The sequence below is a fragment of the Shigella sonnei genome, assembly GCF_002950395.1.
GTDB lineage: Bacteria > Pseudomonadota > Gammaproteobacteria > Enterobacterales > Enterobacteriaceae > ECMA0423.
Genome location: NZ_CP026802.1, coordinates 749729 through 865071 on the forward strand (window position 1 = coordinate 749729; position 115343 = coordinate 865071).

A 115343-nucleotide genomic window follows, 5' to 3' on the forward strand; every position below is an offset into this window, starting at 1 on the left:
TCCGGTGACCAACAGTGGACGAGTATTAGAAGAACTCGAAGACTGGCTGCACAATTTACCCGGTACTTCGGTCGATATTCTGCGTCTTGCGGGGCTGGTCGGACCGGGACGTCATCCCGGACGCTTCTTTGCCGGAAAAACCGCGCCTGATGGTGAACATGGTGTTAATTTAGTCCATTTAGAAGATGTTATTGGCGCTATCACTCTGTTGTTACAGGCACCTAAAGGCGGACACATCTATAATATATGTGCGCCAGCTCACCCTGCGCGTAATGTTTTCTATCCGCAGATGGCCCGTTTACTGGGGCTGGAACCTCCGCAGTTCAGAAATAGTCTGGACAGCGGCAAAGGTAAGATTATTGATGGCAGTCGGATTTGTAATGAACTGGGATTTGAATACCAGTATCCCGATCCGCTGGTAATGCCGCTGGAGTAAACGATCACGCCAGCAGGACGCCGCATGCACTGCAAGGGGGCGTGTATGAAACAACTGCTGGATGTGTTGATGATCCTCGATGCCTTAGAAAAAGAAGGCAGTTTTGCGGCGGCGTCGGCTAAACTCTACAAGACGCCGTCCGCTCTGAGTTACACCGTTCACAAGCTGGAAAGCGACCTTAATATTCAATTACTTGATCGTAGCGGTCACCGCGCTAAATTCACCCGTACCGGAAAAATGTTATTAGAGAAGGGGCGGGAAGTTCTGCATACCGTGCGAGAACTGGAAAAGCAGGCGATCAAACTGCATGAAGGCTGGGAAAACGAGCTGGTGATTGGCGTGGACGACACGTTTCCTTTTTCTCTGCTTGCGCCACTGATTGAAGCTTTTTATCAACATCATAGCGTGACGCGCCTGAAGTTTATCAATGGCGTACTCGGTGGTTCCTGGGATGCCCTGACTCAGGGGCGAGCGGATATTATTGTTGGCGCGATGCATGAGCCACCATCTTCCAGTGAGTTTGGTTTCTCGCGGTTGGGCGATCTGGAACAAGTCTTTGCGGTCGCGCCTCATCATCCGTTAGCCCAGGAAGAAGAGCCGTTAAACCGTCGTATCATTAAGCGATATCGGGCGATTGTGGTGGGGGACACTGCGCAGGCAGGCGCTTCTACGGCCTCACAACTTCTCGACGAACAAGAAGCCATTACCGTTTTCGATTTTAAAACCAAGCTGGAGCTGCAAATTAGCGGCCTCGGCTGCGGCTATTTACCCCGTTATCTGGTGCAACGTTTTCTCGATAGTGGCGCGTTAATCGAGAAGAAAGTGGTCGCCCAAACTCTCTTTGAACCCGTCTGGATTGGCTGGAACGAACAGACCGCAGGGCTTGCCAGCGGCTGGTGGCGGGATGAAATTTTAGCAAATAGTGCGATCGCCGGTGTTTATGCAAAATCTGATGACGGAAAATCAGCCATTTAAAGAAAAATTATTATGACAAGCTTCTCATTCTCTTGTCATTTCCCCCCCATTTAGGCACAATGCGCCGCTGTCAAAAAATGACTAAAAACCGACGTTTCATCAGCGTCGGTTATTTTTTGCTTCAAACCAATCATTCATACCAAGAGGCCGGGCTTCGTACCGGATAGATATTTACTAAAAATCGACAGTTGTTGTCGCTGAGGAATCCAAAAAAATGGGGCAATTTTTTGCTTACGCGACGGTTATCACCGTAAAGGAGAATGACCATGTCGCATAACGTTACTCCAAACACCTCTCGCGTGGAATTGCGTAAAACGCTTACGTTAGTTCCGGTTGTAATGATGGGTCTTGCCTATATGCAGCCGATGACGCTGTTTGATACTTTTGGTATCGTTTCAGGCCTCACGGATGGTCATGTGCCGACAGCCTATGCGTTCGCATTGATTGCGATCCTGTTTACGGCTCTGAGCTACGGGAAGCTGGTTCGCCGCTATCCTTCTGCTGGCTCTGCATATACTTACGCCCAGAAATCCATTAGCCCGACTGTCGGCTTTATGGTGGGTTGGTCTTCTCTGCTCGACTATCTGTTCGCGCCGATGATCAACATTCTGCTGGCGAAAATCTATTTTGAAGCTCTGGTGCCTTCCATCCCATCGTGGATGTTTGTGGTGGCGCTGGTGGCCTTTATGACCGCCTTTAACCTGCGTAGTCTGAAATCCGTAGCGAACTTCAACACTGTAATCGTCGTGTTGCAGGTAGTGCTGATCGCGGTGATTCTGGGCATGGTTGTTTATGGCGTATTTGAAGGTGAAGGCGCTGGTACGCTGGCGAGCACTCGTCCGTTCTGGTCTGGCGATGCGCATGTTATTCCGATGATTACCGGGGCGACAATCCTGTGCTTTTCCTTTACCGGCTTTGACGGCATCAGCAACCTGTCGGAAGAAACCAAAGATGCAGAGCGCGTGATCCCGCGTGCGATTTTCCTGACCGCGCTGATTGGCGGCATGATCTTCATCTTTGCAACTTACTTCCTGCAGCTGTACTTCCCGGATATCTCTCGCTTTAAAGATCCGGATGCGTCACAGCCTGAAATCATGCTGTACGTTGCGGGTAAAGCGTTCCAGGTTGGCGCGCTGATCTTCTCCACCATTACCGTACTGGCGTCCGGTATGGCGGCGCATGCAGGCGTAGCGCGTCTGATGTACGTAATGGGTCGTGACGGCGTATTCCCGAAAAGCTTCTTCGGTTATGTACACCCGAAATGGCGTACTCCGGCGATGAACATCATCCTGGTTGGCGCGATTGCCCTGCTGGCAATCAACTTCGACCTGGTAATGGCTACAGCGCTGATTAACTTTGGTGCGTTGGTGGCGTTCACCTTCGTTAACCTGTCGGTCATCTCGCAGTTCTGGATCCGTGAGAAGCGTAATAAGACGCTGAAAGATCACTTCCAGTATCTGTTCCTGCCGATGTGTGGTGCGCTGACCGTTGGTGCGCTGTGGGTTAACCTGGAAGAAAGCTCAATGGTTCTGGGTCTGATTTGGGCTGCTATCGGTCTGATTTACCTGGCTTGCGTCACCAAGAGCTTCCGTAACCCAGTTCCGCAGTACGAAGACGTTGCATAATCATCTTTTCTAATAATCAACCGGAGTCGAATGAATATTTGGCTCCGGTTTTTTTATTTTTTTTTATCGAAATCCTCATTAATAACCATTTGTTCTAATTTAGAGAATTTGGTTATTGGTCTGCATTCCACCAGTCATGAATAATTTCCTCATTAACATTCATCTGGTTAATTAATTTATGTTTTCAATGATATTAAGCGGGCTAATTTGTGGTGCTCTGCTGGGATTTGTCATGCAGCGTGGGCGTTTTTGCCTGACAGGTGGTTTTCGCGATATGTATATCGCGAAAAATAATCGCATGTTTTACGCCTTGCTGATTGCAATTTCGGTACAAAGCGTGGGGGTTTTTGCGTTAATTCAGGCGGGCCTACTGACTTACGAAGCCGAGGCGTTCCCGTGGCTTGGTACTGTTATAGGTGGGTATATCTTCGGGCTGGGAATTGTTCTGGCGGGTGGATGTGCCACCGGGACCTGGTATCGCGCGGGTGAGGGATTGATCGGCAGTTGGATCGCGCTTTTCACTTATATGGTGATGAGTGCGGTGATGCGTTCTCCACATGCCAGTGGTTTAAATCAAACCTTGCAGCACTACAGTACTGAACATAACTCTATTGCTGAGACTTTTAATTTGTCTGTTTGGCCGTTGGTTGCCGTTTTGCTGGTGATAACGCTCTGGGTGGTGATGAAAGAGTTGAAGAAGCCAAAACTCAAAGTCGCGACCTTACCGCCGCGCCGAACTGGGATCGCTCATATTCTGTTTGAAAAACGCTGGCATCCCTTTGTCACTGCTGTACTCATCGGTTTGATTGCGCTTTTAGCCTGGCCCCTGAGTGAAGCAACCGGACGCATGTTTGGGTTAGGAATCACTTCCCCAACGGCCAATATTCTGCAATTTCTGGTCGCGGGTGACGTGAAATACATTAACTGGGGCGTTTTCCTGGTGTTAGGGATCTTCGTGGGGTCATTTATTGCAGCCAAAGCGAGCCGTGAGTTCCGCGTTCGCGCAGCTGATGCACAAACAACATTACGTAGCGGGTTAGGTGGTGTACTGATGGGCTTCGGTGCCAGTATTGCAGGTGGTTGCTTTATCGGTAATGGACTGGTTATGACTGCAATGATGACCTGGCAGGGCTGGATTGGCCTTGTATTTATGATTCTCGGAGTCTGGACTGCGTCCTGGCTTGTGTATGTTCGACCGCAGCGTAAGGCGCGACTGGCAACTGCTGCGGCAAATTAAGTAAGGTGTAAAGATGGCGATTAAAAAGCTGGATGTGGTGACGCAGGTCTGTCCGTTTCCACTCATAGAAGCAAAAGCAGCACTGGCAGAAATGGCCAGCGGCGATGAGTTGGTAATTGAGTTTGATTGCACCCAGGCAACTGAAGCAATCCCACAGTGGGCGGCAGAAGAAGGGCATGCCATCACCGATTATCAGCAGATTGGCGATGCAGCGTGGAGTATCACCGTTCAAAAAGCCTGACTCAACATTGACCTCCGCCGTACCAGCGGCGGAGGCTTCAAATTAGACGATCTCTTCCGCGTACTGCCAAAGCGCTTTTAACAGCGCCACTTTCTCTTTGTTATCGGCATATTGTTGTGCCAGCATCTGCAATTCATCTGCATAACCTTGTAAAAACTCGGGCGTGAAGACCTGGCGGCGGTGCTCCAGCCAGCGTTGCTGCTCGGCATAATCCAGCGTCCCCGGGAAGTTGCGTGCCCGATAATTGAACAACAGCTTTTCAATCCGTTTATCGACAAAAGTGATATCCAGTGCCGGTAAATTACGCGGCTCGGTTTCCAGCACAATTTTCATTGCTGCACGATCTGCGTCACTGAAAAAGCCGTTATAAAGCTGTGCATCCACGTTATCTGAAGGCGTAAACGGTTCGGCTTCCGCGAATATCGCCACCACTTTTTCGCGCACTTGCGGATTTTCACGCAGAATTTTCAGGTTATCGAGGCAATGCTGACGATTAATTCCCAGTCGGTCGGCATCTTCCGGGCGTAGCGTATTCGCCTGGGCCAGCACCGGACATTTATTGATATGCACCAGCTTAACCGGAACGGCGGCGTTATCGCCAAGATCGGCTTTTGCAGTATATAAACGCTCGCGCAATGTGTCGCTATCCAGTTCCAGTAATGGCGAAATGTCTCCTGCCAAATCCACCATAATTACGGCATTGCGATTTTCTGGATGCCACGCCAGCGGTGCCACCCAGCTGGTATTGCCGCGCCATGCCCCAAACATTCCGGAAACGTGAACCAGGGGTTTCATCTGCGGAACATCAATCAACGCCATCAGTTTGTGTTTATTACGATGGGTAAAGAGATAATCAAACAGACGTGGCTGACGCGTTTTTACCAGTTTCGCCATCGCAATAGTGGCGTACACATCAGCCATCGCATCGTGGGCGTTGCTATGTTCAATTCCATTCGCTTTGGTTAAATGCTCAAGGCGAAAGCTCGGTAGACCGTCATCATTTTCAGGCCAGTTTATTCCTTCCGGGCGCAGGGCATAACAGGCACGCATAACATCCAGCAAATCCCAGCGCGAGTTATCATGCTGCCAGCTCCAGGCGTAAGGATCGTAGAAATTACGATAAAAAACGTTGCGTGTGACTTCGTCGTCGAAACGCACATTGTTGTAGCCCAGAATACAGGTCTTCGGTACGGTAAAAAGCGAGTGAATACGGGCGGCAAACGCGGCTTCGTTTTCTCCTTTCGCCCGTGCTTCCTGCGGGGTAATACCGGTAATTAATACGGCTCCTGGCTGGGGTAAATAGTCATCAGCGGGCTTGCAGTAAAAGACTTCGGGTTCGCCGATGACATTGAATTCGCTATCGGTGCGAATGGCTGCGAACTGTGCAGGGCGATCTAACGCGGGGTGCGTGCCAAAGGTTTCGTAATCGTGAAACAAAAAGGTAGATTGTTGCTTACCGTCATTCATCATTAGGTTAAATCCGTTATTTCTGCTGTCTGCCAGAGTATCAAATATCACCGTGCTAATCAGCTTTAGCGCCACAATTTGGCAGCGAGTGGCAACAGATCATGTCAGATAAAAATGAGAGGGTAGTCACATTTTCTTGCACTTTATTCCAGCCAGTTCATAAGTATTTCCGTAAAAAGAACAGCTATTTGAAACTCCTGAGGGTTTGCTGTTGAAACGCCGTCTTATTATTGCTGCTTCTTTGTTCGTTTTTAACTTATCGTCTGGTTTTGCGGCGGAAAACATTCCTTTTTCACCTCAGCCTCCAGAGATTCATGCCGGGTCCTGGGTATTGATGGATTACACCACCGGTCAGATCCTCACCGCGGGTAATGAGCATCAACAGCGCAATCCCGCCAGCCTGACAAAGCTGATGACGGGTTATGTCGTGGATCGCGCTATCGATAGTCATCGCATTACGCCAGACGATATTGTCACCGTGGGGCGCGATGCGTGGGCGAAAGATAATCCGGTGTTTGTCGGTTCTTCACTGATGTTTTTGAAAGAGGGCGATCGCGTATCGGTACGTGATTTAAGCCGTGGTTTAATTGTGGATTCCGGAAATGACGCTTGTGTTGCTCTGGCTGACTATATTGCCGGTGGGCAACGGCAGTTTGTTGAAATGATGAACAACTATGCCGAGAAGCTGCATCTCAAGGATACGCATTTTGAAACAGTGCATGGTCTGGATGCACCTGGCCAGCATAGCTCGGCTTATGATTTAGCTGTGCTTTCTCGCGCTATCATCCACGGCGAGCCCGAGTTTTATCATATGTACAGTGAGAAAAGTCTCACCTGGAACGGTATCACCCAGCAAAACCGTAACGGGTTGTTGTGGGATAAAACCATGAATGTTGACGGCCTGAAAACGGGTCATACTTCTGGTGCCGGGTTTAATCTCATTGCTTCGGCTGTAGATGGGCAGCGTCGTCTCATTGCAGTGGTAATGGGGGCTGACAGTGCAAAAGGTCGTGAGGAAGAGGCAAGAAAATTACTGCGTTGGGGGCAACAAAACTTTACTACGGTGCAAATTTTGCACCGTGGGAAAAAGGTCGGAACGGAACGCATCTGGTATGGCGATAAAGAAAATATCGACCTAGGAACGGAACAAGAGTTCTGGATGGTGCTACCGAAAGCCGAAATTCCACATATCAAAGCCAAATATACCCTTGATGGTAAAGAGCTCACCGCGCCAATTAGCGCCCATCAGCGGGTAGGGGAAATTGAACTTTACGACCGTGATAAACAGGTGGCGCACTGGCCGCTGGTTACCCTGGAATCTGTCGGGGAAGGCGGCATGTTTTCCCGCCTGAGTGATTATTTCCACCATAAGGCCTGACCTTTCTTTTGCAGCAGACTGGCAGGAGTGCGAGTCTGCTCGCATAATCAACACTCATTCCTTGTGGTTTTAATATTGCAACTATGCTGTATATAAAAACAGTGTTAATGGAGGCGTCATGAACTACGAGATTACGCAGGAAGAGAAACGTACCGTTGCAGGTTTCCATCTCGTTGGCCCGTGGGAACAGACGGTAAAGAAAGGCTTTGAGCAGTTGATGATGTGGGTAGATAACAAAAATATTGTGCCGAAGGAGTGGGTTGCTGTCTATTACGACAATCCAGATGAAACACCCGCCGAAAAATTACGCTGCGACACCGTTGTGACGGTACCGAATAACTTTACGCTTCCCGAAAACAGTGAGGGCGTCATTCTGACAGAAATTTCAGGTGGTCAGTATGCGGTGGCGGTGGCTCGTGTAGTCGGTGATGATTTTGCTAAACCCTGGTATCAGTTCTTTAATAGCCTCTTGCAGGACAGTGCTTATGAAATGTTACCAAAGCCCTGCTTCGAGGTTTATTTGAACAATGGCGCGGAAGATGGGTACTGGGATATCGAAATGTATGTTGCGGTGCAGCCAAAACATCACTAATTCATCTCAGGGCGGTGTGTTAACGCGATGACCACTCTTTTTTTGAAAGCGAAAAGAGTAAGATGCGCCTTTCAATTTTTTCGCTCCTGCCGGGAAATTACACTGTTCCCGGTTTGTCCGTCGGATAATTCAGAGGCGCGCCTTCTGGCCGACAGATGAGTTATGAGCGCTTTTAATCTTCATTACGGAGTTTCTGCGTGCGTGCCGATAAGTCATTAAGCCCGTTTGAAATCCGGGTATACCGCCATTACCGCATAGTGCATGGTACTCGGGTCGCGCTGGCATTCCTGCTCACTTTTCTCATTATCCGCCTGTTTACTATCCCGGAAAGCACCTGGCCGCTGGTCACCATGGTGGTGATTATGGGGCCAATCTCGTTCTGGGGTAACGTTGTCCCTCGTGCCTTCGAACGTATTGGCGGTACGGTGTTGGGTTCGATTTTAGGTCTTATCGCTCTGCAACTGGAGTTAATTTCGTTACCGCTGATGTTAGTCTGGTGCGCGGCGGCGATGTTTCTTTGCGGTTGGCTGGCGCTGGGCAAGAAACCGTATCAAGGATTATTGATTGGGGTGACGCTGGCAATTGTTGTTGGTTCCCCGACAGGTGAAATTGATACGGCGTTATGGCGAAGCGGCGATGTGATCCTCGGCTCTTTACTGGCAATGTTGTTTACCGGTATCTGGCCACAACGGGCGTTCATCCACTGGCGCATTCAACTGGCGAAAAGTCTGACCGAGTATAATCGGGTCTATCAATCTGCATTCTCACCGAACTTACTCGAACGCCCACGTCTGGAAAGCCATCTACAAAAACTCCTGACCGATGCCGTGAAAATGCGTGGGCTGATTGCGCCCGCCAGCAAAGAAACCCGTATTCCAAAATCGATATATGAAGGTATCCAGACCATTAACCGCAATCTGGTTTGTATGCTGGAGTTGCAAATCAATGCGTACTGGGCCACGCGCCCCAGCCATTTCGTGTTATTGAACGCGCAAAAACTTCGTGATACCCAGCACATGATGCAGCAAATACTGCTGAGCTTTGTTCATGCGCTGTACGAAGGTAATCCGCAGCCGGTTTTTGCCAATACGGAAAAATTGAACGATGCTGTGGAAGAGCTGCGTCAGTTGCTCAATAACCACCATGACCTGAAGGTAGTGGAAACACCAATCTATGGTTATGTGTGGCTGAACATGGAAACGGCGCATCAGCTTGAGTTGCTATCGAATCTGATTTGCCGGGCCTTGCGCAAATAATTCCTGAACTTCAGAATCATCTTGCTGCTGCTTCGATTCAGCAAGGATAAAGGGTATGATAGTGAAAAGGGATAAAAGCATTGTCATCTGCGGCAGCTATGAGTAATGTTGGCCCTAACGAATAGCGGTTGCTTAAACGAATCTGACTCTCACATTATCAGGGGTATAAAAATGGAAACTACCAAGCCTTCATTCCAGGACGTACTGGAATTTGTTCGTCTGTTCCGTCGTAAGAACAAACTGCAACGTGAAATTCAGGACGTTGAGAAAAAGATCCGTGACAACCAGAAGCGCGTCCTGCTGCTGGACAACCTGAGCGATTACATCAAGCCTGGGATGAGCGTTGAAGCAATCCAGGGCATCATCGCCAGCATGAAAGGTGACTATGAAGATCGCGTTGACGATTACATCATCAAAAATGCCGAGCTCTCCAAAGAACGCCGCGATATCTCCAAAAAGCTGAAAGCTATGGGCGAAATGAAAAACGGCGAAGCGAAGTAATTCCTGTTTTATTCAATGAGGGTTGCCCGGCAACCCTCATTGCTCATTGATTCTTTTCTGTGTATCACCGTCATCATTCCCATCTGATAACCTGTCGAAATTAGCGACAGCCTTCTTCTGTATGCAGCAAGGCTAAAAGTTCTGCAACTCCATGGTTATTAACCGCACTGGTTACTAACACGTTGTGCGCTCCAGCTTCCCGTAACCAACATTTCACCAAAGATATTTGTTCCATGTTGGCTAAATCTGCTTTGGTTACTACTCCAATGACCGGGCGATTCATTGACGAGGTAAAGCCTGGCGAAAAAGGTGACCACGGTGCGTCCGCATTAAGCACCAGCGCGATAATGTCCGCTTCGCAGGCACTGACCAACAGTGCACTGTAGAGGCTGCGGTTTTCGAGGTATTCGCCTGGTGTATCAATGGTGGTCGGGGACCAGACGATTGCCTGCGTTTTCTGATAATGAATATTTTCGCCACGCAGACATTGCGTGAGTGACGTTTTTCCGCACTGGCTGGGGCCGATGAGCATCATACGTTGCATAACGTCAGGTCCGCGTAATGGGGCAGGCGGTAAAGCGCATCATTTCACCCAGCGTACGGGTAACCTGGCTAAGTGCATATTCGATCGCAGAAACATCACCAGTCAGCACTACGGCACCGGTAAAACGATCAAGAAAACCGATCTCTACAGCGCCTGATTTTGTGGCGATATCGCATGCGATGATAGATGCTTCGCTGGGGGTAATTGTCAGAATACCAATAGCGGAAATGGTGTCTGGTAAACCCAATTTCTTAAACAGATCCTTCCCTGGATTGGCGATGACATGTGCCAGCGTGACCTGCTTACCTGGGACATATTCCTGAATCATCCGTTCAGTTGTGTGCTGAGTTGTCATTATCCCTCCACCATCTGACGCCACATGGCTTCATGTGGACGGGCAATCACCGACCGATAGACCAACAAACCTTTTTCCCCCGCGCGCACGCTGGCGGCAGAGACCGCGTTATTAACATCTGAAATATCGCCAGCAACCACCATGTAGCATTTACCGCCAATGCCAAAAGCCATATGTACGCGAACAAGAATGACATTTGCAGCTTTGACAGCACAATCGGCAGCGTCAATGCAGGCGGCGACACTCCAGGTTTCGACTACGCCGACAGCCCGGTGCTGTTCAACATGGTTAAGTCCGCTGATTGCAGAAAGGAGGCTGGGATGAATATTCGGCAGGACAAGACTGTCGACCAGCATTTCACCAGCAAGGGACGCTCCGCTGTTGATGGCCTGTTGCACCGCGCCCACATCGCCACCGAGCATCAGCAGAAATTTTCCGGGGCATAGCGTTTTGCTGACCAGTAACTCAACGTTGGCGCTTTTCAGCATGGCGTCGCCGGTTTCCATCCCTTTCGCGATACTGCTAAGTTCTAAAATACCTACCGCTTTCGACATGGTTAACCTCTCACAAGCGTAATCGCGTTTTCTGTCACATCGCTGACCATGCCATCAATACTGGCATGAATGGGGGCACCTAATGTGCCGTGTGGAATTTGACCTACACATTGCCCATGAACGACGCGATCGCCTTTTTGTACACACGCAATTGCGCTGGCACCGATGTGCTGGCGTAACAATAACGTCACTTTTTCGGGCTGAGGCACCTGTTCAGACAATGGCGCATCCTGATACCACGGGGTTAAGCCAAGTCTGGTTACCAGCCGTTTTACGGGAATCAGTCGATAATTTGCCATGGGATCTGCAGGATTTAAGGCACCTTCGTAGCGGAGATTTTGTGCGCGTAATTCCTGCTTAAGCAGGCGGTTTATGCGCATTGGTGAAATTCCTACCGGACAGGCGACACTGGCGCAGACGTTGCACTCTGAACAGGTGAGCGCTGTCAGTAACAGTTGCGGCGTGGCGAGCTGTTGGTAGTTAACCGCACGTACTAATAAATGGGGTGCCAGTTCGTGACCGATTAAATGACGTGGGCAGAGATCGGTACACAAGCGGCATTGCTCACAAACAGTTTTCGCGACGGCAAGTACGCTGCGGTCATTCTGCATTCGACGTTGGATCAGTGAATGAGAGTTGGGTAAAACCAGCAAGCCGCCAGTGGTTTTGCTGACTGGTGTGTCGAGCGATGTGATCAAACTTCCCATCATCGGCCCGCCATTGATAAAACCAGGAGCATCCACTGTTGCGCCGCCCGCCAGCGCCAGGACTTCACGTAAAGACATGCCGATGGGGACGGTTACCGTTATTGGCTTCGCCACTGCACCATTAACGGTGAGTGTGCGGCGCGTCACTGGATACTGTTGCTCGACGGCTCTGGCAATATTAAGTACGGTTTGAACATTATTGACCACCACACCGACGCTAACGGGTAATGCAGCGGGTGGAACGCGGCGACCAGTTGCCATCCAGATGGTCAGCACTTCGTCTCCTGCGGGGTAAACGTCGGGCAAAATATGCAGGCGGATATCCGGTGGTAACAGTGGTGTGAGTGCGTTTATTGCCCGTTGATATTTTTCTTTCAGCGCGATGATTCCGCTACTGGCCCCGGTGGCTTTCATCGCATAGTGAACACCGCGAAGCAGGCGGCTGGCTTGCTGCGCCATTAACTGTTGATCTACTTTCAACATGGGTTCGCATTCCGCCGCATTCACCAGGAAAGTGTCAGCACGCGCTTGTAGCTTAATATGGGTTGGAAAACCTGCGCCGCCAGCACCCACGACACCTGCTGCTTGTACTCGCTCGCGGATGGTCTGGTCGTCGCAGGAGATTAATCCGACGTTCATAACAACTCCTCGAGCAGTTCTGCAATCGCGGAGGCATCAGCTGCACGCGGGTTGGTACGCAACGTTGCATCCGCCAGCGCCGCCTGAACCATATCTGGTATGCGTATTGACCATTCTGCTTTTTTTTCTTTCAGCGCATTGGCAAGAGTCGGCAGCGTACAGGTTGTATTAAGCTGCTCAATATGTTGAATAAGTGCATTCAGGCTGGCGGTGTCATTGGCGTTGTCCGGGCATAAATGGCACGTTTTCGCCAGCCGGGCATAGCGTTTGGCTGTGCGCGGATCGCCAGCATTAAAGCGGATAACTGCCGTGAGCAGGAGCGCATTCGCCAGTCCATGCGGCAGATGAAACTGTCCGCCGAGTTGATGAGCAATTGCATGGTTTAAACCGAGTCCGGCCTGGCTAAAGGCCATTCCTGCAAGCGTCGATGCATTATGCATTTTGCCACGGGTGGCAAGACAATCGCCTTTTTTCACTGCAGTGGGCAGGTATTGAAAAACAATTTGCACGGCTTTTTCGACCAGTGCATCCGTGAAGTCGCTGGCGCGAGGAGAAACATAAGCTTCAAGCGCATGGGTTAAAACATCCATCCCGGTATTGGCCGTTATCGCCGGTGGCACGCTGACGACCAAAGATGGATCAAGGATCGCGATATCCGGATAAAGTGCATTATCGAAAAGGGGATATTTAATCCCTTTCTCAGGATCGCTGATGACACAAGCACTGGTCACTTCGGAACCGATACCGCTGGTGGTAGGAATGGCTACGCAGGTTTCAATTTCAATGCCACACTGGCGACCGAACCAGACAATTGCTTTTGCGGCGTCCAGGGCAGAACCGCCGCCAAAACCGATAACTACATCCGGGCGTAAAGTCTGCATTTGCGCAATGCCTTTCACCACGGTCTGGATAGTTGGGGCGGGCGTTATTTCGCTAAAAATACTGAGACGATTACTGTCGGGCAGCGCCTGATGCAACGTGTCAATAAGTGGTGAGCGTGCCAGAAAGGCATCGCAAATAATCCAGATGTGTCTATGAGAGAAACGGCTAAGTACCTTGAGACTTCCTGGTCCGCTGTATAAACGCGTCTGCAGTGAAAAAGTATTCATTTCCGTTTCTCTAGCGAATTGAAAAGCCGCTGGTTAACACGCAGCGTCGTGAGCGGGCAAAAGTCCGTGCTGACGTTGTACCCTCTCCAGTCGGTGTTGCAATGGTAAAGGTCGTAAAGCCTTCGCCGCCGACGCCAATACCCGCCCAGGAGGGGCCGTTTTTGACAAATATTGAGGTTTGCATAACGCGCGCGGCAAGGTTGAGTCGTGAGACGTTCTGAGAGTGCATAATTGCCGTGTGGTGCAAGCCGTCTTCCACTTTCAGCGCCAGGGTTAGAGCGCTGTCAAAATCCTTGACCTTCACAATGGGCAGCATTGGCATTAGTTGCTCACAAGTAACCCAACTATCATCGGCGTCGACAACAGCAATCAGTAGGCGCGGCGCTTTTGCGGGCAAAGGGAGGCCTGCCGCTTCCAGCAAGGCTGATGGGCTTTTCCCAACCAGTTTTTTGTTGGCGCTACCGTCTGGCAGGCAAATTGCACGCAATTTCTCAGTTTGCTCATAGTTAAGAAGAAGTGCGCCAAAACTTTGCATCTGCTGAATTAAATAATCTGCCACTGATGCCACGACAATCAGGCTTTTTTCAGCAATACACGGCAGGTTGTAATCAAATGAAGCGCCGTTGATGATGTCCTCGGCGGCTTTCACAATATCCGCCGTTTCATCGACGATGCACGGAGGGTTACCCGCTCCGGCACCAATCACTTTCTTGCCACTTTTCATTCCCATGGCGACGATCCCCGGACCGCCGGTAATCGCCAGAACGCTGATTTTAGGGTGCGCCATCATCTGTTCGGTGGCAGCAAAGGTCGGTTCAGATACGGTAACGATCAAGTTATGAATGCCACTACAGCGAAACGCGATGTCTTCGATTGTGGTAATCAGTTTTAACGAAACGTTTTTGGCACCCGGGTGTGGACTGAAGTAGACGCTATTACCTGCTGCCAGCATGCTGATGCTGTTGTTAATGATGGTTTCCGTGGGGTTGGTGCTTGGCGTGACCGAGCCAATCACCCCAAACGGAGAGTACTCAAACAAAACCATGCCACCATCACCGGTTAGTGCTGTGGTGGTTAAATCTTCAATTCCTGGCGTGTTATCGAGTGCCGCTTTGTTTTTTAGGTACTTATCTTCTTTATTTCCCATCCCCGTTTCTTTGGCGCTTTCTTCTGCCAGTTCGGTAAGGCGGGGCATTAATTCTTCGCGAATGGCGCTGATAATGGCGCTACGGGTTTTAAGCGGGCACTGTTGAAAGCGTAAAAAGGCCTAGTGTGCTGCGCAGACCGCTTCATCGACAGTCTGGAAAATAGCGTTTCTTTGCGTTCGTGGTGTAGCGGGGACAAGTTGCTCACGCAGAATATTGCGGATCAGTGTTTCTAATTCAGAGTTATTCATTGGTTTACTCCCACGTTAATTGCCGCCATTGCGCTTTGGGCAATATCCATGTCTTGTTCAACGCTACCGCCGCTGATGCCAAGCCCGCCAAGCAATTTTCCGTCACGCCAGAGGGGGAAGCCGCCACCAAAAGTGACGACTTTTCCTTGCATATGGCTTTCGAGCCCGTAAAGCGGCGCGTCGGGTTGCACGGTATCAGCAAGCTTGTGGGTTGCCGTTTTCATCGCCACGGCGGTCCAGGCTTTTTTCGGTGCCAGTTCACTGCTGACCAACAGGGCATCAGGCATCCGCCAGGTAACACTTTCTGTTCCGTTGGCATCAACAATGCTGATGACAACGGGAATATGCAGTTCATCCGCGCGCATTGCCGCACTACGAATGAGCTGGTGAAGATCCTGAAAAGTGAGCGGCATTGTGCGTTCCTTCAATGCTGGTGTGTGGTTGGCTTCGTGATAACGTTTTGTGATTTCCTGAATCATCAGGTTTTGATGAGCAACGTTGTCTTCCACGCGGGCGAGGGCATACAGGCAATCGGAAAGTCGGTTGATATAGTGCAGCAAAACATTCCGGACGGTGGTTTCCGTTGTCAGTTCAACCAGCCGTCTTTCAGCCCGTCGAGCCACCGTGCGGGCGAAATGCATGCGGCTTGCGGCTTCACATCGACCAGGCAGAATGAAGCTGTGAACTGGGGGGACGGCGTTCATTGCACTATCGATCGCGTTTTCCAACGCGGCAATTTCTTCCGTACCGATGTAACGCTGTTGCGCTGACGGCTGTTCGCTTTCACTGGCGAGTTCGGCGCTAAACCAAAATATCTGTTGTTGAATGGCTTCCAGTAAGATGCGATGGCTTTCGATGGCGGTGGCGCAATAACACAGACTGAGTGTCGCGTTCAGTTCATCCAGCGTGCCATAGGTTTCGACACGTAGATGAGTTTTGCTGACGCGCTGTCCGGTAAATAAAGACGTACTTCCTGAATCACCTGTTCGGGTATAAATTGCCATCTTTTAGCTCCTTAGCGCGAAAGCGTATCGACAATGCCGACCACTGCCAGGTCGATGGCCTCGTTAGGGCCTGAAAACACATGTCTGGCGCTGGAACCACTGCTGAGGAGTACCAACTCACCAACGCCTGCGCCGACTGAATCAACGGCAACTTCGTCGCCGGTTAATGGCGTGAGAGGCAGTTCGCCGTCAGCACTGACCCGGCGAACCAGCAGCAGTTTTTTCCCGATCAGAGAAGGTGATTTTTGCGTGGATACTACCGCGCCAGTGACTCGAGCCAGATGCATAGGTTACTCCTGCCTGATTAACTGAATATTTCGGGTAATTGCCGCTTCACGAGCCAGTGCGGTCACACAACATTTCCGCTGTAACACCAGTATTCCCGAGCTTAACTGTGCGATATCGGCATAACTTAAAAGTCGATTATGATGAAGGTAGATCGGCTGCCCTTGTTCGTCGCACCAGCTTAGCGGTAGACGGGCGAGAGTCTTCAATTCGATGGCGTTCAGGAAATGACGCTGCAACGACAATTGAATGTGCATTCCCCAGGCTAACGCTTCGTGTATCTGGATAGATGCTCGATCTGACGTTTCGTTCTCCGCAAGTTGTCGCAGCAGCGGCAGATCGACATATCGGATTTGTAATGACGCATACTGATGAACGCTCTCTTGAACGCTGGCGTCTCGCAATTGAAAAACAGTCAGCACGAGTGTTTTTCCCGCACGTTGTTTAAGGCGAAAAACCACTTCGTCAACAATACGTTGCATCAGCATGTTATTCATGGCACTGACACCAGTGTGGCAAAAACGTCAGGGCTATCAGCGCCTGCGGCGTTGGCCTCATCGGTATCAATATGCATTTCAAGACGCATATCCGGAGAGACGCGAACAGCGACGTTTTCGAATATCAGTCGTCGCTCATCACCTTCAATGGCAACCGCCACTTTATCGCCATGCGTAACGCCATAAATCAGGGCATCCAGCGGAGACATATGAATATGCCGTTGCGCGACAATGACGCCAGATGTGATCTCCAGTTCCGCAAATGGGCTTATCAAACGAATCCCCGGAGTGCCGCTGAGATCGCCTGACATGCGTAGCGGGGCGGTGATCCCTAACGTTCTGGCGTCCGTCCGGGAAATTTCCACCTGGCTTGCATTGCGTAGCGGCCCCAACAAGCGAACGTTGTGCAATTTGCCTTTTGGTCCCTCCAGCGTAACAACCTGTTCAGCAGCGTATTGGCCAGGTTGCATTAACGGCTTTTTCTCGCTAATCGGTTGTTCAGGAAAAAGACGCAAATAATCCGCTGATGAAAGATGTATATGGCGACTGGAAACGCCCAGTGGGATAGGGCGCTCGCGCATCTCATCCAGAATCTGGCTCACTGTTTCCTGCAAGGTTTGTTTATCCACTGCTACTCCCCTCGCTTATTGGCGTACAGGCAAAGTGAGCGGGGCTCACCTTTTTGCCGCTGACATGCCGGGTCAAGACACAAATTACAACTGATAATCTCTGAGGTGACGGTTGTTGCTGGTGTTTTGCTTGTTTCAACCGTCACGGTCAATGCTTCAGTTGTGTGGGGCAGAATGCCGTCTCCCGGGCGGGCAATCACTTTGTGTGCGACAAGGCCATTTCGCTGTCCGGCGAAACTGGCTCCCGTCGCGATCGCCGCATTAACCGAGGCGACGTCACCGGTGATTTTGATGAGCGTCCAGCCTGAGCCATTGGTCTTCTCAAGGCCAACCAGCGTGATGGACGCGGCTTTTGCCATAGCGTCTGCGCAACTGATGGCGAGAGCCAGACCACTGGCTTCAAGTAATCCCAGTGATTGCTTCACGCTGTGCTCCTTAGCAAATGGGGTTATGCCGATTTAGGTAAAATAGCCTCAACATCACTGTGTGGGCGCGGGATGACATGGCAGGATTTCACTTCGCCAACGGCGCTTGCCGCAGCGCTCCCCGCATCAACGGCGGCCTTTACTGCGCCAACATCACCGCGGACCATCACCGTAATCAGACCCGAACCAATCTTTTCATAGCCAACCAGCTGCACGTTGGCGGATTTAACCATGGCATCTGCAGCTTCAATTGCGCCAACTAACCCTTTTGTTTCAACCAGTCCTAGTGCGTTGTTCATACAGCGTTTCTCCTGTGGATTATGAGTGGAATTCCCGGAAGGGAATTCCTTTTACCAGGCGGGCAGCGTTAGTGCCGATGCTGCGCCGGGTATGGTTATCTTGTTGATACGTCAGCGTAAACAGTGGCGCTGATGCCGGTAAGTTTTTGTAATGCACAATCAGTTCTTCCCGGTCGCAGGCAATGCCAACCAACAGGGGAGATTGACGAGCAGCCAGCCAGGCGCTATCGATAACTTCACCTGACGGAATGTGTTGAATGCGAAAGGGAATACCTTCCTCTTCAATGCCAAGAAGCACCTCATCCCATGTAGTGATACAGTCACCGATCTCCATGACAACGATGGCTGGTGCACGCTCTTTACTTTCCATGAATCGACTCCTTGTGCCAGGCGATGAGTAGCCCAGTAGCTACCGCGTTGCGCGGACCTTCGCTACCACGGATATTCCCCCGCCCGGCGACCAGTCGATAATGTGCCAGCGCGTCGGTGACCAATTGCGGTACTTCGAAATCCAGCGAAGAACCACCCACCAGAACGACGAACGGAATGTCGCGAATATTTCCGGCAGGGCTTACCTGACGTAGCGCGCGCAGGGCATTGGTTACGAAGACACGCTCTTTCGCACTGCGACGAACAGCGCGTACTTTTTCCAGCGTCAAATCACCGGGAATAGGCACCAGTTCGTCGGGTTTCACTACACAGACGCGGGCAAATACATGGGGGGATAGGGGAGTAGGGAAGAACTGAACGCTACCGTCTTCATGGCGTAAGTGGAACAGGCTTTCTACTTTTGCTAACGGGTACTTTTTGATTTCTTCTGCCAGATAACGATCATTTAAGCCCAGCTCACGAGCGATAATCATCGTTACCATGTCGCCCGCTCCCGCAAGGTGAGTGGCAACGATTTCCCCACTCTGATTGATGATGGAGGCATCGGTAGAGCCTGCACCTAAGTCCAGAATTGCCAGTGGACGTGTGGTTCCAGGGGTAGTCAAGGCCCCCTGAATGGCGGCTTCTGCTTCTGCGCCTCCGACCTGAACATCAACATGCAGTTTTTGCTTAATTTCACTGGCGATCATCGCCATTTGCAGACGGTCGGATTTCACCATAGAGGCAATACCCACAGCCTGTTCCAGTGAAAATTCACCTGCCAGACCACCGGTTACGCTGACGGGGACAGAGGTATCTATCGCCAGCAAATCCTGAATAAAAATTTCGTTGCTGGGTTTGTTGGTCAGTTCCGCCATGGTCTGGCGAACATGTTCCAGCATTCCGCCGATGTTGGTGCCTGGTTCTCCCGTCACGTTTTCCAGTTTTGGGCACTCACCGACCGCTTTCATAATGGCATCGGCACCAGCAGCTACATCAACGCGCGTTGTGCGCCCGGCAGAAAGCAGTTCGATATTTCCGGCGGGTATCGAACGGGCTTTAACGTCGCCAGAGGGCGTTTTCACTACCACTGCTGAACGGTTGCCGATTAGCGCCCGCGCGACAGGAACAATATTTTTAGTCTCTTCAGCATTGAGGGCGAATACGGTGGCAATCCCATACGGGTTAGACAGGGTTTCGATAACTTTCCCGGGAACGGCAACTTCAATTGCTGCCAGCATGCCGAGCGGAATACGATCGATGTAGAGGACTTCATCCACAATAGGTAAAGGAATTTCCAGGCGGTTATTGACCAGTACGCCATCGTCGCGTTGCAGAATAACGCCAGTCAGCTGATATCCGGCGCGTACGGAGGCGTTTATCATCGTCGCGATATCGGCAAAATCAAATGCCGATGACACCACCAGGATGTAAGGTGTGTCCGCCGGGCGTGTTAATAACTCTTGCGGAGTGATGGTGAACCCTACGCCCAGCCCCACTCCGCCCGGAGTTTTCGGGTTGTGACCGATCATGGTTGATTCGGTGATGATAGTTTCAGTGATGGTTTCCATCGCCACATCACCAATGACCGGAGTTGCTTCGTTGATACGAATAAGCGAAATATCGCTAACATTGATGCCGACTTTTTTCGTTGCCTGTGCGAGCGCCTCCTGAATACCATGGACGTTACGCAACGTACCTTTGATTCCGGTGGTTTCCTCCAGGGCGCTACTCACGAACGACAACTCTCCAGTTGCACTGAGCGTTGCCAGCGCAACCTCTGTTGATGAGTTGCCGATATCAATGCCTGCTATATATCGCATAGTTCGTCCTTAATCGTCGCCTTTCAGTTTTTTGCGCTCGACATAAAGTTCCGCAGCTTCACGGACAAATGCAGCACAAATTTTGGCCTGATAACGCTGTTCAAGATCGTCAGCAATGGCAATAAGTTCTTGCTTAGTTGAACGATAAGGGCGTAACGCATTGTAGATTTCGAGGATGCGATCATCTGGTACTGAGGTAAGCTCAGCGGCGCGTTCAAAATTCATCGCCAGACGATCGCGACCAGCATCTCTGGCAATCGCAGCCTGAATACGCAATGTTTCAGGGGTAATGCGCATATCCAGGGCGGTGACGTTATCGCTTAGCACATTTTCCAGAGTGAAATCGTCGAGCGTTTTATTGGTCGCTGTTTTAACCCATTCCGGATGTTTATTTGCCAGCGGGTAATCCGTCACTTTGGCGCTCAGTATTGATGCGTTGGGGACCGCAGAAACAGGAGCTGCATCCTGTAAACTGTTCATGCGGTTCAACACGTCCCTGACCATCGACTCAATTGCATCGGTATTCATGAAGGTTTCCTTTGTTAAAACGTCACGCGCAGTTCTTGCGGTTTTTTGCCAGTGACCACGTACTTCGTCTCTTTAATATGCAAAATGGCAGATTTGGCCTGGTATTTCGGCCGCGCCATTTGATCGTTGAGGGTCGGCACCGGTTGTGGAGACTCGCGCTTCGCATAACGCGCGGCGTTTTTGCCAATCTGACGATAAGTATCCAGCGTCAACAAAGGCGCTTGTGGGAAAAGTTCCAGGTTAGACAAGGGAGGAAGTCCCTGCTGGTGGATAACCGTTGTGCCTTTCGACTGAATACCGATAGCAATACCTGAACCACTAAGACGATCGCCTTCGACTGCTACGAATGCGACATCGGACGATTTAAAGCAGCGAATTACACGGGCTTTAATGCCTTCTTCTTCGATACCGGCAATCACTTCGCGCAAGATGTTTTTATGCGGAATACCGATGATATTGACGGTTTGCGCCAGGCCGAACGCCGGGCCTACAGCAATAATGACTTCATCTTGCTGAGTGCCTTGTTGGGCTTCGCCAATTTCGGTCAGAAAATTTCCGGTATCTGGCGCGGAAGGGACAGTTGCAGAGACAGGTGCGCGAAATGAAACGGACTTGTCGCTGGGTTGCATTTCTGCCAGCACGTCTTCGATAATCTGACGCAGTAATTTTTCGTTAATTTCCATTTCTCACCCTTAGTCAATTTCGTTGGGATCAAGTGCACCGGGAATATTTTTGATCTCTTCCCAGCGTTCCCCTTGCAGGCGGTAACCTGTAGCCGGTCCGGCGTAATCATTGACGTCATTGACCGCAGAGAGCACTTGTCCGTCATCGACGATGATGGCTGAGGTATGGAGATAATCGCCGGTCAGTTTTGCTTTTTGCATGTTGAGCATGTCCTGGGCGACATCGGTAAAACCGCCTTGCGCCAAGGCTTTCACCACTTCCAGGCTGTTCCGGTTTTTATTGATAATCTCCTGGGCGAACTTGATGTCTTCCACAATATTGCGCTCAGGCATATCTTTTGAACCGTGGGCATAGGTTGCCGCTTCGACTTCTTCATCGGTAATAGGCGGTAGTCCCATACCGGCAAAGACAGCCTGTAAAGCGCGAGCGGCTTTATTGCGGATAGCGATAACATCTTCTTCGCGTACTGGTCGCAGCCCACCATCAACCTTCAGGTCACGCTGAATGACGTTGTAATCATCGAAGTCTTCAGCATCTTCGTTTGAACCAGCAAACATGTTGTCGTAGTTCGGCACAGCGGAAAAACCGGAAGAGATAAAGTCGGTGCCTGGCAGAAATTGCATCAGGAAACGTGCGGTACGGCGCATATCCGAGTGGGTAAAGGTCTGGTCATTACTGGAGGCGCATTCCAGATCCAGCGATGAGCAAATTAAGTTTTCCGCTAATACTGCGCGGATGCCTGATGGCACAGCTGATGGAACACCGATGCAGCTTACCGAACCATTCTGCAGACCCTGAACGCCTGCGGCTTTGGTGATGTAAATGCAACGAGCCTCGAGGTAAAGCATTGATTTGCCTTCCGCGTAACCCATCTGTACTTCAGAGCCGGAGCCGGAAGTAAAGCGCATTTTTAAGCCACGAGAAGCATAGGATGACGCGAGAAACCCTTTTGACCACGGGGTATCATCACCATCGGTGAAAACAGGTTCTGTACCATAGACAGAAATTGTTTCGGCGTAACAGGTGTGGCCTAACATACCGAGTTTCAGTTCGGTGGCTTCTTCCAGTGAACACTGGGTCAAGACGCCCGGACGTCCCACCTGTGAGCCGACCAGCAGGGCGATGGCGTTGAACGGTGCATAGCGAGCAACGGCAACGGTGGTTTCCTGTTCATCAAACCCGCGCCATGCGCCTTCAGCTGCGTCGGCGGCAATTTGTACTGGGTTATCTTTGACGTTGGTGACGTGAGCCTGTTGTGATGGTGTTCGACGGGCGCGCATTTTCTGCATCGCCATCATCATCTCTACCACGTTCATCTGCGAAACCACTTCGACGATTTTTGCAGGCGTCATTGCTGTGGTAAGGGGAACGATATCGCTACGTTTGACATTTGGATCGCACAACATATTGGCAAGTTTTACCGAATCCATCGCGATGACTTCTTCGGCGCGCGCGAGATTGATGCCGTAGCGGGCGATAAAGTGGTCGATCAGGTCAAACTGGCTGGCGGGTTTTCCATCCAGTTCGGTAACGACGCCGTTAACAATTTTGATTGACGGTTTAGGATCGTTCGGGCTTTCCATCGCAATAAAGCCTTCTTCAATCCACTCTTTAACGAAACCGTCCTGGTTGACCGGGCGTTTTGCCAGTGCTTCAAATCTTTTCGATCTCATAAATCTGCCTCAGAGAATTCAGATGTAGGAAGGGTGATCGTTTTTCGGTGTATCGCCGAGAGTCGAAAGCACGGTTTTACCGATTTCGCGTGCGGAGATGACCGCCTGGCGGACTGCGCCGGAGTCACCCGAGATAATCAGAATGACTTCATTGCTGTAGCTGGTGCCTTGAGCTGGGGAGCTGTATGCCACAACATCCACATTGGCGGACTTCAGCGCGGTGTCGGCCATCAGAACACCCACAGCAGCCGGAGCGCCGACAATAACGCCGCAAGCCCGTCCCAGTGGTGCACCAAACGCTTTTTCCAGTGCATAGCTGGCGCGGGCGGTATATTGCAGTTCAAGATGTCCGGCTTCGTTGGCATAGACATCGCCAAAGGTCCGATCGAGTTCTTTCAGGGCGACTTCAATACCGCGTTTCACGTCGGAAACATCGTTGCCACCTAAGAGGATCAGTGAGCCGTGTCCGGCACCGCCTTTAGTATCGCGAGGAAGTTCAATGCTAATAACTTCAGTGTTGGTGGCTTTTACCGCTTCATCAGCGGCCATAATGTGTGGCCCTGCGCCAATACGCGCACCCAGAATGCCAATGGAACGATAGCGTTTTTCAAGTTTCATCGCGTCCAACAGGGCGCTATCAACGTTCGCAATGACCAGACCTACAGTGTCGCCAATAGCGGTGCCAACAAATTCTGTTAGCGTGCAGCTTTTTTCTGCCATAGCCGTCTATCGTATTTGATGAGTGGTTTTCGGGAGAACCTCATGCTCTGGCGTCGCTACGCGAGCGATGACCTGCGCCATGATCTGTTCGACCAGTTCATTGCTGCTCATGGGTTAATTCCCTTTGGTAAGATTTTTTCGACATCGGTATGTGGGCGGGGAATAACGTGTACGGCTTTTACTTCGCCGACGTTATGCGCAGCTGCGGCACCCGCGTCTGTTGCCGCTTTTACCGCCCCGACATCACCACGAACGATGACGGTCACCAGCCCGGAACCTATTTTTTCGTAGCCGACCAGCAAAACATTTGCCGACTTCACCATGGCGTCTGCGGCCTCTATGGCGGCAGTTAAGCCTTTGGTTTCTACCATTCCTAACGCTTCTTGTTGCATAAAGACCTCGCCTGGATTTTTTTGACGATATGACTATAAAAAAAAGCGAGGAAAAAGAATGGCTGACTTAATCGGCTAATGAGAGAAATTAATAGAGAACAAATATTATAAAATTGCTTTTATGAACTATATGTTGTTAATTTATTGGTTGTTTTGTGGATATTTCAATGTGAATTAATTGCGTTGGCTAGTGAGTTTAATCGCGAGTAATATTTGGTTGAGTTTAGTTCGAAGAAGGAACTGTGATATTTGTTTCAATTTTATTATGTCATGATGGCAATTTTTTATTGTAAAAGTTTGGTGGGAATTATTACTTTCAACACTGACTAACGCTGTGTTGCATGATTCGGTAATGACAATAATTTGTTATGTTAGCACGATTTTTACACGAGTCTGTCATGCATGTTGGCAATATTTTCTGCAGAGCAATTTTTTATAGTTGTGCTCGGTATATACAACAGTCAGCGCATAGTTGGCTGATAAAGAAAAACTCCGTAAAAAAGGTGTCACTATGAATGATTCACTCAAGGCGCAATGCGTTGCCGAGTTTTTGGGCACCGGACTGTTCCTCTTTTTTGGCATTGGTTGTTTGTGCGCCCTGAAAGTTGCCGGGGCAAGTCTGGGACTGTGGGAAATTTGTATCATTTGGGGGTTAGGGATTTCGCTTGCTGTTTACCTTACGGCAGGTATTTCCGGCGCTCATCTCAACCCGGCAGTTACCATTGCTCTGTGGCTGTTTGCCTCTTTCCCAGCCCGTAAAGTGCTGCCATTTTGTCTGGCGCAATTAGCGGGTGCCTTTGGTGGTGCAGTTCTGGCATATTCTCTATACAGTAGTCTGTTTACCGATTTTGAATCTGCTCACAATATGGTGCGTGGTAGCGCAGAAAGTTTACAACTCGCCAGTATCTTCAGTACTTATCCGGCAGCGGCGATTAATGTATGGCAAGCTGCGTTGGTCGAAGTGGTCATAACGTCCATGTTAATGGGGTTGATTATGGCGTTGACCGATGACGGTAATGGCGTACCCAAAGGACCGCTTGCACCTTTACTTATTGGTATTCTGGTTGCTGTTATTGGTGCTTCTACCGGACCATTAACCGGTTTTGCCATGAATCCAGCGCGTGATTTTGGACCTAAGATTTTCACCTGGCTTGCGGGGTGGGGAGAAATTGCGATGACTGGTGGACGCAATATTCCTTATTTCATTGTACCCATTATTGCACCGATCATTGGGGCATGTGTTGGTGCGGCGATTTATCGCTATCTCATTGCAAAGAATTTACCTGTCAATAGTGTTACACCTAAAGGAATTAGCGAATAACGAAATACTCTGGCAGTTATAAACATTTATTTTTTTACTGTTTGTGATCTGCTTTCCGAACTTATTAAAAAGTCTCCCGCTTCACGGAGGCTTTTGTTATTGTCCTTTGTGCTTCTCGTCAGTAAATCATCAGGGATGATGTGAAGATTAAATGTAAAACAATTGTTTTGCTATAACAATAAATTAACTGGGAGGTTTTATCATGATTTCTGCGGCGACACTTAATTCAGAACTCATTAATAAAATCGCGCAGGATTTTGCGCAGGCGACCAGCCTTGCGGTTGTCGTGGTCAATATTCACGGCGATGAAATTTCCGAGCTGTTTAACTTCACTCCATTTTGTCAGATGATGCGGCAACACCCTCAGCTAAGCACTCGATGTCGCATGAGCGATCGTTGTGGGGGCCTGGAAGCCTCTAAATCCGATCAGCCTTGTATTTATCGCTGTCATGCCGGATTAACCGATTTCTCTATTCCACTGGTAATCGCCGGACATTTAGTCGGTTTTGTATTGTGCGGGCAAGTTCGTCTGCGTAATGATGATGTCGATTTGGTCGATATTCTGAATGTCGATGATTGCTGGCAGGCAGATCCCGAATTACTTAATGAATTCCGCAAAGTTCCTGAGATGGATTACTCAAGAGTTATGGCCTCTGCTGATTTGTTGAAGTTGATTGTGGAAAATTGCCTCAAAAAACAACTCAATTTTGTGGTTATTAAAGAGAACAAATCTCGGTCAGATTCGGTGCGCCAGACTCGTGCGCCTAATCCCCACGACAATACAGTTATTTTTGCAAAGTTTTCCGTCAGACTTATCAGGTTACGCCGCAGGTGTATCGACAGCAAGTGAGTGAAAATGCGGCGATGGAAACGGTATAGAATAAATGCTAAAAAAAGGGAAGGTTTAAATAAACGCTGGAATGAATAATTAACGTTATTTACGTGTTATGGGAAAAGTGAAATCAGCTCATAACATACGCTGACAGGTGTGGCACATTTGTGCCTGGGAAGAGGGTGAAAATCCCTCGCAGCCCCCGCTGCTGTAATGCTGACAAACCCGAAAATGCCACTGATCGCGAGATTGGGAAGGTCGGGTGAGGATGACGCTAAGCCAGAAGACCAGTCTGTCAGTCAATACCAACAACTTCGGTGGGAAGTGGGTTGCCCGGAAGCGTCCGGTAGAGTACTGGCGCGTCTTTATACCCCTACCACCCTGAAAGGATCAGGGTATGGCGGCATCATTTAGTTCTTTCATCGCAGTGCCGACAGGCACCAGGGCTGCATTCAAGGTGTGGCAATATTGTTTCATGGCTTATCAACCAGACCGCCATTACAGGAAATTAAGTGGAGGGCGAGAGGCATGAAAACGATAAAACCCGAATCGATAGCTCTTTTTTGCCTCTTATCTGGAGATGTGGATCTGGCGAAACATCTGGCTGAAATATTGCCAATAACCTGTTTTGTTGGTGAGGACTGGCAGCAAGATTTCCAGCCTCTTGATGGTGGGCCTGTGCAATCGTTATCAGATGCGTATAGCGATTATTCAGTGCTGCTATTGATAGCAGCTGAAAGCGAGATATCCGTACCAGAATGGCTCGCTCATTCTGAGGGAACGACGGTAATTTTGATTGCAGAACACAATGCCCGTTTGCTGACTGGTCCGGCTGGTGGGGCTGTAGCATTAATCCATTATCTGAATGAAATCTGTCATTCCAGAGAAACCGCTGTCAATGACGCATTTTGTCGGACGTTAACACGAGGAAGTCTGGCTATTCCGCAATGCCATCTTCTTTCGTAATGGATTGAGAATGCTGGATTTTTAATTATATTACGCGCAGTATTAATCGCGTAAATGTTTTGCGGTCAGCAACGGTGGGGGATCCATTGTTCTGTTCAATGAATACCATCATACAATTGAATCAGGAGTCGGTATGATGATTTTGGTGACGGGGGGCGCACGGAGCGGGAAGAGTCGCCATGCAGAGGCGCTTATTGGGGACTCTTCGCAGGTTCTGTATATCGCCACCTCACAAATCCTTGATGATGAGATGGCTGCACGGATAGAACATCATCGGCAAGGCCGCCCGGCGCACTGGCACACAGTGGAGCGCTGGCAACATCTTGATGAATTAATTCATGCAGACATTAACCCGCATGAGGCTGTATTGCTGGAATGCGTTACCACCATGGTGACTAATCTGTTGTTTGATTATGGCGGCGATAAAGACCCTGATGAATGGGATTATCAGGCGATGGAACAGGCGATTAATGCTGAGATTCAGTCGTTGATTGCTGCCTGCCAACGTTGTCCCGCAAAGGTTGTATTAGTGACTAACGAAGTGGGAATGGGGATTGTGCCGGAGAGTCGTCTGGCACGACATTTTCGTGATATTGCCGGGCGGGTAAATCAGCAGCTGGCCGCTGCGGCAAATGAAGTATGGTTGGTGGTTTCGGGTATTGGAGTAAAAATCAAATGAGTAAATTATTTTGGGCGATGCTCTCTTTTATTACGCGTCTGCCTGTACCGCGTCGCTGGTCCCAGGGACTGGATTTCGAGCATTATTCTCGCGGTATTATTACTTTTCCTTTAATTGGATTATTGCTTGGCGCGATTAGCGGGCTGGTCTTCATGGTGCTGCAGGCATGGTGTGGCGTACCACTGGCGGCACTGTTTAGCGTACTTGTGCTGGCGCTGATGACCGGGGGATTCCACCTGGACGGCCTCGCCGATACCTGTGATGGCGTATTTTCTGCACGTAGCCGCGATCGCATGTTGGAAATCATGCGTGATAGCCGTTTAGGCACCCACGGCGGTCTGGCATTGATTTTTGTTGTACTGGCAAAGATTCTGGTATTAAGCGAGTTGGCTCTGCGTGGCGAACCGATCCTTGCATCGCTGGCGGCAGCATGTGCGGTCAGCCGCGGGACTGCCGCATTATTGATGTATCGTCATCGTTATGCCCGGGAAGAAGGACTTGGCAATGTGTTCATTGGCAAAATTGATGGGCGACAAACCTGCGTCACACTCGGCTTAGCCGCTATTTTTGCTGCCGTATTATTGCCGGGTATGCATGGTGTGGCTGCTATGGTGGTGACGATGGTGGCGATTTTCATCCTCGGTCAGCTTCTCAAACGTACGCTGGGCGGGCAAACCGGCGATACGCTGGGAGCTGCTATAGAGCTTGGTGAACTGGTCTTCCTGCTGGCACTGCTATAAAGAGACGTGACATGCAAACACTTGCCGATTTACTGAATACGATCCCTGCTATTGATCCTGCCGCTATGTCGCGTGCACAACGGCATATCGACGGGTTACTCAAACCTGTTGGTAGCCTGGGAAGGCTGGAGGCGCTTGCCATACAACTGGCAGGAATGCCGGGGTTGAATGGCGTTCCGCATGTGGGCAAAAAAGCGGTACTGGTCATGTGTGCCGATCACGGCGTCTGGGAGGAAGGGGTCGCTATTTCCCCAAAAGAAGTGACAGCCATTCAGGCTGAAAATATGACCCGCGGAACAACCGGCGTGTGTGTGCTGGCAGCACAAGCGGGCGCTAACGTCTACGTAATTGATGTTGGTATTGATACTGCTGAGCCTATCCCCGGGCTTATCAACATGCGTGTTGCTCGAGGTAGTGGCAATATTGCTTCAGCTCCGGCAATGAGTCGCCATCTGGCAGAAAAGTTGCTTTTGGACGTCATATGTTATACGCGGGAGCTGGCAAAAAACGGTGTTACGCTGTTTGGTGTAGGTGACCTGGGGATGGCAAACACGACACCGGCAGCGGCAATAGTCAGCACAATCACTGGCCGGGCTCCTGAAGAAGTGGTTGGGATTGGCGCAAACCTGCCGACAGATAAACTGGCTAATAAAATTGATGTTGTGCGCCGGGCGATTACGTTGAATCAACCAAATCCGCAGGATGGCGTTGATGTCCTGGCAAAAGTGGGTGGATTTGATTTGGTCGGAATGGCTGGCGTGATGTTAGGCGCTGCTTCCTGCGGTTTACCCGTGTTGCTGGATGGATTTCTTTCTTATGCTGCCGCGCTCGCAGCCTGCCAGATGTCTCCTGCAATCAAACCGTATCTCATTCCTTCTCACCTGTCGGCAGAAAAAGGGGCGCGTATTGCGCTGTCGCATTTGGGGCTGGAGCCTTATCTCAATATGGAGATGCGTTTAGGTGAGGGGAGTGGCGCAGCTCTGGCGATGCCCATCATCGAAGCTGCCTGTGCGATATATAACAACATGGGCGAACTTGCTGCCAGTAATATTGTTCTACCGGGGAATACGACTTCTGATTTGAACAGTTAAAAACGAAAAGTCTGATAAAAGCTATACTTAACGGATAGCTTTCGCGACTTAGGAAAGGGACATGATGCGTCGTGTAAATATTTTTTGCTCATTTGCTCTGCTTTTTGCCAGCCATAATAGCCTGGCGGTAACTTATCCATTACCTCCAGAGGGTAGCCGTTTAGTGGGGCAGTCGCTTACTGTAACTGTTCCTGATCACAATACCCAGCCGCTGGAGACTTTTGCCGCACAATACGGGCAAGGGTTAAGTAACATGCTGGAAGCGAACCCGGGCGCTGATGTTTTTTTGCCGAAGTCTGGCTCGCAACTCACCATTCCGCAGCAACTGATTTTGCCCGCCACTGTTCGTAAAGGGATTGTGGTTAACGTCGCTGAGATGCGTCTTTATTACTACCCACCAGACAGTAATACTGTGGAAGTCTTTCCTATTGGTATCGGCCAGGCTGGGCGAGAAACCCCGCGTAACTGGGTGACTACCGTTGAACGTAAACAAGAAGCTCCAACCTGGACGCCAACGCCGAACACTCGGCGCGAATATGCGAAACGAGGGGAGAGTTTGCCCGCATTTGTTCCTGCGGGCCCCGATAATCCCATGGGGCTGTACGCGATTTATATTGGCAGGTTGTATGCCATCCATGGTACCAATGCCAATTTTGGTATTGGGCTCCGGGTAAGTCAGGGCTGTATTCGTCTGCGCAATGACGATATCAAATATCTGTTTGATAATGTTCCTGTTGGGACGCGTGTGCAAATTATCGACCAGCCAGTAAAATACACCACTGAACCAGATGGCTCGAACTGGCTGGAAGTTCATGAGCCGTTGTCGCGCAATCGTGCAGAATATGAGTCTGACCGAAAAGTGCCATTGCCGGTAACCCCATCTTTGCGGGCGTTTATCAGCGGGCAAGAAGTTGATGTAAATCGCGCAAATGCTGCGTTGCAACGTCGATCGGGAATGCCTGTGCAAATTAGTTCTGGTTCAAGACAGATGTTTTAAGAGCGTTGGTAATTAGAAAGCAAAAAGCCTGCTAGAAAGCAGGCTTTTTTGAATTTGGCTCCTCTGACTGGACTCGAACCAGTGACATACGGATTAACAGTCCGCCGTTCTACCGACTGAACTACAGAGGAATCGTGTGAACGGGGCGCATATTAATGGCAGTGCATGGTGATGTCAAAGGGTGAAATGCATTTTTTTGTTTGTTTGCTGTCAATTTCAACAAAGTGGTGAGCTTTCAATCTTATTGGGTAATGAACCATCGTGGTGCATACCCTCCTTTTATAGGGCAGGGGAACGCGACAGCTGATTAAAGGAGCAAATGACGAATCTATCATAATCTCTTATTTGACAGTTGGTTAGCTTGTACATCAACGCCAAAATAAAACTGGCAAGCATCTTGCAATCTGGTTGTAAGTAATGGCGGCACTTGGGCCGATTCTTAAAAACCGGAGGCAACATGAACTTCAGACGCCTGAAATACTTCGTAAAAATTGTAGATATTGGTAGCCTGACCCAGGCTGCTGAAGTATTGCATATCGCACAACCAGCGCTCAGCCAGCAGGTTGCCACACTGGAAGGTGAGTTAAATCAACAACTTTTGATCCGTACAAAGCGGGGCGTTACGCCAACAGACGCCGGAAAAATTCTCTATACCCATGCGCGGGCCATTTTACGTCAGTGTGAACAGGCCCAACTGGCGGTGCATAACGTTGGTCAGGCATTATCGGGGCAAGTCTCGATTGGCTTTGCACCAGGAACCGCTGCGTCATCCATCACCATGCCCTTATTACAGGCGGTTCGCGCTGAATTTCCGGAGATCGTTATCTATCTTCATGAAAATAGTGGTGCAGTGCTTAACGAAAAATTGATAAATCACCAACTCGATATGGCGGTGATTTATGAGCATTCCCCTGTGGCTGGTGTATCCAGTCAGGCTTTGCTGAAAGAAGATCTTTTTCTGGTAGGAACTCAAGATTGCCCGGGGCAAAGCGTTGATGTGAATGCTATTGCGAAAATGAACCTCTTTCTCCCCAGTGATTACAGTGCTATTAGACTTCGTGTTGATGAGGCTTTTTCCTTACGGCGATTCACGGCAAAAGTCATTGGTGAAATTGAGTCTATTGCCACGCTTACCGCAGCGATTGCCAGCGGCATGGGCGTTGCAGTATTACCCGAATCGGCCGCGCGTTCGTTATGTGGCGCAGTAAATGGGTGGATGTCACGCATTACCACTCCTTCCATGAGTCTCTCTTTGTCATTAAATTTACCCGCCAGAGCGAACTTATCGCCACAGGCACAGGCAGTGAAAGAGTTGTTAATGTCAGTGATTAGTTCCCCAGTGATGGAAAAAAGGCAGTGGCAATTGGGTGATGCTGCCAACTTACTGATTTAGTGTATGATGGTGTTTTTGAGGTGCTCCAGTGGCTTCTGTTTCTATCAGCTGTCCCTCCTGTTCAGCTACTGACGGGGTGGTGCGTAACGGCAAAAGCACTGCCGGACATCAGCGCTATCTCTGCTCTCACTGCCGTAAAACATGGCAACTGCAGTTCACTTACACCGCTTCCCAACCCGGTACGCACCAGAAAATCATTGATATGGCCATGAATGGCGTTGGATGCCGGGCAACTGCACGCATTATGGGCGTTGGCCTCAACACGATTTTACGTCACTTAAAAAACTCAGGCCGCAGTCGGTAACCTCGCGCATACAGCCGGGCAGTGACGTCATCGTCTGCGCGGAAATGGACGAACAGTGGGGCTATGTCGGGGCTAAATCGCGCCAGCGCTGGCTGTTTTACGCGTATGACAGTCTCCGGAAGACGGTTGTTGCGCACGTATTCGGTGAACGCACTATGGCGACGCTGGGGCGTCTTATGAGCCTGCTGTCACCCTTTGACGTGGTGATATGGATGACGGATGGCTGGCCGCTGTATGAATCCCGCCTGAAGGGAAAGCTGCACGTAATCAGCAAGCGATATACGCAGCGAATTGAGCGGCATAACCTGAATCTGAGGCAGCACCTGGCACGGCTGGGACGGAAGTCGCTGTCGTTCTCAAAATCGGTGGAGCTGCATGACAAAGTCATCGGGCATTATCTGAACATAAAACACTATCAATAAGTTAGAGTCATTACCATGGCGCTTGAAGCACAATCTATTTTCTGGATAGTTTTCTTCTCCATAATGCTGGCAAACATTGCGCATGACATGGTGGTGTGTGTGCAACAACCGATGTTTACCGAAATGTTTGGTGCCAGTTATCGCTATAGTGGCGCTGGAGTCGGTTATCAGGTTGCCAGTGTGGTTGGCGGTGGATTTACACCTTTTATTGCCGCTGCACTCATCACTTACTTTGCCGGGAACTGGCATAGCGTCGCCATTTATTTGCTGGCTGGATGCCTGATTTCCGCAATGACCGCTTTGTTGATGAAAGACAGTCAACGCGCTTGATAGCCTGGCGAAGATCATCCGATCTTCGCCTTACACTTTTGTTTCACATTTCTGTGACATACTATCGGATGTGCGGTAATTGTATGGAACAGGAGACACACATGAATAATAAGGGCTCCGGTCTGACCCCAGCTCAGGCACTGGATAAACTCGACGCGCTGTATGAGCAATCTGTAGTCGCATTACGCAACGCCATTGGCAACTATATTACAAGTGGCGAATTACCTGATGAAAACGCCCGCAAACAAGGTCTTTTTGTCTATCCATCACTGACCGTAACCTGGGACGGTAGCACAACCAATCCCCCCAAAACGCGCGCATTTGGTCGTTTTACTCACGCAGGCAGCTACACCACCACGATTACTCGCCCTACTCTCTTTCGTTCGTATCTTAATGAACAACTTACGTTGCTGTATCAGGATTATGGTGCGCATATCTCTGTGCAACCCTCGCAGCATGAAATCCCTTATCCTTATGTCATCGATGGCTCTGAATTGACACTTGATCGCTCAATGAGCGCTGGGTTAACTCGCTACTTCCCGACAACAGAACTGGCGCAAATTGGCGATGAAACTGCAGACGGCATTTATCATCCAACGGAATTCTCCCCGCTATCGCATTTTGATGCGCGCCGCGTCGATTTTTCCCTCGCACGGTTGCGCCATTATACCGGTACGCCAGTTGAACATTTTCAGCCGTTCGTCTTGTTTACCAACTACACACGTTATGTGGATGAATTCGTTCGTTGGGGATGCAGCCAGATCCTCGATCCTGATAGTCCTTACATTGCCCTTTCTTGTGCTGGCGGGAACTGGATCACCGCCGAAACCGAAGCGCCAGAAGAAGCCATTTCCGACCTTGCATGGAAAAAACACCAGATGCCAGCATGGAATTTAATTACCGCCGATGCTCAGGGTATTACTCTGGTGAATATTGGCGTGGGACCATCAAATGCTAAAACCATCTGCGATCATCTGGCAGTGCTACGCCCGGATGTCTGGTTGATGATTGGTCACTGTGGCGGATTACGTGAAAGTCAGGCCATTGGCGATTATGTACTTGCACACGCTTATTTACGCGATGACCACGTTCTTGATGCGGTTCTGCCGCCCGATATTCCTATTCCGAGCATTGCTGAAGTGCAACGTGCGCTTTATGACGCCACCAAGCTGGTGAGCGGCAGGCCCGGTGAGGAAGTCAAACAGCGGCTACGTACTGGTACTGTGGTAACCACAGATGACAGGAACTGGGAATTACGTTACTCAGCTTCTGCACTTCGTTTTAACTTAAGCCGGGCCGTAGCAATTGATATGGAAAGTGCAACCATTGCCGCGCAAGGATATCGTTTCCGCGTGCCATACGGGACACTACTGTGTGTTTCAGATAAACCATTACATGGTGAGATTAAACTTCCCGGTCAGGCTAACCGTTTTTATGAAGGCGCTATTTCCGAACATCTGCAAATTGACATTCGGGCGATCGATTTGCTGCGCGCAGAAGGCGACCGACTGCATTCGCGTAAATTACGAACCTTTAATGAGCCGCCGTTCCGATAATAAGTTCTGAACCTTCTTATCAGAAATAGATGTGAAGGAGTAAGTAAGACACCTGGCAAATAGCCTGCAATAATCGTGGGCTGTTTGCTTCCTTGGGCGGATACGAGTTTTATTATCGTCTTAATGATTTCCACATATTAAAAGCAAGTATGCTTTCAAAACACAATTATAAAAAATCCCGCCAACAATATAAGTTTTTATAAAATTATGGCTTTAGAATATTTTTATTTCTAATAGACGAGATTTTTCCTGTTATGATATAATATGCCGAATTAACACATGTTAACGATTTACCAGTAATGTAAATAAATTTTCGAGGAGATCATTCCAGTGGGACGTAAATGGGCCAATATTGTTGCTAAAAAAACGGCTAAAGACGGTGCAACGTCTAAAATTTATGCAAAATTCGGTGTAGAAATCTATGCTGCTGCTAAACAAGGTGAACCCGATCCAGAATTAAACACATCTTTAAAATTCGTTATTGAACGTGCAAAGCAGGCACAAGTTCCAAAGCACGTTATTGATAAAGCAATTGATAAAGCCAAAGGCGGCGGAGATGAAACGTTCGTGCAGGGACGTTATGAAGGCTTTGGTCCTAATGGCTCAATGATTATCGCCGAGACATTGACTTCAAATGTTAACCGTACGATTGCTAACGTTCGCACAATTTTCAATAAAAAAGGCGGCAATATCGGAGCGGCAGGTTCTGTCAGCTATATGTTTGACAATGCTGGTGTGATTGTATTTAAAGGATCAGACCCTGACCATATTTTTGAAATTTTACTTGAAGCTGAAGTTGATGTTCGTGATGTGACTGAAGAAGAAGGTAACATTGTTATTTATACCGAACCTACTGACCTTCATAAAGGAATCGCGGCTCTAAAAGCAGCTGGAATCACTGAGTTCTCAACAACAGAATTAGAAATGATTGCTCAATCTGAAGTTGAGCTTTCCCCAGAAGATTTAGAAATCTTTGAAGGGCTTGTTGATGCCCTTGAAGATGACGACGATGTACAAAAAGTTTATCATAACGTCGCAAATCTCTAATTATCTTTTAAAGAAATCTGTCTTTACGGCAGATTTCTTTAATCTCATATAATTCTTATAAAAAATATAAGATTCAACTCGTCATATTGATTATACCCCCCCGTTCCCAGAGAAATAATATTTATTAAAATTCCAGTTCTTCTTTTTCTGATTACAGAAGGCAAAGTGGCAATTACGCATAGTTTCCCGATAAAGACGCGATAGCGACATCCCGCATAAGGCATTTTTCTCTTTATCTTTGTACGGTACTTCATGGAACAGAGTTTTTGACCTTGCGAATCGTGATGTCTGTTGGGGAGGGGCAATTTGCTCACTGAAGCGTGAGACTCGATTAAGCGCACGAAACACAGAAATCAAAAAACCCGGTCACTTTTTTACAAGGTAACCGGGTAAAAATAATTTTTATTTTTTAACTGTTTTGAGACTCATAGAGATGTCTCAAAACTAAAATTTGGCTCCTCTGACTGGACTCGAACCAGTGACATACGGATTAACAGTCCGCCGTTCTACCGACTGAACTACAGAGGAATCGTGAGAACGAGGCGAATATTAGCGATGCCCACCCACAATGTCAAAGCCTGTTTTTTAAATTTGAAATCGTTTGCTGAAATAATCTGCATTTTGTCGTTTATTCCGACACAACTGGCTTTTTTTCACACTTTTGCGGTTCGGATCGAGGGTATTTCCACAGCCAACGTCCAGTAACCATTCGCCAGTAAAACAGCACGGCCCGCACAGCCCAGTCGGCAAACATTCCCATCCAGACACCAACCACACCCCAGCCAAGCATGATGCCCAGCACATAACCGACGACAACCCGGCAACCCCACATGCTCAACATAGAAACCCACATGGCGTAACGGGCATCGCGAGCACCTTTAAATCCAGCGGGTAGCACCCATGAGGCGGACCAAATAGGCATAAATAAAGCATTTAGCCAAATCAGAATCACAACGACATGTTTAACCTGTGGATCCTGGGTGTAAAACGATGCCATAACCCCGGCAAAGGGAGCCGTTAGCCAGGCGATGGCCGTTAATCCAAGAGTGGAAAGCCAGAACACATGCCGCAACTGAATCTCTGCTTGCGCTATCTGCCCTACCCCCAACCTTCGGCCTGTAATGATCGTAGAAGCAGAGCCGAGCGCACTTCCGGGTAAGTTGATAAGAGCCGCAATTGAAAACGCGATAAAATTTCCGGCAATAACACTGGTCCCCATCCCGGCAACGAACATTTGGGTTAATAACCGACCACTGGTAAATAACACTGATTCGACACTCGCGGGAATACCAATCCCCATGACTTCCCAGATAATGCTAAAATTCAGCGGTTTAAAATAGCTCTTTAACGAAATCCTTAGCGCAGGATTAAAACCAATCGCCAGCACCCACAAAATTGCAACTGCGCCAATATAACGAGAAATGGTTAAACCCAGCCCTGCCCCGACAAATCCCAGTCCCGGCCAGGAGAAAAGGCCGTAAATCAATATGCCGCTAATAATAATATTAAGAATATTCAGGCTACCGTTAATCAATAGCGGTATTTTCGTATTCCCTGCACCACGAAGTGCCCCGCTACCAATAAGAGTGATGGCAGCTGCTGGATAACTGAGTACCGTCAGCTCCAGATAAGTCAACGCCAGTGCTTTAACTTCTGTCGTGGCATCACCCGCGACGAAATCAATAATTTGTTCGCCAAAATGATGAATAAGCGTTGCCAACAGTACGGCAAACAACGTCATGATCACCAATGACTGCCGCGTCGCCACCCTCGCTCGTCGTCGATCCCGCTTACCGAGACTAAATGCCACAACGACAGTAGTACCAAGATCGATAGCAGCAAAAAAAGCCATAATGACCATATTGAAGCTGTCCGCCAATCCCACGCCGGCCATCGCATCTTTTCCCAGCCAGCTGACCAGAAAAGTGCTCAGAACCCCCATCAACAGGACACAGGCATTCTCCATGAAGATAGGAACAGCAAGCGGGGTTATCTCGCGCCAGAACAACACTTTGTAGCTCTTGCGTTTAGCGTGCCAGCGAGTGCCGTGAACAACCTGGCGTAAAGCAGAGGAGATATTCAAAGCCGACCTTAATTGCAGAAAGTGAAACCACATTTCAAATAATGAGGGAGAATCAGCAAAGCTGCAAAGATTTTCGCCAACAAATTGTCTGCAAATGCAACAAACTGTTGATAGAAACGGCAAACAGTTGGGGAATTTAAAAATCGGGTTTGACAAAAGATTTTTCGCCGTTAAGATGTGCCTCAACAGCGATTCCTCTGTAGTTCAGTCGGTAGAACGGCGGACTGTTAATCCGTATGTCACTGGTTCGAGTCCAGTCAGAGGAGCCAAATTTCTGAAAAGCCCGCTTTTATAGCGGGCTTTTTGCTATATCTGATAATCAATTTCCTCTTCACTGTTTTCCATCACCTGCCGCTTGATATCCTCAACTGACAGTCCTGCATTACAAAGTTCCAGAAAGCGCCAGACATAGTTACGCTGAAGTTGTCCTCGCTTCAGTCCCAACCAGACAGTATTAGCATCGAAAAGATGCCGCGTATCCAGACGGATTAAATTCTCTTCCTCTTGTTCGCCGCTGGATTGTTCGGCAACTAATCCGATCCCAAGCCCAAGAGCAACATAGGTTTTAATGACATCAGAATCCTGCGCACTTAATACAATATCTGCCAGCAAACCTTTGCGGGCAAATGCGTCATCAATACGTGAGCGCCCCGTAATCCCCTGTCGGTAAGTGATTAACGGCCACTTCGCTATTGATTCCAGCGTCAATGGTGTAATTTGCGTTAAGGGATGATCGAGTGGAACAAGCAAACTATGGTGCCAACGAAACCACGGGAAGGCGACGAGCTGCGGGTCATTACTCAAACGCTCGCTGGCGATACCAATATCAGCTTCGCCATTTTGCAACAACGTCGCAATTTCCTGTGGCGTCCCCTGGATTAGCTCGAGCCGAACCTCCGGGAAAAGTTCGCGAAAAGCTTTAATGACCTCTGGCAAGCTATAACGTGCCTGAGTATGCGTCGTTGCAATAGTGAGAACGCCAGACGTATCGTTGGTAAACAGGTCTGCAAGCCGACGAACATTACTGGCTTCATTCAGAATACGTTCTGCAATGACCAGTAATGCTTTGCCCGGTTCAGTCATGCCCAGCAGTCGCTTACCTCGTCGAACAAATATTTCGATGCCAAGTTCATCCTCCAGTTCCCGAATATGACGGCTGACGCCGGACTGTGAGGTAAAAAGCATATTCGCAACCTCTGTCAGGTTGTAATCCTGACGTGCAGCCTCGCGGATTATCTTTAGTTGTTGGAAATTCACGGTAAACTCCGGGCAGTTCAGATTTCCCGTTATTGTTAAAGTCTAATGCCCGGCATAACAAATAATAAAAACCCGCATCTTATTCCATCCCGATATAACGCTTAGCTCACCAATTGCCAGGTAATGACTCCAACTTATTGATAGTGTTTTATGTTCAGATAATGCCCGATGACTTTGTCATGCAGCTCCACCGATTTTGAGAACGACAGCGACTTCCGTCCCAGCCGTGCCAGGTGCTGCCTCAGATTCAGGTTATGCCGCTCAATTCGCTGCGTATATCGCTTGCTGATTACGTGCAGCTTTCCCTTCAGGCGGGATTCATACAGCGGCCAGCCATCCGTCATCCATATCACCACGTCAAAGGGTGACAGCAGGCTCATAAGACGCCCCAGCGTCGCCATAGTGCGTTCACCGAATACGTGCGCAACAACCGTCTTCCGGAGACTGTCATACGCGTAAAACAGCCAGCGCTGGCGCGATTTAGCCCCGACATAGCCCCACTGTTCGTCCATTTCCGCGCAGACGATGACGTCACTGCCCGGCTGTATGCGCGAGGTTACCGACTGCGGCCTGAGTTTTTTAAGTGACGTAAAATCGTGTTGAGGCCAACGCCCATAATGCGTGCAGTTGCCCGGCATCCAACGCCATTCATGGCCATATCAATGATTTTCTGGTGCGTACCGGGTTGAGAAGCGGTGTAAGTGAACTGCAGTTGCCATGTTTTACGGCAGTGAGAGCAGAGATAGCGCTGATGTCCGGCAGTGCTTTTGCCGTTACGCACCACCCCGTCAGTAGCTGAACAGGAGGGACAGCTGATAGAAACAGAAGCCACTGGAGCACCTCAAAAACACCATCATACACTAAATCAGTAAGTTGGCAGCATCACCAAGCGCCATAAAGAAAGGAAATGCGCTCAACGTTCCGATTAACGCACCTGTGATATAAACCCTACGGCGACCAAAACGATCGGCAAGCCAGGCAAAACAGGGAATTGTCAGGCAGCTTAATCCACCTACCAGCAAACCAATATTAAGGAAAAGTTCGCGCGGTAGCCCCATATTCTGGGTTGAATAATTAAGTGCAAAGGCAGTAACGATGTACATCGTCAGCAATTCGCACAGTCGTAGCGCAATAATCTTCAGGAAAGCACCGGGATGTCGTAACAGCGCTTCGATAACCGGGATGCGTTTTTTCGCGGCAGCTTGATAATGTTGCTGTTGTTCAAATTCCGCGGACTCCTCCATGCCATTGCGCACCCACAATGCTCCCAGTACCAGTACGATGCTAAACAGGAAAGGAATGCGCCAGCCCCAGCTTAAAAACTGTTCGTCAGTCGTCATCATACTGATCAATGAAACCAGTCCGGTTGAAAGCAGTAAACCTACACCGTAGCCAACTTGTACACCGCTACTGTAAAAGGCTTTTTTATTTTTCGGTGCACTTTCAACGGAAAGCAACGCCGCGCCTCCCCATTCGCCGCCGACGGCAAATCCCTGAATGACACGCAGTGTCACCAGCAAAATAGGTGCCCACCACCCAATGGTCGAGAATGAAGGAAGAATACCAATCAAGGCTGTCGCGATGCCCATCATCCAGACGGTCAGCATTAACATGCGCTTACGTCCCAGTCGGTCGCCAAAGTGACCGAAAATGACACCGCCGAGCGGACGGAAAAGGAATCCGACGCCAAAGGTAGCAAATGCGGCGAGCGTTCCCATCGCCGGGCTTACTTGCGGGAAAAACTCGCGATTAAACACCAGTGCGGCGGTGATGCCATAGAGTAAAAAATCATACCAGTCGACGACGGCACCAGCGAAGCTGCCTAACGCAGCTCGTCGGGCGCGACTTAACGAAAGCGTCCCTTCATCGGGACGAGTGGAGATGAGCGTGGAGTCCATAATGATCCTGTTTGTACTGTCTTTTTATAATTAGTATGGAAAAGGTAACTCACATTGCCGTCGATCTATAAACGAACCTTATGAGACTACCTCGACAGAGCGCATCTGCAAATGATTTTATGGCTGATTAGCGGCAACATGAAAAATTCGATGGAAGATGAAAGCGCAGGAGTTGCTGGTGTTGTTTAAGGATTAAGCAGAGGACCCACAGGTTAGAGATATGAAACATAAAAGTCCGCATATGCACAAAATGGCACCCTGATGAGTCTGATAGACTGCATTGCATTATAACCAGTAGGGAGGCGAGGTTAGGTATGTTTTTAGCATCATTGTTGAGACGTATTGCATTTAGTTACTACGATTATAAAGCTTATAATTTCAATATTGAAAAAACAGACTTTGTTGTCATCCATATTCCCGATCAGATTGGCGATGCTATGGCCATCTTTCCTGTTATTCGGGCGCTTGAATTGCATAAAATTAAGCATCTTTTAATTGTAACGTCGACAATTAATTTAGAAGTCTTTAATGCGCTTAAACTTGAACAGACTAAATTAACATTAGTCACAATGACTATGCAGGATCACGCAACATTAAAAGAAATAAAAGATTTAGCAAAGAACATAACACAGCAATACGGTACGCCGGATCTTTGTATTGAGGGGATGCGTAAAAAGAACCTGAAAACGATGTTATTTATCAGTCAGTTGAAAGCAAAAACGAATTTTCAGGTTGTTGGTATAACCATGAATTGCTACTCCCCTTTGTGCAAGAACGCGTCCCGTATGGATCAGAAACTCCGGGCTCCCGTACCTATGACATGGGCATTTATGATGCGTGAGGCGGGTTTTCCAGCAGTCAGGCCAATATATGAATTGCCACTAAGTGAGGATGTACTCGATGAGGTGCGCGAGGAAATGCGATCGTTAGGATCTTACATTGCGTTCAATTTAGAAGGTAGCTCGCAGGAACGTACATTTTCATTATCGATTGCAGAAAATCTAATAGCAAAAATTCAAAGTGAAACAGATATACCAATAGTGATCGTTCATGGACCCAAAGGTGAAGATAAAGCCAGGGCATTAGTGGATTGTTATAATAATGTCTACCGTTTATCCTTACCACCCTCGATTAAACGTTCAGCAGCAATCATAAAAGATGCTTATATCGCAATAACTCCTGACACCTCAATATTACATATGGCAAGTGCCTATAATACCCCTGTTGTTGCAATTTATGCTGATTACAAAACGCGATGGCCCGCAATGGCCGATGTCTCGGAGTCAGTCGTCGTTGGGCAAAAAATTGACAATATAAGTCTGGATGAATTCGCAAAGGCATTAAAAAGTGTTTTGGCGAGAATATGAGACAGTACTTATGCATAGTAATGCCGATCTGTTATGAACGGTGGTGTCATCAATACTCTGAGGCTGGTCAATCATCACAGAAAACCAGCCTTTGAATCAAAGCAGTACTCACCGGATACGATCATAGTCACATCGAACGCAATTCTGGCGGTGCCGCATTTTTATTTATTCATTTTCTGTGAGAGAAGGGCAAGCTCTATAGAGGGAATGTAAAAAAGAGAGCTCCGAATGGAGCACTCTTTAAGAAATTATAACGGAAAATCAGAGGTTTTTATAACATGTCGCATAAGCAAACCCAAGCTTTTCAAATACGCTTTGATCACCTGTTGCCAGGGAAACTACGTATTGTTCGCTTGAGTTTGCGGGACTAGATGACCAATACATATTTGATTGAAAACCAGCTTCAGTCGTGTAATGCCCCATATCTCCCCATTCACTGTACAGTGACCCGATGCCTCGGGAACTACTGTGGTTTAAATAGTTTGCTCTGGGGAGCGTGTAGCCATTGCTGCTGCAAAAATTTTCAGCAAGGCTGTATATCATGAAAGCCTCGCCGGCGTTCACCCACCAACTCTTCACACGGATTTCGTATACATAGCTAGGGCCTCCTGATTTTGGTGTCGCCGTAATCCTTTCCGAATTGCTGCCGACATTTTTAAATGTCACTTTACCGGTAGCATCAACATCGACCCAGGAGGCAGAGCTTGAAAACTCATAATCAGCCGCCGTTTTTCCTGGGGCAAAGTTGTCATTATTCAACTGATAATACGCCCCGGTGAACCCCTGCGAAGGGAATGTAGTTGTCGGTAGGTCAGTACCATTGACTGATACTGTACCGCTCATTATTTTGTCTTCTGCGCGAGTGAATTGTATTGTGGTACTCAGACCAGCTTGATGAACACCATTCAATACAGGGATCAGCGTTGTGATACCCTCTCCGCCTCCTGTAACAGTGGCTTTGTACTCGCCTGAGAAATTTTTACTGTAGTCAATTGCACTAACTTGCACATAGGGCACGTTGGTACCTGACTGTACAAATTCCAGCCCTTCAGAAACTTTGATCGGATTGCCTGATATATCGTGCAGAACAAGATGTAGCTCAGCACTATCGGTAAAGTCTCCTTTCAATGATGACCGATTGTTCTTAAGGACTGACTTTGAGGCGTCTGCTGGGCCTGCCACCAGCGTTATATCTACTGTTTGCATTCCACCAGCGGTCGTGACTGCGCTTACCGTGACGCTACCTGTCATCGCTCCTTTCACGCTTGTTGTCGCGATTCCGTTTTGATCGGTCACCGCTGTTAATGACGTTAATGTGGCAGAGCCGCTTTTTAAGGCAAAGTACACAGTGAGACCTTCGATCAGGTTACCACTGCCATCCTCAACCGTTGCCTTTAAGGTACTTAAATCACTGTTGGTGGCGGCGATAGTCGATGGATCAGCGATAAAGCTAGTAACATGGGCGGTGCTTGAGTTGCCAGTGACTTTCACGGTTGTCTGTGTCTGTATTGTTACGCCGTTATGGAACGATGCAGTCACCGTATATGTACCGACTTTATTGCTGGTCAGAACGACTGGAGCCTGACCAGAAGAGTTAGTTCTCACTTTTCCGCCACTTAACGTCGCACCTTCTGGCGTTACGCTAAAGTTGATGACCTGACCCTCCACTGGAGTGCCATTTGCAGAAGTTAGCGTTGCCGTCAGAGTTGCACCTGTTGGGGAATTGACACCGATAAGCGGGCTGGACGCCGAGAGTGTCAGTTTTTCATCAATAGCCTCCAGTTGTTTCTCAAGTGAGGCTCCATTCGCCAGGGATGCTTTCACCATATACGAACCGTTTCTTTCGGGCGTCATGGAGACCTCGGCTATACCATGCGTATCAGTAGAGACAATATTTTGGCTGATGGTCATGTGCTCTGGTGGCTCTGCACTGAATGTTACAGATTCATTAAGAATCGGGTTGCCAAACTGGTCGTTGACGTGAGCTTTAACTGCTACGTCTTGTGCGACCATGACCTGACCTTCAGGTATCTCCAGACTGGTAATCGTTGCAGAATTAATATCTGCTTTTGCATTCAGTAATCGCGATATGACTTCAGTAGGTTTATCTGCCAGAGAGGCTGAAACTGTTTTCAGTCCGACTTCGGTGCTTGTCACAAGAATTTCAGTGAAACCCCGATCATCCGTTTCAACGCTGGTGCTGCTTAGCGTGACGGAGGTTCCGCGGAAATTAACTTTTATGCCTTCTACCGGGTTGCCGTTAGCGTCAGTGACGCTTGCAGTCATGGTCGCGCCCTCGGTCGTGCTGACGACGAATGAGTATACAGAGGTTAAGGAGGCTAGTGTTGCGGTACCAGCATCGGCAATCAAAGTCACCTGTTTCGTATCACTGACACCATAATTGTTCACGCTAACTGTCACGGGGTAGGTGCCGGATTTTGTACCGCTCAGTGTAACTTCAGCCTTGCCGTTGATGTCAGTAATGGCGGAACCGCCTTGTCCGAGAGTAAAGCTTGCGCTCACATCTGCCGGTAGCGTGAATGTCACCGCCTCATTGGCTAACGGGTTGCCGTTTCCATCAGTCACTGTTGCCTGCAGCCTGGTCATCCCGACGTTATTAGCGATAAAATTGTCCTCGGTAACGTTAAGATTAACCTGCGCAGTGAGCGTATCCGCAGTAAAGTTCACCACCAACTGCTCACTCTTACCGCCAGTTATCGATGCTGTAACAGTATGAGCGCCTGCTTTTGTACCTTTCAGCGTGACTTTCGCTTTGCCTTCAGCATCAGTAATCGCTTTACCGCCATCGCTCAGCGTGAAGTTCGCCTTAACATCTTCCGGCAGAGTAAATGTTACTTCAGTGTTGGCTATCGCATTGCCCTCTGTATCAGCGACTGTTGCTGTTAGTGTCGTGAGATCGTTATTGTCGGCAATCACCGGATCCTTCGAGGTTGCCAGCGTGATTTCGGCATTCGTGACGTTCGGCACATAGGTCACTGTTTGTTGCATCGAATCGCCATTTTCGAGGGTTGCCGTCACTTGATAAACCCCGGCTTTTGTAGCGGTAAAGCTTGCGTAAAAATTGCCGTCGTGGTTGGTAGTATATATAGCGTTATTACTGGGGGTCACGCCTTCACTTGGTGAAACGCTGAGGGTCACCTGATGCTGGGGGACACCGTTGCCGTAATTATCCTTCACCTCAATATACAGACTGGTTGTCTCGCCTGCGGAGACTGTATCAAAAAGTGCCTGTAGCCAGGTGAGATGTGCCGTAGACGCATCAGCGTTGACATTAATTGATGTGCTAAGCGTGGAGCTACCATTTTCCAGACTGGCCTCAACGGTATCCGGTCTCGCTCCTGATTCTATCGAGGAGCGGGTATTGGTATAAGTGACGGTAGCCTTACCCTGTTCGTTCGTTACGGCTTGGCCGCCATTCGTCATTTCGGCAGAGTTTGTTCTGCTGGTGAAGTTCACAGTCACACCTTTCACCGGAAAGCCATTATTATCAACGACTGTGGCGGTGATGGCGCTGCCGGAGCTGTTCTGCGGGGTACCGGCGATTATGCTGTCTGGGACAGGCGTCAACTCGATAATTTTTGCCGCCGCTGTGTCGCCAATAAAATGCACAGTTTTGTTGTCGCTGGCACCATTATTAGCCAGTGATGCAGTGACCGTCTGCTCACCAAAGGCAACGCCTGCGAGAGTGGCCTGCGCGATGCCAGACTCATTGGTATTACTTACTCCCGGGGTCAGGGTGAGTCCTGAAGAGGCTGAGCTGAATGTTACCGGAAGATTATTCACCTCATTGTCGAACTGATCTTTAACCGTTGCAGTTAGCGTTGCGCTATCGACGCCATTACCTGTGATCTCATCTTTTGATATCTGCAGGACAACCTGAGCCGAGGCTTTGTCCGCCACAAATGTTACCGGCTGCGAATCACTGGTATTGTTATTACCCAGCGTTGCGGTAACCGTATGCGTGCCCGCTTTTTTACCTTTCAGCGTGACATGCGCTTCCCCATTGGCCTGAGTGATGGCAATACCGTTATTTTCAAGGGTAAAGTTTGCCGCAACGTCCTGTGGCATGGTGAAGTTTACCGTTATCCCCGCCACCGGATGATTCGACGGATCTTTCACTGTTGCTGTCAGAGTTGTCTCATCCACGCCATTCCCAATGATTTCCGCTTTCGATGTTTGCAAAACGACAACCGCTCTGTCTTTATCCGCCACAAACGTCATTGGCTGTGCATCGCTGACATTGCTGTTAGCCAGACGAGCCATGATCATATGCGTGCCCGCTAACGTGCCGGTCAGGGAGGCGATTGCAACCCCGTTACTATCCGTCATGCCTTTTCCTCCGTTGCTAATCGAGAACTTACTTGCGACGTCGTTTGGCACAGAGAAGGTGATTTCTTTATCTTTTAGTGGGTTGCCATTTTTATCCTGCAAGGTTGCAGTCATATGTTGCGGAGCTGTGTTGGTGACGGTGATATCACCTGAAGGCACACTGAGGGTCAGGGCAGCAGTACTTTGATCACCGATAAAATTCACCTGTTGATTAGCCTGGGAACCAGAGCTCACAGAGGCCGTAACCCTATAATCACCATTTTTCAAACTGGTCAGCGTAGCTGTGGCGATCCCGTCGTGGCTATTCACTTCGGTTTGGCTCAGTTTCGCCTCTGCTGAATTAACATTGAAAGTGACCATGACGTCATTGAGCAGGTTGCCTTTTGCATCCCGGACGGTCGCGGTCATTGTGGCGCTGTCATTGCCGTCAGCAACCACTTCATTTTTCGACTTCTGCAGATCAACCTGCGCGGTACTCGAGTCGCCGACAAAACTGACGATTAACGTTTGTTTCACGCCATTTTCAAGGGTGACTTCAACCGTGTTGTCTTCCTGCTTACTACTTTTCAGATCAAAAGTCGCCAGACCATTAACATCCGTTTTTGCGGTGTTTTGATTGTTGAAGGAAGTTGCCGATCCGCTTAATACCGCAAACGTGACGGTATGATCATTGATTGGGTTGCTTCCTTCATCAGCGACATTGACCGAGACGGTGTTTGCTGCATTCTCATTGGCGAGTACACCATTATTGCTGGCAGATAATGTCGCAATTTTCGCTGACTGCGGGTTGGCGTCGATGATAAATCCAGCGGTATGCAAATCTTCATTCCAATAGCTTCGCAGTAAGTCCACTGCCTTTGGTATAGGCGGTATAGGTCGCCTTATAGACGCCATCTGCGGTTTCTTTCCAGTCTGTAGTGACTCCTGGTTTCACGTTGTCGATGCTGACTGCGTTATTCAGTTGCTGTTTTTGTTCCTTAACAGGTTTGTCATTTTCATCTCTCAGTTCTACCGTCACCTCGATAGGATTGCCGGAGAGATAACGGTCCTTATCAATCTTAATTGACGAGTGAGTTCGGGATGACGAAACAGAAATGATATTCACCACGGCGGGGGCTTTAGCCGCATCCACACCATTCAGCTGTGGCATCAGCGTCAGCGTGCCAGACATCGCTCCTGTGGTCAGGATCTGGGTATAGCTTCCGTCACCATTATCTTTCCAGTCAGAAAGGGTGATGTCCTGAACACCTTCGTGACGCGTCGAGAGCACCAGCCCGACAACAGGATTACCTGCTGCATCATGCGCAATAAAAGTCAGTGTGGCGGTTGAATGGGAATCCGCGTTCAATGTTTGGGTACTTAACGATACCGAGGAATCTTTCTGGCTTAGCGTAGGTGCCTGAACGACCACCATGCTCTGTTCACGATTCGACAAATTGCCTTTGACATCTTCGGCGGTGACTTCAATCGGCCAGGTGTTATCGGTTTCTGGCGTACTGGTGAACCGGTAAGCCGGCAGGGTAACCAGAATATCTTTACCCGTTGTGACCACTTTGCCACCGGCAGCTTCCAGTGCGGTGGCTTCGACGTTATAGCCTTTCAGGGCATATTTGGTTTGTAGCGACGAAACCAGTGATTTCACTTCTCCTGACTTCCCTGTCACGGGGTCTGTCAGGGTTAGGCGAACCAGTTCTTTTTTGCGATATTCCAGAACGATATTGTTGTTGCGATCCACCAGATCATAACGGCTGCCTGCAAGGCTACGCCGTGCAGCGACTTCATTCGGGTCAAGCTGTTTCTGCATTGCGCTGCCAGGTTGCCAGGTAAAATCGACGGCAAAACGGGTGTCATTTTCGCCCTGTTTACCCTGGCGTTGCTCCGCGCTGAAGGTCATCAGCGGGAAGGGGGTATAGTTAAGTCCAGCGGTTATGGCATGAGGATTACTTTGCCGATCGTCTTTATCGAACAGGGCCACTTCATCGCCATAATACTGTTCATAGACCAGTTTACCGCCAAGGTGCGGCCAGGCGGGTAGCCAGCTTTCTGCGCGTACATCCCAGCCATTGGCCGGGCGTGCTTTATAATCGTTGTCCAGTTCAGGTGCGCTGCGCCAGTTGGTCAGTCGCAAATAGCCGTTACTGCTTAATTTTAGATAGTCGCGCCAGTACTCCGCGCCAATGCCGGCGCGGGAGTGGTAACGGCTAAGATCGTGGTCGAAAAAGAAGTTGATGCCCGACATCCATGTGGGAGTGAAATGACGCCAACCTAAGCCGTTGTTAATCTGCGTACGCTCGTCAGTACGATGGAGAGTATGCTGACTGAAAAAGAGATTATCAGGCGTTTCATACCACGGATGGAGAAAATCGAACTGGGAGTTCTTCAGGCTAAAATCTTCATCCACGCCCAGCGTGATTCTTGCGGTACCGAAGCGGCTTAACCAGTCTGTCATTGCGCCTGAAGCCTGAGAAGAGGCCCATCCACGCGCCATATTTGCCGCTTGCTCGCTGTTCATATCTTCGGCGAGCAGAGACCCGATTTGCTGTGAAGTACTGGCTATCTGTTGCTCGAGGTTGTCACTGCTATTACCCGGCGGCGGGGTTAATTTTTTTTCACTAACTTGTGCCGGGACATCCAGTTCATCACCCTGGCGGACATTATCAAAACCTCGAGCAAACGTACGAAACTGGTTGAGTTTGCGTAACTCAGCCACCGAAATACCGAAACGTTCGGCAACGCTTTGGGCCGATTCCAGCGCTCCAAGGGTGTAGGGCACCGTATTGGCATTTGCAATGGCAATTTGTGCAGGAACTGGTTGTTGGGTTGCGGCGTTTACCACACCTTGTGCTGCCGCAGCCATAGGGAACGCAAGTTGAGTTATCAGACAGATACCCGCAGTTAAGCGGCGTAGTTTAATTCCCATCCCGCATAATATTTGTCGGTCATTTATTTCTTCTCCACTTCTCTTCTTCGTAGCCATGCTTACCTTCCCTGAACGAGCTAACATAAATGCGCCCTTTCTAGCACAGCGAAAAAATGTAAATACTGATAGCAATACGATTGAAAATTAATAACTTTTCGTTAGGCAGTTTTGGGTGTGAGTTGCAAGAGGGGAGACTACTGAATAACTCAAGTTTTATAATCGAGGGGAAAATGGTGATGGCGTTCATAGCAAAACGCCCTCAACCATAAAGGTCGAGGGCGCTTAAGGTGTTAAAAACCCGCTATCCGTTAAAAAACAATGTTCAACTAAGGTCAGTGACATTGCGCTAAAAAAGCGAATTTTTAGAATTTGGCTCCTCTGACTGGACTCGAACCAGTGACATACGGATTAACAGTCCGCCGTTCTACCGACTGAACTACAGAGGAATCGTGTGAACGGGGCACATATTACTTAGCGGTACCTTGTCTGTCAACACTAAATTTCATAAGTCATTTCAATTGGTTAATTAATCTGCAAAGTTGTTAATTAATGAACATTCGTCGCCGAAAACGAGTCTGTATCATTAGCGTGATGCAGTCTCTGCAAAGGATCTTGTTGATAAAATTGGCAGAAACGTTGCCACAATGAAGGGAAACGAGGAGCAAAAAGTTCTGGGGCGCTAAAGAAATATTCAGAAAGTACGGCAAAACATTCAGCAGGATCGCTGGCTGCATAAGCATCAATGCTCGCCGCATTCTCGCCAACCAATTCGATTTCTTCCTGAATGTTGTTCATTGCAGCATGAAGATCGTGTTCCCAGCCAGCAACCTCACGCAACGGAATAAAGGGAACTCCGCTGGCGCGATCGCCGTTACGGGTGTCCAGCTTATGAGCGACTTCATGAATAATCAGGTTAAAACCAGATGCATCAAAAGAATCTTGTATATCCAACCAGTTCAAAACGATAGGCCCTTGCTGCCAGCTCTGACCTGACTGAACAATACGTTGGTTATGCACCAGACCGATATCGTCTTCCCATTCATCATCGACCACAAATGGCGCAGGATAAATTAAGACTTCATGAAAACCATCCAGCCATTCCAGTCCTAACTCCAGAACGGGTAGGCAAAATAGAAGTGCTATCCGGCAGCTTCTTAATGAATCCAGTTCAAAGCCCTGTAAAGGAACAAGCCGCTTTTGCTGTAAAAAACGTTCGGCAAGAGTGACTAATTTGCTTTGTTCCTGTTCCGTCAGACCCGTTAAAAGGGGGATCGATAGTGCTTCCTGCCAGGGAAGGGCAGTTTGATGTGCTGATTCTTGTACTTTCCAGGGCCACTTAATCATCGTTTTGCTCGCAAACTCGTCACTTGAACAAAATTGCACGGACAGGGACTGTTAAAATGCCAAATTTCCTGGCATCATGGCAACCATCTGAACGGAGAGATGCCGGAGCGGCTGAACGGACCGGTCTCGAAAACCGGAGTAGGGGCAACTCTACCGGGGGTTCAAATCCCCCTCTCTCCGCCACTTTATCAATGACTTATCTCCTGACTTCCCGCCTTGCTTTTCCTAAACAGAACAATTGTAGAATATTCTTGAAGGGTTAGATCGTCACTGTTTTCTGTTCGATACTGTGACATTCAGCACTTGATTCGCTATGGATCTGACAGGAAGCTTTCGAGCGAAAATGTGCAGTTATTCAGTCGTTTTCTTATCGCTCACCATTATTCTTTTAGACATTCATCCTATGAAACTGCCGCAAAGTTGGTGGTGGGAACTGAAGTTGCGTAGAGAAGGGGTCAATAATTGAGTCAAAAAAGGAACGCGGCCGTCAGATTAAAGCCGCGGGACAAAGTCCATAATTTCCAAGAGTTGTTGAATTTCCCAGCTTTTTTGAAAGCCTTTGTATCATACTAACAAGTAAAAAAGGTTTAAATACCAAAATTAACCTGTATTTTTGATAAGTCTTACCATTGTACGATTTACACAGTTTCTGCTCCTCCTTGTTGATAGTAGAAAGGATGCATTGTGCACTTGCGTAAACATTTATGACGCGTTGATGTACATGGTTCACATTTCCTTGTCAGGGGATCGACTTATTTGCGGCGATGCATCATTCGTAACAGAGTATTATCTTTCTGAATGTAGTGATGAAAGAGTGCTGCGCCAGCGTGAGCTGCGATTAAAAAGTAACCTATATTTGCCTAGGTTTCGTGAATATTTTTTATCAGTGCTTTAATTTCGCTGTTTGGGGTAACAAAGGGAGACACATTGAAACCAAGGAAACTCCACGATTTTCCACTGTAAGCCATCAAAGCAATCCCCAGCAGAGGAAGTGCAAGGAAGGTTATATAAAGCATGATGTGCATTAGCGAAGCCGCTTTCATTTGCCAGGCAGGTGGCGGTGGTACAATAGAAGGATCACTATAACGGTGTTTTATAATCAGGCGTGAAAACATTAACACCCAAACGAATATACCCGCATTGTAATGTGTTTCTCGCATCAGCAGATAAGTACTACTACCTTTAGGAAACCAGCCACGGAGTTCCATCGCGGCATAGGTTATTGCAACGAAAAGCAGCGTTATCCAATGTAAATAAATTTGAGTTTTTGAGAATCGGTTCATTTTTGTAGCTCCTGTAATTTTTACAGTCAAGCTATCCCACGAACCTTAAAAATTCCTTATACAGATGTGGTTTTAAGAATTTGTTATTTAAAAAATTGATAGTGCACATTGTAACCAGCCAATATAAGCAATGGCGTGAGCACAGGTATCTTTCTCTGTTGGCCGTATTGTGTATGGAATCCGTTATTGGTTAACTCAATGCGGGTTAGCTTATTAATATACAGACACGTCATAGTGATGAGCGTGTCTGTAGCTAGCTTGCGTTCAGTGGCGTTTGTGGATGGACCAGTGGCAGTTATGATGACTTACTAAAGCGGCATCGAGGCGTTATCATGAGAATACTCAATGAGACATCATTTCCTCGACCACTTCTTCGCTACTCAACTGATATGGATAATACGTTGGCCAGTTTTCCATTTCATTTAATAAAAATTGCTGTGAATCATTACCCATAAAAATGTGAAAATGAGATGATTTTCGTGGTGCAATTATATGATCGCTAAATTGTATATATTTAGGGGCTTTGCTTTCAGGATCTTTACATTCGAATAAGTAACGAACGCCTTTCTTGCCTGATTTATAGGTGAGTATTTTGTATCCATCGTAATCATATTTACAGGATGTTGTTTCATTATTTCTATGGAATTCAACAATGCCGTCCTCAATGCCAATCATCTCGATATCTGTTGCATAACCTTTGTGATAATAATCTTTAATTTCAGCAAATGTTTTAATTTTATCTGCATCCGCTTTCTTCTGAAAGACGGGGTCAAGTTTGCCACTTTGCAGTAAAGGATAAACGGATTGCCAGACTCCATCCCAGTCACTGAGCGTTCGGTTTTGTACATTGGCATCATCAAAAACACCATTAGCAGCTTTTTGTTCGACCTCTGTTAAGGGTTTGCCGTGTGAGTGATGACCATGCGAAAAGGCAGGAGCGCTAACAATAAAGACACCTAAAGCAACAGCCAGTTTGTGAAGACGAATTGCCAAAACAGTTTCCTCCAGAGTCATTGTATATGATGTGTAATGTTATATTGTAACATATGGCAAAATGCAACAACTCTTAGGAGATGAGAGCATAGTTTTCTCAGGTGTACTTATCTATCTTATTGAAATAAAATGAATTATGTTGATAATTTGAGGTTGATGACAAACGAAACATAACCTGATGTGATCTGCGCAGGCCGGACAGGGCGCTCGCGCCACATCCGGCAGGGATAACGCGTACTTTGTCGGCAATATGAAGTTATACAGATAATTTGTTGTGAACCTGCTTGCGTAACCGCTTAAAAAGGGAACGCAACTTCTTATACCGTAAGGCTAAAAGCAGTACAGCCAGCCCAGCGTAGATGAGCGGCTGCGGTGAAATAATCTTCACTGACCACAGATAATGTATTGGGGCCAGGATCGCGACAAGATAGACGAAATTATGCAACTGTTGCCAGTGCTTGCCGAGTTTTCGCTGCATCGCCTGGGTTGAAGTAAACGCTAAAGCAAGCAAAATAACCCAGCTGATAATTCCTAACGTTAAATAAGGCCGGGTAATTAACTCCTTGCCTAATAACGCCAGATTATTCACGCCCAGCTCCAGCAATGCGTAACTGGTTAAATGCAGTGTCGCCCAGGCAAAGCACCATAAGCCTAACAGGCGGCGAGTGCGTATCAATAACGGCTGTTTTGCGTAGCGTGCCAGAGGTGTGATTAACAAGGTCGCCAGCAAAAATTTCAGTGCAGTGCGACCGGTAAAATGCTGAATATCTTTCACCGGATCGGCACCCAGTCCACCGTGATTGATCGCCCAGACCAGCCAGAGAAACGGCAACAATCCGGCAAGATGCAGGCTAACTTTCAGCCATGTCACCTGTTTTGCTGTCAGACGCATTCAGAAATTCTCCCGCAAATCCAGGCCACGATACAGCGATGCCACCTGGTCGGCGTAACCATTAAACAGTAGCGTTGGCTGGCGCTGAACATCGAGGATGCCGCCTGAACCAATAAATCGTTCGGTAGCCTGTGACCAGCGCGGGTGATCAACATGCGGATTAACGTTGGCGTAAAAACCGTATTCGTCAGGCGCTGCCAGATTCCAGGTGGTTGGCGGACGCTCGCGGGTCAGCTTAATACTGACTATCGATTTAATCCCTTTAAAGCCATATTTCCACGGCACAATCAGTCGTACCGGCGCGCCATTTTGTGGCGGTAACGCCTTGCCATAAACACCCACGGTCATCAGTGTGAGCGGATGCATTGCTTCGTCGAGACGCAATCCTTCGACATAAGGATATTTCAGCCCGCCGCCGATAAAGCGGTCCTGCTGGCCTGGCATTTGTTCCGGTGCATAAATTGTTTCGAAAGCGACATACTTCGCATTGCTGGTGGGTTCGGCAAGCGCCAGCAATTTGTGCAGCGGAAAACCAATCCACGGCACCACCATCGACCATGCCTCCACGCAGCGCATACGATAAATACGCTCTTCCAGCGGGAAGCGACGGGTTAAATCATCGTGATCGAGGGTCAATGGTTTTGCCACTTCGCCGCTGATTTTCAGTGTCCATGGATCGGTTTTCAGGCTACCAGCATTAGCGGCGGGATCGGCTTTATCCAGCCCGAATTCATAGAAGTTGTTATAACCGGAGACTTTATCTACTGGCGTCAGTGGCAGATTATTTTGCCAGGCGGTAGGCTTGCTGAACTCCAGCGGTTTTCCGGCGGGGGCGGGCGGGCGATCGTTCCCTTTAAACCAGCTAAGCAGATCGGCATGCGCAGCGTGAGGCAAAGAAAGTGCAGCTGCGCTGATGCCCAGTGCTTTTAACACCTGTCGACGCTTCATAAAGAATACCGACTCGGCCGTAACATCTGATTCTTTTAAAAATTGATTCTTTTTCATAAGCCATCACACTTTTTTGTCGTTAGCCAGCAAGAGCCGTTTACTGTTAATCTGTCAGGGAGTGTCCTCCCTAACAGTAGCAGAGATCTGCTTTTACATATTTATGCATTAACTGCCACGATAGGTTGAATACCCATATTGGCTAAGTAATAAAGGCACATGATAATGCTCGTTCACTTTATTAATATGAAATTCAACGGGGATCTCAGGGAAGAAACTTTCAAGATTTTGTTTCTTGAAATAGTCCCCGGTTTTAAATACGACACGGTAATCGCCCGTAGTTGCAGTTTGCTCGGGCCACAGTGCCTTAATTCGTCCATCCTTATCTGTTTTGGCGGTATTAAGTTGTAACCAGCCGTTGTCCGCTTTCTTTTCAAGAGTGACTGTCACGTCGGCAGCGGGTTTTCCGGTTTGCTGGTTCAAAATGTGCACGCTAAGAATGTTTTGTTGTGCGGCATAAACCAAAGAAGGTAATGAAAATGCTGCCGTTACTACGGAGAGTACTAAATAACGCTTTAACATGTTTATATCCTTGTCATGTGAATGAGTTTTGAGGATAGCGAAAAAGCGGCCAGGGTAACCTTACAGCAGCATTACAATTTTGTAATGAACTAGGCTGTTTCTATAACATATGATTTATGGCATATTATTTTCATGAAGATTTTACTTATTGAAGATAATCAAAGGACCCAGGAGTGGGTAACGCAGGGGCTTTCCGAAGCGGGTTATGTCATTGATGCCGTTTCTGATGGCAGAGATGGGCTTTATCTTGCGCTGAAGGATGATTATGCATTGATCATTCTGGATATTATGCTTCCGGGTATGGATGGCTGGCAGATCTTACAAACGTTAAGAACAGCAAAGCAAACCCCTGTTATTTGCCTTACTGCAAGGGATTCTGTCGATGACAGAGTCAGAGGGCTGGACAGTGGAGCAAATGATTATCTGGTAAAACCTTTTTCATTTTCTGAGTTGCTGGCAAGGGTTCGGGCACAATTAAGGCAACATCACGCTTTGAATTCAACATTAGAAATCAGTGGCTTAAGAATGGACTCTGTAAGTCAAAGTGTGAGCAGGAACAATATCAGTATTACACTGACGCGCAAGGAGTTTCAGTTACTTTGGCTACTGGCCTCCAGAGCTGGCGAAATTATACCCAGAACGGTTATTGCGAGTGAAATTTGGGGAATCAACTTTGATAGTGATACCAATACGGTGGATGTCGCCATTCGCAGGCTCCGCGCAAAAGTTGATGATCCTTTTCCTGAAAAGCTAATCGCCACAATCCGGGGGATGGGCTATTCATTCGTAGCGGTAAAAAAATAATGAAAAGATTATCTATAACCGTCCGTTTAACCTTGCTTTTTATATTGCTGCTGTCTGTTGCTGGCGCTGGAATTGTCTGGACTCTCTATAATGGCCTGGCAAGTGAGTTGAAATGGCGCGATGATACAACACTCATTAACCGGACAGCACAGATCAAGCAGTTGTTAATTGATGGGGTAAATCCAGATACGTTACCTGTATACTTTAACCGGATGATGGATGTTAGTCAGGATATCTTGATCATTCATGGTGATGGCATCAATAAAATTGTTAACCGGACAAATGTCAGTGATGACATGTTAAATAACATACCTGCTAGTGAGACAATCAGCGCAGCTGGCATTTACAGAAGCATTATTAATGATACTGAGATTGATGCTTTACGAATTAATATTGATGAAGTTTCGCCATCATTAACGGTTACTGTGGCTAAATTGGCTTCAGCCAGACATAACATGCTTGAACAGTATAAAATTAATAGCATTATAATTTGCATTGTCGCCATTGTACTTTGCTCAGTATTAAGTCCGCTGTTAATCAGAACGGGATTACGAGAGATCAAAAAGTTGAGTGGTGTAACGGAAGCGCTGAATTATAACGATAGCCGGGAGCCTGTTGAGGTTAGCGCATTACCGAGAGAACTAAAACCTCTTGGGCAGGCGTTGAATAAAATGCATCATGCTTTAGTCAAAGATTTTGAGCGTCTAAGTCAATTTGCTGACGATCTCGCTCATGAACTTAGAACGCCCATTAATGCATTACTGGGTCAGAATCAGGTTACGCTCAGTCAAACCAGAAGTATCGCTGAATATCAAAAAACAATTGCCGGTAACATTGAAGAGCTGGAAAATATTTCGCGGTTAACAGAGAACATACTGTTTCTTGCCCGGGCAGATAAAAACAATGTTTTGGTGAAACTGGACTCGCTTTCTCTCAATAAGGAAGTCGAAAATTTGTTGGATTATCTTGAATACCTTTCAGACGAGAAAGAGATTTGCTTTAAGGTCGAGTGCAATCAGCAAATCTTTGCGGATAAAATTTTACTGCAACGAATGTTATCGAATCTTATTGTTAATGCCATTAGATATTCACCAGAAAAATCGCGTATTCATATAACCAGTTTTCTTGATACCAACGGCTATCTTAATATTGATGTCGCCAGTCCTGGAACGAAAATTCATGAGCCTGAAAAACTCTTCCGTAGATTTTGGCGGGGAGATAATTCGCGTCATTCCGTAGGTCAGGGACTTGGTCTTTCTTTAGTCAAAGCGATTGCCGAATTACATGGGGGAAGTGCTACGTATCACTATCTCAATAAGCATAATGTGTTCCGGATTATGTTACCGCAAAGAAATTAACATAGGGCTTCAGTACGCCATAAATCAACCATGAAAAAACGCAGCCACGTCGTGAGTATTAACGTGGCTGCGATTGATTATGCGTTTACATTCAAACGTAACAGGGATTAATCCGCATAAGCTGCCAGCATTTCCTGCGCCGCCAGTTTACCCAACGCATTCGCTGCGAAAGGACTGTCGCCGGTGAGAACTTTACGGTCCTTATGTACTCGCCCGGTGATGTCGTCATTAATAATGTTCATGCCCATTTTCTTCAGCTCTTCGCCGAAGTACCAGGTGAGATGACCCGGCATATAGCCTATCTCTGGCGTTTGTTTGTCTGCGGCGTCTGGGAATGCGCAAATGGAATAACCATTCAGTGGGTTATCGCCGTGGCGAAGCGCCAGAAAAGCCGCCGGGCCGTGGCAAAGGGAGATAACAAAACGGTCATTTTTGATTGCCCACTGCAAAGCAGCAGCTACGTCCTGGCTTTCTGGTAAACCAATAAGTGCGCCATGACCACCAGGAACAAAGATTGCTGCATATTCGCTATCAGCGTTGAGGCTGGCGACAACATCCGCGAGTTTCTTCGGATTGCGGAACAACGATTTATGCTGCTCAAAGAATGGCATTACTTTTTCATCTTTGTGCGGCATAGCCCAGTATTCAAACTTGGTCATCAGACCGGAAATGGTCGCCACTTCGAATTCGAAACCAGCAGCATGGAGATGATACAACGGCAGCAACGTTTCAATCGGATGGTTACCGGTCGAGAACAGTTTTCCGTTATCGGTTGGCAAATAACGTTCGTCCGCGGCGATCACCAGAATTTTATGCTTACCGCGATACGGTTTTGGATAGTCCACGCCATCAAGATCAGAGACGGGACTGGTATATTGGCTAAGCGAATATTCTGAAGGGAAGAATGCATTATCTTCAGCAATATCGACCTGCGGATTTTTACTTGTTTGAACAGTCATAGTGTATTCCTTATTGTTGCTTAGTTAGGGTAGTCACTATATTTGCGACTGAGCTGGTCGCTATTTTTAACCAGTCTGGAAAATTGAGTCAATATATCGAAAGCGGTAGTCGGCGGGTGTAAGTATGTAATGATGATGCTGCACTGGTGTTGAATATTATTCACGCCAAATTTTCCTTATTGAGCAACGTCGTCGCAAGTGGCCTCAATGATTTTAGACCATTATCAAAGGTACGGGGCGGCGGGGAGAGATTTAGTGCTGTGAAATATTGTGGTACTGATGAATATTTATATCGCGGATTGGTAGAGAAAAGATTATTTCATGCACTATTTTTGCAAATATTTCTATATGGGAAGCGTGTTTGTTACGGATTAATTCATAAAGAAATGCATTTGGGTGTTGGTTTGAAGAGTCGCTGGTTGATGTTATTGTGCCAGGAGGGGCAGGGTAAGGTGCTGTATCGATATGCATTGGCAATTGCGTGTGCCGCAGATGGAGATGAAATGCCAATAAAAAAGCCTGAATTCGATGAGGGACGAACTCAGGCTAGTGTTTAGTTTTACAGTAACACGCCGCAGCACGTTGGCTGATTAGAACTGGTAGACTAAGCCCACACCAACAACGTCATCTGTTGCGATGCCATTGTTGTCATAGAAATCGTCATCTTTATCCAACAAGTTTATTTTATAGTCAACATATGTTGAGAAGTTCTTATTGAAATAGTAGGTCGCTCCAATTTCAACATAGTTGACCAGATCCTGATCAACATACTCTTGATGACCATTGTTGTTATAGTCGTTACCGCCGAGGTCTTTGCCTTTTGAATAAACATATGCAAGAGATGGGCGCAGACCAAAATCGAACTGATACTGTGCTACAGCTTCAAAGTTCTGGGTTTTATTTGCGATACCCACATTACCATATGGTGTCATATTGCGGGTTTCAGCATACATCATTGCAAGGGTAATGACTCCAACTTATTGATAGTGTTTTATGTTCAGATAATGCCCGATGACTTTGTCATGCAGCTCCACCGATTTTGAGAACGACAGCGACTTCCGTCCCAGCCGTGCCAGGTGCTGCCTCAGATTCAGGTTATGCCGCTCAATTCGCTGCGTATATCGCTTGCTGATTACGTGCAGCTTTCCCTTCAGGCGGGATTCATACAGCGGCCAGCCATCCGTCATCCATATCACCACGTCAAAGGGTGACAGCAGGCTCATAAGACGCCCCAGCGTCGCCATAGTGCGTTCACCGAATACGTGCGCAACAACCGTCTTCCGGAGACTGTCATACGCGTAAAACAGCCAGCGCTGGCGCGATTTAGCCCCGACATAGCCCCACTGTTCGTCCATTTCCGCGCAGACGATGACGTCACTGCCCGGCTGTATGCGCGAGGTTACCGACTGCGGCCTGAGTTTTTTAAGTGACGTAAAATCGTGTTGAGGCCAACGCCCATAATGCGTGCAGTTGCCCGGCATCCAACGCCATTCATGGCCATATCAATGATTTTCTGGTGCGTACCGGGTTGGGAAGCGGTGTAAGTGAACTGCAGTTGCCATGTTTTACGGCAGTGAGAGCAGAGATAGCGCTGATGTCCGGCAGTGCTTTTGCCGTTACGCACCACCCCGTCAGTAGCTGAACAGGAGGGACAGCTGATAGAAACAGAAGCCACTGGAGCACCTCAAAAACACCATCATATACTAAATCAGTAAGTTGGCAGCATCACCCATTGCAAGATAAACATTGTTGGCGTCGTATTTTGCACCAAATGTCCATGCTTCAGCTGTATCACCACCAGCAAATTTGCTGTATTCATTGTAGTGATACCCGCCAAGAGCTACTTGAGAATTGGTACGGTCAGAGTTTGAGTAAGCGGCACCTAAGCTCAAACCGAAGTCAAAGTCATATGAAGTGGAAAGACCAAAACCATCACCGTTCTGGAAGCGAACGTCTTCGTGACCATTTTTAGTACCTTCTTGATCTTCTCCTGCATTGCTGCCTTCGTTGTTACCTTGATACTGCAATGCAAAGTTCAGACCTTCCACCAGACCGAAGAAATCACTATTGCGGTAAGTAGCTACCCCATTTGCACGGCCTGCCATGAAGTTATCAGTCCAGGTATAGGAGTCGCCGCCGAATACAGGAAGCATATCTGTCCAGGCTTCAACGTCGTAAATCACACCATAGTTACGACCATAGTCAAAGGAGCCCATCTCGCCGAACTTCAGACCTGCAAAAGCAAGTTTGACATAAGTATTATCAGAACCTTCAGTGTCGCTAGCCTTTGTTTTGGTCAGTGCTTGACCATAACCAGTTAACTGATCTGTAATTTGGGTCTCACCTTTGAAGCCTAACTCGATGATAGTTTCATCGCCGTCATCGCCAGGGTTATCGGAAAAAGTATGACGAGCATCAACTTTTCCGTACAGATCCAGTTTATTGCCATTTTTATTATAAATTTCAGCCGCATTTGCTGCGCCAGCAACTAATAACGCTGGGACCAGCATTGCCAGAACTTTTCTTTTCATTATGTATTCCCTTGTGATTATAATCTTCATGAATATATCAATAAGTGCCGTTATCCAAAAAAAAAGCACATTTGGATACTATTCTATGAAGTTCATTTTATTTTAAAGATTGCGTGTAACAAATGTATTTAAAAGATTTCAAAATGTTTCTAATCTATTTAATATAATTCAGAATTATGAATTCTAAATATAAACATCCATGAAAATTATAAATGTATATCAATATGTTATGAGTTGAATGGAAAGATAGGGAGTATCAATGATTGTTGCGCCAAACGGCAGGCGTGATCACGCGCACATTAATGAAGGTATAAAAAAAGCCGGCATCATGCCGGCCCAAAAAATATAAACAAGACGATAAAAGGCTAATAACGGGGTTATCATGACACAGAAATCAAAAAAGGTATAATTGTATTCAGTGCTAATATATTGTTTGGGTGAATTAATAAAACTATTACCAAGGATATAAATAAATCTTTATTGCTGTTTTTCCAGTAATTATTGCCGTTGCGCAAAATTTATCTATTTGTTCAAAAAATGATTGAGTCTTGACTGGCTCATCCAATGTGGAAAAATGTGACTTTTATCACATAATAGTACTAAGTCTGAATTTTCCGGGTTATCTCAAAATGGAATACGGTTCGACAAAGATGGAAGAGAGACTCTCTCGCAGCCCTGGCGGCAAATTGGCTTTGTGGGCTTTCTATACATGGTGTGGCTATTTCGTCTGGGCAATGGCGCGTTACATCTGGGTGATGAGCCGGATCCCTGATGCCCCGGTGTCGGGATTTGAAAGCGATTTAGGCTCTACCGCGGGAAAGTGGTTAGGGGCACTGGTCGGATTTTTATTTATGGCTCTGGTCGGGGCATTGTTAGGCAGCATTGCCTGGTACACCCGACCTCGTCCCGCACGTAGCAGACGCTATGAATAAAAACTGCTAAGGTGGCGACTCTTTGGCAACGGAGCGCGTATGGACTTACAACACTGGCAGGCACAGTTCGAAAACTGGTTGAAAAACCATCATCAGCACCAGGACGCGGCACAGAAGCTGGCGGCAGATGACGATGTCGATATGCTGGTGATTTTAACCGCCTGTTATTTTCACGATATTGTGAGCCTGGCGAAAAATCATCCGCAAAGGCAGCGTTCTTCAATCCTGGCGGCAGAAGAGACGCGTCGCCTGCTCCGTGAAGAGTTCGAGCAATTTCCGGCGGAGAAAATCGAGGCCGTTTGTCATGCCATTGCCGCTCACAGTTTCAGCGCGCAAATCGCCCCTTAACAACGGAAGCTAAAATCGTCCAGGATGCGGATCGGCTGGAAGCCCTGGGGGCGATTGGCCTGGCGCGCGTGTTTGCCGTTTCAGGGGCATTGGGCGTGGCGCTGTTTGATGGTGAAGATCCGTTCGCACAGCATCGCCCGCTTGATGATAAACGCTACGCGCTGGATCATTTCCAGACTAAGTTGCTGAAGCTACCGCAAACCATGCAAACCGCAAGAGGCAAGCAGCTGGCGCAGCACAACGCGCATTTTTTAGTCGAGTTTATGGCGAAGCTCAGTGCCGAACTGGCGGGGGAGAATGAAGGTGTCGATCACAAGGTGATAGATGCGTTTTCACCCGCGGGATAAGCGCGTGGCCCTAAATGGCTGTAATTATGTTAACCTGTCGGCCATCTCAGATGGCCGGTTAAATCTATGCAGGAAAATATATCAGTAACCGATTCATACAGCACCGGGAATGCCGCACAGGCAATGCTGGAGAAACTGCTGCAAATTTATGATGTTAAAACGCTGGTGGCGCAGCTTAATGGTGTGGGTGAGAATCACTGGAGCGCGGCAATTTTAAAACGTGCGCTGGCGAATGACTCGGCATGGCACCGTTTAAGTGAGAAAGAGTTCGCCCATCTGCAAACGTTGTTACCCAAACCATCGGCACATCATCCGCATTATGCGTTTCGCTTTATCGATCTATTTGCCGGAATTGGCGGCATCCGTCGCGGTTTTGAATCGATTGGCGGACAATGCGTGTTTACCAGCGAATGGAACAAACATGCGGTACGCACTTATAAAGCCAACCATTATTGCGATCCGGCGACGCATCATTTTAATGAAGATATCCGCGACATCACCCTCAGCCATAAAGAAGGCGTGAGTGATGAGGCGGCGGCGGAACATATTCGTCAACACATTCCTGAACACGATGTTTTACTGGCCGGTTTCCCTTGTCAGCCATTTTCGCTGGCTGGCGTATCGAAAAAGAACTCGCTCGGGCGGGCGCACGGTTTTGCCTGCGATACCCAGGGCACGCTGTTTTTTGATGTGGTACGCATTATCGACGCGCGTCGTCCGGCGATGTTTGTGCTCGAAAACGTCAAAAACCTGAAAAGTCACGACCAGGGTAAAACGTTCCGCATCATCATGCAGACGCTGGACGAACTGGGCTATGACGTGGCTGATGCAGAAGATAACGGGCCGGACGATCCGAAAATCATCGATGGTAAACATTTTCTGCCGCAGCACCGTGAACGCATCGTGCTGGTGGGTTTTCGTCGCGATCTTAATCTGAAAGCCGATTTTACTCTGCGTGATATCAGCGAATGTTTCCCTGCACAGCGAGTGACGCTGGCGCAGCTGTTGGACCCGATGGTCGAGGCGAAATATATCCTGACGCCGGTGCTGTGGAAGTACCTCTATCGATATGCGAAAAAACATCAGGCGCGCGGTAACGGCTTCGGTTATGGAATGGTTTATCCGAACAATCCGCAAAGCGTCACGCGTACGCTGTCTGCGCGTTATTACAAAGATGGCGCGGAAATTTTAATCGATCGCGGCTGGGATATGGCCACGGGTGAGAAAGATTTTGACGATCCGCTGAATCAGCAACATCGTCCACGTCGGTTAACGCCTCGGGAATGCGCGCGCTTAATGGGTTTTGAAGCGCCGGGAGAAGCGAAATTCCGCATTCCGGTTTCGGACACTCAGGCCTATCGCCAGTTCGGTAACTCGGTGGTCGTGCCGGTCTTTGCCGCGGTGGCAAAACTGCTTGAGCCAAAAATCAAACAGGCGGTGGCGTTGCGTCAGCAAGAGGCACAACATGGCCGACGTTCACGATAAGGCCACTCGCAGCAAAAATATGCGCGCGATTGCCACGCGTGATACGGCGATTGAGAAGCGCCTCGCCAGTCTGTTAACCGGGCAGGGCCTGGCGTTTCGCGTTCAGGACGCCAGTCTGCCCGGAAGCCCGGATTTTGTCGTTGATGAATATCGCTGCGTGATATTTACCCATGGCTGCTTCTGGCATCATCATCACTGCTATCTGTTTAAAGTGCCTGCGACTCGAACCGAGTTCTGGCTGGAGAAGATAGGTAAAAATGTTGAACGCGATCGCCGCGATATCAGTCGTTTGCAGGAACTCGGCTGGCGCGTACTGATTGTCTGGGAGTGTGCATTACGTGGGCGCGAGAAGCTGACGGATGAAGCGCTTACCGAGCGTCTGGAAGAGTGGATCTGCGGCGAAGGTGCCAGCGCGCAGATCGACACGCAGGGGATTCATTTACTCGCTTGATGCGTCCTGAATAACTGGCGCAACTACGGGTTTTGCCGGGAAGAGATATTTTCCCAACGTGACCAGTACCACCGCGAAGACAATTACGCCGAGCGCCAGCCATTCAATCTTCGACAGCGTCTCTCCGCCCAGTCCCGTACCCAGCAAGACCGCGACCACCGGGTTAACGTAGGCGTAGCTGGTGGCGAGAGCCGGACTGACATTACGGATTAAATACATATAAGCGTTGATGGCGATAATCGAACCAAACAGCGCCAGATAGCCGACCGCAAGGAAGCCTGAAAGGGAAGGGAGCGCCGTCAGTTTTTCACCTGCAATCATCGACGCGATCATTAACACCACGCCTGCCGCCAGCATCTCAATCGCACCCGCCATCATCCCTACAGGTAAGGTAATGCGCGAGCCATAAACCGAGCCAAACGCCCAGCTAATCGAGCCGATTAAAATCAGAATCGCGCCCCACGGATTGCCGCTTAAATTTCCACCGCTATTGAGCATGATGATTCCGGCAAGCCCAATGGCGATACCCACCCATTCCAGTTTGCGCGTTTTAATGCCAAACAGGCGGCTGAAGCACCAGGGTAAAGAGGGGCACGGTTGCAACCACAACGGCGGCGATGCCGGAAGGAACATTTTGATGCTCGGCAACCGTCACCATGCCATTACCGACAGCCAGCAATAACAGGCCAATCAGCGCGGCATTGAGCAGCGGACGTAGCGGGGGGAGCTTGTGTCCGCGCAGTAGCAAAAATGCCATCAATAAAATACCGGCTGCCAGGAATCGAACGCCTGCCATCATTAACGGAGGCCAGCTTTCCACGCCAATCCGAATGACAAAATAGGTTGAGCCCCAAATGATATACAACGCAAACAGCGCGCCAAAAAGCGGTAACAACTGGCGGAAACGCATAATCCCTCACGGTGGAAATAAAAAGGTGGTTCATAGTAAACGTGAAAATCATTCTGCTGGCGAGAGATATAATTGCACTTGATTGTAAAAAAAATGTTGACCTGTGAAGCAAGTATCAGAGCTGCCGTTTTTGCTTCATACTTACACCCTTCAACAATAAAAATGAGAGGGAATGCTTTTGGCCGGGAGTAGTTTACTGACGTTGCTCGATGATATCGCCACACTACTGGACGATATCTCCGTGATGGGCAAACTGGCGGCGAAGAAAACCGCCGGTGTATTAGGGGATGACTTATCGCTCAATGCGCAACAAGTTTCAGGCGTGCGGGCCAACCGGGAACTTCCCGTGGTCTGGGGCGTGGCGAAAGGATCGCTGATTAATAAAGTGATTCTGGTGCCGCTGGCGCTGATCATCAGTGCGTTTATCCCGTGGGCGATTACGCCTCTGTTGATGATTGGTGGCGCGTTTCTCTGCTTTGAAGGAGTAGAGAAAGTGCTGCATATGCTGGAGGCGCGTAAACATAAAGAAGATCCGGCGCAGAGCCAGCAGCGTCTGGAGAAGCTGGCGGCGCAGGATCCGCTGAAGTTTGAAAAGGACAAAATAAAAGGGGCGATTCGTACCGATTTTATATTGTCTGCCGAAATCGTCGCCATCACGCTGGGGATTGTGGCCGAAGCGCCGTTGCTTAATCAGGTGCTGGTGCTTTCAGGCATCGCGCTGGTAGTGACCGTGGGCGTCTACGGTCTGGTAGGGGTTATCGTTAAGATTGATGACCTGGGGTATTGGCTGGCGGAAAAATCCAGCGCGCTGATGCAGGCATTAGGTAAAGGGTTATTGATCATTGCGCCCTGGTTGATGAAGGCGTTATCGATTGTCGGCACGCTGGCGATGTTCCTCGTCGGCGGCGGTATTGTGGTACATGGTATTGCGCCGCTGCATCACGCCATTGAACATTTCGCCGGGCAGCAAAGTGCAGTGGTGGCGATGATATTACCGACTGTTTTAAATCTGATTCTTGGATTTATCATCGGCGGCATCGTGGTGCTGGGAGTGAAAGCCGTAGCGAAAATGCGCGGTCAGGCACATTAATACTCGTACAGGCTATTATGCAAAATTCGCCATCTTCAACTAAGGTGAACAAGTTTCACTCGAAAAAAGGAGGCGAGTATGAGCTTTATGGTTAGTGAGGAAGTTACGGTTAAAGAGGGCGGCCCGCGGATGATTGTCACTGGATACTCCAGCGGTATGGTTGAGTGTCGTTGGTATGACGGTTACGGGGTCAAGCGGGAAGCTTTTCATGAAACCGAGCTTGTTCCGGGGGAGGGGAGTCGTTCTGCGGAAGAAGTTTGAAAGGGTATCATTAACACCAGGCCGGATCACTTCCGGCCTGGTGTGCCAATGCCTGCAATGAATGATAGTCGCGTCTTATCATGCCACCATTATAAAATTATCGCTGTTTTGCGGTACGCTATCGCCAGGTTATGCCAGAATCATAAAAAAGCAGGTTGGGAGTCGTCAGGGTGCAGCACGAGACAAAAATGGAAAACCAGAGCTGGTTGAAAAAACTCGCACGCCGCCTGGGGCCTGGTCATGTCGTTAATCTCTGCTTTATCGTGGTATTGCTTTTTTCCACCTTGCTGACCTGGCGTGAAGTGGTAGTGCTGGAAGATGCCTATATCTCCAGCCAGCGTAATCATCTGGAAAACGTAGCCAACGCGCTCGATAAGCATTTGCAGTATAACGTCGACAAACTGATCTTTTTGCGTAATGGCATGCGCGAAGCTCTCGTAGCGCCACTGGATTTCACTTCACTGCGTAATGCTGTAACCGAGTTCGAACAGCATCGCGACGAGCACGCCTGGCAAATTGAACTCAACCGACGACGCACCCTGTCAGTCAATGGCGTATCGGATGCATTAGTCAGCGAGGGGAATCTCCTGTCTCGCGAAAATGAAAGCCTCGACAATGAAATTACCGCTGCACTGGAAGTTGGTTACTTGCTGCGACTGGCGCACAACACCTCGTCGATGGTTGAACAGGCGATGTATGTCTCGCGTGCCGGATTTTACGTTTCGACGCAGCCGACCTTGTTTACGCGCAATGTACCAACGCGTTATTACGGCTATGTCACCCAACCCTGGTTTATCGGCCATTCGCAACGAGAAAATCGTCACCGCGCGGTACGCTGGTTTACTTCGCAACCGGAACACGCCAGCAATACTGAACCGCAGGTTACCGTCAGTGTTCCGGTAGACAGTAATAACTACTGGTATGGCGTGCTGGGGATGAGTATTCCCGTGCGTACCATGCAGCAATTTTTAAGAAACGCCATCGATAAAAACCTCGATGGTGAGTATCAGCTCTATGACAGTAAGCTGAGATTTTTGACCTCTTCCAATCCTGACCATCCAACAGGGAATATTTTTGATCCTCGTGAACTGGCCTTGCTGGCGCAGGCGATGGAACATGACACGCGGGGCGGCATTCGTATGGACAGTCGCTATGTTAGCTGGGAACGTCTGGACCATTTCGACGGTGTGCTGGTGCGCGTCCATACGCTAAGCGAAGGCGTGCGCGGCGATTTCGGCAGTATCAGCATTGCATTAACCCTGCTGTGGGCGCTCTTTACCACCATGTTACTCATCTCCTGGTATGTGATTCGCCGGATGGTTAGCAACATGTATGTTCTGCAAAGCTCGTTGCAGTGGCAGGCGTGGCACGACACCTTAACCCGTTTATATAATCGTGGCGCACTGTTTGAAAAAGCCCGTCCGCTCGCGAAATTGTGTCAGACGCACCAACATCCTTTTTCTGTCATTCAGGTCGACCTTGACCATTTTAAAGCGATTAATGACCGCTTTGGTCATCAGGCGGGCGACCGTGTTCTTTCTCATGCTGCCGGATTAATTAGCAGTTCCTTGCGTGCGCAGGACGTTGCCGGGCGGGTCGGTGGTGAGGAGTTTTGTGTGATTCTGCCAGGCGCGAGTCTGACGGAGGCTGCGGAAGTCGCAGAACGTATTCGCCTGAAGTTAAATGAAAAAGAGATGTTGATTGCTAAGAGTACGACGATACGCATCAGTGCCTCGTTGGGGGTAAGTAGCAGCGAGGAAACCGGTGATTATGATTTTGAACAACTCCAGTCACTGGCTGACCGTCGGCTTTATCTCGCTAAACAGGCCGGGCGTAATCGGGTATGCGCGAGCGATAACGCTTAACGAGCGGAGAAAAAATGGTCCAGCCCTTCACGCCAGCCTTCCGGTCCTTCACGCTGCGTTCGCCAGACGCGGGTCGGATCCTCATCATGCAGATGCACCCCTTCACGGTTTAGCCCTTTCACAATCACCGCGTAATCCATTACCTCCAGTAAGGGCGCATCGTTTGGCCCATCGCCCAGGCCAAGTGTGGTTGGGCGTTTGCCTGATAATTGTTGATAGGTCGCGATAATCCAGTTGGCGGCCTGATCTTTTCCGGCAGAGGCATCCAGGACGTGCCAGAAGCGCGCACCCTGCATAAACTGTAAGCCCAGTTCGTTCAGACGAGCGGTAAATTGTGCCATACGCTCGTCACTGTCGCGCCAGATTAGCGTTACCGACGCCTCATGCAGCTGCGTCAGCGCCGCCTGGCTACGGCTTAATCCCGTCCATTCGGCGATGGTTGCATCGTCGACATCATCGAAAGTCGTGAATTTAAAATGTTCTTTCTCGCGTAGCGTATTTAAAACCTGGCTGATTTCGCCATGGCTAATACCTGAGATGATGCGTGGAAAACCGTCTATATCCTGCCATTGTTCAGCAAGCTGGATCACTGCGCCATTTTCGGCAATCAGTGGTAACCCTTGTAGCCCCAACGTTTTTTGCAAGTACAGCATTTCCGCTGAAGTTTTACTGCTACAGAGAATGACGGGAACATTCGCTTCGCGTAAACGGCTGAGCCAGAGGGCAGTCGGTTGCCAGTCATAACTATGACTGTCCAGCAGGGTGCCATCAAGATCGCTAAAAACCAGTAGTGGTTGTTGAATTGAAAACATGGTCGTGCAGTTCTCCCCTTACCAGGATGATTCTCAAAACAGCACAAATAATCAAAGATGATTTTTTCGGGAGCGATCCCGTTGACGCCAGAGCCACCAAGGGGTGACGCACGTCACATTTCTATTCATAAGTAGCGTTAATTATTCATATCGCGAATATTTTCTTGTCAGCGAAAAAAATTGCGGATAAGGTGATGAACACATCAGATTTCCTGGTGTAACGAATTTTTTAAGTGCTTCTTGCTTAAGCAAGTTTCATCCCGACCCCCTCAGGGTCGGGATTTTTTTATTGTGCATTCAACGATTCACTTCAGAGACGCTGAAGTCATGAATATCCAGTTCGAAGGCATCCGCCAATTCACGCCATGTATGATATTCACGTCCATCGACGCTAACGTGTTCAGAATCGTTCTGGCTGCGATGAACTTCGCTTTCGCTAATTTCATTGATCGCCGCCAGCAGGGCATCGACATCGACGCTGACCTCACGTTTTGCGGTATCGCTGTACTCTTTTGCGGTTTTCATCATCTTTCCTCGCAACCGTTACTCTGTTGTTGCCGCCAGTCGTTAAGTCCGCCTGGCATCTCTTAAGTATAGACCGTCGAGAAAATCAGCACTCGCGCGCGCCTGGAGCTGCCAGAAAAACGAAATTGTTCTACACTGGCACAAAGCCACAGGAGGAAAACGATGAAGGTGAATGATCGGGTAACAGTCAAAACGGATGGCGGTCCGCGTCGTCCTGGCGTGGTACTGGCAGTTGAGGAGTTTAGTGAAGGCACAATGTACCTGGTTTCGCTGGAAGACTACCCGCTCGGCATCTGGTTCTTTAATGAAGCAGGGCATCAGGACGGTATCTTTGTGGAGAAAGCAGAGTAATCTTATTCAGCCTGACTGGTGGGAAACCACCAGTCAGAATGTGTTAGCGCATGTTGACAAAAATACCATTAGTCACATTATCCGTCAGTCGGACGACATGGTAGATAACCTGTTTATTATGTGTTTTGATCTTACGTTTAATATTACCTTTATGCGATGAAACGGTCTTGGCTTTGATATTCATTTGGTCAGAGATTTGAATGGTTCCCTGACCTGCCATCCACATTCGCAACATACTCGATTCGGTTCGGCTCAATGATAACGTCGGCATATTTAAAAAAGAGGTTATCGTTGTCTCTTTTTTCAGAATATCGCCAAGGATATCGTCGAGAGATTCCGGTTTAATCGATTTAGAACTTATCAATAAATTTTTTCTGACCAATAGATATTCATCAAAATGAACATTGGCAATTGCCATAAAAACGATAAATAACGTATTGGGATGTTGATTAATGATGTGCTTGATGTGCTGACTGTTAGAAGCATCATGGATGAAACAGTCCTCATTAATAAACACCACTGAAGGGCGCTGTGAATCACAAGCTATGGCAAGGTCATCAACGGTTTCAATGTCGTTGATTTCTCTTTTTTTAACCCCTCTACTCAACAGATACCCGGTTAAACCTAGTCGGGTGTAACTACATAAATCCATAATAATCGTTGACATGGCATACCCTCACTCAATGCGTAACGATAATTCCCCTTACCTGAATATTTCATCATGACTAAACGGAACAACATGGGTCACCTAATGCGCCACTCTCGCGATTTTTCAGGCGGACTTACTATCCCGTAAAGTGTTGTATAATTTGCCTGGAATTGTCTTAAAGTAAATGTTGCGATATGTGAGTGAGCTTAAAACAAATATTTCGCCGCAGGAGTATCCTGGAAGATGTTCGTAGGTATTATTTTTCGGATAATCCTTAGGATAACATGATAAACGTTACGGAATTATATTAATGGCAATTCACTAATAATATCAGCCAGCAAATTAAACATCTCACTGAATAAATGTTCGCAAAAAGGTGCAATTAACGGCATTAATGCCGCCATTAAAGAGATACCGACAGTCAGAGTTAATGGAAATCCAATAACAAAAATGGATAATTGCGGGGCCATACGATTCAGTAAACCTAATGCCAGATTCAGGGTCAGCAGCAGAGTAATGAGCGGTAACGCCAGCATCAGCCCGTTAAGGAAAATCAAACTCCCCGCTTTGGTGAGTGCCAGAAACGCATTGCTGTTCAACGGTTCGCCACCAATTGGCAGGGTGTGAAAGGTATCGACCAGCAGTGAAATCAACCATAAATGACCGTTAAATGTCAGGAACAGCAGTAACGCCAGCATATCCATGATACGCGCTAAAACGGGCATATTGAGATGGCTGGCCGGATCGACAAACGTCGCAAATGACAGCCCCATTTGCAGACCGATAATTTCGCCAGCGGTTCGCACAGCGGCAAAGGCAAATTGCATGGTAAAACCAAGCGCAATGCCGATCAGGATCTGCTGCACGGCCAGCCACAGAGCAAAGAACGAAAAAACAGGAACATCGTTGGCAGGTAATGATGGGGCAATGACGAACGTGATCATCATTGCCAGCCCCAGTTTTACCCGTTTCGGCACGCTGCGTTCGCTCAGAATTGGTGCGGTAGAAATGAGCGCCAGCACGCGCAGTAACGGCCAGAAGTACAGGCTTAACCAGGAAAGCCATTGATCGCTTGTCACCTGCATCATTGTACGGCCTACCCGATGATATACGGCAGGTTAGTGAACAAGGTGCGGACGTAATCCAGCAACAGATTGAGCATCCACGGTCCGGCAATAATAATGGCAATAAATACGGCGATGATTTTTGGAATAAACGACAGCGTCATTTCGTTGATCTGCGTGGCGGCCTGCAAAATACTGATGATAAGGCCCGTGACCAGCGCCACCAGCAACAGCGGGGCAGCCAGTGCCAGCGCGACTTTCATCGCTTCAGTCCCCATCATCATGACCGATTCAGGTGTCATTTTGCCTCTCTAGCTGTAAAAGCTCTGCGCCAGCGAACCGACCAGCAATTGCCAGCCATCCACCAGTACAAACAGCATCAGTTTAAAGGGCAGAGCAATGGTGGCGGGGGGGACCATCATCATCCCCAATGCCATCAACACGCTGGCAATCACCAGGTCGATAATCAAAAAAGGAATGAAAATCGTGAAGCCTATCTGAAATGCGGTTTTCAATTCGCTGGTCACGTAGGCCGGGAGCAAAATGCGCATCGGCACGGCTTCAGGTCCCTGCAACGGGCCGGTATTCGCTAGTCTGGCAAACAACCCTAAATCTGCCTCACGGGTCTGACGCAGCATAAACTCACGTAGCGGCTGCGCCCCTTTTTCCAGCGCCTCCTGCATTGATATTTTCTCTTCGCTGAATGGCTGGTACGCATCGACATAAATTTTGTCGATCACCGATGACATAATAAAAAAGGTCAAAAATAGTGCCAGCCCCAGCAATACCTGGTTAGGTGGCGCGGAGGGCGTTCCCAGCGCGTTACGCAATAAACCAAAAACAATGATGATGCGGGTGAAACTGGTCATCATCAGTAAAATTGCCGGAATAAACGTCAACGAGGTGATGAACACCAGCGTCTGCACCGGGAGCGACCAGCTTTGTCCACCGCCAGGCAGCGGCTGGCTGGTGATACCCGGCAGTTGCGCGAAGGCGAGGGGCGTAACCAGCCAGAGAAGGACAGGTGCGACAGACAACAAACGACGCATCAGGATCTCCCACTACGCTTAAGCAAATTTTTCATGACCGACTGAAAATCGGTCTGCGGTATCTCTTCTGTTGGTGCTGAAGGGGGAAGTTTATGCAGCAGATTGATTTGCCCTGCGGTAACGCCGAGCACCAGCCGTGCATCTTCCACATCGACCACCACAACCCGTTCACGCGCGCCCAGCGAAGCACTGGCGCTAATTTTCAGACCGTTAACGCCAGTGCGTTTCGGGGCAAATCCCAACCGTTTTACCAGCCAGGCAGCAGCGAGGATCAGGGCAATAATGGCGATGAGTGCGCCGCTGACCTGCAGCAGTGGCGCAGCAGAAACCGGCGTGGAAGATTGCACAGTAGCGTGGTTATTCATCACTAACGGCTCAGGCGACGCATTCGCTCAGACGGAGTAATGATATCGGTGATCCGCACGCCATATTTATCGGCAACGACCACCACTTCGCCCTGGGCGATTAAATAACCGTTGATCAGAATATCCAGTGGTTCGCCCGCCAGACCGTCCAGCGCCACGACGGACCCTTGCGTCAGACGCAACAGCTCTTTGATGGTCATCCGCGTACGGCCCAGCTCGACGGTCAGCTTGACCGGAATATCCATTATCAGGTCGATATCCTGCAACGTTCCGCTGACATCACCACCGCCAAATTGCTGGAACACCGCGTCGGCAGCGCTTTTGCTGCTGGTTGATTTTTGTTCGCTCAACGCTTCAGCCCACAGATCGTCCATTGCGCCGTTGTTGTCATCGGCCGGATTATTTATGTCACTCATTTGGGCTGTTCCTCGTTCAGAGAATTTAAAATCGGGTTAATCAAATGTTCTATCCGTAACGCATACTGACCGTTGAGAGTGCCGTACTGACTGGTCAGCACCGGGACGCCGTCAACATGGGCGATGATGCCATCGGGTTTTTCTATCGGCAGGACGTCGCCGGGTTTCAGTTTTAAAATCTGCGACAGGCGTAGCGAGATATCGGCAAAGTTGGCGACCAGCTCCAGCTGTGAATGCTGCACCTGGCGCACCAGGTTATCGCGCCAGTTCTGATCTTCATTACGCGAGTTTTCCAGCGGCGGGTTAACCAACAATTCCCGTAGCGGCTCGATCATGCTGAATGGCAGACAGATATTAAATTCGCCGGTCAGGTTGCCAATCTCCACATGGAACGGCGTGTTAACCACAATGTCGTTCGGCGAGGTGGTGATATTGGTAAATTTCACCTGCATTTCCGAACGCACGTACTCAACTTCCAGCGGATTAATCGCCTTCCAGGCGTCGCTATAGCCTTCAAGCGCCAGCTTTAACATGCGGTTGATGACGCGCTGTTCGGTATGGGTAAACTCGCGACCTTCCACTTTGGTCGGGAAGCGTCCATTGCCGCCAAACAGGTTATCCACGGCGATAAACACCAGACTCGGTGAAAACACCACCAGCCCTGTGCCGCGCAGCGGTTTCAGATGGATAAGGTTCAGGTTGGTCGGCACCGGCAGGTTGCGGGCAAATTCATGGTACGGCTGAATGCGGATGGCCCCGACGGTTATATCCGGGCTACGACGCAGCAGGTTGAACAGCCCCATACGAAAATGGCGGGCAAAGCGCTCATTAATGATTTCCAGCGCCTGCAAACGTTCGCGCACAACCCGTCGTTGGGTATTCGGATCGTACGGACGAATGTCACTTTCGCCGCTAACACTGGCTGTCGGTTCGTCTTTGACTTCGCTGTCACCATTCAACAGCGCATCAATTTCAGCTTGAGAAAGAATACTATCGCCCATGTCGTTATCGCAGAATAAAAGCGGTATACATCACGTCGGTGACATCCTGTTTCGGTTGCCCGGCAACAAGCGGGGTGGAAAGCGTGGTTTTAATCTCGGCAATCAGGTTTTTCTTGCCTTCTTCTGTCGCCAGTACGGCAGCATCCTGACGCGAAAACAGTAACAGCAAACGGCTACGGACTTCCGGCAAATACTCACTCAGCCGCGAGCGGGTAGCTTCATCTTTGAGTCGCAGGGTTATACCGATATAAAGCACGCGATCCGCATCGCCCAAATTGACCGTAAAGGTATCCAGCGCATAGAAGACCGGTGAGGGCACGACGCGATGCTGCGCTTTGTCTTCAGCGGCAACCTGATGCGAATGCCAGTAGCTGTAACCTGCGCTGGCACAGGCCGCGAGGGTAATGAATACCAGAATCGGGAGCCAAAGCGATCGCTTGCTTTTCTTGCTTATCGCGTAATCAGTCATGTGTTGCGGTCTTCCTGTGTCGCTACTGCTTATCGGCTAATTATCCTGCGTCTTGAGCGCAACAAAGCGGGGAAAAGACGCGGATTACGGTGCTACCTCTGACGTTAGGCGAAAATATCAACGCCGCTGTTGCCTGTTACGCGCCCTTGTAAAGAGACGGGAACCGGAAGCGTATCGTCTTCTTCCCCCGCCAGAGGTTCATGGTTTACTGTGCGTTGGCTTTGCTGTTGTTGGGAAGCGGCCTGCTGCTGACCACTAAAGCTTTCGCCACTGATGTTGCTTTGCCCTAACTGAATGCCACTCTCGGCCAGCTGCGTACGCAGTACCGGCAGCGCTGCTTCCAGGGCGGCGCGTACGTGCTGATGCGGCGAAACCATCTGGATTTGCGCCTGGTTATCATCCACTTTGAGGGAGATTTGCACTTCACCTAAATCCTGCGGGTGCAGACGCAACTCTGCACTTTGTTGTCCCTGGCGGGTGAACAGCGAAATATGCTGGCTTAATGATTGTTGCCATTCGTGAGAACCCAGCGGTGCACTCAAGACAGGCGCGGCGACGGTGAGCAGTGGCTGTGTCTGGTGTGGAGTGATTAGCGGGCTGGCGGCAGCGGTCACCGGTGAAGGTGTGCTGATGACTTCCGCTTTACTCTGGGCTTCTGCTACCAGCGGTGTTAATGGCTGAGCTGGCGTGCCGGGGGCATCATCAGGCTGTGCTGTTGTGAGTTGCGCAGAAGTCAGTTTTGTGAAGAGCGTTGGTTTCTCTGCCGGTAACACGGTTGACGGCGCATCAGTCACTTTGGGCGTATTGTCAAAACCCGGCAACATCGCAAAAAGGGCGCTCAGGCTTGCGGTGAGGTCTTCATTCAGATCATCCGCTTTTTCGTCTTTTGTCGTATTTTTGTCAGCCACCGCAGCCAACGTCATCGTATGAGCGGTGGTTAACGGTGTCGATGTGGATTGTTCGACGTTGATGACAGGCAGTGTTTCATCCACAGGGATCAGTAAATCCGCTTGTTGCGCGTCGGAAACAATATCGCTGATCAGCAGCTCGCCTTTTGTCGTGGGCTTATCTGTTGCCACCAGCACCTGGGGGGCCGCTTTGTCGGTAGTTGTCTCGCTTGCTAATGCTTCGCTCAACAACGCGAGAAAATCTTGTGCAGCATCGCTGGCTTTGCCGCCAGGCAATGTGGTGGTGTCAACGTCGGCGGTAATCAAGGGCGCTAAGCGAATCATTCAGGTTTCCTCATGGCGGCGCGCTGGGCGAACTCATCCATCTTTTTCTGATCGAGGCGGTTTTCTGCAAGCAGTGCCGCCGTGGATTGCCGTTCCTGCAGTGTCTGCCAGGCCTGCAAACGTTGTTTCTTTTCTCGCCAGCTGTTCAGGGCAATGTCAACTTTCTGCGTCCACTGATTAAGTTGCTGGCGATGCTGAGTAATGGCTTTTTCCAGCGTCTGGATAAACTGCTGATAGTTGATCCAGCGGTTGCTGGTCATCCCGGCACTCATATCGCTGTTGAGGTTATTGCGATATTCATTCTGATAATCGATCAGCATTTTGAGCTGTTCTTCCGCCTGCTGACACCCGCGACGCATTTCACCCAGCAGGCGCGCGGCATCCTCTACCTCTTTTTCTGCCAGATCTTTCAGGGTCGCCAGCGCACCATGTTCTGCCATCTACCGTTATCTCCTGGGTTATGACACTGTCGGGAAAATACGCTCCAGCCCCTGGAGAGACGCTTCCCAGTCCGCACGTTCAAAAATGCCTTGTTGTAAATAGCCCTCCAGCTGCGGCCACAGGGCGATGGCTTTATCGAGCATCGGATCGCTGCCTTTGGCATACGCGCCGACGCTAACCAGATCGCGGTTACGCTGAAAACTCGACAACAGCTGTTTGAAGGTGCGCACTCGCGCGTAATGTTGCTCACTGATCAACGCCGTCATTGCGCGGCTGATCGACGCTTCAATATCGATAGCCGGATAGTGCCCGGCTTCCGCCAGTCGGCGAGACAGCACAATGTGACCGTCGAGGATCGCCCGTGCGGAGTCTGCAATGGGGTCCTGCTGGTCATCGCCTTCAGTAAGCACGGTATAAAACGCGGTAATCGAGCCGCCGCCGCTAATGCCATTTCCGGCACGCTCGACCAGTGCCGGTAATTTGGCAAACACCGACGGTGGATAACCTTTGGTGGCGGGTGGTTCGCCAATCGCCAGCGCAATTTCACGCTGGGCCATCGCGTAGCGGGTGAGGGAGTCCATAATCAGCAACACATGCTGACCACGATCGCGAAAATCTTCGGCAATGCGCGTGGCATAGGCGGCACCTTGCATTCGCAGAAGCGGAGAGACATCCGCCGGAGCGGCAATCACCACGGAGCGTGCACGCCCTTCAGCACCGAGGATATTCTCAATAAAATCTTTTACTTCGCGCCCACGTTCACCAATCAAACCCACGACAATGACATCGGCGCGGGTGTAACGTGCCATCATCCCCAGCAGCACACTTTTACCAACGCCGGACCCGGCAAACAGCCCCATACGCTGCCCACGCCCAACGGTAAGCAGGGCATTGATTGGGCGCACGCCGGTGTCCAGCACATGTTCAATCGGTGTACGTTGCAACGGGTTAAATGGCGGGGTAATCAGCGCACCGGTTTCCGTCGTATCGGGGGAGGGCAGGCCATCGAGCGGCTTACCGCTGCCGTCCAGAACGCGACCTAATAACGCCGGACCGAGCGGCAACTGCTTGCCGCTTTGCAGTCCTTCAGCCGAAATGTTTTTGGCATAAACCCGCGCGCCGGGCAGGACACCTTCCACTTCCTCCAGCGGCATTAAAAACAGCCGTTGACCGTTAAAGCCAACGACTTCGCTTTCTACTTCGTGCGTTTCGCTGCCGTTCTGGCGTTCAATGACACAGGTTGCGCCGAGCGGCAATTGTAATCCGGTGGCTTCCAGCACCAGCCCGGTAGCGCGGGTTAATCGCCCATAGCGACGTACCGCAGGCAACTGCGCCATTTTGGCTTCAAAGTTATCCAGCGTGGTTAGCCAGCGAGTCAGGCGCGTGGTCATTACACCACTCCTGGTGCTGCCAGACGGCAGAGTTCTTGCCAGCGAGTGGCGACACTGGCGTCGAGATCGCCTTCATCGGCGGAGACTTTACAGCCGCCAGGATGGAGTGTGGGATCGCCCCGCAAGCGCCAGCCATGCAAACTTAAGGTTGCGCCGAGCATATCATCCACACGTTGCAGATCATCCGGGTGCACGCGCAGCTGTGGTTTACCGCTGAATAACGGTTCTTGCTGCAACAACTGTTGGATCTGTTTGATCAGTGCCGAGTTATCCACTGTTGGCGTCTGACCGATCACCTGACGTGCCGCCTCCAGCGCCATCTGCATCAGGCGCGAAGCAATCACACTATCAAGCGCATCAAGGGTAGTTTGAAATTCGCTGACCAGTTGCTGCATCCGGGCATGAATTGGCGCTTGTTGAGACTTCGCCTCTGCCAGACCTTGCTCCAGCCCCTGGGCCAGTCCTTCCTGATAGCCCTGCTCATGACCTTGCTGGCGACCTTCGGCAATCCCCGCCTGATAACCTTGCTCATGGGCCTGCATTTGCAGTTGCGCCAGTTGCTGCTCAAGGCTAGGTTCGGCCTCTTCAATGATGGTTTCTTCCGGCTCGACCATGGGCACAAACTCTGCCTGTGGTGGCGCGAGATCGTCCGGCGTCCAGGTTTTCCACGGCAGATTATCAGACATAGGTATCCTCGCCGCTGCCAATTACCATCTCGCCAGTTTCGGCAAGGCGGCGCACAATCAGCAGAATCGCTTTCTGTTCGTTTTCCACCTGCGACAGACGCACCGGACCACGGTTGGCGAGATCGTCGCGCAGAATATCGGCGGCACGCTGCGACATATTGCGCAGGAATTTCTCGCGCAGTGGCTGCTCGGCCCCTTTCAGCGCGATCAACAGCGATTCGGAATCCACTTCCTGCAACAGACGCTGAATGCTGCGATCGTCGACATCCACCAGATTTTCGAACAGGAACATCTCGTCGATAATTTTTTGCGCCAGCTCGCCGTCGAATTCGCGCACGGCGGTAATAACGGCTTCTTCCTGCTGAGTTTTCATCAGGTTGATAATTTCGGCTGCCGTTCTCACGCCGCCCATTTTGCTGCGCTTGAGATTCTGACCGTCGAGCAAGCCATTCAGTACTTCGGTCAGTTCCGCCAGCGCGGCTGGCTGCACGCCGCCAAAGGTGGCGATACGCAACATCACGTCGTGGCGCAGACGTTCATCGAACAACGCCAGAATATCGGCGGCCTGCGCGCGCTTCAGATGCACCAGAATGGTGGCGATAATTTGCGGATGCTCATCGCGAATCAGATCGGCGGCACTCTGCGGCTCCATAAAGTTGAGCGTTTCAATACCGCTGGCGGTATCGCGAGTTTCGAGAATATCTTCCAGCAGGCTGGCGGCACGTTCCTCACCCAGAGCTTTGACCAATACCGAACGCAGATAATCGTTGGCGTTGATATTCAGTGCGGCAAACTGTTCAGCTTCTTGCTCAAACTCCGCCAGCACATAGGTTAGCTGCTTGTTGGAGATCTGCGTGACGTTCGCCATTGCAGCGCTCAGGGTTTGCACTTCGCGCTGGGAGAGGTGCTTGAACACCTCTGCCGCCCGGTCTTCGCCAATGGTCATCAGCAGGATGACGCTTTTATCGGTGCCTGTCAGGTTACTCATGATCGTTATTTATCCACTGGCGAATGACCAGCGCCACCACGCGCGGATCGTTATCAGACATTTCACGGATACGCTGGCTCATGACTTCTGCCCCCAGACGTTGGTTAGCGCGTCGTTGTTGGAGTTGTTCGTCTTTGCTCAGGCGGACTTCCACCGCATCTTCCACTTCCTCACGGGCCTGCGCCTGTTGCTGTACAGCTTTCATCGCCTCGGCGCGACGTGTTAACTGCGGGCGTACCGCTTTCCGCCACAGCAGCCACGCCACCAGCAGTACCAGCAACCAGCGACCGGCAGCCAGCAACTGATCGATAAACGCTTGCTGTTGCCAGAACGGCAGTTCTCCGCCGCTTTCGTCACTGCTATTGAACGGCGAGTTAACGACATTGAGCGAGTCACCGCGTTTTTCAGAAAAGCCCATCGCCTCGCGGGTCAGATCTTCAATTTGCTTCATCTGTTCGTTGCTGAGAGGCAATGGTTTACCGTCTGGCAAGGTTTTGTAATTCACCACTACCGCGACTGACAGACGTTGCACATCGCCCACGTTCATTTTGGTATGACGAATGGTGCGATCGACTTCGTAGTTACTGGTTTCATTCCGCTGTGTGCTACGCGGCCCGCTATTGCTGGTGGTGCTCGCCTGCTGCTGGCGGTTATTTTGATTTGCCGGAGGCGTGCTGATTGGCGCGTTATTCGCAGGTGCCGGTTGATTCGACAACGCCCCCGGTACGCCGCCCGGATAACCGGAACCGCTTTGCTCGCTCTCATTAAGCTGGCGTGAACGAAGCGCCGCATGAGATTCATCACCGTTAGGGCGATACTGTTCTTCCGTTTGTTCTTTACTGGCGAAGTCCAGTTGCGCCGTGACCTGGGCGTGAATATTACCGTTACCAACAATAGGCGACAGGATTGCTTCAATACGCCGCTGAATACGGCCTTCGACATCGCTGGCATATTTCAACTGAGCGTCATTAAGATCGCGCCCGCTGGTATTGGACTGGGTTAACAGATGTCCGCCCTGATCCACCAGCGTGACGTTTCCCGGCGGCAGACCAGCAACGGCGCTGGAAACCAGGTGCACAATGGCGCTAATTTGCCCTTCATCGAGTGCGCGGCCGGGTAACAGATTTACCGTCACCGATGCAGAAGGGGATTTTTGTTCACGGACGAATAAAGACGGTTTCGGCATTGCCAGATGTACGCGCGCCCCTTTTACCGGGCCGATAGTTTCGATGGTACGAGAAAGCTCGCCTTCCAGCGCCCGCTGATAATTCACCTGTTCGCTGAACTGGCTGATACCAAACTTTTCCTGATCAAGCAGTTCGAAACCGACCGCGCCGCCTTTGGGCAAACCTTGTTGTGCCAGGCGCAGACGCAGTTCGTGAACTTTATCTGCCGGAACTTCAATAGCGCCGCTGGCTTCGCTGAAGCAGTAAGGAATATTCATTTGCGTCAGTTGGCTGACAATTGCGCCACCATCCTGATCGGAAAGATTGCTGAATAATGTGCGGTAGTCGGGGGCTTTCGCCCACAGGATCAGTGCGACCATGACCGCCACTGCCGCGGAACCGGCAACAATCAATGGAATTTTCGGATTCGCACGCAGGCGATTAAGCCACTCAAGAGATTTTGTCTGGGCTGCAGTCGCATTCATCGCGCACCTCGTGGCTGATTATGGACGGCGTTATTGGCAAAGTGGAACAAGACTCACTCCCGGGTCAGCAAACTCGAAAAATTGACGCTGCCATTATTTGTGCTTTCGTTTTTTTCTATCCGCCAATAAACCCGTTTTTTTTGTTGCTATTTAGCGCCTTTGTCTTATTGACTTACTGGTAAGCTTTGCTACCAGAAATTATCCGGGAGATGAAAATGTCAGCGATACAGGGGATTGAAGGGGTTATCAGCCAGTTACAGGCTACGGCGATGAGTGCGCGTGCGCAGGAATCACTGCCACAACCGACCATTAGTTTTGCCGGGCAGCTGCACGCCGCGCTCGATCGCATAAGCGATACACAAACAGCCGCCCGCACGCAGGCAGAAAAATTCACTCTCGGTGAACCCGGCGTGGCGTTAAACGATGTGATGACCGATATGCAAAAAGCCTCAGTTTCTATGCAAATGGGGATTCAGGTGCGTAATAAGCTGGTGGCGGCTTATCAGGAAGTGATGTCCATGCAGGTGTAGGTTTTGTAACCTGTTGTTAATTACATCCGATCTCACCGCGTGGGGCATGGATGGGGCAAACTCACTCAATTTCTGGTTTAAAATGGATACCTGATCCTGAAAGTTTTCTGCCATCCACGATCCGTAAACGCGATAACATGTTTTGTCTTCGCTTTGCTCATAGGAAGAGTGAACTCTTTTGTTAGCCTGGGGTTCCTTCTGATCATTATTGTTCCTGCCTTTATCTCTTGCCACGCCAGAGCCCCCTGGATACACATACACCAGGATGAAAACGGTGAGTTGTGTTCAAACTGTAGTACAATTCTCTCCAGTATGAACAGGAAAGAATATGCTATGAACCCTTATATTTATCTTGGTGGCGCAATACTTGCAGAGGTCATTGGTACAACCTTAATGAAGTTTTCAGAGGGGTTTACACGGTTATGGCCCTCTGTTGGCACAATTATTTGCTATTGTGCATCATTTTGGTTATTAGCTCAGACACTGGCTTATATACCTACAGGGATTGCTTATGCTATCTGGTCAGGAGTCGGTATCGTTCTGATTAGTTTGCTTTCCTGGGGATTTTTTGGCCAACGACTGGACCTGCCAGCCATCATAGGCATGATGTTGATTTGTGCCGGTGTGTTAGTCATTAACTTGTTGTCACGAAGCGCACCGCATTAAAAAATAATCATCCTTGAGATAACAGGAATCTGATTTGTGCATATTATGGCTAATGTTCGGGGCAACTTTATAATTATGATTGCATTTGCGCGATCATTGCGCCTTTTTGCATAATGAGATCAATGCACATCAAATAAAATAACGATAGGTCACAACAAAGAGGTTTTTATGAAAAAACTTATCGTTTCAAGTGTATTGGCATTCATAACATTTTCTGCGCAGGCCGCAGCATTTCAGGTCACTAGTAATGAAATAAAAACAGGAGAGCAACTTACAACGTCTCATGTATTTTCTGGAGTTGGGTGTGAGGGGGTAATACATCGCCCTCATTAACCTGGTCTGGTGCTCCAGAAGGCACCAAAAGCTTTGCCGTAACTGTGTATGATCCAGATGCGCCTACAGGCAGCGGATGGTGGCACTGGACTGTTGCTAATATTCCAGCAACGGTAACATATTTGCCCGCTGATGCAGGAAGACGTGATGGTACAAAACTTCCGACTGGTGCTGTCCAAGGCCGAAATGATTTTGGCTATGCGGGATTTGGTGGAGCATGTCCTCCCAAAGGAGATAAACCCCATCATTACCAGTTTAAAATATGGGCTCTAAAAACTGATAAGATTCCTGTGGATTCTAATTCCAGCGGAGCGTTAGTTGGTTATATGCTTAATGCCAATAAAATTGCAACCGCTGAGATAATACCCGTTTATGAGGTAAAGTAGGATAAGAGTATGCTGGCAAAAGATAGGACTAACCTAAAGATTGAAGAAATACGGATGCATAAACATCATGAGATTCACAGGGTTAAGCCTCTTATGCCAGCTTCATGTCGTATCCGTCAGGGAAAAAAAGTTATCAATTGGGAGACGCATAGTCTAACTGTTGATAATAATCAGATAATATTATTTCCCTGTGGATATGAATCTTATATTGCGAATTACCCAGAAGCAGGTCTTTATCGGTAATGACTCCAACTTATTGATAGTGTTTTATGTTCAGATAATGCCCGATGACTTTGTCATGCAGCTCCACCGATTTTGAGAACGACAGCGACTTCCGTCCCAGCCGTGCCAGGTGCTGCCTCAGATTCAGGTTATGCCGCTCAATTCGCTGCGTATATCGCTTGCTGATTACGTGCAGCTTTCCCTTCAGGCGGGATTCATACAGCGGCCAGCCATCCGTCATCCATATCACCACGTCAAAGGGTGACAGCAGGCTCATAAGACGCCCCAGCGTCGCCATAGTGCGTTCACCGAATACGTGCGCAACAACCGTCTTCCGGAGACTGTCATACGCGTAAAACAGCCAGCGCTGGCGCGATTTAGCCCCGACATAGCCCCACTGTTCGTCCATTTCCGCGCAGACGATGACGTCACTGCCCGGCTGTATGCGCGAGGTTACCGACTGCGGCCTGAGTTTTTTAAGTGACGTAAAATCGTGTTGAGGCCAACGCCCATAATGCGTGCAGTTGCCCGGCATCCAACGCCATTCATGGCCATATCAATGATTTTCTGGTGCGTACCGGGTTGAGAAGCGGTGTAAGTGAACTGCAGTTGCCATGTTTTACGGCAGTGAGAGCAGAGATAGCGCTGATGTCCGGCAGTGCTTTTGCCGTTACGCACCACCCCGTCAGTAGCTGAACAGGAGGGACAGCTGATAGAAACAGAAGCCACTGGAGCACCTCAAAAACACCATCATACACTAAATCAGTAAGTTGGCAGCATTACCGTCTTTATCTTGCAGAAATGCTTTATTATCCCATTGATCTAATTGAAAAGTTCCAAAATCTTTATGCGATAACCGATCAAATTCGTAACACGACAGGTTTCTGCTTACCTCAGAATTCCGAGTTAATATATTGTTGGGAGCAACTAAAAACATCTATTTCCCGAGGCTTCTCAACGCAAATTCAGGAACACTTAGCAATGGGCGTTCTACTTTCATTAGGAGCACATCATGTTAATTGTTTACTTTTATCAGATAGTAAACAATCATTAATAAGTCGTTGTTATAACCTAATGCTATCCGAACCTGGAACAAAATGGACAGCAAACAAGGTAGCGAGATATCTCTACATTTCTGTTTCCACATTGCATCGCCGTCTGGCAAGCGAGGGAGTAAGTTTTCAAAGTATATTGGACGACGTGAGGTTAAATAATGCGTTGTCTGCTATACAAACGACAGTAAAACCCATCAGCGAGATTGCCAGGGAAAATGGTTACAAGTGTCCTTCTCGTTTTACTGAAAGGTTCCATAATCGTTTTAAGATAACACCAAGAGAGCTAAGAAAAGCGTCCAGAGAGTAAAAGTATTTTATGAAGGAGCAACAGCATCGATTTTTATTTTGGAAAATAAATACGGCATACTCAACCTATTGGAGCCTGAACAATCCGGTGACTTCTGCGCTAATCGGGGACGTTTATAAGCACATATAATTGATACTATCTTCCTCCATCACAATTTCAGAAATGCACGTGTGATTTTTTTGCATCCGGCGTTTGGACTATGTGGAGTTCAAGAGTGGGAAAGTTACAAGAGGTTGAGGGGATAATTAAAGGGATGCTTATGACATTAGATATCCGGATAGGTACGGATATCGTTGTTATTAAATCTAGTTCGTTATTATTAAATCTAGTTTATACGTTAAGATGCAGCTACAGCAGAAATTGCCACTGTTAATTTTTTCATCGTGAGCCCTTTTATTTGAACTATTATTTAAAAATGATGTCACTGCACTACAAATATTCATCCAATCAATGAGATTATTTCAAGATGTAAGTTTTAGTTTCTCATTTAAATTGTGAAGTAGATCCCTGGATTTGCCCCTATATTTCCAGACACCTGTTATCACTTAACCCATTACTGGCTTGCTGCCGTAGATATTCCCGTGGCGAGCGATAACCCAGTGCACTATGCGGATGCCATTCGTTATAATGCTCGAACGCCTCTGCAAGGTTCTTTGCTGCCGTTAACCCGTCTGGTTTGGGCATGACACTGATGTAGTCACGCTTTATCGTTTTCACGAAGCTCTCTGCTATGCCGTTACTCTCCGGACTCCGCACCGCCGTGCTCTTCGGTTCAAGCCCCAACATCCGGGCAAACTGCCGTGTTTCATTAGCCCGGTAGCATGAACCATTATCCGTCAGCCACTCTACTGGAGACGCCGGAAGCTCGTTGCCGAAGCGGCGTTCCACCGCTCCCAGCATGACGTCCTGTACTGTTTCACTGTTGAAGCCGCCCGTAGTGACCGCCCAGTGCAGTGCCTCACGGTCACAGCAGTCCAGCGCGAACGTGACTCGCAGTTTTTCTCCGTTATCACAGCGGAACTCGAACCCGTCAGAGCACCATCGCTGATTACTTTCTTTCACAGCCACTCTGCCTGTATGTGCCCGTTTCGATGGCGGTACAGCAGGTTTTCGCTCAAGCAACAGCGCATTCTGGCGCATGATCCGGTAAACACGTTTGGCATTGATCGCAGGCATACCATCAAGTTCTGCCTGTCTGCGAAGCAGCGCCCATACCCGACGATAACCATACGTGGGCAGCTCTCCGATAACATGGTGTATACGGAGAAGCACATCCGTATCATCAGTGTGATGACTGTGGCGGCCATCCATCCAGTCATCGGTTCGTCTGAGAATGACGTGCAACTGCGCACGCGACCCCCGGAGACAACGGCTGACTAAGCTTACTCCCCATCCCCGGGCAATAAGGGCGCGTGCGCTATCCACTTTTTTGCCCGTCCATATTCAACGGCTTCTTTGAGGAGTTCATTTTCCATCGTTTTCTTGCCGAGCAGGCGCTGGAGTTCTTTAATCTGCTTCATGGCGGCAGCAAGTTCAGAGGCAGGAACAACCTGTTCTCCGGCGGCGACAGCAGTAAGACTTCCTTCCTGGTATTGCTTACGCCAGAGAAATAACTGGCTGGCTGCTACACCATGTTGCCGGGCAACGAGGGAGACCGTCATCCCCGGTTCAAAGCTCTGCTGAACAATTGCGATCTTTTCCTGTGTGGTACGCCGTTTGCGTTTCTCCGGTCCTAAGACATCAATCATCTGCTCTCCAATGACTAGTCTAAAAACTAGTATTAAGACTATCACTTAAATAAGTGATACTGGTTGTCTGGAGATTCAGGGGGCCAGTCTAATCCCTATCTTTATCTGAACTGTTTCTATTGCACACAATGCATGACTATTTTGTGGGTGATGCTGCCAACTTACTGATTTAGTGTATGATGGTGTTTTTGAGGTGCTCCAGTGGCTTCTGTTTCTATCAGCTGTCCCTCCTGTTCAGCTACTGACGGGGTGGTGCGTAACGGCAAAAGCACTGCCGGACATCAGCGCTATCTCTGCTCTCACTGCCGTAAAACATGGCAACTGCAGTTCACTTACACCGCTTCTCAACCCGGTACGCACCAGAAAATCATTGATATGGCCATGAATGGCGTTGGATGCCGGGCAACTGCACGCATTATGGGCGTTGGCCTCAACACGATTTTACGTCACTTAAAAAACTCAGGCCGCAGTCGGTAACCTCGCGCATACAGCCGGGCAGTGACGTCATCGTCTGCGCGGAAATGGACGAACAGTGGGGCTATGTCGGGGCTAAATCGCGCCAGCGCTGGCTGTTTTACGCGTATGACAGTCTCCGGAAGACGGTTGTTGCGCACGTATTCGGTGAACGCACTATGGCGACGCTGGGGCGTCTTATGAGCCTGCTGTCACCCTTTGACGTGGTGATATGGATGACGGATGGCTGGCCGCTGTATGAATCCCGCCTGAAGGGAAAGCTGCACGTAATCAGCAAGCGATATACGCAGCGAATTGAGCGGCATAACCTGAATCTGAGGCAGCACCTGGCACGGCTGGGACGGAAGTCGCTGTCGTTCTCAAAATCGGTGGAGCTGCATGACAAAGTCATCGGGCATTATCTGAACATAAAACACTATCAATAAGTTGGAGTCATTACCTATTTTGTGAACGAATATAAATTTGGTAGTTAAATTATATTAAAGGTTGTTATTTATGATTGACTCATAATTTATTTATTTAATTTAAATAGCCTAGAAATAACCATGGAAATTATTTGCATGATGTTTGTTTAGATTTATTAATGTAATTGAGGTGGTTTTATTTAATACGCAATATAGCGCCGCTTGATATTAGTTCTATTTTTTTTGCGTAAGATAGATGAGACAAACTGAGACGCATAATGGTTTGCAAGGCTCTAATACTTTGATGTTGAGGATGTGATGGGGCATGTACGGGGCATAGTACAATGATGTCCATGCTGGTGTAGATAATCTCCAGGCTTATCCGGTGCGCCGTAAAACCCCGTCCTTCAGGGCAGGGATATAAGGCGTGGTTTTCCACCTAACCAGGTGTTTGCTGTTGTTCAATGTATTGGCGGATGACGGATATTGGCGCACCTCCGCAGCTACTGGCAAAATAGCCAACACTCCACAAAACGCCTTTGTAGTAATACCTGACTGCAATATCTGGTCGATCTCGTCGCAGTCACCTACCCGATACGCCTTTGAGGCTGTTTACCAGACTGGATATCGCCAGTTTGGGAGGATAGTTAATTAACAAATGGACGTGATCTGGTTCGCCATCCATTTCAACCAGTTCAGCTTCAAAATCAGCACATACATTTGAAAAGTAAGTGCGTAGTTTTTCTGTCGCGTCATAGTCAAAAATCTGACGTCGGTATTTGGTGACAAAGACCAGGTGAACATGCATCAGGAAAACACAATGCCTTCCACGCCGGATATCGGTTTCTTTTTTCACAGACCAAAGTATCATTTGGCCTGTGAAACGACTACAAGCATTTAAATTCCAGTTAAGACCCGGTGGTCAACAGGAGCGTGAAATGAGGCGCTTCGCAGGCGCATGTCGTTTCGTTTTCAATCGTGCTCTGGCACGTCAGAATGAGAATCATGAGGTCGGTAATAAATACATCCCTTACGGGAAAATGGCTTCCTGGCTGGTTGAGTGGAAAAATGCCACTGAAACGCAATGGCTTAAAGATGCCCCGTCACAGCCATTGCAACAGTCACTGAAAGACCTTGAGCGGGCTTACAAAAACTTCTTCCAGAATCGGGCTGCTTTTCCCCGATTCAAAAAGCGGGGACAGAATGATGTATTCCGCTACCCGCAGGGCGTTAAGCTCGATCAGGAAAACAGCCGTATTTTTCTGCCGAAACTGGGCTGGATGCGCTACCGGAACAGCCGTCAGGTCACGGGTGTTGTGAAAAATGTCACTGTCAGCCAGTCCTGCGGTAAGTGGTACATCAGTATTCAGACAGAAAGTGAAGTATCAACTCCGGTTCACCCTTCAGCATCAATGGTCGGGCTGGATGCTGGCGTGGCTAAACTCGCCACGCTGTCAGATGGCACAGTCTTTGAGCCTGTAAACAGTTTTCAGAAAAACCAGAAGAAGCTGGCGAGACTTCAGCGACAGTTAAGCCGCAAGGTCAAATTCAGCAACAACTGGCAGAAGCAGAAACGCAAAATACAGCGACTGCATTCCTGTATCGCAAATATCCGCAGGGACTACCTTCACAAAGTCACAACGACCGTCAGCAAAAACCACGCAATGATAGTCATTGAGGATTTGAAGGTCAGCAACATGTCAAAGTCAGCAGCGGGTACGGTCAGCCAGCCGGGGCGCAATGTCCGGGCAAAATCAGGTTTAAACCGTTCGATACTGGATCAGGGCTGGTATGAAATGCGCCGCCAGCTTGAGTACAAGCAGCTCTGGCGTGGCGGTCAGGTGCTTGCTGTTCCGCCAGCGTACACAAGCCAGCGTTGCGCGTGCTGTGGTCATACAGCGAAAGAAAACCGCCTGTCACAAAGTAAATTCAGATGCCAGGTATGTGGATATACAGTGAACGCCGATGTAAATGGCGCTCGTAACATTTTAGCGGCGGGGCACGCCGTTCTTGCCTGTGGAGAGATGGTGCAGTCAGGCCGCCCGTTGAAGCAGGAACCCACCGAAATGATTCAGGCGACAGCCTGAACGTAGCAGGGATCCTCGTCCTTCAGGGCGTGGAGGATGTCAACAAACAGGTTGAATTAACTCCGCGCCCTGGTTTTTGACATTACCTACCGCGCGCGATACCGGGTGCCAGGTGAACTGGTTTGCTGGCACACAGCCGTTGGTAGCAATTTCTGATGCTTCTTTACCGCCAATCTCTTGCCGCATCCATTCCTGTGCAGCTTCTGGCGACAGAACCAGCGGGCGGCGGTCATGAATGTCTACCAGACCCTGGTCTGCTGCAGCAGTGACAATTAAAAATCCTTCGGCTTCGTCACCACGCTCAAATGGTGTGCTACCTATCGCGGCCATAAAAATAGGTTGTCCATCAGCACGATAGATAAAAAAAGGCTGTTTTTTGTCGCCTTCTTTTTTCCACTCAAACCAGCCATCGGCAAAACAGATTGCCCGACCATGTTGCCAGAGCGGTTTAAACATGCGACTGGTTGCGGCAGTTTCTACGCGGGCGTTAATCAGCGGCGGTTTATCCCACCATCCGGGAGCATATCCCCAGAAAACCGGATCCAGATGAAGGTGTTCATCACGTTCACTGAGCAGAAGAACTTTGGTTCCCGGCGCGACGTTGTATCTGCCAATGGGTTCGGGATCGTAGGGAATATCGCGTTCAATATCTTCCGCGAGAAGCGCAAGGTAATCTTCACGCGTTTGGGATTGGGCAAAGCGTCCACACATAGAAACCTCCTGAGATCATACTGAAAAGAATAGGAGAGGGGGCGGGTAAAATCTATGTGTCAGAGGCAACAATGTTCCCGCTGTGGGCCACAGCGGGAATGAGGGATTACTTCTGAATTAAATAACGAATGGTCGGCCCGTCTTGCTGAATATCCAGCACCGTATAGCCGTGATTACGCGCATCCAGTGGAATATTATTGATCGACTGTGGACAGTCGCTCACCACTTCCAGGATTTCCCCTTTTTTTAACTGCGGCATCGCCTCAAGGGTTGCGACTGCCGGATAAGGGCAGGGTTCACCCACCATATCAAGGCGGTAATCAGGAACGATATTTTTCATGCGATCTCCTTAGCAGTCTGCGGTGCCGCACGGCGGAAGAAGCGTTTTTCCCAGCCGATAATCAACATCAGCGCAGTAAACAACAGCAAATATGTCACCAGCAGGCCACCCATCGGGCCAAAGGTTTTCAGCAGGTTGATTTTGTCCCAGTCGGTGGCCAGCGCCGGAGCGAAATCATCCCAGTAATACGCCAGAATCGTCGAGCCGATCACATTGCCCAGACCGACCCACCAGTAGTGCACCTGGCCTTCTACCGCGCGGTACATCCAGCCGGTTTCGCAGCCGCCTGCCAGCACGATGCCAAAACCAAACAGTAAACCACCAATTACCGCGTTTGGTCCCGCCCACATGATTTTGGGTTCAACGCCTAACTGTACGTAACTGAAGATCCCGATGGCACTCACCGCCATACCGATAATGATTGCTTTCGCCATATGGGTACGTCCGGTGATCCACATATCGCGGAACGCCGAAGTAAAGCAGATTTGCGCACGTTCAATCAGTAAACCAAAGCCGACGCCAAACAGCATTGCCAGCCCCAGTTTGGGTTGGTTCATCGCCGTGAGCAGCGCCCAGCCCAGCATGCCGAAAAAGACCAGCATCCCGAGACGAAAACGACGCCGCGCCTGATCCGGTTTTTGCGTCAGCGGTGAGGCGGCAGAAACTTTCTGCATTTTCACGGGAATACGGAAGATGGGCAGCAGGGTAAAGCGCGCGCCAAACCATGAACCAATGGCAGTGGCGATGGCAAAGAACCAGGCATGCAGCGAGAACTGAGGAATGCCGGTAAAGAACGCCGCCAGGTTACAGCCCATTGCCAGACGCGCGCCAAAACCGGCGATAATGCCGCCAATAATGGCCTGCATAATGCGGATACGGCTGCGCGGCATGCGCAGTTTGACATTGTTGGCCCACAGCGCTGCGGCAAAGCAGCCGCCAAACATGCCGAGGATCATCATCCCGTCGATGCGGGTTAATGGCGATCCTTCCAGATGGATAATTTTAAAATAACCCCACTCTTCAGCATGGACGCCAAACAGCTGCAGGAGCTGACCGCCCCAACGGGTAAATTCACCCGTGACAGCCCAAAAGGTGCCAGTAATGCCAAAATAGTAAGTGGAGAGAATACCCGCCGCGATGACCGCAGGGATGGGTGCCCAGAATTTAATCAACCAGGCGTGTTTGAATTGCTGCCATGACATGAATGTAGCCTCTGAACTCAGAAGGTTTGAAACAAGAATCGCGAATCATACATCATGCAAATTTATTTTCGGGGTAATAATTCACAAAAATAATAGTTAGATCAAATTTCTCTCTGAACCTGGAAAGGCTGGCGACATCAGGGCTTTAATGCCACAATCCTCTTTTCTTCTCATGCAGGACGAATGATGAAAAAACTCGCAATTGCAGGTGCGCTCATGTTGCTGGCGGGCTGTGCCGAAGTCGAAAACTATAACAATGTCGTGAAAACCCCCGCGCCGGACTGGCTGGCGGGCTACTGGCAGACCAAAGGGCCGCAACGTGCGCTGGTCAGTCCGGAAGCGATAGGCAGCCTGATTGTCACTAAAGAGGGCGATACCCTGGATTGCCGTCAGTGGCAGCGGGTGATTGCCGTGCCGGGCAAGTTGACATTGATGTCTGATGATCTCACTAACGTTACCGTAAAACGTGAGCTGTACGAGGTTGAGCGTGACGGTAACACCATTGAGTACGATGGTATGACGATGGAGCGTGTGGATCGCCCGACGGCAGAGTGTGCCGCCGCGCTGGATAAAGCGCCGTTACCGACGCCACTGCCGTAATGAAATCTCCCCGGCTTGCCGCCGGGGATGAATTTAAATCACCTCTTCGATAACCCACACGCTGACGCTGCCGCCGTTGCAAAAGAAGGTCGCTTCGCCGTTTTCGTCGGTCACTACGCTCTCTTGCCGATTCCCCAGAAAATCACGCCAGGTTTTATTGCCGTAATTCTCTCCCAGATGAATGGTTTTTTCGCCATCATCCCCGTTCGACATGACCACCACGCAGCCGGGATATTCGTCAGTGCCACTGCGGCTAAAGGCAATGCAGTTCGGATGGTCGAAAAATAACGTCTGTACACCGTGGGCGAAACGCTGACGGGCGAGAATTAACTCATCAAGCTGTTCGATTATTGGCATATCTATCGGATAGGTTTGCCCGTCACCACCGACATCTTCGTAATGCGCACCGTAGAGGTCCGGATAGAACACCGAAGGAACGCCATTTTCCCGCAACAAAATTAGAGCATACGCCAGCGGTTTAAACCACGGTTCGACCGGCGCTTCGAGGGCTTGCAACGGTTGGGTGTCGTGATTGGCTACGAGGGTTACGGCGTGGAAAGGATCGGCTTCCACTAATGTACCCGTGAAAATCTGCGTCATGTCGTAGTCGCGTCCCATGCGCGATGCTTCATGGAATTTCATCTGCAGCGGCGCATCGAACAGCATGGTTTTGCCTTCCACCTGATCAATATACGTTTGCAGTTTATCGACTTCATGCGACCAGTACTCTGCCACAATAAACAGCGGCTTTGGCGCAACTTCCTGTACGTGTTCGATCCACTCTTTATAAAACCACGCCGGAATATGTTTAACCGCATCAAGACGAAAACCGTCGCATTGTGTTTGTTCCATCACCCAGCGCGCCCAGTATTTAATCTCTTCCGTCACGGCATGATTGCGGAAATCGATATTCTCACCCATCAGATAATCGAAATTACCGAGTTCATCATCAACCTGATCGTTCCAGCCTTCGCCGGTGTAGTCGTTAACAATTTTAAATATGCCATCTTCATCAGGATTTTCGATATGGTCGATACCGCTAAAACATTTGAAGTCCCAGATAAACTGCGAGTATTGCCCGGCACGGGCGGGGAAGGTGTAACGCGTCCAGCCTTCGCACTCAATGATTTCTTCATCAATTTGCGTACGGTCATCAGCATTTACACGCTGCACGCGAATAGCTTCTTTTTCATCCGCCCCCATTTTGTGGTTGACTACCACGTCCAGTAGCACCGCAATGTCATTACGTTTCAGAGCGTCAATGGCGGCCAGCAGTTGTGCTTTATCGCCATATTTAGTAGGGATGCTGCCTTTCTGATCAAACTCACCTAAATCAAATAAATCATAGGAGTCGTAGCCGACCGAATACCCGCCCGATGCGCCTTTATAGGCGGGCGGCAACCAGACCATATTGATACCAATATCATTAAAACCGTCGGCGCGCTCGGCCAGTTCAGGCCAGAGCTTACCGCCTTCCGGGTAATACCAGTGAAAACATTGTAACAGCGTGGGATTACGCATTCTTCGACTCCATTCAAGGGGAACATTAGAAGCGTAGCCGTAATCGGATTATTCGCGAGCCATCGGCTCGTTAAGATTCAAAAGAGGTTATCCTGCGGAGCCAGCACAAAGCCGCCCTGATCTCCATAGGCACTTAACACTGATTTTTGCACCGATGACTGACCGACCAGTTTCGCCAGTTCATCCATACGAATCTGTAATAACTGCTTTACCTTGCTTTCGTTGTCGAGAATCAGGCGCAGCATCGGGCGGAGCTGCTCCTGCATCGTGGTGGACGGGGCAACCTCTTCAGTCAGATGTGCAATCTCCTGCACCGCATTCACATACGCCATTTCGCTGGCGATGAGTTCGTCCCATTGTTCTTCCGTTGCCAGGCGTAACATGAGCTGGCTTTTATCGACGAGTTGTTGCCAGGCGAAATACAAATGCGGTGCATGGTTCATCAGACTGGGTCCTGAATCAAAGAAGGGGAGAGTAAAGACTCTTTCCAGGCATCGGCAATATTGCGCATTAATGCTTCCACTTCTTCGACTGCGGAGACATCGTTGCGTAAATTGGCTTGCAGCAAGCGCCTGACCATATAGCTATAAAGAGCAATCAAGTTTTGGGTTAGTTCGTCTTTGCTCTCTTCATCAAGACTCACCCGCAGCCCGTTCTCAATGATGTTGATCGCTTTTGACAAAGAGACGCCTTTGCCTTGCTGATTGTTGTCCTGCATAAACAGGCGCGCTCTAACCAGTGCGCTCAGCACTCCATCAAATAGCATGGTGACCAGCTGTTGCTGGCTGGCGCTCATTACGGCGCTTTCGACGCCAATTTGTGCATAGGCTTTTGAGCCGCTCGCGGTATACATGCTGACCTCCGTGATCAGGAATTACTCATTGCAGTAAATTGTTGGCTGAGATAGGTACTGGTGTTATTCAGTTTGCTCATCATGGTATCTAATTGCGTAAACTGTGCAGTGTAACGCGCCACGGTGTCATCAATGCTGGCACTGACGGATAGATACTGTTTGGTCAGTTTTTTCAGTGTGGCGTTAATACTGTCCTGTGCGCTATCAATAATGCCATCATCGGCAAGGTAACCTTTTACCTCGGTGGCAATTTTGGTGGTAATTCCTGTTTCTTTACCATCGCCTACCAGCAATTCACGTACGGATGCTGTATTTTCATTCAGGACTTTTTTGAGTTTATCATCATCAATTTTCAGCTTACCCGTCGTGCCGTCCTGCTTAATCCCGATCTCGTTTAATGTTTTGAAGGCACTGTCGCTGGCACCGTTTGCAAATTGTGCGCGGATGCCGCTTTGAATTGTACGTACAACGCTGTCTCCGAGAAGTGCACCATTATTTTTATCTTGTGCTTCAGCACCTGGGTCTACTTCTTTATATTTTGAGGTAGCCTGAGTTTAACGGACACTCCTTCCTGAAATAGAATGGCATCAGAAGGAGCTAATAATGAGCAGAAAAACCCAACGTTACTCTAAAGAGTTCAAAGCCGAAGCTGTCAGAACGGTTCTTGAAAATCAACTTTCGATCAGTGAAGGCGCTTCCCGATTATCTCTTCCTGAAGGCACTTTAGGACAATGGGTTACCGCCGCCAGAAAAGGGCTCGGTACTCCTGGTTCCCGCACGGTGGCTGAACTGGAATCTGAAATTCTGCAACTGCGTAAGGCGTTAAATGAAGCTCGCCTTGAGCGAGATATATTAAAAAAAGCAACAGCGTATTTTGCACAGGAGTCGCTGAAAAATACGCGTTAATCGAACAATGGCGACAACAATTTCCCATTGAAGCGATGTGTCAGGTATTTGGTGTATCCAGGAGCGGTTATTACAACTGGGTACAGCATGAACCCTCAGACAGAAAACAAAGTGATGAGCGGCTAAAACTGGAGATTAAGGTGGCACATATCCGCACTCGCGAAACATATGGAACCCGGCGGCTCCAGACGGAGCTGGCAGAGAATGGCATCATCGTTGGTCGTGACCGACTGGCACGTCTTCGTAAGGAGCTAAGGCTACGCTGTAAGCAGAAACGCAAGTTCAGAGCGACTACGAACTCGAACCACAATCTGCCAGTTGCGCCAAATCTGCTGAACCAGACGTTCGCTCCTACAGCACCAAATCAGGTCTGGGTGGCGGACCTGACGTATGTTGCCACACAGGAGGGATGGTTGTACCTCGCTGGCATCAAAGATGTTTATACGTGCGAAATTGTCGGCTACGCCATGGGAGAGCGCATGACAAAAGAGCTGACAGGTAAAGCCCTGTTTATGGCGCTCAGGAGCCAGCGCCCACCTGCCGGGCTAATCCACCACTCTGATCGAGGTTCACAGTACTGCGCATACGATTACCGGGTCATACAGGAGCAGTCTGGTCTGAAAACATCAATGTCGCGTAAAGGTAACTGTTACGACAACGCTCCGATGGAAAGCTTCTGGGGAACGCTGAAAAATGAGAGCCTGAGCCACTATCGTTTTAATAACCGGGATGAAGCCATCTCAGTAATACGGGAATACATTGAGATTTTCTACAATCGTCAGCGTCGTCACTCTCGTCTGGGGAATATCTCCCCGGCAGCCTTCAGGGAAAAATATCATCAGATGGCTGCTTAAAAAAAGAACAAATGGTAGTGTCCGCTATTGCCAGTACACCTCAGGGAGCTATTCTCGTTCTGGGCGTATTCCGCCTGCTGCGAAGAGAATAAGATTTTCATAAGGCGGATAGCGATACAGATGCCGCTATCCGCTTTTCACATCAGAACGTATATTCGACACCTGCTTTACGGGTGAAAAAAATCAATATAGCACTTCGGGTAATGACTCCAACTTATTGATAGTGTTTTATGTTCAGATAATGCCCGATGACTTTGTCATGCAGCTCCACCGATTTTGAGAACGACAGCGACTTCCGTCCCAGCCGTGCCAGGTGCTGCCTCAGATTCAGGTTATGCCGCTCAATTCGCTGCGTATATCGCTTGCTGATTACGTGCAGCTTTCCCTTCAGGCGGGATTCATACAGCGGCCAGCCATCCGTCATCCATATCACCACGTCAAAGGGTGACAGCAGGCTCATAAGACGCCCCAGCGTCGCCATAGTGCGTTCACCGAATACGTGCGCAACAACCGTCTTCCGGAGACTGTCATACGCGTAAAACAGCCAGCGCTGGCGCGATTTAGCCCCGACATAGCCCCACTGTTCGTCCATTTCCGCGCAGACGATGACGTCACTGCCCGGCTGTATGCGCGAGGTTACCGACTGCGGCCTGAGTTTTTTAAGTGACGTAAAATCGTGTTGAGGCCAACGCCCATAATGCGTGCAGTTGCCCGGCATCCAACGCCATTCATGGCCATATCAATGATTTTCTGGTGCGTACCGGGTTGAGAAGCGGTGTAAGTGAACTGCAGTTGCCATGTTTTACGGCAGTGAGAGCAGAGATAGCGCTGATGTCCGGCAGTGCTTTTGCCGTTACGCACCACCCCGTCAGTAGCTGAACAGGAGGGACAGCTGATAGAAACAGAAGCCACTGGAGCACCTCAAAAACACCATCATACACTAAATCAGTAAGTTGGCAGCATCACCGATTTTTAATTCAGCGAGACGATCTGCTTTGGTATTCCCATTGTGTTGTTTGATGCCCATACCACTCCTATATAGTACCCAGACTATGGGTCTATGGATTTTGTCATTTTGTTTAAATCAATGAATAATATCCTCTTATCATCATGATATTTGTATGGTGCAATCATGATGAGCTTCTCAGAGAATAATTCTCTATTACCGGGCAAAATCAGGAACACAGGAATTAATATATATTTAACATCCCCCTTACAAAGGTGAGTTTATATCGAGTTATTCCCTAAGTTGTCGTTACTTATTCCAATTCGTTACTATAAATATGGCAAAAATATTACAACAAACAGCGGTTAAAAAATTTGGTGAAGATTTTTTGTAATAATCCTAATTAGTTATGGGAATTTCGCTTGATGTATCTGCATAACAAAAACAATATGCGCCATTTTTGCATTACTAATAAGAAAAAGCAAAAAACATCGATATTCATTTTTGGTCAATGGGTTTTCTGGCCTATCGTTGTTATTGTGCTACTGGTTATCATTTTCATCTTGCCAGGATCGCACGTAATCACGTTATTCGGGGACTTTATCTGCGGGATATTACCCTTCAGGTAAGTCCTTTTCTCGCCAGCATATTGGAGCGTGATCAATATTGATCAGCTGTGAAGGGGGTGATGTGTAGTTGAACAAAAACTTACGTTATATCACTACTAATGAGATATCCGTCATCTGACACTGATGTCTTTAATTATTCTCGTGGTTCACTGTAGGCAATAAGCACAAAAGTGTAGGATGTTACAAGAATGATTAGGACTCGGTGAAATGAAAAATCCACGCAATTGCGTGGATTTTATATACTTTTGCGCTCTTCATGAGATTTAGCGAAACCTCATGAGACAATAAATTAATTAGACGTTGAAAAGGAAGTTCATCACATCGCCATCTTTAACGATGTAATCTTTACCTTCTGCACGCATTTTGCCTGCTTCTTTCGCGCCTTGTTCACCTTTGTAAGTGATGAAATCTTCAAACGAGATGGTTTGTGCACGGATAAAGCCTTTTTCAAAATCAGTATGGATTTTGCCCGCTGCCTGCGGCGCGGTTGCTCCAACCGGAATGGTCCATGCACGCACTTCTTTCACCCCAGCGGTGAAGTAAGTTTGCAGGTTCAGCAGCTTATAACCGACACGGATCACACGGTTCAGGCCCGGTTCTTCCAGCCCAAGCTCCTGCATAAACTCGTCACGTTCTTCGTCGTCCAGTTCGGCAATGTCTGCTTCAACAGCAGCACAAACCGGAACCACAACAGAACCTTCTTTCGCCGCGATTTCACGCACCTGGTCAAGATATGGGTTGTTTTCAAAACCGTCTTCGTTGACGTTGGCGATGTACATTGTTGGTTTCAGCGTCAGGAAGCTCAGGTAACGAATAGCCGCTTTCTCTTCAGCGCTTAAATCCAGCGCGCGCAGCATACCTGCGTTTTCCAGCTGGGGCAGGCATTTTTCTAGGACCGCCAGCTCAGCTTTCGCGTCTTTATCGCCACCTTTGGCTTTCTTCTGTACGCGATGAATCGCACGTTCGCAGGTGTCGAGGTCTGCCAGCGCCAGTTCGGTGTTGATAACTTCAATATCGTCAGCCGGGTTAACTTTGCCGGAAACGTGAATGATGTTGTCATTTTCAAAGCAGCGAACAACGTGACCGATCGCTTCGGTTTCACGGATGTTGGTCAGGAACTGGTTACCCAGACCTTCGCCTTTCGATGCGCCTTTTACCAGACCGGCGATATCGACAAATTCCATGGTCGTGGGAAGCGTACGTTGCGGTTTTACGATTTCAGCCAGTTGATCCAGGCGAGGGTCAGGCATTGGTACGACGCCTGTGTTCGGCTCAATGGTGCAGAATGGAAAGTTGGCCGCTTCAATACCGGCTTTGGTCAGCGCGTTGAACAGGGTAGATTTCCCGACGTTGGGCAAACCGACGATACCGCATTTGAATCCCATGATTTAAATCACCTTAATATCTTAATAATCAATCTGTTATTGCTAACAGATTGCAGAAATGGAAATAACTTTGCCTATTATACACGGCACTCGGCAAAAATGCCGCAGACAACGACTTATTGCGCTTTAAAGGCGTGCAATCGGTTCGTTGCTTTGGTCAAGCCATCTGTAAACCACATTTCAGTACAACGCGCCGCTTCGTCGATGGCTTCATCAATTAACTTCTGTTCACTAACAGGCGGTTTGCCTAACACAAAACCGACAACTTTATTTTTATCGCCAGGATGACCGATTCCGATGCGTAAACGGTGAAAGTTAGGGTTATTACCCAATTTACTGATGATGTCTTTCAGTCCATTGTGACCACCATGGCCACCGCCCAATTTAAATTTGGCGACGCCAGGAGGCAGATCCAGTTCGTCGTGGGCCACCAGAATTTCGTCCGGATTAATGCGGAAAAAACTGGCCATCGCCGCAACGGCTTTGCCGCTGAGATTCATAAATGTAGTCGGGACTAACAGGCGGACATCTTCGCCTCCAAGAGTGACTCGCGAAGTATAACCAAAGAATTTAGCCTCTTCGCGCAGCGGAGCGCGCAAACGCTCTGCCAGTAAGTCAACGAACCAGGCACCAGCATTATGTCGCGTTGCGGCGTATTCAGCACCGGGGTTCGCCAGGCCGACAATCAATTTAATCGTCACGTTTTTTGTCCTGAGTGTGTACATAACTGGCGCGTAGTTTACTGGTTGCGGCCCCGCTTGACAAAAAACTGCGTATCAAATGCAGATAACGTAATAATTGCCTGAGTGGACTATTAGAAAGTCAAGGTGTTCAGGCGTTTATTTGTAAAGTTTTGTTGAAATAAGGGTTGTAATTGTGATCACGCCCGCACATAACCCACAGGGTGTTGTCTATACTTTACACATAAGGAAGAGGGGTATTCCCTGTTACAACCCAGAAAGTTCCGGAGGTGACATATGAAACGCAAAAACGCTTCGTTACTCGGTAACGTGCTCATGGGGTTGGGGCTGGTGGTAATGGTGGTCGGCGTGGGGTATTCAATCCTCAACCAGTTACCACAGTTTAATATGCCCCAGTATTTCGCACATGGTGCAGTGCTAAGTATTTTCGTCGGTGCCATTCTCTGGCTGGCGGGTGCCCGTGTTGGCGGGCATGAACAGGTGTGCGACCGTTACTGGTGGGTTCGTCACTATGACAAACGTTGCCGCCGTAGCGATAATCGCCGTCATAGCTAACAAATAATGCAGTTTGCTGACCAGTCAGTTTGCGCTGACTGGTCAATCTCGTACTTATAAATCCGCCATCGCCGCGCGACGATTCGGGAAGAACGCGAGGCGTCCCGGGATCGGTTGAATGCCTGCGCGAGCCATAGTGCGCAGTGGCTGGAATTCCACGTTGCACACGCGCAGTTCACATCCTTCGGGCAGACGCTTCACAAAACGCTGGAACGCATCAAGACCACCAGCATCAAGTACCGGAACGGCATCCCACTTCAGAATCACAATCCGTTTGCCTTCAAGACGTGACTCCAGGTCCGTGAACAAGCCTTCAGCAGCAGCAAAAAACAGCGGGCCAATAACGCGCAGTACCAGAACATCGTCTGGAACATCTACGACTACCGGTGCCAGGCGAGTCATACGTGCGATACGACGCATAAACAGCAGCGATGCCAGCACGATCCCCACGCTGATGGCAATAACCATATCAAACAGCACGGTCAGCGACATGCACAGCAGCATGACAATGATGTCATCTTTCGGTGCATGACGCAGCAAGTCGACCACTTTATGCGCTTCACTCATGTTCCACGCCACCATCAACAGCAGGGCTGCCATAGCGGAAAGCGGCAGCCAGGAGAGCAGCGGTGCCAGTACCAGCAGGGCAAGAATAACCAGAATAGAGTGGATCACCGCCGAGATAGGGGAAGTTGCCCCGGCACGGACGTTAGCGGCAGAACGCGCGATGGCAGCTGTAGCGGTAATACCACCAAAGAACGGAGCGATAATATTCCCCAGTCCCTGTCCAACCAGTTCGCTGTTCGTCTTGTGTTTCGTCCCGGTCATACCATCCAGTACCACGGCGCAGAGCAGAGATTCGATTGCGCCGAGCATTGCCATTGAGAATGCCGCAGGCAGCAGTGTGCGAATAGAATCCCAGGTTAGCGTGAATTCTGAATTAGGCAGATCCCACGGCAGCACCAGTTGCGGCAGCAGTTGCGGAATACCGTTACCCTGAGAACCATCGGCCAGGACGTAGTGGAATTGCGAACCGATGGTAGCAACATGTCCGCCGAGCAGGTTAACAATCCCCATCACCGCGCAACCAGCCAGCAAGGCCGGAAGGTGACCGGGTAAACGAATGCCCAGACGCGGCCAAAAAACAAGAATACCTAGCGTCACAATGCCAATGGCAGCATCACCCACATTAATGGTCGGCAGCGCCATAAATAATGCGCCGACTTTTTGTAGATAATGTTCCGGGACATGGGCCATTTGCAGACCGAGAAAATCTTTAATCTGCATGGTACCGATGGTGATCCCGATACCCGAGGTGAAACCTAAGGTGACGGAAACCGGAATATACTCAATCAGGCGACCAAAGCGTGCCAGACCCATCAGAATCAAAAAGATCCCCGACAGCAAGGTCGCAACCAGCAGTCCTGCCAGTCCAAACTGTTGCGACACGGGATAGAGAATTACCACAAATGCCGCAGTCGGACCGGAAACGCTAAAGCGTGACCCACCCGTCAGAGCAATGACAATCCCCGCAACAGCTGCGGTATATAAACCGTACTGGGGTGCCACACCACTACCAATAGCCAACGCCATCGCCAGCGGGATAGCAATAATCCCGACGGTTATCCCGGCAATCAGGTCACGGGTAAACCGTGCGGCAGTATATTTTTCTTTCCAGCAAGCGTCGATCAGAGCGCGGAAAGGCATCACATGTGAGGAAAATATTTTGTTCACAATAATGTTTCATCCGTGAGCGCATCATCTGTCAACTAAATGGCAGGTGAAGGAGGCATAGGTCATACAAATGGATATTACAGACAAAAAAACCCGCCGCAGCGGGTCTTTGAGCGGGTTCGATTAGTGTTCGAACATGGCAGAGATCGATTCTTCGTTGCTGATACGACGAATCGCTTCGGCCAGCATACCTGACAGGGTCAGAGTACGCACGTTCGGCAGTGATTTGATTTCATCGCTCAGCGGAATGGTATCGCAGACAACGACTTCATCAATTACAGAGTTACGCAGGTTGTTCGCCGCGTTGCCAGAGAAGATCGGGTGAGTCGCGTACGCAAATACACGTTTAGCACCACGTTCTTTCAGAGCTTCAGCAGCTTTACACAGCGTACCGCCAGTGTCGATCATATCATCGACCAGTACGCAGTCACGACCTGCAACGTCACCGATGATATGCATCACCTGGGAAACGTTCGCACGCGGACGACGTTTGTCGATGATTGCCATATCGGTATCGTTCAGCAGCTTAGCGATAGCGCGGGCACGCACAACGCCGCCGATGTCCGGAGAAACCACAATTGGGTTATCCAGATTCAGCTGCAGCATGTCTTCCAGCAGGATCGGGCTACCAAATACGTTATCAACCGGAACGTCGAAGAAACCCTGAATCTGTTCAGCGTGCAGATCCACTGTCAGCACACGGTCAACACCGACGCTGGAGAGGAAGTCTGCAACCACTTTCGCAGTGATTGGTACACGAGCGGAACGGACGCGACGGTCCTGGCGCGCATAGCCAAAGTAGGGGATAACAGCGGTGATACGACCTGCGGAAGCACGACGCAGGGCATCAACCATAACGACTAATTCCATCAGGTTGTCGTTAGTAGGGGCACAAGTGGACTGGATGATGAAAATATCACCACCGCGTACATTTTCGTTGATTTGTACACTGACTTCGCCGTCGCTAAAGCGACCTACAGCGGCGTCGCCGAGTGAAGTGTACAGGCGGTTGGCAATACGTTGTGCTAGTTCCGGGGTGGCGTTACCAGCAAAAAGCTTCATATCAGGCACGAGAAGAACCTCAGGCATGCGTCCATTGGTGGAAAGAATCTGCCGAAAACTGTGCGGGCCAGGCATGATCCTTTCCAGGCGGTGTATTAAAGAGCGCGATGCAACGTCTGGAACAAGGTGACGTTGTCACCGAAACTCAGCTTGCCCGGCTTAAAGCATGGCTCTGTGCAATGGGGAAAGATTAACACCTTTCGCCACAAAGCCATTGAGCCATTCCGGGGCTTGCTCTAGCACCTGGCGGGCTTCAGACTCTGTATCAAATTCAGCAAAGACACAGGCCCCTGTCCCAGTCAGGCGCGACGGGGCGTATTCTAACAGCCAGGAAAGCACCGCATCAACCTCGCGAAAACGTTTTCTTGCGATAACCTCGCAATCATTGCTGAATTCACATTTTAGCAACGTTTCTATTGACCTTTTTGGCGTATTGCGCGGGAGTTCAGGATCTTTAAAAATCACTGGTGTCGGAATACTTACACCAGGGTGCGCCACCAGATACCACTTCTCTGGCGGATCCACCGGCGTTAGTATTTCACCAACGCCTTCGGCAAACGCGGCATGCCCCCGAACAAAGACAGGAACATCTGCGCCCAGCGTCAGCCCCATTTCCGCCAGCTCATCCATGCTTAGCCCGCATTGCCAGAGATGATTTAATGCCACCAGGACCGTCGCGGCATTGGATGAACCACCGCCGAGACCGCCGCCCATCGGCAAACGCTTGTCAATGCTGATATTCGCACCGCTTCCCGTCGGAAGACGCCCGCTGTCTGCCGCAGTTTTCATCAACAACCGCGCTGCGCGAACGATCAGGTTATCTTCATGTTCCACGCCTTCAACGGGCGTTAACAGACGAATATCCCCATCGTCACGAAGCTCAATGCTGATGGTGTCGCCGTAATCAAGAAACTGAAACAGCGTTTGCAGCGTGTGGTAACCATCCGCACGCTGACCGGTAATGTATAAAAACAGATTAAGTTTTGCCGGAGAGGGCCACTGTGTCCGCATTATTTCACTATCCAGTTATCCATTTTTAACTTGATGCGTTGACCACCGTCGGTGAGTTCCATATTGGCTGGCATCGCAGGTTGCGTTTTGGTGTCATAACCACCATAAACAACCTTCCAGTTTTTGCCATTCTGGCTGTAGGTAATTTCGCTCAGGCGGTACTGGTCGTCCAGTTTGTAGTCGGTTGCATCACCCGGTAAACCTAAAATCCATTGGCGCAAGCTGTTGAGCGGAATTGGCATTCCGGTCAATTTGCCAATCATCTCTTCGGCGTCATCGGCGGTATAACGCTGACCTTTATTGTCGACTAACTGCACGTTACCCGGTTGAGCATTCAGCTCCAGTTCCGTGCTGCCCAATGGGTTAGTGAGCAGCAGACGGTAGCGATCCTGGCCGGTTTGCTGCCAGAAAAAGCGGGCGTACACTTTTTGTTGGTCAGAAATATAAGCGAACGCGCCGCGAGTCTGATACTGATTAAGATTGCGCACGTCTTGCTGATGCTGACGCCATTGTGGCGAATCCGGGCTTTTGCCAGGACCTTTGGGCGTGGTAACGGAACAGGCAGTGAGCACAAGAGCAGCCAGCGGTAGCAGGCGGATAAGACGAAAATCGGGCAGGGGCATAGTGATGACAAGTCCTTGAGATACGTTGCAGTTATAACCCTTAATGCTAGCGTTACCGTCCGCTATCGTCTATGTTCAAGTTGTCTTAATTGCCAGAATCTAACGGCTTTCGGCAATTACTCCAAAAGGGGGCGCTCTCTTTTATTGATCTTACGCATCCTGTATGATGCAAGCAGACTAACCATATCAACGTTGGTATTATTTCCCGCAGACATGACCCTTTTAGCACTCGGTATCAACCATAAAACGGCACCTGTATCGCTGCGAGAACGTGTATCGTTTTCGCCGGATAAGCTCGATCAGGCGCTTGACAGCCTGCTTGCGCAGCCGATGGTGCAGGGCGGCGTGGTGCTGTCGACGTGCAACCGCACGGAACTTTATCTTAGCGTTGAAGAGCAGGATAACCTGCAAGAGGCGTTAATCCGCTGGCTTTGCGATTATCACAATCTTAATGAAGAAGATCTGCGTAAAAGCCTCTACTGGCATCAGGATAACGACGCGGTTAGCCATTTAATGCGTGTTGCCAGCGGCCTGGATTCACTGGTTCTTGGGGAGCCGCAGATCCTCGGTCAGGTTAAAAAAGCGTTTGCCGATTCGCAAAAAGGTCATATGAAGGCCAGCGAACTGGAACGCATGTTCCAGAAATCTTTCTCTGTAGCGAAACGCGTTCGCACTGAAACAGATATCGGTGCCAGTGCTGTGTCTGTCGCTTTTGCGGCTTGTACGCTGGCGCGGCAGATCTTTGAATCGCTCTCTACGGTCACAGTGTTGCTGGTAGGCGCGGGCGAAACCATCGAGCTGGTAGCGCGTCATCTGCGCGAACATAAAGTACAGAAGATGATTATCGCCAACCGCACTCGCGAACGTGCCCAAATTCTGGCAGATGAAGTTGGCGCGGAAGTGATTGCCCTGAGTGAGATCGACGAACGTCTGCGCGAAGCCGATATCATCATCAGTTCCACCGCCAGCCCGTTACCGATTATCGGGAAAGGCATGGTGGAGCGCGCATTAAAAAGTCGTCGTAACCAACCAATGCTGTTGGTGGATATTGCCGTTCCGCGCGATGTTGAGCCGGAAGTTGGCAAACTGGCGAATGCTTATCTTTATAGTGTGGACGATCTGCAAAGCATCATTTCGCACAACCTGGCGCAGCGTAAAGCCGCAGCGGTTGAGGCGGAAACTATTGTCGCTCAGGAAACCAGCGAATTTATGGCGTGGCTGCGAGCACAAAGCGCCAGCGAAACCATTCGCGAGTATCGCAGCCAGGCAGAGCACGTTCGCGATGAGTTAACCGCCAAAGCGTTAGCGGCCCTTGAGCAGGGCGGCGACGCGCAAGCCATTATGCAGGATCTGGCATGGAAACTGACTAACCGCTTGATCCATGCGCCAACGAAATCACTTCAACAGGCCGCCCGTGACGGGGATAACGAACGCCTGAATATTCTGCGCGACAGCCTCGGGCTGGAGTAGCAGTACATCATTTTCTTTTTTTACAGGGTGCATTTACGCCTATGAAGCCTTCTATCGTTGCCAAACTGGAAGCCCTGCATGAACGCCATGAAGAAGTTCAGGCGTTGCTGGGTGACGCGCAAACTATCGCCGACCAGGAACGTTTTCGCGCATTATCACGCGAATATGCGCAGTTAAGTGATGTTTCGCGCTGTTTTACCGACTGGCAACAGGTTCAGGAAGATATCGAAACCGCACAGATGATGCTCGATGATCCTGAAATGCGTGAGATGGCGCAGGATGAACTGCGCGAAGCTAAAGAAAAAAGCGAGCAACTGGAACAGCAATTACAGGTTCTGTTACTGCCAAAAGATCCTGATGACGAACGTAACGCCTTCCTCGAAGTCCGAGCCGGAACCGGCGGCGACGAAGCGGCGCTGTTCGCGGGCGATCTGTTCCGTATGTACAGCCGTTATGCCGAAGCCCGCCGCTGGCGGGTAGAAATCATGAGCGCCAGCGAGGGTGAACATGGTGGTTATAAAGAGATCATCGCCAAAATTAGCGGTGATGGTGTGTATGGTCGTCTGAAATTTGAATCCGGCGGTCATCGCGTGCAGCGTGTTCCTGCTACGGAATCGCAGGGTCGTATTCATACTTCTGCTTGTACCGTTGCGGTAATGCCAGAACTGCCTGACGCAGAACTGCCGGACATCAACCCAGCAGATTTACGCATTGATACTTTCCGCTCGTCAGGGGCGGGTGGTCAGCACGTTAACACCACCGATTCGGCAATTCGTATTACTCACTTGCCGACCGGGATTGTTGTTGAATGTCAGGACGAACGTTCACAACATAAAAACAAAGCTAAAGCACTTTCTGTACTTGGTGCTCGTATCCACGCTGCAGAAATGGCAAAACGGCAACAGGCCGAAGCGTCTACCCGTCGTAACCTGCTGGGGAGTGGCGATCGCAGCGACCGTAACCGTACTTACAACTTCCCGCAGGGGCGCGTTACCGATCACCGCATCAACCTGACGCTCTACCGTCTGGATGAAGTGATGGAAGGTAAGCTGGATATGCTGATTGAACCGATTATCCAGGAACATCAGGCCGACCAACTGGCGGCGTTGTCCGAGCAGGAATAATGGAATATCAATACTGGTTACGTGAAGCAATAAGCCAACTTCAGGCGAGCGAAAGCCCACGCCGTGACGCTGAAATCTTATTGGAGTATGTCACTGGCAGGGGGCGGACTTTTATTCTGGCCTTTGGTGAAACGCAGCTGACTGACGAACAATGTCAGCAACTTGATGCGCTACTGACACGTCGTCGCGATGGTGAACCCATTGCTCATTTAACCGGGGTGCGAGAATTCTGGTCGTTGCCGTTATTTGTTTCGCCAGCGACCTTAATTCCGCGCCCGGATACGGAGTGTCTGGTGGAGCAGGCACTGGCGCGGTTGCCTGAACAACCTTGCCGTATTCTCGATCTCGGGACGGGTACCGGGGCGATTGCGCTTGCGCTGGCTAGCGAGCGCCCGGACTGCGAAATTATCGCTGTAGATCGTATGCCTGATGCTGTCTCCCTGGCACAACGTAATGCCCAGCATCTGGCGATCAAAAATATCCACATTCTGCAAAGCGACTGGTTTAGCGCGCTAGCCGGGCAGCAGTTTGCGATGATTGTCAGCAATCCGCCGTATATTGACGAGCAGGACCCACATCTTCAACAAGGCGATGTCCGCTTTGAGCCGCTCACTGCGCTGGTTGCGGCAGACAGTGGAATGGCAGACATCGTGCATATCATCGAACAGTCGCGTAACGCGCTGGTATCCGGCGGCTTTCTGCTTCTGGAACATGGCTGGCAGCAGGGCGAAGCGGTGCGACAAGCATTTATCCTCGCGGGGTATCATGACGTCGAAACCTGCCGTGACTATGGTGATAACGAGCGCGTAACGCTCGGCCGCTATTATCAATGACAAGTTTTTCTACACTGCTTAGTGTTCATCTTATTAGTATCGCGCTTTCTGTTGGGCTATTAACCTTACGTTTCTGGCTACGTTATCAGAAGCATCCACAGGCATTTGCTCGCTGGACGCGCATTGTGCCGCCGGTTGTCGATACGGTGTTATTGTTAAGCGGCATTGCGTTGATGGCTAAAGCGCACATCCTGCCATTTTCCGGGCAGGCACAGTGGCTGACTGAAAAGCTGTTTGGAGTTATCATTTATATCGTTTTGGGTTTTATTGCACTCGATTATCGTCGTATGCACAGTCAGCAGGCGCGCATTATTGCCTTCCCGCTGGCGTTGGTGGTGCTGTACATCATCATTAAACTCGCCACCACAAAAGTACCGTTACTGGGGTAAGTCATGAGATCGTTAGCTGATTTCGAATTTAATAAAGCGCCATTGTGCGAAGGCATGATCCTGGCTTGCGAAGCAATCCGCCGCGATTTTCCCTCGCAAGATGTTTACGACGAACTGGAGCGTCTCGTTAGTCTGGCGAAGGAAGAAATCAGCCAGCTTCTGCCTTTAGAAGAGCAGCTGGAAAAACTGATCGCGCTGTTTTACGGCGACTGGGGATTTAAAGCCTCACGCGGCGTTTATCGTCTTTCCGATGCATTATGGCTGGACCAGGTGTTAAAGAATCGACAGGGCAGTGCGGTATCATTAGGTGCGGTTTTATTATGGGTCGCGAATCGTCTCGATTTGCCGCTGCTGCCGGTGATTTTCCCTACGCAGCTGATATTGCGCATTGAATGTCCGGATGGCGAAATTTGGCTGATTAATCCTTTTAACGGTGAATCGTTAAGCGAACATATGCTGGACGTATGGTTAAAGGGAAATATCAGCCCGTCGGCGGAACTGTTTTATGAAGACCTTGATGAAGCTGATAACATTGAGGTAATCCGCAAATTGTTGGATACACTCAAAGCCTCGTTGATGGAAGAAAATCAGATGGAGCTGGCGTTACGCACCAGCGAAGCTTTATTACAATTCAACCCGGAAGATCCCTATGAAATTCGCGATCGCGGGTTGATTTATGCGCAACTGGATTGCGAACACGTTGCGTTGAACGATTTAAGTTATTTCGTTGAACAGTGTCCGGAAGACCCGATCAGCGAAATGATCCGTGCGCAAATAAATAACATCGCGCATAAACATATTGTGCTGCATTAATTAATCGACATTTTACTCAAGATTAAGGCGATCCTATGAAACAAAAAGTGGTTAGCATTGGCGACATCAACGTAGCAAATGACCTGTCGTTCGTACTGTTTGGTGGTATGAACGTGCTGGAATCTCGCGATCTGGCGATGCGCATTTGCGAGCACTACGTAACCGTGACCCAGAAACTGGGTATCCCTTACGTGTTCAAAGCCTCTTTTGACAAAGCCAACCGCTCCTCCATCCACTCTTATCGTGGACCGGGCCTGGAAGAAGGGATGAAAATCTTCCAGGAGTTGAAGCAGACTTTTGGCGTGAAAATTATCACCGACGTTCACGAACCAAGTCAGGCACAGCCCGTTGCTGATGTCGTGGATGTGATTCAGTTGCCGGCGTTTCTTGCTCGCCAGACTGACCTGGTTGAAGCCATGGCGAAAACCGGTGCGGTAATTAACGTCAAGAAACCACAGTTTGTCAGCCCGGGACAGATGGGTAATATCGTTGATAAATTCAAAGAAGGCGGCAACGAAAAAGTGATTCTTTGCGATCGCGGTGCTAACTTCGGCTATGACAACCTGGTTGTCGATATGCTGGGCTTCAGCATTATGAAGAAAGTGTCTGGTAACTCGCCGGTGATTTTCGACGTGACCCACGCACTGCAATGCCGCGATCCGTTTGGCGCAGCTTCCGGTGGTCGTCGTGCTCAGGTGGCTGAGCTGGCACGAGCCGGTATGGCGGTAGGTCTGGCGGGGCTGTTTATTGAAGCGCATCCGGATCCGGAACATGCGAAATGTGATGGTCCATCCGCGCTGCCGCTGGCTAAACTGGAACCGTTCCTCAAGCAGATGAAAGCGATTGATGATCTGGTGAAAGGTTTCGAAGAACTGGATACCAGCAAGTAATCTTTTTTGCTTGAAAAATAAAGTCTTAGCGTTCTGCGTTAAGACTTTTTTCATGGGTGCCAGATACAAAAAAGGCCGCAGGCTGTTACCCCTGCGGCCGGTTTCGGGCGCATATTGCCATCACGGCAGCCTGACGCCCGTTTTCACCTTACTTCCGGTTACGCCACCAGCCGACAATCGCTGCGGTAATAATTCCCGCCAGGATCGGTGCTGCCAGGTCGTGCCAGAAAATCATGGCAAACTGCGCGAGCGTCATATAGCCGCCTTGTTGTAATGACAACATTTTGCGGCTATTCTTGAATTGTTCTGGTTCAAGATTAGCCCCCGTTCTGTTGTCAGGTTAAACCTCTCAACGTGCGGGGGTTTTCTCTTTCCAGCAACCAATGCCACCAGGGATAAAGCCCCCGCAACATTGCGCCTCACCGGATAACGCCGGCTTGATGTGGATACTACGTCTCAATTCATCTTCACTTCATCCCTGAAATGTTTGCAATGAAGAGTGCATTCCGGTTTTTCAACAGCTGTTACAGTCGTTTCATGAGTGCTCTGGATGATGCTTCCAGCTCGGGTTGCCAATATTTACTTGTGGAGGAGATAAAGACAAAAATGGCCGCAGGCTGTTACCCCTGCGGCCGGTTTCGGGCGCATATTGCCATCACGGCAGCCTGACGCCCGTTTTCACCTTACTTCCGGTTACGCCACCAGCCGACAATCGCTGCGGTAATAATCCCCGCCAGGATCGGTGCTGCCAGGTCGTGCCAGAAAATCATGGCAAACTTCGCGAGCGTCATATAGCCGCCTTGTTGTAATGACAACATTTTGCGGCTATTCTTGAATTGTTGATGGTTCAAGATTAGCCCCCGTTCTGTTGTCAGGTTTTACCTCTCAACGTGCGGGGGTTTTCTCTTTCCAGCAACCAATGCCACTAGGGATTAAGCCCCCGCAACATTGCGCCTCACCGGATAACGCCGGCTTGGTGTGGATACTACGACTCAATTCATCTTCACTTCATCCCTGAAATGTTTGCAATGAAGAGTGCATTCCGGTTTTTCAACAGCTGTTACAGTCGTTTCATGAGTGCTCTGGATGATGCTTCCAGCTCGGGTTGCCAATATTTACTTGTGGAAGAGATAAAGACAAAAATGGCCGCAGGCTGTTACCCCTGCGGCCGGTTTCGGGCGCATATTGCCATCACGGCAGCCTGACGCCCGTTTTCACCTTACTTCCGGTTACGCCACCAGCTGACAATCGCTGCGGTAATAATCCCCGCCAGGATCGGTGCTGCCAGGTCGTGCCAGAAAGTCATGGCAAACTGCGCGAGCGTCATATAGCCGCCTTGTTGTAATGACAACAAGGCGGCTATTCTTGAAGTGTCTGGTTTCAAGATTAGCCCCCGTTTTGTTGTCAGGTTTTACCTCTCAACGTGCGGGGGTTTTCTCTTTCCAGCAACCAATGCCACCAGGGATAAAGCCCCCGCAACATTGCGCCTCACCGGATAATTCCGGCTTGGTGTGGATACTACGTCTCAATTCATCTTCACTTCATCCCTGAAATGTTTGCAATAAAGAGTACATTCCGGCTTTTCAACAGCTGTTGCAGTGGTTTCGTGCAGGTTGTGGTACAGGCTCGCAATTCTGATTAACGAGCTGTCCAGGTAGTATGAAGAAATACAATAAGCAGGAATTTATCTTATCTCCCCGATTTCCGTCATCGGAGGAGATATAACTGTCAGGCAAATATCGTCATCAAATAGGCGGCAAACAGTGCCAGATGCGCTGCGCCATTGAGCACGTTAGTACGTCCGGTGGAGAAGGAGATATGGCACAGCACTAAAGAGGCCACCATCACCACCATTTCTGGCGCACCAAGTGCAAACTGTAATTCGTTACCCGTCATAAAGGCAATTAGCGTGACGACAGGTACGGTAAGCGAAATGGTTGCTAACACTGAACCAAAGAACAGATTCATCGCGCGCTGGACCTGGTTGTTCAACACTGCTTTTAACGCACCTAAACCTTCCGGCGACAGAATCAACAGAGCCACCAGGAAGCCAGTAAAGGCGACAGGGGCATTCATGCTGTCGAGCAATGTCTCCAGCGGGCTGGCATTCATTTTGGTGACTGCAATAACGGCAATCAGATGGATAATCAACCAGATAGCATGCCACACGCTGCTATGGGCAGACGGTTTACCGTGGTGCGGGTCGTCGTCATCACTGTCATCTTCGTGCTCGTAGACAAACAAACTTTGATGCGTTTTGGTCTGGATCAGCAAAAATACGCCATACATTGCCGCAGAAATTAATGCTACCAGTAACGCCTGACCGGTTGAAAAATTCGCCGCAGGCAGAGCCATTGGAAATACCAGTACGATTATCGCCAGGGGGAACAGCGCAATTAAATACTGCTTGATACCAAACAGATTCATATATTGGGTGGCAAACTTACGACCGCCCAACAATAATGAAAAGCCAACCAGCCCACCGGTAACAATCATAATGATTGAATAGAGCGTATCACGCATTAGCGTTGGCGCGGCGTCGCCGGTTGCCATTAAAGCTGAAATCAAACTGACTTCAAGAATAACCACTGAAAGGCTAAGAATAAGCGAACCGTAAGGTTCTCCCAGGCGATGGGCTAATACGTCCGCATGACGGACAACACTAAAGGCGCTACTTAAAATACCAATAAGCGCAAGAAGATTGATGGCAATGACCACTGGTAGTGTCTGGCTGCTTCCCCACAGGAACAGCACTACCAGCGCCAGAACCGGGAAAATAAGCGAAGTCTCCTTGTGGCGGGTTTTTACCGCCTCTTGAGCATTTGACATTATGGTTATCCCTTTGCAGATGAATTTATCGAAAATGTAAAAAATAGGTAGGAAAAATAACAGAAAGTGTCTGGATATCGGTAACATTTTACGAATTTTTACCCCGCTGTCGATTTTTTACTCATTGGGGCATAAAAATAAGTATTACGTTTAGACAATGTTTGTTTTAGCGTTTCTTAAGAACAGTCTGACATGAAAATTCTTATGTTTTGGCAAGAGTAGATATTGTTGACCACACTTAATGTTCAACTTTGTAAAAGGAGTCAACGATGCCGTATAAAACGAAAAGCGATCTGCCGGAAAGCGTAAAGCACGTTCTACCGTCTCATGCCCAGGATATCTATAAAGAAGCGTTCAACAGCGCATGGGATCAATATAAAGATAAAGAAGATCGGCGTGATGACGCCAGTCGCGAAGAAACCGCGCATAAAGTGGCCTGGGCTGCTGTGAAGCATGAATATGCCAAAGGGGATGATGATAAATGGCATAAAAAATCGTAAAACCGGTAGCTTAGTTAAAGCTATTCGTGCGGTGTTGCCTTGCAAGTGGTCCGTGGATTGCATATTGTCCCGTTAGTGGTTTCAAAATGAGCGGTAAAAATGTCCGGAAGACACCAAAAAGTTGTCGCAGGGAAGTATGCAGTGGCGGAGGTGTAAGGTGATAACGCGTGATTTCTTGATGAATGCCGATTGTAAAACGGCATTTGGTGCCATTGAAGAATCACTCTTATGGTCAGCAGAACAACGGGCGGCTTCGCTGGCGGCGACGCTGGCTTGTCGACCTAATG

General features: G+C 49.2%; 109 protein-coding genes, 5 tRNA genes, 17 pseudogenes and 1 riboswitch (2 of these 132 running past the window's edge). Of the genes and pseudogenes, 54 read left to right on the top strand and 77 right to left on the bottom strand.

Going from position 1 to position 115343, the window contains the following annotated elements:
• The 6 genes from C1P89_RS03855 to tsuB all read left to right on the top strand — a co-directional run.
• Positions 1 to 436, top strand: partial view of an SDR family oxidoreductase gene (locus C1P89_RS03855; protein WP_000754737.1) — the 3' portion only. 389 nt of this gene lie to the left of the window's left edge; the window shows 436 of its 825 coding nt (coding positions 390-825); the start codon falls outside the window, past its left edge; the stop codon is at positions 434 to 436.
• Positions 437 to 481: 45 nt separating this feature from the next.
• Positions 482 to 1411, top strand: coding sequence for a LysR substrate-binding domain-containing protein (locus tag C1P89_RS03860; RefSeq protein WP_000811606.1), 930 nt, complete (start codon positions 482 to 484; stop codon positions 1409 to 1411).
• A gap of 214 nt (positions 1412 to 1625) precedes the next feature.
• A complete protein-coding gene (yoeI, locus tag C1P89_RS03865; RefSeq protein ID WP_010723108.1) occupies positions 1626 to 1688 on the top strand; it encodes a membrane protein YoeI in 63 nt (20 codons plus the stop codon).
• Positions 1678 to 3036: a putrescine/proton symporter PlaP gene (plaP, locus tag C1P89_RS03870; RefSeq protein WP_000019197.1), complete on the top strand. Its 1359-nt coding sequence runs from the start codon at positions 1678 to 1680 to the stop codon at positions 3034 to 3036. The genes yoeI and plaP overlap by 11 nt, the downstream gene beginning before the upstream one ends.
• 178 nt (positions 3037 to 3214) lie before the next feature.
• Positions 3215 to 4273 (top strand): thiosulfate utilization transporter TsuA/YeeE, encoded by a 1059-nt coding sequence (gene tsuA / locus C1P89_RS03875; protein ID WP_000492295.1) that lies wholly within the window; start codon positions 3215 to 3217, stop codon positions 4271 to 4273.
• Positions 4274 to 4286: 13 nt separating this feature from the next.
• Positions 4287 to 4514 carry a thiosulfate utilization sulfurtransferase TsuB/YeeD gene (tsuB, locus tag C1P89_RS03880; RefSeq protein ID WP_000985273.1) on the top strand — a complete coding sequence of 76 codons (228 nt, stop codon included), beginning with the start codon at positions 4287 to 4289 and terminating at the stop codon, positions 4512 to 4514.
• 42 nt (positions 4515 to 4556) lie between these two features.
• Here the strand turns inward: tsuB and sbcB are convergent, their stop codons facing one another.
• Positions 4557 to 5984: an exodeoxyribonuclease I gene (gene sbcB / locus C1P89_RS03885; protein WP_000980602.1), complete on the bottom strand. Its 1428-nt coding sequence runs from the start codon at positions 5982 to 5984 to the stop codon at positions 4557 to 4559.
• A gap of 208 nt (positions 5985 to 6192) precedes the next feature.
• Between sbcB and dacD the strand changes: the two genes are divergently transcribed.
• The 4 genes from dacD (at position 6193) to C1P89_RS03905 (ending at position 9708) form a co-directional block, all read left to right on the top strand.
• Positions 6193 to 7359, top strand: coding sequence for a serine-type D-Ala-D-Ala carboxypeptidase DacD (dacD, locus tag C1P89_RS03890; protein WP_000830155.1), 1167 nt, complete (start codon positions 6193 to 6195; stop codon positions 7357 to 7359).
• A 118-nt stretch (positions 7360 to 7477) separates the two neighbouring features.
• The gene (sbmC, locus tag C1P89_RS03895; protein ID WP_001105421.1) at positions 7478 to 7951 is read left to right on the top strand and encodes a DNA gyrase inhibitor SbmC; all 474 of its coding nucleotides are present in this window, start codon (positions 7478 to 7480) and stop codon (positions 7949 to 7951) included.
• 197 nt (positions 7952 to 8148) lie between these two features.
• Positions 8149 to 9207, top strand: coding sequence for an FUSC family protein (locus C1P89_RS03900; protein ID WP_001200885.1), 1059 nt, complete (start codon positions 8149 to 8151; stop codon positions 9205 to 9207).
• Between the two features lie 171 nt (positions 9208 to 9378).
• Entirely contained in the window at positions 9379 to 9708 is a 330-nt protein-coding gene (locus tag C1P89_RS03905; protein WP_000450409.1) for a DUF496 family protein, read from the top strand.
• Positions 9709 to 9808: 100 nt separating this feature from the next.
• On the opposite strand, the gene C1P89_RS03910 is transcribed toward C1P89_RS03905, so the two are convergent.
• The 19 genes and pseudogenes from C1P89_RS03910 to pduA all read right to left on the bottom strand — a co-directional run bounded on the left by C1P89_RS03910 (position 9809) and on the right by pduA (position 24340).
• Positions 9809 to 10252, bottom strand: coding sequence for a EutP/PduV family microcompartment system protein (locus C1P89_RS03910; protein ID WP_001189432.1), 444 nt, complete (start codon positions 10250 to 10252; stop codon positions 9809 to 9811).
• Between the two features lie 4 nt (positions 10253 to 10256).
• Entirely contained in the window at positions 10257 to 10607 is a 351-nt protein-coding gene (pduU, locus tag C1P89_RS03915; protein WP_000211393.1) for a propanediol utilization microcompartment protein PduU, read from the bottom strand.
• A complete protein-coding gene (gene pduT / locus C1P89_RS03920; protein WP_000030723.1) occupies positions 10607 to 11161 on the bottom strand; it encodes a propanediol utilization microcompartment protein PduT in 555 nt (184 codons plus the stop codon). Before pduT ends, pduU begins: the two co-directional genes overlap by 1 nt.
• A gap of 2 nt (positions 11162 to 11163) precedes the next feature.
• Positions 11164 to 12507, bottom strand: coding sequence for a 4Fe-4S dicluster domain-containing protein (locus C1P89_RS03925; protein ID WP_001100560.1), 1344 nt, complete (start codon positions 12505 to 12507; stop codon positions 11164 to 11166).
• Complete coding sequence (locus C1P89_RS03930) at positions 12504 to 13616, bottom strand: 1-propanol dehydrogenase PduQ (protein ID WP_001091441.1); 1113 nt, start codon at positions 13614 to 13616, stop codon at positions 12504 to 12506. The genes C1P89_RS03925 and C1P89_RS03930 overlap by 4 nt, the downstream gene beginning before the upstream one ends.
• A 10-nt stretch (positions 13617 to 13626) precedes the next feature.
• A pseudogene (gene pduP, locus C1P89_RS03935) lies at positions 13627 to 15012 on the bottom strand (CoA-acylating propionaldehyde dehydrogenase PduP).
• Positions 15009 to 16016, bottom strand: coding sequence for a two-domain cob(I)yrinic acid a,c-diamide adenosyltransferase PduO (gene pduO, locus C1P89_RS03940; protein WP_001029512.1), 1008 nt, complete (start codon positions 16014 to 16016; stop codon positions 15009 to 15011). Before pduO ends, pduP begins: the two are co-directional and overlap by 4 nt.
• A gap of 11 nt (positions 16017 to 16027) precedes the next feature.
• Positions 16028 to 16303, bottom strand: coding sequence for a propanediol utilization microcompartment protein PduN (pduN, locus tag C1P89_RS03945; protein WP_000549827.1), 276 nt, complete (start codon positions 16301 to 16303; stop codon positions 16028 to 16030).
• Between the two features lie 3 nt (positions 16304 to 16306).
• On the bottom strand, positions 16307 to 16798 hold the full coding sequence (gene pduM / locus C1P89_RS03950) for a microcompartment protein PduM (protein ID WP_001061905.1): 492 nt from the start codon (positions 16796 to 16798) through the stop codon (positions 16307 to 16309).
• Positions 16795 to 17427 (bottom strand): phosphate propanoyltransferase, encoded by a 633-nt coding sequence (locus C1P89_RS03955; RefSeq protein WP_000361038.1) that lies wholly within the window; start codon positions 17425 to 17427, stop codon positions 16795 to 16797. Before C1P89_RS03955 ends, pduM begins: the two co-directional genes overlap by 4 nt.
• A 2-nt stretch (positions 17428 to 17429) precedes the next feature.
• Entirely contained in the window at positions 17430 to 17879 is a 450-nt protein-coding gene (locus C1P89_RS03960) for a BMC domain-containing protein (RefSeq protein ID WP_370445211.1), read from the bottom strand.
• Positions 17876 to 18151: a propanediol utilization microcompartment protein PduJ gene (gene pduJ, locus C1P89_RS03965; RefSeq protein WP_001057752.1), complete on the bottom strand. Its 276-nt coding sequence runs from the start codon at positions 18149 to 18151 to the stop codon at positions 17876 to 17878. Before pduJ ends, C1P89_RS03960 begins: the two co-directional genes overlap by 4 nt.
• A 19-nt stretch (positions 18152 to 18170) precedes the next feature.
• The gene (locus C1P89_RS03970; protein ID WP_000444014.1) at positions 18171 to 18521 is read right to left on the bottom strand and encodes a glycerol dehydratase reactivase beta/small subunit family protein; all 351 of its coding nucleotides are present in this window, start codon (positions 18519 to 18521) and stop codon (positions 18171 to 18173) included.
• Positions 18511 to 20343, bottom strand: a complete 1833-nt coding sequence (locus C1P89_RS03975) for a diol dehydratase reactivase subunit alpha (protein ID WP_001268916.1) — start codon at positions 20341 to 20343, stop codon at positions 18511 to 18513. The genes C1P89_RS03970 and C1P89_RS03975 overlap by 11 nt, the downstream gene beginning before the upstream one ends.
• A 9-nt stretch (positions 20344 to 20352) precedes the next feature.
• Positions 20353 to 20871, bottom strand: coding sequence for a propanediol dehydratase small subunit PduE (gene pduE, locus C1P89_RS03980; RefSeq protein ID WP_001090583.1), 519 nt, complete (start codon positions 20869 to 20871; stop codon positions 20353 to 20355).
• Positions 20872 to 20885: 14 nt separating this feature from the next.
• Entirely contained in the window at positions 20886 to 21554 is a 669-nt protein-coding gene (locus C1P89_RS03985) for a propanediol/glycerol family dehydratase medium subunit (protein ID WP_000405032.1), read from the bottom strand.
• 9 nt (positions 21555 to 21563) lie between these two features.
• Positions 21564 to 23228 (bottom strand): propanediol dehydratase large subunit PduC, encoded by a 1665-nt coding sequence (pduC, locus tag C1P89_RS03990; protein WP_001256917.1) that lies wholly within the window; start codon positions 23226 to 23228, stop codon positions 21564 to 21566.
• Positions 23229 to 23246: 18 nt separating this feature from the next.
• A pseudogene (gene pduB / locus C1P89_RS03995) lies at positions 23247 to 24059 on the bottom strand (propanediol utilization microcompartment protein PduB).
• Positions 24056 to 24340 (bottom strand): propanediol utilization microcompartment protein PduA, encoded by a 285-nt coding sequence (gene pduA / locus C1P89_RS04000; protein WP_001183613.1) that lies wholly within the window; start codon positions 24338 to 24340, stop codon positions 24056 to 24058. Before pduA ends, pduB begins: the two are co-directional and overlap by 4 nt.
• 511 nt (positions 24341 to 24851) lie before the next feature.
• Here pduA and pduF point away from each other — a divergent pair.
• The 7 genes and pseudogenes from pduF to ldtA all read left to right on the top strand — a co-directional run bounded on the left by pduF (position 24852) and on the right by ldtA (position 30966).
• Positions 24852 to 25661: a propanediol diffusion facilitator PduF gene (pduF, locus tag C1P89_RS04005; protein ID WP_001000040.1), complete on the top strand. Its 810-nt coding sequence runs from the start codon at positions 24852 to 24854 to the stop codon at positions 25659 to 25661.
• 202 nt (positions 25662 to 25863) lie between these two features.
• Positions 25864 to 26540: pseudogene (locus C1P89_RS04010) on the top strand (PocR ligand-binding domain-containing protein).
• 88 nt (positions 26541 to 26628) lie between these two features.
• Positions 26629 to 26803: riboswitch (cobalamin riboswitch) on the top strand.
• 218 nt (positions 26804 to 27021) lie between these two features.
• The gene (locus C1P89_RS04015) at positions 27022 to 27459 is read left to right on the top strand and encodes a hypothetical protein (protein WP_000849056.1); all 438 of its coding nucleotides are present in this window, start codon (positions 27022 to 27024) and stop codon (positions 27457 to 27459) included.
• A 133-nt stretch (positions 27460 to 27592) separates the two neighbouring features.
• Positions 27593 to 28138 carry a bifunctional adenosylcobinamide kinase/adenosylcobinamide-phosphate guanylyltransferase gene (gene cobU / locus C1P89_RS04020; protein WP_000973155.1) on the top strand — a complete coding sequence of 182 codons (546 nt, stop codon included), beginning with the start codon at positions 27593 to 27595 and terminating at the stop codon, positions 28136 to 28138.
• A complete protein-coding gene (cobS, locus tag C1P89_RS04025) occupies positions 28135 to 28878 on the top strand; it encodes an adenosylcobinamide-GDP ribazoletransferase (protein WP_001297350.1) in 744 nt (247 codons plus the stop codon). The genes cobU and cobS overlap by 4 nt, the downstream gene beginning before the upstream one ends.
• An 11-nt stretch (positions 28879 to 28889) precedes the next feature.
• Positions 28890 to 29969 (top strand): nicotinate-nucleotide--dimethylbenzimidazole phosphoribosyltransferase, encoded by a 1080-nt coding sequence (gene cobT / locus C1P89_RS04030; RefSeq protein ID WP_001193807.1) that lies wholly within the window; start codon positions 28890 to 28892, stop codon positions 29967 to 29969.
• Between the two features lie 61 nt (positions 29970 to 30030).
• A complete protein-coding gene (ldtA, locus tag C1P89_RS04035) occupies positions 30031 to 30966 on the top strand; it encodes a L,D-transpeptidase (protein ID WP_000986307.1) in 936 nt (311 codons plus the stop codon).
• Between the two features lie 55 nt (positions 30967 to 31021).
• Here ldtA and C1P89_RS04040 read toward each other — a convergent pair.
• Positions 31022 to 31097 (bottom strand) — tRNA-Asn (locus C1P89_RS04040).
• 326 nt (positions 31098 to 31423) lie between these two features.
• On the opposite strand from C1P89_RS04040, the gene nac reads away from it, so the two are divergent.
• The 5 genes and pseudogenes from nac (at position 31424) to C1P89_RS04065 (ending at position 36018) form a co-directional block, all read left to right on the top strand.
• Entirely contained in the window at positions 31424 to 32359 is a 936-nt protein-coding gene (gene nac, locus C1P89_RS04045; protein WP_001011458.1) for a nitrogen assimilation transcriptional regulator NAC, read from the top strand.
• Positions 32360 to 32387: 28 nt separating this feature from the next.
• Positions 32388 to 33085, top strand: a protein-coding gene (locus C1P89_RS04050) for an IS1-like element IS1A family transposase (protein WP_094096600.1) whose coding sequence is annotated in 2 segments (ribosomal slippage) — positions 32388 to 32637 and positions 32637 to 33085 — 699 coding nt in all. Because the reading frame shifts where the segments join, the coding sequence is not laid out codon by codon here.
• 15 nt (positions 33086 to 33100) lie between these two features.
• Positions 33101 to 33415 (top strand): annotated as a pseudogene (locus C1P89_RS04055) (shikimate transporter); the annotation flags it as partial.
• A gap of 101 nt (positions 33416 to 33516) precedes the next feature.
• Entirely contained in the window at positions 33517 to 34971 is a 1455-nt protein-coding gene (amn, locus tag C1P89_RS04060) for an AMP nucleosidase (protein ID WP_001060248.1), read from the top strand.
• A gap of 330 nt (positions 34972 to 35301) precedes the next feature.
• On the top strand, positions 35302 to 36018 hold the full coding sequence (locus C1P89_RS04065; RefSeq protein WP_000532907.1) for a YebC/PmpR family DNA-binding transcriptional regulator: 717 nt from the start codon (positions 35302 to 35304) through the stop codon (positions 36016 to 36018).
• 452 nt (positions 36019 to 36470) lie between these two features.
• Here C1P89_RS04065 and C1P89_RS04070 read toward each other — a convergent pair.
• Positions 36471 to 36546: transfer RNA gene (locus C1P89_RS04070), tRNA-Asn, on the bottom strand.
• 100 nt (positions 36547 to 36646) lie between these two features.
• The gene (gene yeeO / locus C1P89_RS04075; protein ID WP_001333059.1) at positions 36647 to 38134 is read right to left on the bottom strand and encodes a toxic metabolite efflux MATE transporter YeeO; all 1488 of its coding nucleotides are present in this window, start codon (positions 38132 to 38134) and stop codon (positions 36647 to 36649) included.
• A 160-nt stretch (positions 38135 to 38294) separates the two neighbouring features.
• Here yeeO and C1P89_RS04080 point away from each other — a divergent pair.
• Positions 38295 to 38370, top strand: a tRNA-Asn gene (locus C1P89_RS04080).
• A 37-nt stretch (positions 38371 to 38407) separates the two neighbouring features.
• Here C1P89_RS04080 and cbl read toward each other — a convergent pair.
• The 3 genes and pseudogenes from cbl to shiA all read right to left on the bottom strand — a co-directional run.
• Complete coding sequence (cbl, locus tag C1P89_RS04085) at positions 38408 to 39358, bottom strand: HTH-type transcriptional regulator Cbl (RefSeq protein WP_001011017.1); 951 nt, start codon at positions 39356 to 39358, stop codon at positions 38408 to 38410.
• 134 nt (positions 39359 to 39492) lie between these two features.
• Positions 39493 to 40190, bottom strand: a protein-coding gene (locus tag C1P89_RS04090) for an IS1-like element IS1A family transposase (protein WP_094096600.1) whose coding sequence is annotated in 2 segments (ribosomal slippage) — positions 39493 to 39941 and positions 39941 to 40190 — 699 coding nt in all. Because the reading frame shifts where the segments join, the coding sequence is not laid out codon by codon here.
• A gap of 55 nt (positions 40191 to 40245) precedes the next feature.
• Positions 40246 to 41256 (bottom strand): annotated as a pseudogene (gene shiA, locus C1P89_RS04095) (shikimate transporter); the annotation flags it as partial.
• A gap of 314 nt (positions 41257 to 41570) precedes the next feature.
• On the opposite strand from shiA, the gene C1P89_RS04100 reads away from it, so the two are divergent.
• On the top strand, positions 41571 to 42623 hold the full coding sequence (locus tag C1P89_RS04100) for a glycosyltransferase family 9 protein (RefSeq protein ID WP_000477900.1): 1053 nt from the start codon (positions 41571 to 41573) through the stop codon (positions 42621 to 42623).
• A gap of 261 nt (positions 42624 to 42884) precedes the next feature.
• Here the strand turns inward: C1P89_RS04100 and yeeJ are convergent.
• From yeeJ to mtfA, 3 genes and pseudogenes are all read right to left on the bottom strand, one after another.
• Positions 42885 to 49950, bottom strand: a pseudogene (gene yeeJ, locus C1P89_RS04105) (inverse autotransporter adhesin YeeJ).
• Positions 49951 to 50263: 313 nt separating this feature from the next.
• A tRNA-Asn gene (locus tag C1P89_RS04110) sits at positions 50264 to 50339 on the bottom strand.
• 100 nt (positions 50340 to 50439) lie between these two features.
• Positions 50440 to 51237 carry a DgsA anti-repressor MtfA gene (gene mtfA, locus C1P89_RS04115; RefSeq protein ID WP_001392298.1) on the bottom strand — a complete coding sequence of 266 codons (798 nt, stop codon included), beginning with the start codon at positions 51235 to 51237 and terminating at the stop codon, positions 50440 to 50442.
• Between the two features lie 93 nt (positions 51238 to 51330).
• Between mtfA and C1P89_RS04120 the strand changes: the two genes are divergently transcribed.
• A tRNA-Ser gene (locus C1P89_RS04120) sits at positions 51331 to 51420 on the top strand.
• A gap of 569 nt (positions 51421 to 51989) precedes the next feature.
• On the opposite strand, the pseudogene C1P89_RS04125 reads toward C1P89_RS04120, so the two are convergent.
• The 5 genes and pseudogenes from C1P89_RS04125 to hiuH form a co-directional block, all read right to left on the bottom strand.
• Positions 51990 to 52520 (bottom strand): annotated as a pseudogene (locus tag C1P89_RS04125) (cytochrome b).
• A 342-nt stretch (positions 52521 to 52862) separates the two neighbouring features.
• The gene (gene zinT / locus C1P89_RS04130; protein ID WP_001007755.1) at positions 52863 to 53513 is read right to left on the bottom strand and encodes a metal-binding protein ZinT; all 651 of its coding nucleotides are present in this window, start codon (positions 53511 to 53513) and stop codon (positions 52863 to 52865) included.
• A 256-nt stretch (positions 53514 to 53769) separates the two neighbouring features.
• Complete coding sequence (gene msrQ, locus C1P89_RS04135) at positions 53770 to 54405, bottom strand: protein-methionine-sulfoxide reductase heme-binding subunit MsrQ (RefSeq protein ID WP_001240104.1); 636 nt, start codon at positions 54403 to 54405, stop codon at positions 53770 to 53772.
• Positions 54406 to 55410 carry a protein-methionine-sulfoxide reductase catalytic subunit MsrP gene (gene msrP / locus C1P89_RS04140; protein ID WP_000740103.1) on the bottom strand — a complete coding sequence of 335 codons (1005 nt, stop codon included), beginning with the start codon at positions 55408 to 55410 and terminating at the stop codon, positions 54406 to 54408.
• Between the two features lie 108 nt (positions 55411 to 55518).
• Positions 55519 to 55932 carry a hydroxyisourate hydrolase gene (gene hiuH, locus C1P89_RS04145; RefSeq protein ID WP_000920132.1) on the bottom strand — a complete coding sequence of 138 codons (414 nt, stop codon included), beginning with the start codon at positions 55930 to 55932 and terminating at the stop codon, positions 55519 to 55521.
• Positions 55933 to 56064: 132 nt separating this feature from the next.
• Between hiuH and hprR the strand changes: the two genes are divergently transcribed.
• Both hprR and hprS read left to right on the top strand, forming a co-directional pair.
• Entirely contained in the window at positions 56065 to 56736 is a 672-nt protein-coding gene (hprR, locus tag C1P89_RS04150; RefSeq protein WP_000698221.1) for a response regulator transcription factor HprR, read from the top strand.
• On the top strand, positions 56736 to 58094 hold the full coding sequence (gene hprS / locus C1P89_RS04155) for a two-component system sensor histidine kinase HprS (protein ID WP_000826740.1): 1359 nt from the start codon (positions 56736 to 56738) through the stop codon (positions 58092 to 58094). Before hprR ends, hprS begins: the two co-directional genes overlap by 1 nt.
• Before the next feature lie 107 nt (positions 58095 to 58201).
• Here hprS and hchA read toward each other — a convergent pair whose 3' ends face one another.
• The gene (hchA, locus tag C1P89_RS04160; RefSeq protein ID WP_000218213.1) at positions 58202 to 59053 is read right to left on the bottom strand and encodes a glyoxalase III HchA; all 852 of its coding nucleotides are present in this window, start codon (positions 59051 to 59053) and stop codon (positions 58202 to 58204) included.
• A 146-nt stretch (positions 59054 to 59199) separates the two neighbouring features.
• Here hchA and C1P89_RS25765 point away from each other — a divergent pair, with 146 nt between their 5' ends.
• Entirely contained in the window at positions 59200 to 59610 is a 411-nt protein-coding gene (locus C1P89_RS25765; protein WP_001325374.1) for a hypothetical protein, read from the top strand.
• A gap of 33 nt (positions 59611 to 59643) precedes the next feature.
• On the opposite strand, the pseudogene C1P89_RS04170 reads toward C1P89_RS25765, so the two are convergent.
• The 3 genes and pseudogenes from C1P89_RS04170 to C1P89_RS04180 all read right to left on the bottom strand — a co-directional run.
• Positions 59644 to 60021, bottom strand: a pseudogene (locus C1P89_RS04170) (porin); the annotation flags it as partial.
• A 9-nt stretch (positions 60022 to 60030) separates the two neighbouring features.
• Positions 60031 to 60728 (bottom strand): IS1-like element IS1A family transposase gene (locus C1P89_RS04175; RefSeq protein ID WP_094096600.1). Its coding sequence is split into 2 segments (ribosomal slippage): positions 60031 to 60479 and positions 60479 to 60728, totalling 699 coding nucleotides; the frame shifts between segments, so codons are not numbered across the junction.
• Between the two features lie 55 nt (positions 60729 to 60783).
• Positions 60784 to 61584: pseudogene (locus C1P89_RS04180) on the bottom strand (porin); the annotation flags it as partial.
• 650 nt (positions 61585 to 62234) lie between these two features.
• On the opposite strand from C1P89_RS04180, the gene drpB reads away from it, so the two are divergent.
• The 4 genes and pseudogenes from drpB to vsr all read left to right on the top strand — a co-directional run bounded on the left by drpB (position 62235) and on the right by vsr (position 65147).
• A complete protein-coding gene (gene drpB, locus C1P89_RS04185; RefSeq protein ID WP_001297704.1) occupies positions 62235 to 62516 on the top strand; it encodes a cell division protein DrpB in 282 nt (93 codons plus the stop codon).
• A gap of 39 nt (positions 62517 to 62555) precedes the next feature.
• A pseudogene (locus C1P89_RS04190) lies at positions 62556 to 63211 on the top strand (phosphohydrolase).
• 66 nt (positions 63212 to 63277) lie between these two features.
• Complete coding sequence (dcm, locus tag C1P89_RS04195) at positions 63278 to 64696, top strand: DNA-cytosine methyltransferase (RefSeq protein ID WP_001157273.1); 1419 nt, start codon at positions 63278 to 63280, stop codon at positions 64694 to 64696.
• Complete coding sequence (gene vsr, locus C1P89_RS04200) at positions 64677 to 65147, top strand: VSPR family DNA mismatch endonuclease (RefSeq protein WP_000786008.1); 471 nt, start codon at positions 64677 to 64679, stop codon at positions 65145 to 65147. The genes dcm and vsr overlap by 20 nt, the downstream gene beginning before the upstream one ends.
• Here the strand turns inward: vsr and yedA are convergent.
• Positions 65136 to 66057, bottom strand: a pseudogene (yedA, locus tag C1P89_RS04205) (drug/metabolite exporter YedA). The gene vsr and the pseudogene yedA overlap by 12 nt on opposite strands.
• A 172-nt stretch (positions 66058 to 66229) precedes the next feature.
• Between yedA and C1P89_RS04210 the strand changes: the two are divergent.
• The 3 genes from C1P89_RS04210 (at position 66230) to dgcQ (ending at position 69273) form a co-directional block, all read left to right on the top strand.
• Positions 66230 to 67147 carry a DUF808 domain-containing protein gene (locus tag C1P89_RS04210; protein ID WP_000922683.1) on the top strand — a complete coding sequence of 306 codons (918 nt, stop codon included), beginning with the start codon at positions 66230 to 66232 and terminating at the stop codon, positions 67145 to 67147.
• A gap of 78 nt (positions 67148 to 67225) precedes the next feature.
• Positions 67226 to 67408 carry a YodC family protein gene (locus tag C1P89_RS04215; RefSeq protein WP_000009307.1) on the top strand — a complete coding sequence of 61 codons (183 nt, stop codon included), beginning with the start codon at positions 67226 to 67228 and terminating at the stop codon, positions 67406 to 67408.
• A 170-nt stretch (positions 67409 to 67578) separates the two neighbouring features.
• Positions 67579 to 69273 (top strand): cellulose biosynthesis regulator diguanylate cyclase DgcQ, encoded by a 1695-nt coding sequence (gene dgcQ / locus C1P89_RS04220; protein WP_001515472.1) that lies wholly within the window; start codon positions 67579 to 67581, stop codon positions 69271 to 69273.
• Here dgcQ and C1P89_RS04225 read toward each other — a convergent pair.
• Together C1P89_RS04225 and yodD are read right to left on the bottom strand one after the other, a co-directional pair.
• Complete coding sequence (locus C1P89_RS04225; protein WP_000491524.1) at positions 69270 to 70085, bottom strand: mannosyl-3-phosphoglycerate phosphatase-related protein; 816 nt, start codon at positions 70083 to 70085, stop codon at positions 69270 to 69272. The genes dgcQ and C1P89_RS04225 overlap by 4 nt on opposite strands.
• Positions 70086 to 70382: 297 nt before the next feature.
• On the bottom strand, positions 70383 to 70610 hold the full coding sequence (gene yodD, locus C1P89_RS04230) for a peroxide/acid resistance protein YodD (RefSeq protein ID WP_000844800.1): 228 nt from the start codon (positions 70608 to 70610) through the stop codon (positions 70383 to 70385).
• A 162-nt stretch (positions 70611 to 70772) separates the two neighbouring features.
• Between yodD and dsrB the strand changes: the two genes are divergently transcribed.
• Complete coding sequence (dsrB, locus tag C1P89_RS04235) at positions 70773 to 70961, top strand: protein DsrB (protein WP_000867217.1); 189 nt, start codon at positions 70773 to 70775, stop codon at positions 70959 to 70961.
• Positions 70962 to 71004: 43 nt separating this feature from the next.
• On the opposite strand, the gene rcsA is transcribed toward dsrB, so the two are convergent.
• From rcsA to fliF, 14 genes are all read right to left on the bottom strand, one after another.
• Positions 71005 to 71628: a transcriptional regulator RcsA gene (gene rcsA, locus C1P89_RS04240; RefSeq protein ID WP_000103987.1), complete on the bottom strand. Its 624-nt coding sequence runs from the start codon at positions 71626 to 71628 to the stop codon at positions 71005 to 71007.
• A gap of 284 nt (positions 71629 to 71912) precedes the next feature.
• Positions 71913 to 72698, bottom strand: a complete 786-nt coding sequence (fliR, locus tag C1P89_RS04245; protein ID WP_000983994.1) for a flagellar biosynthetic protein FliR — start codon at positions 72696 to 72698, stop codon at positions 71913 to 71915.
• 8 nt (positions 72699 to 72706) lie between these two features.
• Positions 72707 to 72976 (bottom strand): flagellar biosynthesis protein FliQ, encoded by a 270-nt coding sequence (gene fliQ, locus C1P89_RS04250; RefSeq protein ID WP_000187358.1) that lies wholly within the window; start codon positions 72974 to 72976, stop codon positions 72707 to 72709.
• A gap of 9 nt (positions 72977 to 72985) precedes the next feature.
• Positions 72986 to 73723, bottom strand: a complete 738-nt coding sequence (gene fliP / locus C1P89_RS04255; RefSeq protein ID WP_001253454.1) for a flagellar type III secretion system pore protein FliP — start codon at positions 73721 to 73723, stop codon at positions 72986 to 72988.
• Positions 73723 to 74088: a flagellar biosynthetic protein FliO gene (gene fliO, locus C1P89_RS04260; RefSeq protein ID WP_001295640.1), complete on the bottom strand. Its 366-nt coding sequence runs from the start codon at positions 74086 to 74088 to the stop codon at positions 73723 to 73725. The genes fliP and fliO overlap by 1 nt, the downstream gene beginning before the upstream one ends.
• Before the next feature lie 2 nt (positions 74089 to 74090).
• The gene (fliN, locus tag C1P89_RS04265) at positions 74091 to 74504 is read right to left on the bottom strand and encodes a flagellar motor switch protein FliN (protein ID WP_001280216.1); all 414 of its coding nucleotides are present in this window, start codon (positions 74502 to 74504) and stop codon (positions 74091 to 74093) included.
• Positions 74501 to 75505, bottom strand: coding sequence for a flagellar motor switch protein FliM (fliM, locus tag C1P89_RS04270; protein WP_000502822.1), 1005 nt, complete (start codon positions 75503 to 75505; stop codon positions 74501 to 74503). Before fliM ends, fliN begins: the two co-directional genes overlap by 4 nt.
• 4 nt (positions 75506 to 75509) lie before the next feature.
• Complete coding sequence (gene fliL, locus C1P89_RS04275; protein WP_000133126.1) at positions 75510 to 75974, bottom strand: flagellar basal body-associated protein FliL; 465 nt, start codon at positions 75972 to 75974, stop codon at positions 75510 to 75512.
• A gap of 104 nt (positions 75975 to 76078) precedes the next feature.
• Positions 76079 to 77206 carry a flagellar hook-length control protein FliK gene (locus C1P89_RS04280; protein ID WP_000620121.1) on the bottom strand — a complete coding sequence of 376 codons (1128 nt, stop codon included), beginning with the start codon at positions 77204 to 77206 and terminating at the stop codon, positions 76079 to 76081.
• Positions 77203 to 77646 (bottom strand): flagellar export protein FliJ, encoded by a 444-nt coding sequence (gene fliJ, locus C1P89_RS04285; RefSeq protein WP_000807584.1) that lies wholly within the window; start codon positions 77644 to 77646, stop codon positions 77203 to 77205. Before fliJ ends, C1P89_RS04280 begins: the two co-directional genes overlap by 4 nt.
• Positions 77647 to 77664: 18 nt before the next feature.
• Entirely contained in the window at positions 77665 to 79038 is a 1374-nt protein-coding gene (gene fliI, locus C1P89_RS04290) for a flagellar protein export ATPase FliI (protein ID WP_000213294.1), read from the bottom strand.
• Positions 79038 to 79724, bottom strand: a complete 687-nt coding sequence (fliH, locus tag C1P89_RS04295) for a flagellar assembly protein FliH (protein WP_001282694.1) — start codon at positions 79722 to 79724, stop codon at positions 79038 to 79040. The genes fliI and fliH overlap by 1 nt, the downstream gene beginning before the upstream one ends.
• Positions 79717 to 80712, bottom strand: coding sequence for a flagellar motor switch protein FliG (gene fliG, locus C1P89_RS04300; RefSeq protein WP_000067962.1), 996 nt, complete (start codon positions 80710 to 80712; stop codon positions 79717 to 79719). Before fliG ends, fliH begins: the two co-directional genes overlap by 8 nt.
• Positions 80705 to 82363 carry a flagellar basal-body MS-ring/collar protein FliF gene (fliF, locus tag C1P89_RS04305; RefSeq protein WP_000994401.1) on the bottom strand — a complete coding sequence of 553 codons (1659 nt, stop codon included), beginning with the start codon at positions 82361 to 82363 and terminating at the stop codon, positions 80705 to 80707. Before fliF ends, fliG begins: the two co-directional genes overlap by 8 nt.
• A gap of 215 nt (positions 82364 to 82578) precedes the next feature.
• Between fliF and fliE the strand changes: the two genes are divergently transcribed.
• The 4 genes and pseudogenes from fliE to C1P89_RS04330 form a co-directional block, all read left to right on the top strand.
• Entirely contained in the window at positions 82579 to 82893 is a 315-nt protein-coding gene (gene fliE, locus C1P89_RS04310) for a flagellar hook-basal body complex protein FliE (RefSeq protein ID WP_001274299.1), read from the top strand.
• Positions 82894 to 83226: 333 nt separating this feature from the next.
• Positions 83227 to 83559 carry a multidrug efflux SMR transporter EmrE gene (emrE, locus tag C1P89_RS04320; RefSeq protein WP_001070440.1) on the top strand — a complete coding sequence of 111 codons (333 nt, stop codon included), beginning with the start codon at positions 83227 to 83229 and terminating at the stop codon, positions 83557 to 83559.
• A 168-nt stretch (positions 83560 to 83727) separates the two neighbouring features.
• Positions 83728 to 84278, top strand: a pseudogene (locus C1P89_RS04325) (kinase inhibitor).
• 9 nt (positions 84279 to 84287) lie between these two features.
• A pseudogene (locus C1P89_RS04330) lies at positions 84288 to 84515 on the top strand (AraC family transcriptional regulator); the annotation flags it as partial.
• Between the two features lie 16 nt (positions 84516 to 84531).
• On the opposite strand, the gene C1P89_RS04335 reads toward C1P89_RS04330, so the two are convergent.
• Positions 84532 to 85229, bottom strand: a protein-coding gene (locus C1P89_RS04335; RefSeq protein WP_094096600.1) for an IS1-like element IS1A family transposase whose coding sequence is annotated in 2 segments (ribosomal slippage) — positions 84532 to 84980 and positions 84980 to 85229 — 699 coding nt in all. Because the reading frame shifts where the segments join, the coding sequence is not laid out codon by codon here.
• A gap of 57 nt (positions 85230 to 85286) precedes the next feature.
• On the opposite strand from C1P89_RS04335, the pseudogene C1P89_RS04340 reads away from it, so the two are divergent.
• A pseudogene (locus tag C1P89_RS04340) lies at positions 85287 to 85862 on the top strand (helix-turn-helix transcriptional regulator); the annotation flags it as partial.
• Between the two features lie 519 nt (positions 85863 to 86381).
• On the opposite strand, the gene C1P89_RS04345 reads toward C1P89_RS04340, so the two are convergent.
• Positions 86382 to 87610, bottom strand: a protein-coding gene (locus tag C1P89_RS04345; RefSeq protein ID WP_112448374.1) for an IS3 family transposase whose coding sequence is annotated in 2 segments (ribosomal slippage) — positions 86382 to 87295 and positions 87295 to 87610 — 1230 coding nt in all. Because the reading frame shifts where the segments join, the coding sequence is not laid out codon by codon here.
• Between the two features lie 201 nt (positions 87611 to 87811).
• On the opposite strand from C1P89_RS04345, the gene C1P89_RS04350 reads away from it, so the two are divergent.
• A protein-coding gene (locus C1P89_RS04350; RefSeq protein WP_094096600.1) for an IS1-like element IS1A family transposase occupies positions 87812 to 88509 on the top strand; the annotation gives its coding sequence in 2 pieces (ribosomal slippage) (positions 87812 to 88061 and positions 88061 to 88509; 699 coding nt in all).
• A 418-nt stretch (positions 88510 to 88927) separates the two neighbouring features.
• Here C1P89_RS04350 and tnpA read toward each other — a convergent pair.
• Positions 88928 to 89359: pseudogene (gene tnpA, locus C1P89_RS04360) on the bottom strand (IS200/IS605 family transposase).
• Between the two features lie 7 nt (positions 89360 to 89366).
• Here tnpA and C1P89_RS04365 point away from each other — a divergent pair.
• Complete coding sequence (locus tag C1P89_RS04365) at positions 89367 to 90575, top strand: RNA-guided endonuclease InsQ/TnpB family protein (RefSeq protein WP_000826465.1); 1209 nt, start codon at positions 89367 to 89369, stop codon at positions 90573 to 90575.
• A 39-nt stretch (positions 90576 to 90614) separates the two neighbouring features.
• On the opposite strand, the gene C1P89_RS04370 is transcribed toward C1P89_RS04365, so the two are convergent.
• From C1P89_RS04370 to yedE, 3 genes are all read right to left on the bottom strand, one after another.
• A complete protein-coding gene (locus C1P89_RS04370; protein WP_000334581.1) occupies positions 90615 to 91286 on the bottom strand; it encodes an SOS response-associated peptidase in 672 nt (223 codons plus the stop codon).
• Between the two features lie 106 nt (positions 91287 to 91392).
• The gene (gene yedF, locus C1P89_RS04375) at positions 91393 to 91626 is read right to left on the bottom strand and encodes a sulfurtransferase-like selenium metabolism protein YedF (protein ID WP_000790504.1); all 234 of its coding nucleotides are present in this window, start codon (positions 91624 to 91626) and stop codon (positions 91393 to 91395) included.
• The gene (yedE, locus tag C1P89_RS04380; protein WP_000118901.1) at positions 91623 to 92828 is read right to left on the bottom strand and encodes a selenium metabolism membrane protein YedE/FdhT; all 1206 of its coding nucleotides are present in this window, start codon (positions 92826 to 92828) and stop codon (positions 91623 to 91625) included. The genes yedF and yedE overlap by 4 nt, the downstream gene beginning before the upstream one ends.
• A 186-nt stretch (positions 92829 to 93014) precedes the next feature.
• On the opposite strand from yedE, the gene yedD reads away from it, so the two are divergent.
• Positions 93015 to 93428: a lipoprotein YedD gene (gene yedD / locus C1P89_RS04385; RefSeq protein ID WP_001295642.1), complete on the top strand. Its 414-nt coding sequence runs from the start codon at positions 93015 to 93017 to the stop codon at positions 93426 to 93428.
• Between the two features lie 33 nt (positions 93429 to 93461).
• Here the strand turns inward: yedD and amyA are convergent, their stop codons facing one another.
• From amyA to fliD, 4 genes and pseudogenes are all read right to left on the bottom strand, one after another.
• Positions 93462 to 94949: an alpha-amylase gene (amyA, locus tag C1P89_RS04390; RefSeq protein ID WP_001245699.1), complete on the bottom strand. Its 1488-nt coding sequence runs from the start codon at positions 94947 to 94949 to the stop codon at positions 93462 to 93464.
• A 77-nt stretch (positions 94950 to 95026) separates the two neighbouring features.
• Entirely contained in the window at positions 95027 to 95392 is a 366-nt protein-coding gene (gene fliT / locus C1P89_RS04395; RefSeq protein ID WP_001015013.1) for a flagella biosynthesis regulatory protein FliT, read from the bottom strand.
• On the bottom strand, positions 95392 to 95802 hold the full coding sequence (gene fliS, locus C1P89_RS04400; RefSeq protein ID WP_000287768.1) for a flagellar export chaperone FliS: 411 nt from the start codon (positions 95800 to 95802) through the stop codon (positions 95392 to 95394). Before fliS ends, fliT begins: the two co-directional genes overlap by 1 nt.
• Positions 95803 to 95816: 14 nt before the next feature.
• Positions 95817 to 96344: pseudogene (gene fliD / locus C1P89_RS04405) on the bottom strand (flagellar filament capping protein FliD); the annotation flags it as partial.
• 61 nt (positions 96345 to 96405) lie between these two features.
• On the opposite strand from fliD, the gene C1P89_RS04410 reads away from it, so the two are divergent.
• A protein-coding gene (locus C1P89_RS04410) for an IS3-like element IS600 family transposase (RefSeq protein WP_087879964.1) occupies positions 96406 to 97562 on the top strand; the annotation gives its coding sequence in 2 pieces (ribosomal slippage) (positions 96406 to 96655 and positions 96655 to 97562; 1158 coding nt in all).
• Between the two features lie 214 nt (positions 97563 to 97776).
• Here the strand turns inward: C1P89_RS04410 and C1P89_RS04415 are convergent.
• From C1P89_RS04415 to pth, 4 genes and pseudogenes are all read right to left on the bottom strand, one after another.
• Positions 97777 to 98474 (bottom strand): IS1-like element IS1A family transposase gene (locus tag C1P89_RS04415; protein ID WP_094096600.1). Its coding sequence is split into 2 segments (ribosomal slippage): positions 97777 to 98225 and positions 98225 to 98474, totalling 699 coding nucleotides; the frame shifts between segments, so codons are not numbered across the junction.
• Positions 98475 to 98505: 31 nt separating this feature from the next.
• Positions 98506 to 98589 (bottom strand): annotated as a pseudogene (locus C1P89_RS26395) (hypothetical protein); the annotation flags it as partial.
• 841 nt (positions 98590 to 99430) lie between these two features.
• Positions 99431 to 100522, bottom strand: a complete 1092-nt coding sequence (gene ychF, locus C1P89_RS04420; protein ID WP_000505867.1) for a redox-regulated ATPase YchF — start codon at positions 100520 to 100522, stop codon at positions 99431 to 99433.
• Between the two features lie 116 nt (positions 100523 to 100638).
• Positions 100639 to 101223: an aminoacyl-tRNA hydrolase gene (gene pth, locus C1P89_RS04425; protein ID WP_000152933.1), complete on the bottom strand. Its 585-nt coding sequence runs from the start codon at positions 101221 to 101223 to the stop codon at positions 100639 to 100641.
• A gap of 276 nt (positions 101224 to 101499) precedes the next feature.
• Between pth and ychH the strand changes: the two genes are divergently transcribed.
• Complete coding sequence (ychH, locus tag C1P89_RS04430; protein ID WP_000823885.1) at positions 101500 to 101778, top strand: stress-induced protein YchH; 279 nt, start codon at positions 101500 to 101502, stop codon at positions 101776 to 101778.
• Positions 101779 to 101832: 54 nt separating this feature from the next.
• Here the strand turns inward: ychH and dauA are convergent, their stop codons facing one another.
• The 4 genes from dauA to lolB all read right to left on the bottom strand — a co-directional run bounded on the left by dauA (position 101833) and on the right by lolB (position 106208).
• Positions 101833 to 103512 (bottom strand): C4-dicarboxylic acid transporter DauA, encoded by a 1680-nt coding sequence (gene dauA / locus C1P89_RS04435; protein WP_001033357.1) that lies wholly within the window; start codon positions 103510 to 103512, stop codon positions 101833 to 101835.
• Positions 103513 to 103635: 123 nt separating this feature from the next.
• The gene (prs, locus tag C1P89_RS04440) at positions 103636 to 104583 is read right to left on the bottom strand and encodes a ribose-phosphate diphosphokinase (protein ID WP_001298109.1); all 948 of its coding nucleotides are present in this window, start codon (positions 104581 to 104583) and stop codon (positions 103636 to 103638) included.
• A gap of 150 nt (positions 104584 to 104733) precedes the next feature.
• Complete coding sequence (ispE, locus tag C1P89_RS04445; RefSeq protein ID WP_001260333.1) at positions 104734 to 105585, bottom strand: 4-(cytidine 5'-diphospho)-2-C-methyl-D-erythritol kinase; 852 nt, start codon at positions 105583 to 105585, stop codon at positions 104734 to 104736.
• Complete coding sequence (lolB, locus tag C1P89_RS04450; protein WP_001130692.1) at positions 105585 to 106208, bottom strand: lipoprotein insertase outer membrane protein LolB; 624 nt, start codon at positions 106206 to 106208, stop codon at positions 105585 to 105587. Before lolB ends, ispE begins: the two co-directional genes overlap by 1 nt.
• Before the next feature lie 213 nt (positions 106209 to 106421).
• Here lolB and hemA point away from each other — a divergent pair, with 213 nt between their 5' ends.
• The 6 genes from hemA to kdsA are packed head-to-tail and all read left to right on the top strand — an operon-like array spanning position 106422 to position 111727.
• Entirely contained in the window at positions 106422 to 107678 is a 1257-nt protein-coding gene (gene hemA / locus C1P89_RS04455; protein ID WP_000173200.1) for a glutamyl-tRNA reductase, read from the top strand.
• A 41-nt stretch (positions 107679 to 107719) separates the two neighbouring features.
• Positions 107720 to 108802, top strand: a complete 1083-nt coding sequence (gene prfA, locus C1P89_RS04460) for a peptide chain release factor 1 (RefSeq protein WP_000804726.1) — start codon at positions 107720 to 107722, stop codon at positions 108800 to 108802.
• A complete protein-coding gene (gene prmC, locus C1P89_RS04465) occupies positions 108802 to 109635 on the top strand; it encodes a peptide chain release factor N(5)-glutamine methyltransferase (RefSeq protein WP_000456571.1) in 834 nt (277 codons plus the stop codon). The genes prfA and prmC overlap by 1 nt, the downstream gene beginning before the upstream one ends.
• Positions 109632 to 110024 carry an invasion regulator SirB2 gene (gene sirB2 / locus C1P89_RS04470; protein WP_000200378.1) on the top strand — a complete coding sequence of 131 codons (393 nt, stop codon included), beginning with the start codon at positions 109632 to 109634 and terminating at the stop codon, positions 110022 to 110024. The genes prmC and sirB2 overlap by 4 nt, the downstream gene beginning before the upstream one ends.
• A gap of 3 nt (positions 110025 to 110027) precedes the next feature.
• Positions 110028 to 110837: an invasion regulator SirB1 gene (sirB1, locus tag C1P89_RS04475; protein ID WP_001257044.1), complete on the top strand. Its 810-nt coding sequence runs from the start codon at positions 110028 to 110030 to the stop codon at positions 110835 to 110837.
• A 35-nt stretch (positions 110838 to 110872) separates the two neighbouring features.
• Complete coding sequence (kdsA, locus tag C1P89_RS04480) at positions 110873 to 111727, top strand: 3-deoxy-8-phosphooctulonate synthase (RefSeq protein WP_000811074.1); 855 nt, start codon at positions 110873 to 110875, stop codon at positions 111725 to 111727.
• A gap of 148 nt (positions 111728 to 111875) precedes the next feature.
• Here kdsA and C1P89_RS04485 read toward each other — a convergent pair whose 3' ends face one another.
• The 4 genes from C1P89_RS04485 to chaA form a co-directional block, all read right to left on the bottom strand.
• Positions 111876 to 111983 (bottom strand): type I toxin-antitoxin system toxin Ldr family protein, encoded by a 108-nt coding sequence (locus C1P89_RS04485; protein WP_000170954.1) that lies wholly within the window; start codon positions 111981 to 111983, stop codon positions 111876 to 111878.
• A gap of 427 nt (positions 111984 to 112410) precedes the next feature.
• Positions 112411 to 112518: a type I toxin-antitoxin system toxin Ldr family protein gene (locus C1P89_RS04495; protein ID WP_000170926.1), complete on the bottom strand. Its 108-nt coding sequence runs from the start codon at positions 112516 to 112518 to the stop codon at positions 112411 to 112413.
• A gap of 428 nt (positions 112519 to 112946) precedes the next feature.
• Entirely contained in the window at positions 112947 to 113054 is a 108-nt protein-coding gene (locus C1P89_RS04505; RefSeq protein WP_000170965.1) for a type I toxin-antitoxin system toxin Ldr family protein, read from the bottom strand.
• A 401-nt stretch (positions 113055 to 113455) separates the two neighbouring features.
• A complete protein-coding gene (gene chaA, locus C1P89_RS04515) occupies positions 113456 to 114556 on the bottom strand; it encodes a sodium-potassium/proton antiporter ChaA (protein WP_001295620.1) in 1101 nt (366 codons plus the stop codon).
• 269 nt (positions 114557 to 114825) lie between these two features.
• Between chaA and chaB the strand changes: the two genes are divergently transcribed.
• Positions 114826 to 115056 (top strand): putative cation transport regulator ChaB, encoded by a 231-nt coding sequence (chaB, locus tag C1P89_RS04520; protein WP_001146444.1) that lies wholly within the window; start codon positions 114826 to 114828, stop codon positions 115054 to 115056.
• A gap of 157 nt (positions 115057 to 115213) precedes the next feature.
• Positions 115214 to 115343: the 5' end (the start) of a glutathione-specific gamma-glutamylcyclotransferase gene (gene chaC / locus C1P89_RS04525; RefSeq protein ID WP_005142851.1), read on the top strand. Its footprint extends 566 nt past the window's final position; the window shows 130 of its 696 coding nt (coding positions 1-130); the start codon lies at positions 115214 to 115216; the stop codon falls past the right edge of the window.

Coding starts and splice junctions, on each gene's coding strand:
- fliG (WP_000067962.1), bottom strand. CDS start 80,712: ATGAGTAACCTGACAGGCACCGATAAAAGCGTCATCCTGCTGATGACC.
- pduM (WP_001061905.1), bottom strand. CDS start 16,798: ATGAATAACATGCTGATGCAACGTATTGTTGACGAAGTGGTTTTTCGC.
- C1P89_RS04485 (WP_000170954.1), bottom strand. CDS start 111,983: ATGACGCTCGCGCAGTTTGCCATGATTTTCTGGCACGACCTGGCAGCA.
- rcsA (WP_000103987.1), bottom strand. CDS start 71,628: ATGTCAACGATTATTATGGATTTATGTAGTTACACCCGACTAGGTTTA.
- amn (WP_001060248.1), top strand. CDS start 33,517: ATGAATAATAAGGGCTCCGGTCTGACCCCAGCTCAGGCACTGGATAAA.
- fliJ (WP_000807584.1), bottom strand. CDS start 77,646: ATGGCAGAACATGGTGCGCTGGCGACCCTGAAAGATCTGGCAGAAAAA.
- fliS (WP_000287768.1), bottom strand. CDS start 95,802: ATGTATACCGCGAGCGGCTCAAAAGCCTATGCACAAATTGGCGTCGAA.
- C1P89_RS04505 (WP_000170965.1), bottom strand. CDS start 113,054: ATGACGCTCGCGCAGTTTGCCATGACTTTCTGGCACGACCTGGCAGCA.
- C1P89_RS03970 (WP_000444014.1), bottom strand. CDS start 18,521: ATGGAAAGTAAAGAGCGTGCACCAGCCATCGTTGTCATGGAGATCGGT.
- C1P89_RS03975 (WP_001268916.1), bottom strand. CDS start 20,343: ATGCGATATATAGCAGGCATTGATATCGGCAACTCATCAACAGAGGTT.
- C1P89_RS04100 (WP_000477900.1), top strand. CDS start 41,571: ATGTTTTTAGCATCATTGTTGAGACGTATTGCATTTAGTTACTACGAT.
- C1P89_RS03930 (WP_001091441.1), bottom strand. CDS start 13,616: ATGAATACTTTTTCACTGCAGACGCGTTTATACAGCGGACCAGGAAGT.
- pduA (WP_001183613.1), bottom strand. CDS start 24,340: ATGCAACAAGAAGCGTTAGGAATGGTAGAAACCAAAGGCTTAACTGCC.
- fliL (WP_000133126.1), bottom strand. CDS start 75,974: ATGACTGATTACGCGATAAGCAAGAAAAGCAAGCGATCGCTTTGGCTC.
- fliQ (WP_000187358.1), bottom strand. CDS start 72,976: ATGACACCTGAATCGGTCATGATGATGGGGACTGAAGCGATGAAAGTC.
- amyA (WP_001245699.1), bottom strand. CDS start 94,949: ATGCGTAATCCCACGCTGTTACAATGTTTTCACTGGTATTACCCGGAA.
- C1P89_RS04225 (WP_000491524.1), bottom strand. CDS start 70,085: ATGTTTTCAATTCAACAACCACTACTGGTTTTTAGCGATCTTGATGGC.
- pduT (WP_000030723.1), bottom strand. CDS start 11,161: ATGTCGAAAGCGGTAGGTATTTTAGAACTTAGCAGTATCGCGAAAGGG.
- pduO (WP_001029512.1), bottom strand. CDS start 16,016: ATGGCAATTTATACCCGAACAGGTGATTCAGGAAGTACGTCTTTATTT.
- dsrB (WP_000867217.1), top strand. CDS start 70,773: ATGAAGGTGAATGATCGGGTAACAGTCAAAACGGATGGCGGTCCGCGT.
- pduC (WP_001256917.1), bottom strand. CDS start 23,228: ATGAGATCGAAAAGATTTGAAGCACTGGCAAAACGCCCGGTCAACCAG.
- hemA (WP_000173200.1), top strand. CDS start 106,422: ATGACCCTTTTAGCACTCGGTATCAACCATAAAACGGCACCTGTATCG.
- ychH (WP_000823885.1), top strand. CDS start 101,500: ATGAAACGCAAAAACGCTTCGTTACTCGGTAACGTGCTCATGGGGTTG.
- fliN (WP_001280216.1), bottom strand. CDS start 74,504: ATGAGTGACATAAATAATCCGGCCGATGACAACAACGGCGCAATGGAC.
- C1P89_RS03905 (WP_000450409.1), top strand. CDS start 9,379: ATGGAAACTACCAAGCCTTCATTCCAGGACGTACTGGAATTTGTTCGT.
- fliP (WP_001253454.1), bottom strand. CDS start 73,723: ATGCGTCGTTTGTTGTCTGTCGCACCTGTCCTTCTCTGGCTGGTTACG.
- fliM (WP_000502822.1), bottom strand. CDS start 75,505: ATGGGCGATAGTATTCTTTCTCAAGCTGAAATTGATGCGCTGTTGAAT.
- cobU (WP_000973155.1), top strand. CDS start 27,593: ATGATGATTTTGGTGACGGGGGGCGCACGGAGCGGGAAGAGTCGCCAT.
- fliT (WP_001015013.1), bottom strand. CDS start 95,392: ATGAACCATGCACCGCATTTGTATTTCGCCTGGCAACAACTCGTCGAT.
- ldtA (WP_000986307.1), top strand. CDS start 30,031: ATGATGCGTCGTGTAAATATTTTTTGCTCATTTGCTCTGCTTTTTGCC.
- fliH (WP_001282694.1), bottom strand. CDS start 79,724: ATGTCTGATAATCTGCCGTGGAAAACCTGGACGCCGGACGATCTCGCG.
- pduJ (WP_001057752.1), bottom strand. CDS start 18,151: ATGAACAACGCACTAGGACTGGTTGAAACAAAAGGGTTAGTTGGCGCA.
- pduE (WP_001090583.1), bottom strand. CDS start 20,871: ATGAATACCGATGCAATTGAGTCGATGGTCAGGGACGTGTTGAACCGC.
- ychF (WP_000505867.1), bottom strand. CDS start 100,522: ATGGGATTCAAATGCGGTATCGTCGGTTTGCCCAACGTCGGGAAATCT.
- yedF (WP_000790504.1), bottom strand. CDS start 91,626: ATGAAAAATATCGTTCCTGATTACCGCCTTGATATGGTGGGTGAACCC.
- plaP (WP_000019197.1), top strand. CDS start 1,678: ATGTCGCATAACGTTACTCCAAACACCTCTCGCGTGGAATTGCGTAAA.
- pduU (WP_000211393.1), bottom strand. CDS start 10,607: ATGACAACTCAGCACACAACTGAACGGATGATTCAGGAATATGTCCCA.
- C1P89_RS04215 (WP_000009307.1), top strand. CDS start 67,226: ATGAGCTTTATGGTTAGTGAGGAAGTTACGGTTAAAGAGGGCGGCCCG.
- msrP (WP_000740103.1), bottom strand. CDS start 55,410: ATGAAAAAGAATCAATTTTTAAAAGAATCAGATGTTACGGCCGAGTCG.
- hiuH (WP_000920132.1), bottom strand. CDS start 55,932: ATGTTAAAGCGTTATTTAGTACTCTCCGTAGTAACGGCAGCATTTTCA.
- C1P89_RS04210 (WP_000922683.1), top strand. CDS start 66,230: ATGCTTTTGGCCGGGAGTAGTTTACTGACGTTGCTCGATGATATCGCC.
- fliI (WP_000213294.1), bottom strand. CDS start 79,038: ATGACCACGCGCCTGACTCGCTGGCTAACCACGCTGGATAACTTTGAA.
- pduN (WP_000549827.1), bottom strand. CDS start 16,303: ATGCATCTGGCTCGAGTCACTGGCGCGGTAGTATCCACGCAAAAATCA.
- fliF (WP_000994401.1), bottom strand. CDS start 82,363: ATGAATGCGACTGCAGCCCAGACAAAATCTCTTGAGTGGCTTAATCGC.
- C1P89_RS04015 (WP_000849056.1), top strand. CDS start 27,022: ATGAAAACGATAAAACCCGAATCGATAGCTCTTTTTTGCCTCTTATCT.
- yodD (WP_000844800.1), bottom strand. CDS start 70,610: ATGAAAACCGCAAAAGAGTACAGCGATACCGCAAAACGTGAGGTCAGC.
- ispE (WP_001260333.1), bottom strand. CDS start 105,585: ATGCGGACACAGTGGCCCTCTCCGGCAAAACTTAATCTGTTTTTATAC.
- prfA (WP_000804726.1), top strand. CDS start 107,720: ATGAAGCCTTCTATCGTTGCCAAACTGGAAGCCCTGCATGAACGCCAT.
- chaB (WP_001146444.1), top strand. CDS start 114,826: ATGCCGTATAAAACGAAAAGCGATCTGCCGGAAAGCGTAAAGCACGTT.
- fliO (WP_001295640.1), bottom strand. CDS start 74,088: ATGAATAACCACGCTACTGTGCAATCTTCCACGCCGGTTTCTGCTGCG.
- C1P89_RS03985 (WP_000405032.1), bottom strand. CDS start 21,554: ATGGAAATTAACGAAAAATTACTGCGTCAGATTATCGAAGACGTGCTG.
- pduF (WP_001000040.1), top strand. CDS start 24,852: ATGAATGATTCACTCAAGGCGCAATGCGTTGCCGAGTTTTTGGGCACC.
- vsr (WP_000786008.1), top strand. CDS start 64,677: ATGGCCGACGTTCACGATAAGGCCACTCGCAGCAAAAATATGCGCGCG.
- sbmC (WP_001105421.1), top strand. CDS start 7,478: ATGAACTACGAGATTACGCAGGAAGAGAAACGTACCGTTGCAGGTTTC.
- hprS (WP_000826740.1), top strand. CDS start 56,736: ATGAAAAGATTATCTATAACCGTCCGTTTAACCTTGCTTTTTATATTG.
- yedD (WP_001295642.1), top strand. CDS start 93,015: ATGAAAAAACTCGCAATTGCAGGTGCGCTCATGTTGCTGGCGGGCTGT.
- drpB (WP_001297704.1), top strand. CDS start 62,235: ATGGAAGAGAGACTCTCTCGCAGCCCTGGCGGCAAATTGGCTTTGTGG.
- tsuB (WP_000985273.1), top strand. CDS start 4,287: ATGGCGATTAAAAAGCTGGATGTGGTGACGCAGGTCTGTCCGTTTCCA.
- nac (WP_001011458.1), top strand. CDS start 31,424: ATGAACTTCAGACGCCTGAAATACTTCGTAAAAATTGTAGATATTGGT.
- cobT (WP_001193807.1), top strand. CDS start 28,890: ATGCAAACACTTGCCGATTTACTGAATACGATCCCTGCTATTGATCCT.
- C1P89_RS03860 (WP_000811606.1), top strand. CDS start 482: ATGAAACAACTGCTGGATGTGTTGATGATCCTCGATGCCTTAGAAAAA.
- kdsA (WP_000811074.1), top strand. CDS start 110,873: ATGAAACAAAAAGTGGTTAGCATTGGCGACATCAACGTAGCAAATGAC.
- hchA (WP_000218213.1), bottom strand. CDS start 59,053: ATGACTGTTCAAACAAGTAAAAATCCGCAGGTCGATATTGCTGAAGAT.
- mtfA (WP_001392298.1), bottom strand. CDS start 51,237: ATGATTAAGTGGCCCTGGAAAGTACAAGAATCAGCACATCAAACTGCC.
- fliR (WP_000983994.1), bottom strand. CDS start 72,698: ATGATGCAGGTGACAAGCGATCAATGGCTTTCCTGGTTAAGCCTGTAC.
- tsuA (WP_000492295.1), top strand. CDS start 3,215: ATGTTTTCAATGATATTAAGCGGGCTAATTTGTGGTGCTCTGCTGGGA.
- prmC (WP_000456571.1), top strand. CDS start 108,802: ATGGAATATCAATACTGGTTACGTGAAGCAATAAGCCAACTTCAGGCG.
- C1P89_RS03910 (WP_001189432.1), bottom strand. CDS start 10,252: ATGCAACGTATGATGCTCATCGGCCCCAGCCAGTGCGGAAAAACGTCA.
- chaA (WP_001295620.1), bottom strand. CDS start 114,556: ATGTCAAATGCTCAAGAGGCGGTAAAAACCCGCCACAAGGAGACTTCG.
- yedE (WP_000118901.1), bottom strand. CDS start 92,828: ATGTCATGGCAGCAATTCAAACACGCCTGGTTGATTAAATTCTGGGCA.
- sirB2 (WP_000200378.1), top strand. CDS start 109,632: ATGACAAGTTTTTCTACACTGCTTAGTGTTCATCTTATTAGTATCGCG.
- sbcB (WP_000980602.1), bottom strand. CDS start 5,984: ATGATGAATGACGGTAAGCAACAATCTACCTTTTTGTTTCACGATTAC.
- dcm (WP_001157273.1), top strand. CDS start 63,278: ATGCAGGAAAATATATCAGTAACCGATTCATACAGCACCGGGAATGCC.
- emrE (WP_001070440.1), top strand. CDS start 83,227: ATGAACCCTTATATTTATCTTGGTGGCGCAATACTTGCAGAGGTCATT.
- C1P89_RS04280 (WP_000620121.1), bottom strand. CDS start 77,206: ATGATTCGCTTAGCGCCCTTGATTACCGCCGACGTTGACACCACCACA.
- msrQ (WP_001240104.1), bottom strand. CDS start 54,405: ATGCGTCTGACAGCAAAACAGGTGACATGGCTGAAAGTTAGCCTGCAT.
- fliE (WP_001274299.1), top strand. CDS start 82,579: ATGTCAGCGATACAGGGGATTGAAGGGGTTATCAGCCAGTTACAGGCT.
- yeeO (WP_001333059.1), bottom strand. CDS start 38,134: ATGTGGTTTCACTTTCTGCAATTAAGGTCGGCTTTGAATATCTCCTCT.
- C1P89_RS04495 (WP_000170926.1), bottom strand. CDS start 112,518: ATGACGCTCGCGAAGTTTGCCATGATTTTCTGGCACGACCTGGCAGCA.
- hprR (WP_000698221.1), top strand. CDS start 56,065: ATGAAGATTTTACTTATTGAAGATAATCAAAGGACCCAGGAGTGGGTA.
- lolB (WP_001130692.1), bottom strand. CDS start 106,208: ATGCCCCTGCCCGATTTTCGTCTTATCCGCCTGCTACCGCTGGCTGCT.
- C1P89_RS04370 (WP_000334581.1), bottom strand. CDS start 91,286: ATGTGTGGACGCTTTGCCCAATCCCAAACGCGTGAAGATTACCTTGCG.
- C1P89_RS03925 (WP_001100560.1), bottom strand. CDS start 12,507: ATGAACGTCGGATTAATCTCCTGCGACGACCAGACCATCCGCGAGCGA.
- cobS (WP_001297350.1), top strand. CDS start 28,135: ATGAGTAAATTATTTTGGGCGATGCTCTCTTTTATTACGCGTCTGCCT.
- sirB1 (WP_001257044.1), top strand. CDS start 110,028: ATGAGATCGTTAGCTGATTTCGAATTTAATAAAGCGCCATTGTGCGAA.